Source organism: Martinezella rhizogenes, assembly GCF_000799715.1.
Classification (GTDB): domain Bacteria; phylum Pseudomonadota; class Alphaproteobacteria; order Rhizobiales; family Rhizobiaceae; genus Rhizobium; species Rhizobium rhizogenes_C.
The window spans coordinates 1-113,996 of record NZ_JUHG01000001.1; the positions used below are offsets into that span (position 1 = coordinate 1).

Genomic DNA, 113,996 nt, shown 5'->3' on the forward strand with positions numbered 1-113,996 from the left:
CTGGTCGATCCCGCTTGCCGTCATGCTGTCGGTGCCGATCGGCATCTTCGGCGCGCTGCTTGCCGCCACCATCTTCGGCCAGTCGAACGACGTCTATTTCAAGGTCGGCCTGCTGACGACCATAGGACTAGCGGCCAAGAACGCCATCCTGATCGTCGAGTTCGCCATCGAGCAGCAGAACAGCGGCAAGAGCCTGATCGACGCGACACTGGAGGCATCCCGCCAGCGTCTGCGGCCGATCCTGATGACCTCGCTTGCCTTCATCCTCGGCGTCATGCCGCTGGCGATCGCCAATGGCGCGGGCTCGGGCAGCCAGAACTCGATCGGCATCGGCGTCATGGGCGGCATGATCTCGGCGACCGTCCTCGGCGTCTTCTTCATCCCGCTGCTCTTCGTCTCCGTAAGGCGCGTCTTCAAGGGCAAGGCGCTGGCGACGGCGGACGCGAAACTCGATCCGGAAAGCTGAGGGCGACCTCGGCTTTTCGCCTCTTTCAGTCATCATTTTCACAGAAAAGGGATTTCATGTCAGTCCTTCATTCGACGCAGCATGCGCGCCCAGTGCGCCGGACATCGAAGTTTATTCCATTGGCAGTGGTACTCTGCTGCACGACGATCCTCACGAGCTGCGTTGTCGGACCGGATTATGAAAAGCCGAATGTCGCCTTGCCAAGCCATTGGAGCGGGCAGGCATCGCCGAAGAATGCGTCCTCGACCAATCTCACGGAATGGTGGAAGCAGTTTCGTGATCCGACCTTGAACGCGTTGATCGAAGAGGCCGTTCAGACGAACCTCGATGTTGCGACGGCCAAGGCGAAGATACGGGAGGCGCGGGCGACCTATCGCGAGCAGAAGGGCACGCTTCTCCCGACCGTCGAAGGCACTGCCTCTGCGACGCGTAATCGGGTTGCTGCTTCCGATGGCGCTGCTGCCAGCGTTTACAATGAATTCCAGCCGGGATTTGATGCGAGTTGGGAACTCGACCTGTTCGGCGGCAACAAGCGCTCCGCGGAAGCCGCGCGCTATGGCGTCGATGCCGCCGAGGAGGATCTGCGCGACACGCTGGTCACGCTGGTGGGCGACGTCACCACCTATTACGTGCAGGCACGCGAATATCAGGCGCTGCGGGATCTGGCCAAGAGGACGGCGGTGTCTCAACGAAAGACGGCGGCTCTGACCCAGGAGGAATTCGCGGCTGGAACGGTGACCGGCGTCGACGCGGCCAATGCCAATGGCGAGGCGAGCAGCACGGAAGCCGACATCCCGACCTATCAAATATCCTATGCGCAGTCGGTTCATAAGCTCGCGGTGCTGCTTGGAAAACCGCCGGCGGCACTGGACGAGTGCTTGAAGGCGACGGCTCCGATTCCGCAACCTCCTCTCAAGGTTGCCACGGGCATTCCCGCCAACATACTGACATCGCGGCCAGACGTTCGGCTCGCCGAGCGCCAGCTTGCGCAATACACCGCGAAAATCGGCGTGGCCGAGGCAAACCGCTACCCGTCGATCTCTCTCACCGGCAGCATAACGTCGTCGGCAACCGATATCGCCGATCTCGGCCGCAAATCGAGCATCGGCTGGGCCTTCGGGCCGACGCTGACCGTGCCGATCTTTCAGGGCGGCCAGCTGAAGGCCTCGGTCGATGTCGCCAAAGCCGAGCGTGATCAATATTACATCGCCTACCAGGCGGCTGTTCTGACCGCCATGCAGGATGTCGAGAATGCCATCGTCTCGCTGACACAGGAGAAGATCAAGAACGCCAAACTCGCTTCTTCGGCCTCCTCCTATCGCACGGCCGCGGACCTTTCGCGCCAGCTGAACAAGGCCGGCGCCACGGATTTCCTCAATGTTCTGGATGCCGAACGTTCGCTTTACAGCGCGGAAAGCTCTCTTATCCAGAGCAAGGCGGCGATCGCAACGGACTACATTTCCCTCCACAAGGCTCTTGGCGGCGGATGGAATGGCGAGATCGACAGTTCGAAACCCGCCGTGGTTGACACCGGCAGCCCAATCCGGGTTCGGTCATCCTCCTAGAATGCCTTGTCATCTGGATTTCGTGTCATCGCTGACTGTGCGATGAAATCGACCAGGGTTCTGATGTTGTGGGACGGGCTGCTGCTGGCCGGCCATAGAAGGCGCAGTACGCCCGCTTCCCTGACGCAATCTTGCAACAGTGGCACCAGCCGGCCGTTTGCGATTTGGGTGGAGACTGACATTGATGGAACGCAGGCGATGCCGACGCCTTGCTCCGCCAATTCTATCCTGGCCTCGACCGTATTGACGACCGCCGTCACCGGGAGATCGAGTTCCATATCTGCGCCATTCTCGGCAAGAGGCCATGTGTCGATCCTGCCGGTTTCCGGATGCCGGCGGTGCAGGCAGAGGTGTTGCAGCAGATCCTCGGGGCGCTGCGGAATGCCGTGCGCCGCGAGATAGGCGGGGGAAGCCACGATCGTATGCCGAAAGCGCCCGACCGTGCGGCTCATCAGCCGGGAATCGCGCACCTCTCCAGTGCGGATCACGAGGTCGTAGCCTTCATCGATGACATCGACCAATCGGTCGGTCAGGTCGAGTTCCAGCCGCGCCTGCGGATAGATCTGCATGAAGCGGGCAAAGGCCGGCATGAATGTCACTGCCCATGTTGGCAGGCTGACACGCATCGTGCCACGCACGACCATCCGGGCCTGCTGCATCTCCTGGGTGGCAAGCTCCATTTCCGCAAGGATGCGGTGGCATCGCTCAAGGAAGATCGATCCTTCCGGCGTCAGGCTGACGCTATGGGTGCTTCGGTGAAAGAGGCGCACACCAAGACGTTCTTCAAGCCGGGCGATGGATTTGCCGATAGCCGAGGCGGAAAGACCGAGCTGCCGGCCGGTTTCCACGAAGCTGCGCGTTTCGGCCACCCGAACGAATACCTTCAGTCCACTGAAATTTTCCATGGCTCAGAACTCCGTTGCGGACAGAATAGTCCGCACGGACCGGAAAGCCAACGCCTTTCGCTGATACGCACAAAGGCGATAATCGCTTTATGATTCAATTTATTATCCAGAGATTCTTGAGTATGCGTCAAGAGATATCACGCCGTTTTCGTCCGCTCCTTAAGCGGTGGAGCTTGCGTCATGCATAGGGCGAGCGGGTGGAATATCGCATTGGCGCTGGTCGCCGGCGCCGTGCTGGCCGTCATGATCGACTGGAATAGTTTGCTTGCGCGCCATAGCTCGCCGCTTTTCGCTTCGTGGACCGCGCATGGCATTGGTGTCCTGGCAAGCCTTGCTCTTGTGACGCTTCTGCCTGTTCGAACGGCCGCTGCACAGGCGCCACTGGAGGGCCGATGGCCGCTCTGGTCATATCTTGGCGGTATTCCGGGCGCCTTCACCGTGTTGCTGGCCGCTGTCACGGTCAACAGCGTCCTCGGGCTTGCGGGAACGCTGGCGCTCATGCTGATCGGTCAGATGGTGTTTGGCATCGCGGCGGATACCTTCGGGATACTGGGACTGCGGCGCACCTTGCCGGACCGCCGCGACATATGCGCTATCGTACTGGTGCTGTGCGGAAGCATCGTCATCATTCTGGCGCGGAGCTGAGCGATGCTTTTATTTGTCTCGCTTGCCCTGCTCAACGGCGTTCTTATCGGCACGAGCCGCGCGATCAACGGACACCTCGGCAAGAAGGTCGGGCCGCTCAGGACATCGCTTTGGAACCATGCCGTCGGTTTCATTTTCCTCTCGCTGCTGATCGGCCTGTTCTACAGGAGCGATCTTGCCGTGGGGACGGGCGTGCCGGCGAATGCTTGGCTCGGAGGCGTGTTGGGCGTTATCTTCGTCGCGTTGAACAGCCATATCATTCCGAGGCTGGGCGCGAGCAAGACCACCAGCCTTGTGGTGGCCGCGCAGATGCTGGCAAGCGTTGCCATCGACAGTTTCGGCAAGCCGGTTTCCAGTGCGACGGTCGTTATCCTGGCAGGTGCCGCCTTGATCATTATCGGGGTTTGGTTGTCCGCATCTTCCGCGAAGAAGAATGCGTGGCGCGAACCGGCGCAAGATGCTGTGCCGGATCATGAGGACACTCGTCGCGTTGTTCCGTGATAGCTGAACCGATCCGCGGGAATGTTCTGGGGCTGCTCGCGTTTCCGTTTGAAATCTATGGCGCGCTGCCTGATGCGACATTGTGATCGCTGCTCGGTTGACGTTACTGTGTGTTGCACAGTGAGCCTATTTCCCGAGGACAGTCCATGAGTTCCAGCCCGAACCCGATGCCGACCGAAGCGGGCATTTTGCAATTCATGGAGATTTGCGATTCCTTCTATCCGCCGGATGCGGTAACGGCCTCCATTGAGCAGCAGCGAGAGTGGTATGATGCGCTGTGTCGCCAATTCGACCGCCCGCTGCCCGATGGCATGCGCGCGGAGGATGAATTACTGATGGGCAGGATCCCGGTCCGGCGCTATCGGCCGGGGACGGTGCGAACCTCGACATGCCTGCTCTATCTTCACGGCGGTGGCTTCGTGGTCGGTTCGCTCGAGAGCCATAACGCCATCTGCGCCGAGATCGCCGACGATGCCGGTGCCGAACTGATATCCGTTGATTATCGTCTGGCACCGGAACATCGCTGGCCGGCGCAGACGGATGATTGTTTCGCTGTCCTCAAGCACCTGATCGCCGAGGGAAAGACCGTCGTGCTGATCGGCGACAGCGCCGGCGGCAATCTGGTGGCGGGGCTGGCGGTTCGGGCAAAGGGTGAAGGGCTTTCCGGCATTACCGGGCAAGTCCTGATCTATCCGGCGCTTGGCGGTGATCTCGTCTCTGGCTCGTATGTGGAGATGGCCAACGCGCCGGGACTGACGACAGCGGATGTCAACTATTATCGCGAGGTGTTGCAGGCACCGGCTGGCGACCCTGTCGCGGGGGCTCTTGCCCAATCCTCTTTCGCCGGCCTGCCGCCGACATTCATCACCGTCGCCTATTTTGACCCGCTGCGTGACGACGGCCGTAACTACGCGGCAAAGCTGGCGCAGGCAGGCGTCGAAGTCTGGTTTCGCGAAGAGCCGCAGATGGTGCATGCCTGGCTGCGCGCGCGCCATATGAGCGACGGCGCGCGCACTGGCTTTCGCGCCATATGCGACGCCGTCAGCCGGTTTGCCGGATCGAACTGATCACATCAGATCGCGTGGAATACGCTTTTCCTCGAAGACCTTCTTGAACACTTGCGTCTCGCCTTCGAAAGCGATGACGGAGGCGCTGATGACCCAATCTGTCGCTGTGCAGGAGATCGTCGACGTCGATAGCGTGCGGACGAACCATCCCGGCCGCTGCATGTCGCATGTCCAGGTCGAGGTGCCGCTCATCGACAGCGGATCATTTGGCGTGATGGACCAGACTTCGTCGCGCAACTGGCGCGTGGAAAGACCGGTGCCCGGATGTTCGAAAAGACCGGTATCCTCGCGGATTTCATAATGGGTCTTGTTAGCGGCGAGATCGCGCAGGACCTGGCGCTTGGTCAATCCCGGCGCGTGTTCGACGTATTTCGGCAACGGGTCGGGATTATCGGGCTGCTTGATATCGATGACCTCATGCGCGCCAAGCTTCGGCAGAGCGAGACCTAGCGAGGCGATGTCGATGGTCAGGCCCGGATCTTCCGGCGACGGCAGGACCATCGGCCAGTAAGCCGTCGACAGCGACAGGCGGATGCGATGCCCCTTACGGAAACGATAGCCGCAGGCATCCAGCGTCAGCGTCACCGTCGTGCGCTCGCCCTTTTGCAGAGGCGTCGGTTCAGCATTGCCGTCGCGATGGGCAAGATTGAGCACGCCGAAGGAGACGCGCGTCGCCATACCGTCCGGATGCACGTCGACGAGCCGGGCGCAAAGATTAGCGATCTCGGCATCGCAGCGCAGTGAGAGCGTGATGACCGGACGTCCGAGATAGTCATGGTCGACGTTCAGCGGCGCGGTCTGGAAGGTCAGCGAGCCAGCATCGTCACCTCGCTGATCGAGCGCCATTTCGGCGTCCGGCTTCAGCGTGAACCATTCGCCCGAGGCCGTGCCGGTATCGAGCGGCGAACGCAGGTAGACTGGGTGTTCCGGTGCATGCGGGATCGGCATGCCCTCCATCAGCGTGCCGAACTGCTCGACATAGAAGCATTGCATCTCCGGCTCTTGCCATTCGCGCTTGGCGATCCAGAAACCCGGATCGAAATCGCGGCGCGGTGCCGGCTTGATGGCGTCGAGAATATAGGCGCGCACCGGTGGGCTGCTTTCCGCGCCGTTCTGTTCGCCGCGCAGCCAGCGGTTCCACCAGGCGATCGCCTCGCCGTGGAAATCGGTGCGCGGCTTCGGCCAGGCAAAATGCGGATACTTGTGCACCCACGGACCGATCAGCGCCTTCGCCGTGTCGCCGAGGCCTTCGACCGCCTTCAGCGGCGTGTTGCGATAGCCGTCCGCCCAGCCGGCGATGACGAGGGCAGGCACATCGAATTCGGCGAAACTCTCGCAGATCGAGCCATGCCGCCAGTAGTCGTCACGGCGCTGGTGCTGAAGCCATTCCTCCATGAAGAAAGGCTCGTTTTCCAGGCGCTCCAGCCACATCTCCCGCCAGCGGTCGCCGACGATCTCTGGGTCGGGCGAGCGGGATTGATAGGCGAGCATGGTCGCGGCCCAGGAGAGCTGCGCCGAGAGATGGCAGCCGTCTTTGTAGTGGATGTCGTCATTGTAGCGATCGACCGTGGAGGCGATCGATATTACGGCTTTAAGTGCCGGCGGCTTCAGGGCCGCGACTTGCAGGCAGTTAAAACCACCCCAGGAAATACCCATCATGCCGACCGAACCGTTCGACCATGGCTGTGCCGCGATCCAGGCAATCAGCTCGCAGGCGTTGGCAAGCTCAAGCTCGGTATATTCGCCATCGATGACACCGTCAGATTCACCGGAGCCACGAATATCGACTCTGACGCCGGCGATCCCGGCAGCTGCGAACACCGGATAGGTCGATTCATCGCGAGGGCTTGTCCCGTCACGCTTGCGGTAAGGCAGGAACTCGAACACGGCGGGAACCGGATCGCTGTCCACATTGTCAGGCATCCAGATGCGCGCTGCCAGCCGTGTGCCGTCTTTGAGGGTGATCCAGTGATTTTCGATGGTGGTAAAGCTGCGGTCGGCCATGATCATATATCCCGAAGACGTTTAAGCATCAAACCATACACGGCTGCCAATGTAGCCGTTGGACATATCATTGCCGATGTCGTCGACATATCCCTTCAGCCTCTTCGTGGCTGCCATGATGTAATCGTTGAAGACAGGCAGGATCAGGCCACCGTCATCCCGCACCATCAGAGCCAGTTGGCGATAAAGCGCTTTGCGTTTTGCCTCGTCGAGTTCTGACCTTGCCTGCAGCACCATCTTGTCAAAGTCGGGGCGCTTGAAGCGCGTGTCGTTCCACTCGGCGGTCGATAGATAGGAGGTGGAATAGCGCGAATCCTGTGTCGGACGGCCACCCCAGAAAGAGGCGCAGAAAGGCTGCTTGTTCCAGACGTTGGTCCAGTAGCCGTCTTCCGGTTCGCGCTTGACGTCAAGTGTGATGCCGGCCTTGCGCGCACTCTCCTGGAACAGGATCGCCGCATCCACGGCGCCCGGAAAGGCTGCATCGGATGTGAGCAACTGAACTGGGCGATCATGACCCGATTTCTTGAAGTGGAAGGCAGCCTTGTCCGGGTCATACGGGCGCTGCTCGATATCGGTCGGCGCGAGGGCGTAGTTGGAATTGACCGGATAGTCGTTGCCGATCGTTCCATAGCCACCCAGCACCTTGTCGAGAATCGACTGCCGGTCGATGGCATATTTCAGCGCAAGCCGAAGATCGCCGTTGTCGAAAGGCGCCGTGTCGCAATGCATCAGAAAGCTGTAGAAACCCTTGCCGGCATTCCGGACGATATCGACATTCGGTGCTCGCTTCAGCATCGGGACCGTCTTCGGATCGACATTGTTGACGAAATGAACCTGACCGGAGGCAAGGGCGGCAATGCGGGCGGTGTTGTCGTTGATGACAAGTATTTCCACGCTGCCGACAAAGCCGCGGTCGGAGCGCCAATCCTCTGGATTCTTCTCAAAGGTGGCGCGAACGCCGGGTTCAAAGCTTTTCAAAATGTAAGGACCTGTGCCGACAGCGGCCGCTGGCTTGTCAACGCCACCCTTCGGCTGGATGATCAGGTGGTAGTCGGTCAGAAGGAGCGGCAGGTCCGCATTGCCCTCCGAGAGCGTCAGGACAAGATCGCCCGCCTTTTCCTCAATGCCGGTGATCGAGGCCATCAGCCCGAGAGCGCCTGACTGCGAATTTTTGTCCGCATGCCGCTTCAGAGTCGCGACGATGTCGGCGACGGTCATCTTGCTGCCGTCGTGAAACTGCACGTCGTTTCGGATCTTGAAAGTCCAGACGGATGCGTCCGCTGATGGCGTCCAGGAAGACGCCAATGACGGCAAGGGCGCGCCGGTCTTAGGATCGGGCTCGATAAGCGTATCGCCCCAGAGCCGGCCAATGACGAACAATACGGATGCGCTGTAAGTCGCTGGATCGAGCGCGTCGCTGGTGGCGCCCCCCTTGAGGCCGAGCTTAAGATGACCGCCACGTTTCGTTTCCTGAGCGCGCGCGTCACGCGGCATCAAGAGGCCCGAGGTGAAGCTCGGCAAAGCACCGAGGGCGACGGCGCCGCCGAGAAAGCGGCGGCGGCCGATTTTCAGATCCGAAAATTGATCCTTTTGATGCGTCATTGCTGTTCCCTTTTTCAATTTTGTGAAAGAGAACGTAAAGGTCGGCCTAGCTCAAGCAATTTCGCGACTTGACGCATTTTTAAGCGAGTTTACGCTGAGACGGTCAAGACGGAGCTACCCTATGTCTCACCTAGTCGAAAACCTGAAGATTGCATGTGCCACGCAGCGTTCCATTTCGCATGTATGCCGTGCAATTGATATTAATCGGCAGCAGTTCAATCGATACATCAACGGCGAAACGAGGCCGTCTGCGCATAACATGGCTCGTATTGCCGCCCATTTTGATCTCGATGCAGCGGATTTTCTTCTCGCCCCCAAGCTTTTTCGCGTCCGGCTTCGCGGCCCGTCCGCCGGGCTCAATGAAGGTTCCGAGCTTTTCAAGGCGTTTCCCGGAAATCTTCATGCCTTGAGACGCCATATTGGCTATTTCCAGACCTATCATCGCTCACCATCTTGGCCAGGGATGGTCGTATGTTCGTGCAGTCGCCTTACTGAGCAGGGTGGGTTGGTGCGCGTCAAGTCAATGGAGCGGCTTCGGGATCCTGGAAACGGCATCCAACAGTTTTCAAAATATGTGGGTTTGGCGGCGTTTTACAGGAACCGAATCTTCATTACGGAGCGTGTTATCGGTCCGAATTCCATGTTGTCGCAGACGATTCTCCTGCCATTCGATGAGTACCAGCGCGTCTATCTACGCGGAACAACAATGGGAATTTCCTGGCGAAGGGAAAACCTCCCCTATGCTTCGCGGATGATCTGGCGACATGTCGGTGTCGAGCCGGACCTGCGTGAACTTCTTGCCCGCTGTGGGCCTCTGCCGCTGTCGTCGCGCCAACTGCCGCCGACGGTGCGCTCGTTTCTCGCCGATCCGTCTGCGGAAGTATATGCGATGCCGGCAGAGTATTGATGGCACCGATGATCGAAACGAGGCTCTCGATCCGGACTAGTGTTTGGTCTCCGAATGAAATGATGCGAGCCGATTTAAAAGCTTGACGGGTCCTTTATCCAGGCGTCGCAGATTGCCTGATAGGGCGTTTGCCATAGAATGCCCTAGAGATGAAAACGGATGTAGATTCCAGCCAGCATACCCACCTTGACGATCTGTTTCGCCAAGACGCGAAGATCAATTTGGACAGCGACGCAGCCGTTTCCGATGCTGTTTCAACTTTCTATAGCAGTCTTCAAGGCTCTCCGGTCGATTGCGATCCAAAGTCTATATGGGGGTACCTTCTTGTTCATGCGGACTGGGTGGACGTTTCCGGCAATCACCAAAGTATGATTGTTGGGCGCAATGCCAGCACGCCAGCTCGCGAACTCAGCGAACGCCTTGTGCGCTGAGTCTTCTATTGGCATGAAAGCGAGCAAATACTGAGCCACTGGGGCTTGAGATGCCGAGTCATCAATTTCCGGCGCTTTCCATCTTCCGCGTCGTCAGCACCTTTTCCAGCCAGCCGATCTCCATTTCCGGCACCGACTTCAAGAGCAGATCCGTGTAGTCATCGAAAGGCGGCGACAGCACCTTGGATTTCGGCCCGAAGCGCACGAGCTTGCCGCGATGCATGACCGCGACGCTATCGGCGATGGCGCGCACGATGGCGATATCGTGGGTGATGAAGATGTAAGAGAGGTGGGCTTCCGCCTGCAATCTCAGAAGCAGATTGAGGATGCCTTCGGCGACGAGTGGATCGAGCGCCGAGGTGGGTTCGTCGCAGAGGATGAGCTCGGGCTTGGCCGCAAGGGCTCGGGCAATCGCGACGCGCTGTTTCTGGCCGCCGGAAAGTTCGGCCGGATAGCGGTCGATGAAGCCCTTGCTCATCTCGATCTGCTCCAGCAATTCCTTCACCCGTGCCGTCTTCGCCGCACCGCGCAGGCCATAATAGAAGGTGAGGGGGCGGCCGATGATATCGCGCACGGTCTGGCGCGGGTTCATGGCGGTGTCGGCCATCTGGTAGATCAGCTGGATACGCCGCAACTCGTCGCGCGAGCGGTTCTTCAGGATCGGTGTCAGCGGCTTGCCATCGAAGGAAATCCCGCCATCGCTGGGCGGCAGCAGCCCGGTGATGACGCGGGCAAGCGTCGACTTGCCGGAGCCGGATTCGCCGACGATCGCCAGCGTCTGGCCTTTCGGCACATGAAGAGAAACGTCGTGCAACACCTTGAAGCCATTCGAGTATTGGGCACTGACATTTTCGACCTTCAGAAGCGTGTCGGATTGATCTTTCGCCTCTTCCCGTGCCGTCTGGCGAACATTGACGAGGGCGCGGGTATAGTCTTCCCGTGGCGCCTCGATGATCTGCTGCACGGCGCCGTACTCGACCGTCTTGCCATAGCGCAACACCATGATGTCGTCGGAGATCTGCGCGACAACGGCAAGGTCGTGGGTAATGTAGAGCGCCGCCGTATGGGTTTCCTCGATGGCATGCTTGATCGCCGCCAGCACATCGATCTGGGTCGTCACGTCGAGCGCTGTCGTCGGTTCGTCGAAGACGATCAGCTCGGGGTTGGAGCAAAGCGCCATCGCCGTCATGGCGCGCTGAAGCTGGCCGCCGGAGACCTGATGCGGAAAACGGTCGCCGAAGGTCTCCGGATTGGGCAGGCCGAGGACCTGGAAGAGGTAGAGTGCCCGTTTCTTCGCCTCGTCCTTCGTCATCAGCCCGTGCTTGACGGAGGCTTCGATCACCTGTTCGCCGAGCTTGTGGGCGGGGTTGAACGCGGCCGCAGCCGATTGCGCGACGTAGCAGACGCGGGCGCCACGGATCTTGCGGATGCCTGACTTCCCCAAGGGGAGAATATCGACGCCGTCGAGCAGCACTTGGCCGCCGGTAATTTCTGCCCCACCGCGGCCATAGGCCAGCGCTGAGAGTCCGATGGTCGATTTGCCGGCGCCGGATTCGCCGATCAGGCCGAGCACCTTGCCCTTTTGCAGGTCGAAGGAGACGCCATCGACGATGGTAACGCGTTTGGGCGGCTCGCCGGGCGGATAGCTGGTCGCTTCAATCTTGAGATCGCGAACGGAAAGTAGCTCAGGCATCGCCACGTCCTCCCTTGAGGCTGGAGGTGCGCTTCAAGAGCCAGTCGACCACCAGATTGACACAGACTGCCAGCGCCGCGATCGCGGAGCCCGGCACGAGAGCGGCGGAGATGCCGAAGATGATGCCGTCCTTGTTGTCCTTGACCATGCCGCCCCAATCGGCTGACGGCGGCTGGATGCCGAGCCCGAGGAAGGACAGCGTCGACAGGAACAGGATCGAGAAGGCAAAGCGCAGGCCGAATTCCGCCAGCAAGGGTGAGAGCGTATTCGGCAGGATCTCGCGGAAGATGATCCAGATCTTGCCTTCGCCGCGCAGCTTGGCGGCCTCGACGAATTCCATCACTGCGACATCAAGCGCCACGGCACGACCGAGGCGATAGACGCGGGTGGAATCGAGGATCGCCATGACGAGGATGAGCACGATCAGGTTCTGTGGCAAGACCGCCAGTACCACGAGCGCGAAGATCAGCGTCGGTATCGACATCATCAGGTCGTTGAAGCGGGAGAAGATCGTGTCGATCCATCCACGCGAGACGGCGGCGGTAAAGCTGAGGATGATGCCGAGCGAGAACGAGATGATCGTTGCGGCGAGCGCCACGAACAATGTGGTGCGGGCGCCATAGATCAGCCGCGAGAGGATATCGCGGCCGAGATTGTCGAGGCCGAAGAAATACTGCGCGTCGGCCACCTGCCAGACATTGCCGACAACTTCTGTCTCGCCATAGGGCGCGATCCAGGGGGCGAAGATTGCACAGATGAAGGCGAGCAGAATGCCTGCCATTCCGACCCAGGCGGTGATGGGGATGTCTCTCAATCTCATCGTGGATGCCTCAGGCGTGGGTTGGCGACGATCGCCAGGATATCTGCGATCATATTGAGCAGGATGTAGACGGCGGCGAAGATCAACCCGCAGGCCTGAACGACCGGCATGTCGCGGACGGTGACCGCATCGACCATGTACTGGCCCATGCCGGGATAGACGAAGACGACTTCGACCACGACGACGCCGACGACGAGATAGGCAAGGTTCAGTGCCACAACGTTGATGATCGGCGCCAGCGCATTGGGTGCCGCATGTTTGACGATGGCGCGATAGGCACTAAGGCCCTTCAGTTCCGCCGTTTCCATATAGGCCGACGACATCACCGAGAGGATCGCGGCCCGCGTCATACGCATCATATGAGCAAGGACGACGAGCACCAAAGTCGCCGTCGGCAGGGCGATGGCCTTCAGCCGATCGAGGAAGTCCATGCCGTCATAGACGGTCGCGGGGAAGGTCGCGATCCCGAATTTCACGCCGAAAAACAGGATGAGCAGATAGCCGATAAAAAACTCAGGCAACGAGATCGCCGCCAGCGAGATCACGTTGATGATCTTGTCGGGCAAGCGGTTGCGGAAATGCACGGCGAGCATGCCAAGTCCGACGGCGAGCGGCACGGAAATCAGCGCTGCGAAGGCGGCAAGAAAGAGCGAATTGCCGAGACGCTTGCCGATCTGCTCGCTGACGGAGTTCTTGCTGGCCCAGGAGGTACCAAAATCGCCATGAACGGCGTTGCCGAGCCATTCCACATAGCGTGTCGTGATCGGCCGGTTGAGACCGAGATCGGCACGGATGTTGGCAACGGCCTGTGGCGTCGCCGATTGGCCGAGATAAGTGGTCGCGAAGTCGCCCGGCAAAGCTTCAAGGCCGCCGAAGATCAGGATCGATACGGCGAAAAGCAGGACGAGGCTGAGCACGCAGCGCTCGACAATGAGGGACAACAGCGGAAACCGCTGTTTGAACCTCAATCCAGGCAGCACTGTGCTGGGTGGTGTGTTGGACATGGCTGATGCCTCGCGCTGAAACGTCAGGAGGATCGCGGAGGGGTTCCGCGATCCCGGTTCCGTTAGAGATGAGGGCGTTTCCGCCCGGCTTCGGGCATCAGGCGTCCAGCCAGACGCGGGTCGCGACGTAGCCGTTCGACATGTCGTTGCCGATATCGTGAACGTAGCCCTTCACCTGCTTGGTGGAGGCGTTCACGAAGTCGTTGAACATCGGCAGGATAACGCCGCCTTCGTCACGGACCATCATCGCCATGGAGCGATACATCTCCTTGCGCTTGGTCTCGTCGAGTTCCGAGCGGGCCTCAAGCAGAAGCTTGTCGAAGTCCGGACGCAGGAAGCGCGTGTCGTTCCAGTCGGCCTTAGAGAGATAGGCGGTGGAATACATCTGGTCCTGTGTCGGGCGGCCACCCCAGTAGGACGTGGAGAACGGCTGGACGTTCCAGACGTTGGTCCAGTAGCCATCGCCCGGCTCGCGCTTGACCTCGATATTGATCCCAGCCTTCTTGCAGCTTTCCTGATAGAGGACGGCAGCGTCGACGGCGCCCGGGAAGGCGACTTCCGAGGTGCGCAGCAGGACGGAGCCGCTGTGGCCGGACTTCTTGTAATGGAAGGAAGCCTTGTCGGGATCGTAGGCGCGCTGCTCGATGCCTTCTGGGAACAGGGCATAGGTGCTGTTGATCGGGAAGTCGTTGCCGACCTTGCCGTAGCCGCCGAGGATCTTCTTGACCATGGTCTCGCGGTCCATGGCGTATTTCAGCGCCAGGCGAAGGTCATTATTGTCGAACGGTGCCGTGTTGCAATGCATGATGAACACGTAATGGCCACGGCCCGCGGTCGCCAGGATCTCGACATTCGGCGCGCGCTTCAACAGGTCGACCGTCTTCGGGTCGACGCGGTTGATGTAATGCACCTGACCCGACGACAGCGCTGCGATACGCGCGGTCGCGTCGTTCATGCCGATGATCTCGATCGAGTCGACATAACCGCGATCCTTGCGCCAGTCGTCCTTGTTCTTCTCCAGCGTGGCGCGCACGCCGGCCTCGAAAGTGAGGAGCTTGTAGGGACCGGTGCCGATCGAGGCAAAGGGATCGTCGTTGCCGCCGTTGGGCTGGATAACCAGATGGTAATCGGTCAGAAGCAACGGCATGTCGGCGTTGCCTTCGGTCAGCGTCAGGACGAGGTTGTCGCCATCGGCCTTGATCTCCTTGATCGACTTCATGACGCCGAGGGCGCCCGATTCCGATTTGCTGTCGGTATGGCGCTTCAGGGTGGCGACGACGTCGTCGATCGTCAGGTCCTTGCCGTTGTGGAACTTCACGCCCTTGCGGATCTTGAAGGTCCAGGTGACGGCATCCTTCGACGGCTCCCAGGATTCGGCAAGCGACGGCACGGCGGCGCCGGTGAGCGGGTCGGATTCGACCAGCATATCGCCCCAGCAACGGCCGATACAGAACATGAACTGCGAGAGGAATTTCGCCGGGTCCTTGCTGTCGGTGGCGGCACCGCCTTCAAGGCCAAGTTTCAGATGGCCGCCGTGCTTCGGCTCGGCTGCCATTGCACTTTCGGTAAAGAGCGCGTCGGCAAGTGCCAATGTCATGCCGGCGGCCATGGCGCGTCCCATGAATTCGCGACGGCTGAGCCCACCCGAGGTCATGCGGCTTGCGAGATGTTTCGTGTAATCGTTCATTCCCCAGTTCCTTCTTTTTGATGCGTTGATAAAATTCTCGGGCTGGGCTTCGAGAAGCGGTTTCCTCTTCCGCCTGAAGCTTGGTTGCCCGCGATCATGCAGGAAAATCACACGGTTGCTACCGTTTTCTCATTTCCCTTTCCAGATAGGGGCTCGCTTCTCCGCGAAAGCCCTTGCTCCTTCCAACTGGTCCTCGCTCGAATAAAGGGCATCGACGGTCGCAAACTGCCTTTTTGTGATTTTATTCATGGCAGTCTGGAACGTCGTTCCCTCAGCTTCGCGAACGATTTCCTTGATGGCGGCGTAAACAAGTGGCGGGCCGCTTTCCAAAAGGCGGGCAAGTTCCCACGCCCGATCCACCAGCTTGTCCGCAGCGACAATCTCATTGACGAAGCCCCAGCGATGCGCCTCAGCGACATCAAGCCAGCGGCCGGTCAGGAGCATGTCCATCGCGATGTGGTAAGGGATTCGCTTCGGCAATTTGATCGACGCGGCATCCGCGACCGTTCCCGAGCGGATTTCGGGAAGCGCGAACGTCGCATGTTCGACGGCAACGATCAGGTCGCAGGAAAGGGCGATCTCCAGCCCGCCGCCGCAACAGATGCCGTTGACGGCGCAGATCACCGGTTTGTTGAGATCGCGAAGTTCCTGCAGGCCACCGAAACCGCCGACGCCGTAATCGCCGTCGACCGCATCGCCTGCGGCGGCCGCCTTCAAATCCCAGCCGGCGGAAAAGAATTTTTCGCCCGCACCGGAGATGATCGCCACGCGCAGCTCGGGGTCGTCACGGAAATCGCGGAAAATCTGGCCCATCTCACGGCTGGTCGCAAGGTCGATGGCGTTCGCCTTCGGCCGGTCGATAATGACCTCCAGGATACCGTTGTCGCGTCGAACGCGAATGGGGCTGTGCAACTTACGCTACCTCCTTCGCCGGATGAGGGCGTCTGCGGCAACGACGCCACGATTGTCCGGCAAAACCATCAATGGATTAATGTCTAGTTCTTCAAGCCGCGCGGCGTGTTTTACGACATATTCTGCCGTTGATACGACGGCATCGACAACTAAATCGAGGTTGCCTTTCGCGCCGCCGCGATACCCTTCGACCAGTTTTTTGACTTTCAGCCGCGAAATGGCGGCGAGAACGTCCGTTCTCGTCACTGGAAGAGCCAAAATGACGGAATCTTCAAGCAATTCAACTAGGATTCCGCCCGCACCGACCGTCAACGCCAGTCCGAGGGCGGGGTCACGCACGGCCCCGACGATCAGCTCGACGACCGGACGCTCGATCATCCGCTCGACTAGGTAACCGGAGGCGACATGCGCCATTCCTTGAGCCGCGCTTCGTACGGCCTCCATATCCTTAAGGTTGAGCATGACGGCGCCGGCCTCGGACTTGTGTTCGACGCTCAGAGCCTTCAGAGCGACGGGAAAGCCGAGGCGTTCTGCCTGCTCGGCAGCCTCGCCCGGACTGGCTGCCGTCGCGCCGGTGGGAACGGTAAGACCAAAGGCGGATAACTCCGCCTTGGCTGCCGCCTCGCTCAAGGTTTCGATCTCGCCTCCGACCAAGGCAACGTCGAGCAGCGGCAGCGGCGGTTGAGCGCACCAGGCCGCCCCGATCTGGCTTGCAATTTCGGCCGCAGCAATGGTTTCGCTGATACCGCAAAGGGGTACAATACCGTCTTCGATCAGCTGCAAGGCGATAGCTTCCGGCATGTTTTCCGGCAGCGTCGCCAGGATTCCAGCGCGTGCGCCGGTCCGTTTCGCGGCCGCGGAGATGGCGGCAACCGTCGTCATCCAGTCCGCTCCGTCGCAACGGTCGTCCCGCGGGAAATCGAGGACGATCAGATTGAGCGCGTAATCGCCTTCGAACATGGCGGTGAAGGCCTCCGTCATAAGGGCAAAGTCGCCCCAGACGAAGGTGTGGTAGTCGAGAGGATTGGAGAGAGTGACCATCTCGCCGAGGCTGCGCCGCAGGGCAGGTAGTTGCTCCGGCTTCAGGGCGCGAAAGTCCACGGCCCGATCGGTCGCGGCATCAGCCATCAGCGAGGCCTCGCCGCCGGAGCAGCTCATCGAGGAGATCGCATTGCTTGTCAGTGGGCCGGCAACATGCAGAAGCTTTAGCGTTTCGATCAGTTCCGGCAGCGTGGCGACCCGGCCGATGCCGAGACGGGCGAGAACCGCATCGGCGACGGCGTCACTGCCGGCAAGCGAGGCCGTATGCGAGACGGCGGCGCGCTGTGCCTGTTCGGACTTGCCGACTTTCAGCGCGACAACGGGCTTGCGCAGTTCGCGGGCACGCATGGCAAGTTTTTGCAGCGCCTGAACGTTGCCGAAGCCTTCGATATGCAAACCAATCGCCGTGACGCGGGGATCCTCAAGGACGGCGAGAGCCAAATCCGATAGTCCGATCTGCGCCTGGTTGCCTGCCGTCATCAGGTAGCTGATGGGCAGGCCGCGCTTCTGCATGCTGAGATTGATGGCGATATTGGAGGATTGGGTGAGAATGGCGACGCCGCGCTCGACGCGCACCATTCCATGCTGGTCGGGCCAGAGCAGGGCGCCGTCCAGCCCGTTGATCACGCCATAACAGTTCGGCCCGACGATCGGCATGTCCCCGGCGGCCTCGACCAATGCCTCCTGTAGCGTGATACCATCAGCCAGTTCGGCAACTGCTTCGCTGAAGCCCGAGGCATAGCAGACGGCGCCACCGGCGCCTCTGGCTGACAGCGCGCGGACGATATCGACGGTCAGCATCCGGTTGACGCCGACGAAGGAGGCGTCCGGTGCTGCGGGCAACTCCTCCACCGATCGATAGCAGCGGCGACCAAGAACACTTTCCAGCGTCGGGTGTACCGGCCAGATGTCGCCGGAAAATCCCATCCGGTCGCATTGTTCGATGACCCGGCGCGCCTCGCGACCGCCGAAGACGGCGATTGTTTGCGGTCTGATCAGGCGGTCGAGCGAGCGTTGGGTCATCCGGTCAGGCTCCGAATGGCCGCAAGAGATCGCGGCTGATGATATGCCGCTGGATTTCCGATGTCCCGTCCCAGATGCGCTCGACACGCGCATCGCGCCAAAAGCGGGCCAGCGGCAGGTCGTCCATCAGCCCCATGCCGCCGAAGATCTGGATTGCTTCGTCTGTGACTCGAGCAAGCATTTCCGAGGCATAGAGCTTGGCCGAGGCGACTTCGCGATTGGCGGAATGCCCCGCGTCGAGCCGCCAGGCGGCGGACAGCGTCAAAAGATCGGCGGCGTCGATCTCGGTGATCATGTCGGCAAGCTTGAACGACACGCCCTGATTGGCGCCGATCGGCCGGCCGAACTGCTTGCGTTCCGCCGCATAGGGCAGGGCCATGTCGAAGACACGGCGAGCCCGTCCGACGCAGGTGGCCGCCACCGTCAGGCGCGTTCCATACAGCCATTCATTGGCGATATCGAAGCCGCGATGCACTTCGCCAAGCATCTGGGATTTGGGAAGACGGCAATCCGTGAAATTCAGGCTGGAGTTGTGATAGCCGCGATGGGATAGCGATTCATAGCCTTTGAGGATCTCAAAGCCCGGTGTGCCGCGATCGATCAGAAAGGCCGTGATCTTCTTCTTGATGCCCTTCGGCGTCTCTTCTTCGCCGGTGGCGGCAAAGACGATGACGAAATCGGCGACATCTGCATGGGAGATGAAATGCTTGGTGCCGTTGAGGATAAAGTCGCTGCCGTCCTGTCTTGCAGCGCATTTCATGCCGCGCATGTCCGAGCCGGCATCGGGTTCGGTAATGGCGAGAGCATCGACCTTCTCGCCACGCACGGCTGGCAGCAGATATCGCTCGCGCTGCTCGCCTTCACAGGCCATCAGAATGCCGGAAGGACGCCCGAAAAAGACGGTCAGCGCCATCGAGCCACGGCCGAGCTCGCGCTCGACGAGGGTAAAGGTGGTGTGGTCGAGCCCTGCGCCGCCGACCTCTTCGGGAAAGTTGCAGGCATAGAAGCCGAGATCGATGCATTTGCGCCGGATCTCCTCGGCGAGCTCCGGCGGCACGATGCCGGTGCGATCAACCTCGTTCTCATGCGGATAAATTTCCGTCTCGACGAAGCCCCGGACTGTCTTGACGATCATTTCCTGTTCTTCGTTGAGCCCGAAATTCATTTTCGCTTCCTCCTAGCGTTTTTGTCCGACATGGCGCCCGATGCCGTCCGGCAGGGGCAGCTTCGTATGTGCCTGGGCGATCTGTTTTATTTTGCCCAGCACCTCCTCCGGTGCGGGAGCGGCTTTACCTGCCTTGGCGTCGACATGCAGCAGCATATGTTCGGCTGTGGCAATGACATCACCGGTTACCGTGTCGTGGATCGTGTGGAACAGATGCAGCCGCTTCTCATCGGCGGACAGGAGCTGGCAGGTCGAATGGATTGCCTGGCCGAGCTTGGCTTCGCCGATGTGGCGGATATGGGTTTCGACCGTGTAGTAGCTGTGGCCGCGCTCAACATAGTCAAAGCCGACGCCGATCAGGCGCAGCAGCGCATCGGAAGTATCGCCGAACACCTGTAGATAGCGATGTTCGGTCATGTGGCCGTTATAGTCGACCCAGGCGGGGCTCACCTTGGTTTCGATAAGACGCAGCGGTCCTGCCAGGTCGTGAAGTTTTCTTTCGCTGCCGCCGGCTGCCCAGAGACTTTGCTCGAAATCCTTGAGCAGCTTGCCGGCGCCCCAGCCCTTGCCGCCATGACTGCCCTTCAATGTCTGGAGGATGCCGACGAGATTTTCGTCGCGGATTCGTTCCAGTTCGCGCATCGACAATCCGGCGGCCTGCTCGTCCGACTGCTGGCCGATCTTTTCGACCAGCGCATCGTCGAGATCGACGACATCCATCAGCTTGGTCCAGTTCCATTGCAGCGCCGGGCCGAATTGAGCCAGGAAGTGCCGCATGCCAGCTTCGCCACCGGCGATGCGGTAGGTCTGGAACAAGCCCATCTGCGCCCAGCGCAGGCCGAAGGAGTAGCGGATGACATCATCCAGCGTTTCGACGGTGCAGATATCATCCTTGATCAGCCAGAGCGCCTCGCGCCACAGGGCTTCCAGCAGGCGATCGCCGACGAAAGCTTCGATCTCCTTGGCGATATGGACGCCCTTCATGCCGATCGGCGGCAGCCGGTCCATAGCCGCCTTGATCGTTTCCTTCGACGTCTTCTCGCCGCCGACGATTTCGACCAGCGGCAGCAGGTAGACCGGATTATAGGGATGGGCGACGAAGAGACGTTCGGGGTGCCGCATGTCGCGCTGGAGATCAGTCGGCAAGAGGCCGGAGGTCGAGGAGCCGATCAGCGCGTCGGGCCTTGCCGCCGCATCGATCTGCGTCAGCACCTTGCGCTTGAGATCGAGCCGCTCGGGAACGCTCTCCTGAATCCAGTCCGCGCCGGCGACCGCTTCTTCCAGCGTCTCGCGGAAGGTGAGCTTGCCGCGCGCGGGAAGCGGCGCGCCGGTCAGCATCGCATAGGCCCTTTCGGCGTTCGCCAGGACTTCGCCGACGATGCGGGTTGCTTCCGGATGCGGGTCGAAGACATCGACATCGATGCCTGCCAGCAGAAAACGGGCGATCCATCCGCCGCCGATGACGCCGCCGCCAATGCAGGCTGCCTTGTTGATCTTGGTCATTTCGGCCTCAGCGCTTCGTCAGTTTCAGTTTCTTGCGAACGTCTTCAGGGCCGATAATGCGCGCGCCCATGCCTTCGATGACCTGCACTGCCTTTTCGACGAGCTGGGCATTGATCGCGAGCAGGCCCTTGCCGGCGTAGAGATTGTCTTCAAGGCCGACGCGGACGTTGCCGCCGGCAAGGACGGCCGCGGCCGGATAGGCCATGGCGTTGCGACCGATGGAAAAGGCCGAGAAGGTCCAGCTCGATGGAACGTTATTGACCATCGCCATAAAGGTGTTGAGGTCATCGGGTGCCCCCCAGGGGATGCCCATGCAGAGCTGGATGAGGACCGGGTCCTCAATAAGACCCTCCTCGGCAAGCTGTTTGGCAAACCAGAGATGACCGGTATCGAAGGCTTCGATCTCGGGGCGAACGCCGAGATCGGTCATCTTCTTCGTCATGGCCCGCAGCATCGACGGCGTATTGGTCATGACATAGTCGCCGAGGCTGAAGTTCATCGTGCCGCAATCGAGTGTGCAGATTTCCGGCAGGCATTCGGCAACGTGGCTGACGCGCTCCGTGGCGCCGGCCATGTCGGTACCTCTGACGTTCAGGGGCAAGGGGTTTTCGACATCCCCGAAGATCAGATCGCCGCCCATGCCGGCGGTCAGGTTGAGCACGACATCGACATCGGCGGAACGGATGCGGTCGGTCACTTCCCTGTAGAGATCGTTGCGGCGGCTGGCCGCACCCGTTTCGGGATCGCGGACATGGCAGTGAACAACTGCCGCACCGGCCTTTGCGGCATCGATCGCGGATTCGGCTATCTGCTTGGGAGTGATCGGGACATGGCTGGATTTCGAAACGGTGTCGCCGGAACCGGTGACGGCGCAGGTGATGAAGACATCGCGGTTCATTGCAAGAGGCATTTTGTTCTCCCTCGTATTGAGGACATTACGCGGCAAGCGATGGCTTCATGCTTTGCATTTCCAGAAACTAACGATACATTATCGGAAATACGAGAAATCCCCATGCTCACGCCATCCGATACGCCGCTCGACATCGACCTGCTGGTGCTTCCCGAAACAAACTTGATCCTGATCGCGTCAGTGATCGAACCTCTGCGCGGTGCCAACCGCATTTCCGGCAGCGAGCTCTATCGCTGGCGGCTGTTTACGTTGGACGGTTCGCCGGTCGAGACGACCAGTCTGATTCCGGTTCCGGCCTCCGGCAACTTCCGCCCGTCAAACGACACGGCGCCGCTCTTCGTGCTCGCAAGCTACAATTGGCGGCGCAGTGCCACGTCGGCGCTGAAGATGCAATTGTCGCAGACGGCGCGCCACCGTTCGATGATCGCCGGCATCGAATCAGGAAGTTGGCTGCTGGCCGAGGCGAGCCTTCTCGACAATGTGTCGGCGGCTGTTCATTGGGAGGATTCGGAGGATTTCGCGCTGGCCTATCCGCAGGTGCTTGCCGTCAAGGACCGTTTCGTCATCGACGGCAAGCGCATCACCACGGCCGGCTCGATGCCGACGATCGACCTGATGCTGGAAATCATCCGGCGGCGGCAGGGCTATTCGCTGGCGCTCGAAGTCAGCCGGCTTTTCATCTACGAGCCGGCGACCGTCTATGGCGCCATGGAGCTGTCGCCGTCGACAGCCGGCTTGCGTCTGCGCGATCCGCGCGTTGCCCAGGCCGTGCGGCTGATGGAGGAGCATATCGAGCAGCCGCTGGTCCTGACACGCCTGGCGCGGCGCATCGGGGTCAGCGCCCGCCATCTCCAGGCGCTGTTTCAGGATGATTTCGGCGCTCCGCCGCATGTGCATTATCTGGCGCTTCGGCTCAATGCGGCACGGCGCAAGGTGATCGAGACCAAGGCATCGTTTGCGGAGATTGCCGCGGCGACCGGTTTCAATTCAGCCTCGGCCTTTTCCCGCAGCTATCGTGCCAGTTTTTCGGAAAGTCCGTCGGGCACGCGTCAGCGCTTGCGCGGGCGCTCTACGGCTGCAGCAGCGCCGACATAGGCTGAAAGGCTTCGCGCACCATCTCCGCCAGCTCCCGGATCGCCTCGCTGGAATGATAGGGGTTACGGCGAAGCACGACGCGGGAGGAATCGACCGGTGGAAATCCATCGTCGCTCGTCAGTTCCCGGCAACCATGCGGAATGTTGCTTCGCGAGAGCGTCGTGACGGCAAGCCCGGCGGATACGGCATTTTTCAGGCCGGAACTGGTATCGGCGACGAAGGCAATGCGATAGCGCCGGCCCTGCTGCTCCAGGGAGCGCAAGGCAAAGTCACGGCACCATGTCGAGTCGCGATAGATCGCGATGGGCAGCGGCACCGCTTCATGCAAGCGGTGCACCAACGAGGTCACCCAGACTGTCGGGTCGATGCAGAGCACCTCGCCGGTGGTCTGATCGCTCCAGTCGAAGACGACGGCGAGATCGAGTTCGTCTTTCTCGAGGGCGGCGAGATTGTGCGCGGTATAGTCGCAGGAAACGGTGACTTCGACGGCGGGGTGCCGAATAGCGAAGGCGGCAAGCGCCGCCGGCAGGATGGTCTGGCTGTATTCCTCCGGAATGCCGATCCGGACAGGCCCGTCCAGCGGCTTGGTGCGGATAGTGGCTGCCGCCTCGGTTAGCAGGTCGATCACGCGTTGCGCATAGGGAAGCAATTGATTACCTGCCCGGGTCAGGATGACCCCGCGCGCGCTTCTGTCGAACAACGCTTCGCCGATGGTTTCCTCGAGGCGCTTGATCTGGGCGCTGACGGCCGATTGCGTGCGGCCGATGCGCTGGGCGGCAGCGGAAAAATTCGATGTCTCGGTGATAACGAGAAAGGTCCGGAGCAGATCGCTTTCGATGGGTTCGCGCATGGCGGCTCACAAATTTTTCTGATGGCTACTATCTCTACTATTCGTTTGTCTGATGTCAAATATCGGCGCAGACAGATGACATTCAACCCGATGCTTCATTCGTTGAGTCCTGTTAGATGACCATTCAGAATCCTGCTCGAACCTTCTCCTCAAATGAGTATGAGAAGGGTATTATTCTTGTGGCCGTGGCAACGCTTGCGTGGAGTTGCAGCGGCATCTATGCGCGTCTTCTGACGACGGACTTGTGGACGGCAATCGCCTGGCGGTCGCTGTTTGGCGGCATGTTCCTCTTGATCCCAAGCTTCTTTCTCGAGGGCGGGTTTTCACGGCGCCAGTGGAGTTCGATTTTTCATCCCGCCGGATTGGCGATGATTGCCTGCCAGACCATCAGTCAGGCCTGCTTTATCGGTGCGCTCTACATGACCACGGTCGCAAACGTGACCATGATCTATGCAACGGCGCCGTTCATCGCCGCCTTTCTCAGCTGGACGATACTGAAGGAGCGGGTGGCGAAGCGGACGTTGATTGCCGGCGGCGTTTGCCTCGTCGGGGTGGCGGTTATCGTCGCTTCCTCGATTGGGGGCGGTACCGGCGTCGGCGATCTCCTTGCACTCGGCATGACGGTCACCTTCGCTCTTATCATCGTCATCCCGCGCATCGACCGCAGCGTGCCGATCCTGCCGTCAAGCGTCGTCAGCGGGTTCCTGACATTCGTGCTCTTCCTGCCCTTCGCCTCGACAGCCTCGCTCGACACCTATAATTGGCTGCTGTTGGCGGCATTTGGAGCGACGAATTTCGCACTCGCCTTTGTCCTTTTCCTTTTCGGTTCGAGGCGAATGCCTGCGGCCGATGCGGCCCTCATCAGCTCGATGGAGATCGTGCTCACCCCGTTCTGGGTCTGGCTCTTCTTTTCCGAGAAGCCGCCGGTGGCCACTTTTGTGGGCGGTGTGATCATCCTTGCGACGATCGTGTGGCATACCGCTGTCGATCTCAGACATGGCCGCCGCGTCCGGGCGCAGGTCTAGAAGGTCGTAACCGTCGGTTTCTGCTCCCGAGACGATGACAGGCTTTTGCTTCAAGTCACAGTCGATCGCGGGGCCGCCACCGAGGCGCGCTGGATCAGGCTGGTCTTGACGATCGTGCGTTCGACCGGCGTCTCCCCGCCGTTCAGCCGCGAAATGAGCCTTTCGGCTGCCTTCTTCCCCATTTCATAGACAGGCTGATCGACGACGGTGATCGGTGGAGCGGTGACCGTCGTCCAGTCCGCATCTAGGAAGGAAATCATCGATATATCCCTGGGGATGGAAAGGTTCAGGGACTGTAGAGAACGGAACACCCTGAGCCCGACGAGGCTATCGGACGCCAGCAGAGCCGTCGGCGGACTTTCTTCCGCCAGCAAGCGCTTCACGACGGCATCCGTCCGCTGCTGATCCGTGGCGCCGAGCCGGACGTAGTGCTCTGGGTCCTTCAATCCGGCGTCAATCTGCGCGCTCAAGAAGCCTTCCACGCGCTCGCGCACGGCGGAGTTGGATATCTGCCGGCTGTCCGTGAACGGATCGGCACCGGTGTCCATGGCGGATATATAGGCGATGCGGCGATGTCCTGCCTCAAGCAAATGTCGCGTTGCGTTCATGGCGGCGTCGCGGTCGTCGCCGGTCACCGAGTCGACCCCAAGCTCCGGAATGCTTCTGTCGAACAGGACGAGCGGAACGCCGACGCGGCGAATATCTTTCAGATGCTCCATCCGGTCGCATCGCGCCGGCGTAACGATCAGGCCATCAACGCGCTTGCCGATAAGCAGGTCGACCGCCGATTTCTCGGCGTCGAGCTCTTCGCCTGAATTGGCGATGATGACGTTGAAGCCTGCCACGCGGGCAGCATCGCTGATGCCCCGGACGGCAAGGCTGAAAAAGGCGTTTTCGATATCGCCGACGATGACGCCGATGATGCCGGATTTCCCCGTCGTCATGCTGCGGGCAAGCTCATTCGGTCTGTATTCAAGCTCTGTGGCCGCAGCCATGACCTGAGCACGGATCTTGTCGCTGACCACGCCGTAGCCGCCGAGAACACGGGCCGCCGTGGCTTTCGAAACCTTGGCCGCTTTTGCGACGTCGGCGACGGTGATGGAGCGTTTGGATGGGCTGGGGTTTTCCATGCGACGACGGTTACAAGAGTTGTTGACGGAAGGTCAATCTCAAGTTAACAAATAACCATTGAGACCGGTCTCTTTGTAGATGATACCGGTCTCTTGTGCAAATCTTTCCTTCGGCGATATCAGATGAAGGAAGGATGATCACGCATAAAAATGCCAATAAGAGCACCTTCAGAGCGGAGAATGAACATGAGCAAATCTGGCATATTCGCAGCAGCCATCGCTCCCTTGCGAGCTGGCGTCCTGGCCTATCTTCTTGCAGTCGGTATCGGGTCCGCATCCGCGGCCGACAATCCCTACAATCTCATCGACCCGCAGACCATCAGCGTCGGGACAATGGGCGATGCGAAGCCCTACACGTTCGCCACGGCCGACGGCCAGTTCACCGGCTTCGACATTGAATTGTTCCTGAATGTCGTATCGCGCATGGGCTTTGCGAAGGACAAGGTGACCTTCACCGGTCAGGAGTTCTCGGCCCTGATGCCGTCCGTCGCCAATGAGCGCTTCGACGTGGCGGTCGCCGCGATCGGAACCACCGAGGCGCGCAAGAAGACGGTCGATTTCTCCGATGGTTATATCGCCGGATATCTCTCCGTTTTGACGCCGGAACCCGGCATCAAGGATGCCGATACGCTTAAGGGCAAGCGTCTCGGTGTGGTGCAGGGCACCTTGCAGGAAATCTACGCCACCAAAAACTTCGTTGGGGCGGATCTCGTAAAGTTCCCCGACAACAACTCGGCGGTGGCCGCACTCAACAACGGCACGGTCGACGCTCATTTCCTCGATTACGAAGCAGCCAAACAATATGGCGAGCGCTATCCGGCGCTGAAGATCGCCGTGAACATCCCGTCCTTCGATGCGCCCGCGGGCTTCGTGATCAAAAAGGGAAATGATGCCTTCCGCACTGCGTTGAACACCGCGCTTCACGCCGCTATGCAGGATGGCACCTGGAAGACGCTTTATGAAAAGTGGTTTCCGGGTTCGCCGATGCCAGACCAATATCTACCCAAGAAGTAACGCTTCGAGCCGCCCGCGCTTGCCGGGCGGCTCCTTCATGGCATTGCTGATGTGCGGCCAAGCAGCCGCGTCGGCATGTCCCGCAAGAATTCATGGGGAATGGAATGGATTGGCTTGAAAATCTCCGCCGCAGCTTCCTGGATTGGGATGCCATGGCGGAAGTGCTGCCGAGCATGATCACTGTCGGCCTGAAGAATACGTTGATCCTGGCTGCTGCCTCGACGGTGCTCGGCGTCATCATCGGAATGATCCTGGCCGTGATGGGCATCTCGCAGTCACGCTGGCTGCGCCTGCCGGCGCGGATTTACACCGATATCTTTCGAGGTCTGCCGGCGATCGTGACGATCCTGATCATCGGCCAGGGTTTTGCCCGCGTCGGGCGCGAACTGTTCGGCCCCTCACCGTTTCCACTCGGTATCATCGCGCTCAGTCTGATTGCCGGCGCCTATATCGGCGAGATCTTCCGTTCCGGCATCCAAAGCGTCGAGCGCGGCCAGATGGAGGCCTGCCGTGCGCTTAGCATGAGTTATGGGCAGGGGATGCGATTGATTGTTATCCCGCAAGGCGTGCGGCGCGTCCTGCCGGCGCTCGTCAATCAGTTCATCGGCAACGTCAAGGATTCGAGCCTCGTCTATTTCCTAGGGTTGCTTGCCTCGGAGCGTGAGATTTTCCGCGTCGGGCAGGATCAGGCCGTGGTGACGGGAAACCTGTCGCCCTTGCTGCTTGCTGGCGTGTTTTATCTCGTCATCACCGTGCCGCTCACCCATTTCGTCAACTATATCGACACGAGACTGCGGCTTGGAAAACAAGGGCGTGGCGCGGGGGCTGCAAGCGGTCTTGTCGAGGTGGGTGAATTGCAGGCTGCTTCCAATACCACCATTGGCAGTGAACCACGTTTCAAGGCAGGCGCGCTCAAGGTCCACGATCTCAGCATGGCCTATGGTGATCTCGATGTGCTGAAGGGTGTCGATCTCGATATCGCTCCGGGGACGGTGACTTGCATCATCGGCCCGTCCGGTTCCGGCAAGTCCACGCTTCTGCGGTGCCTGAACCGTTTGGTCGAACCAAAGCGCGGCGACATCCTGCTTGATGGCGAAAGCATTCTGGTGATGAAGCCGGAAAGCCTGCGCCGTCGTGTCGGTATGGTATTCCAGCACTTCAACCTCTTTCCCGATCACACAGCGCTCGAAAACGTCATGCTGTCGCTGACGAAGATCAAGAAGATACCCCGAGCCGAAGCGCGTAGGATTGCCGAAGCACGCCTCACCGAGGTCGGTCTTGCCGAACGCAAGGATCATCGGCCGGCTGGCCTGTCGGGTGGGCAACAGCAACGTGTTGCGATCGCCCGCGCGCTGGCGATGGATCCCGAGGTCATCCTGTTCGACGAGGTGACGAGCGCGCTCGATCCCGAACTGGTCAAGGGTGTTCTCGACCTGATGGCGAACCTTGGACGGCAGGGCATGACGATGGCCGTCGTGACCCACGAAATGGGATTTGCCCGCAGGGTTGCCGATCAGGTCGTATTCATGGATGAAGGCCGCATCATCGAAGCGGGTTCGCCGCAGCAAATTTTCGACAGTCCGCAAAGCGAGCGGCTGAAGCGCTTCCTGGCCGAGGTTCTCTGATGCCTGTCGCCACGGTATAGGCCATGGATTTCTCACTACCAAACAACGTCAATAGATAAGGTTATCCAACATGCATGCTTCCACTCAGCCTTCGAAGGTCATCGTCGTTGGCGGCGGGATTTTCGGGGTCTCGACAGCGCTTCATCTGGCGCGGCTCGGTGTTCGCACCATCATCATCAATGATGGCCCGCTGGCGAACGGCGCCTCCGGCCGTTCGCTCGCCTGGCTCAATTCGGCGCGAAAGCGCTCAAACGCCTATCATAGGCTGCGCATGGCCGGCATCGACCGTTACCGGACGCTCGCCGCCAAATATCCGGAAGCACAGTGGCTTCGTTTCGATGGCGGGTTGACCTGGGATGCGGATGGCGGCGGCAATGAGATTGCCGAGGTCTTCGAATATGAGCGCAACCTCGGTTACCACACTCTACTGCTCACCCCCTCGAAGATTGCCGAGACGACGCCGGGCGTCGATGCCAGCACAGTGACGCCGCAGGGCGCCAAGTTCAATCCGGGCGAGGGCTGGGTTGATCTGCCGTCGCTGATCGGTGTTCTTGCCAAGGAGTTCAAGGCGCTAGGCGGCGAGATCGTCACCGACGCCGGACGTGCGACCGTCAATGTCGAAGGCGGGCGGGCTCGCGGCGTGACGACATCGAACGGTGTCCGCTGGGACGCCGACGCCGTTTTGCTTGCGGCCGGTGGTGCCGTTCCCGCGATCGTCGCCGAGGCTGGTCAGCATATTGCCGACGGAACGCCGATTGCGCTTCTCGTCAGAACGAAACCGATCAGGCATCCGCTGAAAGCAGTCCTGAACACGCCGCGCGTTGCCGTTCGGCCGACGCCGGACGGTGGTTTTGCACTCGATTCCGCCTGGTCGGAGGAGGAAGTGGGCGTGAATGCAGACGGAAGCTACGAGATCAAGCCCTCGACGCTCGATGGCCTTCTTCGAGAGGCGTCGAAGGTGCTCGAGGGCAATCCGGCGCTCGAACTGGCGGATTATGGTGTCGGCCCGAAACCCATTCCGGGTGATGGCGACCCGGTGTTTGGAGAGCTACAGACTATCCCCGGCTACTTCGTCGCCTTTAGCCACAGCGGCGCCACGCTCGGCCTGATTGCCGGCGAATTGCTCGCCGATGAGATCGCCACCGGAAAACGTCATCCACTGCTGGCCAATTTCCGGCCGGAGCGTTTTTCCAAATAGTTCGCGTGAGGCGGTCTGGCCCCGCTGTTTCGGCGGGGGCTTTGCTCAGTGGATCGAGCCGAGCAGCACGGGGCTCGAGGCGAGGTTGTCGACCAGGACCGTCATGGCGTAGCAGGCGACAAGCAATTGCGCCGAAAAGGTCAGCACCGGCCTCCAGTCCTTGGCGGCCGGAGCCCGCTTGTAGGACAAGGTCGAGCTGCTCCTGGTTTCAAGCGGGATGTTCTCGAAGGTCTTTGCTCCGAACACCAGCAAGCAGAGAATGTTGAAAATGATGAATTGGCGCGCGCCCGCGCCGATGATGCAAAACATTCCGTTGCAGCCAAAACAGCCGGCCCAAAGATAGAGGCGTCCCTGCTTGCCGAGGTAGCGCCTGACACCCGTCAGCCCATTCAGCAATTGGTCCGGATCGCTCGATCCTGCATTGCGGGTTTGTTTCACATTTGGTCTCCTTGCCCGAATCTGGGGCAGATACAAGGAAACCAGTTTTCGCCTGTCACATGTGTTGCATTGTATTGCGGCGTATTTTTTTAGTTTGCTGCGGATAGACCGCTGCGGCGTCGCGCTTGCCGATAATCAAATGATCCAAGTGCATCCGGAGCCCTCGCTGTATGGGCGATCCCGTCGCAACAAAATGTAACAAGACATAACATTGCATTACATCGGAATTGCTATGATAGGGCCGTATTCGAATATGAGGTCGTAGATGCTAGCTGATTCCCTTTCATCCGATCGCCCGACGGACGTGCTGATTTGTCTCGACAATCCACAGGCCGCCACGAGCATCGGGTCGGTCCTGTCGGCACGCGGCCTCTCGGTCGCAGCAATCTCGATGTCGGGAATGCAGAGCGAGTTCGAGCCGAACGGTTACCGGGTGGTGATAACGCATACGGCGATGATCGGCCAGGTGCGGAACCGATTGAAACTGCCGATCGTCAATGTCGAGGCCTTCATCTTCGAGCGTCTGGACGGTTCTGATGCCGGCTCGCCAAAGCGGTTTGATGGCGCCGCCTTCGTGAAGCGCGTTCTGTCGGTCATGAGCGACGCCGAAAAACGCGCGCCACGCTAATGCGCACCGGACGCGACCATGTGGAAGCATCCGAAGGCATTTCCGGTCAAACCCTGGCGGAACTGAGAAACGCCTTGGTCTGGTTTCTGGAAGTCTCTGTCGCCGTAGTTTTCGGCCTGTCGGGCCTTTTGAAGATATCGAAACCGATCGAATATCTCGACAGTCTGGGCATGGATTCCGTGATGGCTCTTCCCGAATGGGCCGTTCGTACCGTAGGCACCGTCGAATTGCTGTCGGCAAGCGCCTTGTTGGTGCCGGCCATGCTTGGCGTGCTCGTCAGCCTCGCACCTCTCGCCATCACCGCACTTCTGGCCGCGCAGGCGTTTGCCATCATCCTTGAGCTTTCGCTCGCCCAGGGCGATTTCGCGCTGACCATGAACATCGTCTTGCTTGGCTGTCTTGCGGTGGTTGCCTGGCATCGCCTCCAAGCCGTTCGGTAACGGCTTGGGCTTTCACAGGCGCTGCTGGGTGGCCTTGTCGAAGAAGTGGACATTCGGCGATTTGAAGGAAAGCTGTACCTTCTGGTTCGGAGCCAGCTCCGCGCGCTCCCGCATGACCCATGTCAGCTCCTTGCCTTCCACCTCCAGCGCCACATGGGTCTCGGAGCCTGTGGGCTCAATGACGGTGACGGTTGCCGGCACGCCGCCGTCGGCCGCAAAGGAAATGTCTTCGGGACGAATGCCGATGAGGATGTCCTTGTTCTCTGCCTGGGCAGGAGCGTCGAGGAGTTCGACCGGCGTGCCGCTTGGCAACAACAGGGTCGGCTTCGGGCCGCCGGTGAGCCTGCCTTCGAGGAAATTCATCGCGGGGGATCCGAGGAAGCCAGCGACGAAGACATTTCTCGGTCGGTCGTAAAGTTCGAGCGGCGTTCCGATCTGCTCGACCTTGCCGCCCTGCAACACCACGATCTTGTCGGCCATCGTCATTGCCTCGATCTGGTCGTGGGTGACATAGACGATGGTGGTTTTCAGCCGCTGATGCAGCGCCTTGATCTCGGCCCGCATCTTGACGCGCAATTTTGCATCGAGATTGGACAGTGGTTCGTCGAAGAGGAAGACCTTGGGATCGCGCACGATGGCGCGTCCCATGGCGACACGCTGGCGCTGGCCGCCGGAAAGCTGGGCGGGCTTGCGGCCGAGCAAAGGCTGAAGCCCGAGGATCTGCGCGGCCTCACCAACCTTCCGCTCGATCTCGGGACGCTTCGCGCCGGCGAGTTCGAGCGCGAAGCCCATATTCTGGGCGACGGTCATCTGCGGATAAAGCGCATAGTTCTGGAAGACCATCGCGATGTCGCGATCCTTCGGTTGCAGGTTGTTGACAACCCGCCCGCCGATCGAGATTTCGCCGCCGGTGATTTCCTCCAGCCCCGCGATCATCCGCAGAAGCGTCGACTTGCCACAGCCCGATGGCCCGACGAGAATGACGAATTCGCCGTCCGATATGTCGACATCGACGCCGTGGATGATATCCACCGCTCCGTAGGACTTCTTGACGTTCTTGATGGTCAGTCCGGACATGAAATTCCTCCCTGTGAGGCCCGATCAGTTCTTTTTGCGGATGCGAAGGGCTTGGTATGGCTTGCCCGGCAGTTCGACGCCAAAGGCGGCGTCCGGCTTGCCGCCGCGTACGATCGCGCCGTGCCGCGTGGGATGCGGGATCGGAGCGTCCACCTTCCTTGCGGGGGTAACGGTCATCTCCCAGGTGTCGATGATGTCGACGTCGTAATCCGTGCCGTCCTTGGGCAGCCCTGTCGACCAGATGACGGGCTGATGTTCGCCGAGATAGATGTAGCTGACATCGCCATCCCGAGCCCCCGAGACGCGCGTCCAGGGCCACTCGCCGTTCGCCCCAAGCGGCTCGAGCCCACCGACGGCATCCAGTTCCAGCAAGTCACGCAAAAAGCCGATACGCTTCCATGCCTCGCCGCGCAGTTCCCCACCCTTTGCCCACCAGATGAGATCCTGCGGATGCGAGTAGGTTTCGCCGTGGCCGGCATAGCCGCCGCGCATCATCGTCAGCCAGAAGCGATGAACCAGCTCCTGCGCCGTCAGATTGCCCCAGGACTGGATGATGTCGCCTTCATATTCCGGTTCGTCGTTGACGACAGGCTTGCCATAGGCGTCGCGCCACTCCTGGGTCCGCTTGACGTCCCAGTTCTGGATGCAGGTATGGGTGACCCAGGGCTTGCGATGATCGAAGTTCATCGTCTGCTCGCCATTGTGGATCGATTTCAGATGGCCGTAGGGATCGTTCTCCTCAAGGATATGGAAATAGCGGTCCCATTGCGCCATCGGCTTGGTGTCGAGGAGGAAGTCATATTCGTTGGCGAGCGCCCACCAGACGTTCCGGTAGGCGGCAAGCCGAGCCGCGAGATATTCGACATAGCGGAAGTCCTGCTCGGCGGACATGTCGGCATAGCCCCAGCGGTCATAGGGATGGAACATGATGATATCGGCTTCGATGCCGAGCGCGCAAAGGGCCGCAACCTGCTTTTCGAAATGCCGGAAAAGGACGGGGTTTGGACGGTCGAAGTCCTCCTTGCCGTCGGCACCCTTCTCGAAACAGGGATAAAGCGGCTCGTTGACGTTGTAGGGGTAGTCCTTTGGAAACAACCCCATACGGATCTTGTTGAAACGTGCATTCTTCAGCGTTTCGAGTGTCTGCTCCTGCATTTCCAGCGGCTGATGCGTCCAGGCATAGCAAGTCGTCCCGAAGGAGAGGAATGGCTTGCCGTCGGCATGGGCGAAATGAAACTTGTTGCGCACGCGCACCGGCCCGTGATTGCCCTCGGACGGTTTGGTGGCGGTCAATGAGCCGATCTTGCCGTCGAGTTCCACGGTTTTCGAACGCGTCCTGAAGGACCATTCGCCTTCATTGTCGGGCATGAAGCGGACGCGATAGACGCCGTCGCCATCATAAAAGCCAGGCACGCGGACCTCGCGGCTATTTTGGCTGAAAACGGCATCGAATGCCACGTCGAGATAGGGATTGCCGCCCGAAGGGCCGTTGAAGGCCGCCTCGAAGACGCCCCATTTTTCGACGGTTGCACTGGACATGATGTTCTCCTCGAAAGACTTTGGAAGTAGGGGCTCAGCCCTTGACGGCGCCGGAGGTGAGGCCGGAGACGAAATATCGCTGGAAGATGAGGTAGACGAGCGTTGCCGGCAGCACGGTCATGACGATCGCGGCGTTGAGCTGTCCGTAATCGTTGGAAAATTGCCCCTGGAAGGACATCAACCCGAGCGGCAGCGTCCACATATGCTGGTCCTGAAGCAACACGAGCGCCATGGCGAATTCGTTCCAGGTGGAGACGAAATCCAGGATCAGCAGCGCGGCGAGCACCGGCAGGCAGACTGGCAGGAAGATCCGGCGGAAGATAGTGAAGTGGCTTGCACCATCGATCAGGGCGGCTTCGGAGAGTTCCTTCGGAATGCCCTTGAAGAAGCCGTGCAGGATGAAGACCTGATAGGGCACGCCGAAAGCGATATAGGGCAGGATGACGCCGGGATAGGTATCGATCAGCCCTAGCGAATTGACGAGTGTGAACAACGGCGCCAGCATGACCTGAAAGGGGATCATCGTGCCGAACACGACGAGAAGCAGCAATGCCTTGCCGGTCTTCAACGGTATCTTGGCGAGCGCATAGGCCGCCATCGCCGAAAGCGCCAGCCCCAGCGGAACCTTGATGACGGTGATGATGGCGCTGTTGAAGAATGCGTTGGCGAAATTTCCGCGGTTCCAGGCGTTGCTGTAATTCTCAAGGGCCAGATGGACAGGCGGCATGAAGGCGCCGGTGCTGGTAACATCGGCCTTCGTCTTCAGCGACGTGAAGACGATGAACACGAAGGGCGCGACCCAGATCAGCGCGACGACGATGAGTGCGATCCAGAGCCCGATCAGGATCGGATCTCGCCTTGGTTTTCCGATGGCGGTCGTATCGAAGGCAACGGTCATGGTTTCGGCTGACGGCGCTGTCATTGCTCGGCCTCCTCATGCTTTTGCGTCCATCGCAGGTAGGGGACGACAATGGCGATGGTGATCAACAGCAGGACGACCGAGATTGCAGCGCCGCGGCCGAAGTCGAAGATCTGCATCGCCTGGGTGAAGGCCCAAAGCGCCAGCATCTGCGTGGATTGCGCTGGTCCGCCGCCGGTGAGGCCATAGACGATGTCGAAGGCCTTGAGCGACGAAATGATCGACAGCACGAGTACGATCGTGATGGTCGTGCGAAGGGCAGGGAAGGTGACGTGCTTGAAGACGGCCCAGCGTCCAGCACCGTCGATCCGGGCGGCTTCGACCAGTGACTGCGAAACATTCTGCAGCCCGGCGAGAAAGAGGACCATGGAAAAGCCGACCGACTGCCAGAGATAGGCGACGAAGACGGAATAGAGTGCGATGTTTCGGTCACCGAGCCAGTCCTTGATCCAGGTCTGGAGGCCCATGGATGTCAGTATCTCGCTGAAGAGACCGAAGAATGGATCGTACATCCATTTCCACATCGTCGCGACGGCGATCGGCGCGATGATGACCGGAAGGTAGAATATGGCGCGGAACGTGTTGCGGCCGAAGAGCTTCTGATTGAGGCTCAATGCCAGGAGAAGCCCCACCATTGGCGGGAACACCAGGCACATGACGGTCCAGATGACCGTATTCTTAAAGGCGACCCAGAAGACCGGATCGCGCGTGAAGATGTATTGATAGTTCGCAAGGCCGACGAAGGGGCGCTGAGGATCGAGCCCGTTCCACTTCTGGAAGCTCAATATCGCGACATTGACCATCGGGTACAGAGCGAAGATCGCGTAGATCGCTATCGCCGGGGCGAGCAACAGGAATGCCTGCGCGCGGGGATCATGTGTTCGGTTTCGCAATGACATTCTCATCTGCTCCGGGCGGCAGGCGGCTGGCGCGTGGACGTTCGGGTCGAGCAACGACCGGCCCCGGCGGACAATCGGGACCGGTCAGCGTCCTGGGAGGGCCTAGGTCCGGCCTGCGATGAAGGTCTGCAACTGCTTGGCGGCATCCGCCGGTTCGATGTTCCCGGACGCAACGTCATTGATCACGCGGAAATATTCGGTCGTCACGTCAAGCGGAAACGCCTGGTCGCCGTTCATGTAGACCTTGCCGTAGGTCTTGAAGATATCCAGCCATTTGGCTTCAAGCGGCTTCTGATCGGTGTATTGGACATTCTTGTTGACCGAGATCGAGCTGATCTGCCCGATCAGATCCTGCTGGACCTTGGTCGACAGGAAGTAATCCAGAAATTTCGCGGCAAGATCAGGATCTTTGCTCTTTGTGCTCACGTAGTTGTATTCGGCAAAGCCGTAGAGGCGGTTCGTGTTCGTCGGGAACGGGAAAATCCCGTAATCGTCGAGGTTTGCACCGCTGCCGCTCAACTGGCCGACAAGCCAATCCCCTTCCAGCATCATCGCCGCGCGCCCTGCGACGAACAGACTGTAGGACTGCTGATTGCTGATGCCCATAAAGGGCTGAAGCGTATAGTCCTTCGTCCACTTGGCGAACTCGGTGAAGGCGTCCGTCGCGCAGGGCTCTTTCGTCCAGTCAAGCTTCATCGCCATCAGCGCGTCGTGCTTGTCGGCACCGCACTTGGTCTCGAGGATGACGTCCATCAGCCGCATGACGTGCCAATTGACGGAACCGCCGAAGGTGAAGGCCGGAATTCCGGCAGTCTTCAGCTTCTCGGCATCCGCAAGGAAATCCTCGTAGGTTTTCGGCTCCTCGGTGATGCCAGCCTGCTGGAACAGCTTCTTGTTGTAGTAGACTGCTTCACCCTTGAAGGTGAAGGGGACGCCATGCTTGCCGCCTGGATAAAGGTCGGCGAAGGCCGCCGCCGAGGGGAGCAACTCATCGCTCCATTTGTACTGCGTATAATACTTGTCCAGCGGCAGTGACAGGCCGGCTTTGACATATTCGCCGCCGAGACCAAGCCCGGCCCAGCTGAAATAGATATCGGGACCCTTGCTGGAACCCGCGGCCACGCGAAGAGCGGTCTTGTGTTCATCAACGCCACGCTGGACAATCTCGATATGCGTTCCGGGATTGGCGGCTTCGAAATCCGTCGCCACCTTCTTCAGCGCGGTATTGGCGCCCCCATTATCGAAATTGAGTGTCCACAGCGTCAGGTCCTGCGCTTTGGCGCCGGTCGCCGCCAGGGCCGCCGCGGCAATTGCGACTACGCCAAAACCTCTCGCATATTTGGAATTGATAAGCATTTTTCCGTCCTCCTCTGAAGAATGCTGAGGGCGGTTTTGGCAAATCACCAGATACATGTCAACTGGTATGATGAGCTCATCATCATTAAGGCGAGAAGAAAGCGTGGAAGCACGCGACGACGACGGTTGCCGAGGCGGCACCAGGATCGATATGGCCCAGAGCCCGCTCGCCAAGCCTGGAGGAGCGCCCTTTCGTGGCTATCATATTCTTCGTTGCTTCCATACCGGCTTGCGCCGCGACCAGCGCTGCGGAAAGGCATTCTTCGAGCGGCAGTCCCTGTTTCCGCGCGGCCTGGCAGGCGGTGGCCGCCGGTGCCCAGGCGTCGACCATGGTCTTCTCCCCGACCTCGGCCTTGCCGCGATCCTGGATCCCCTTGGCAATTGCCGCGAACGCAGCGACGATGTCGTCGGCGGTGAGTGACGGCTTGCCCTTGACCGCCGCGCCCGCGCGCATCAGGCCGGTTGCGTAAAGTGGGCCTGAGGAGGCGCCGACCGCATTCAGGAAAGCCTTGGCTGCCGTGTTGAAGACGAGGGTGGGGTCCGTCGTTGCCGGATTCAGTTCGGCCGTCGCCTTCGCAGCCGCGGAAAAGCCAAGTTCCATGGCGATCCCGTGATCGGCATCGCCGATCACGCCGTCAAGCTCGCAAAGCCGGTCCCTTTCGCGCGTCATTGCCTCCGCGATAAGGGCGATGAGAGATGTCAGATTGTCGGCCGTGATCGTCGTCATCAGAGCGCCTCTCCGGACCGGAACATTGCGCAATCGCAAGGGTGATCGATCAGTCGCTGCAATTCGTCATCCAGATGCATCAGGGTGATCGAGGCGCCGGCCATTTCCAGTGACGTGCAATAGTTCCCAACCAGTGACAGATGGATTTCCACGCCCAGTGCATCGAGCGTCATCTTGACCTTGCGCATGATGATGTAGAGTTCCATCAGCGGCGTCGATCCAAGCGAATTGATCAGCACGGCAACGCGGTCGCCCCGCTTGGGGTTCATCTCGCCGAGTATCCTGTCGAGCAATTCCGTGGTTACCTGATCGGCGGGTTTCAGCGGGCCACGGGCAACGCCGGGCTCGCCGTGAATGCCCATGCCGATCTCCATCTCGTCGTCGCCAAGCTGGAAGTTCGGCTTCAGCGTTTGCGGCAGGGAGCAGGGTGCAAGCGCGACACCCATTGTATAGGTCCGGTCATTCGCCCATTGCGCGACCCGCTCCACCTCGTCCAGGCTGTACATCAGATCGCAGGCAGCACCGGCGGCCTTGAAGACAAAGACATTGCCGGCGACGCCGCGCCGGCGGTCCCGTTGGTCGATGGGGGCGGAGGCGACGTCATCGGTCGTCAACACGGTACGGACCTCGATGTCATCCATGGTGAGCATCTCGGCCGCCATGTCGAAATTCATGACATCGCCGGCATAATTGCCATAGGCGAACAGGACGCCGGCACCATTGTTGACTGCCTTGGCGCACTCGATAATTGGATCCGGCGGCGGCGAGGCAAAGACATTTCCGACCGCGGCCGCATCCGCGAGCCCCTTGCCGACGAAACCCAGGAAGCTCGGCTCGTGGCCGGAACCGCCGCCGATGACGAGGCCGACCTTGCCCGCGCGCGGGCCATGCTTTGCCACGATTGACCGTGGCGATCCTTCAATGGCGCGAAGGTGGTTGGGATGGGCCGCCAGCACGCCGGCCAGCATTTCGTCCACGGCCGCCGCGCCGTCATTGATAAGCTTCTTCGTCTTCACGCCAGTCCTCCCGATCATTGCGATTCTGAAGACTAAGATGCGCGTCTCGCGGGCTAGGTCAATCCGCCAAAGCGATAGAACTGATGGCATAGGGTCCGAGAGTGAGGACGTCGCCCGGAAGCTGAATAGCCAGGCGCAAGCCACCGAGTTCGACTTGCTTCGGCATGGGCGTAACATTCACCAGCAGCAATTGCGATGCCTCATGCGCTGGCGCGGCGATGAAAGCGAGGACAGCCGCCGGATCGGATGAGACGCATTCCTGCCATGGACTACCGGCGAGGCGAGCCAGCAGGGCAACCGTGTTGAAGATCGGGCGTCTGCCGCCGGCTGGAGACGGTTCATCTTTGCCGGCGATCACGCCGAATGACCCCGTCAGTGCTGAAAGCGTCAAGCATTCCAAGCCGGCGTCAAGCACCTTGGCCGCATAGCCGAGCGCGAAAGCTTCGGCGAAACGGCCATTGTGTCGGGGATCCGTGTTTGCCATCGCAATACGGCGCCCGTCGGGATTGTCCATGGTCCGGCTGCCATAGGGGTTCTGGCGCATGGGAATGGTGGAAGGTCCGATGCGGTAAGGCTTGTCGCCATAGATGGCGCGCACCGAGCGTGTGATGAATGGCAAGGCCTCCAGCGTCTGCATGATGCTCAGATCGTCGGCGGCATGCACGATCGGGTTCGTGCAGTGGGAAATGAAGTCGAGCTGTTCGGGTGGAACACGCTTACGGTTGAGTTCGGTGAAATAGCTGAGCATGCCGCCGCCGAGCCGAACGCCCGGAAAGGCAGCGTGGGCCGCTGCATAAACCTCCTCAAGCGGCGGGCATTCAGGCCATTGGCTGCCGGGAGGTGTCGATTGCCTGTCCACGGAAGGGGAAATGACAATCGCGTCCGGCCAGAACCCGGCCACCTGCATCCAGATCGCGCATTCCATCGCTTCCGCGAGCGGCGATCGCTTGCAGGGCAGGGCTATTTCCAGGGTCGAAGTGCCGGCATTGAGCTGGGCAATGGCGTTGAATGCCCTGAACGCATCGGCGCCATGACCGGCATTCGGATCGAAATGAAACAGCAGTTCCTGTGGCCCGGTCTCCGCCAGGACATCGCGGGCCTCAAGCGTCGCTTGGGCCTCCTCGGGCGTGATCACGAGGCCGATCGCCGGCATTGTCCCGCTCTTCGTCCCCTCCGAGATCGTGACGGCTTGGCTGTTCGGCGAGATCGATGCGGGAGCGTTCAGTGTCTCTCGTTTGTCCTCGATGTCGAGAACGACGCGTTGCCGGACGGATTTTCCGGCCGGTATTTGATAGGGCCAGGGCAAAGCGAGAGGGCGGACATAGGTCTTGTAGGAGGCATCCGACCAGTTGCGCTGATCCTCCATCTCGAAGGTATCGCCTTCCATCCGGCATTCCGCCGTGACCTGCGGCATGACGCTGTGGGTGATCGCGCGCATATCCTTGAAGGGCTGCCATGGCTCGATGAGATCGGGGAATTGGGTATCGTCGCGATGGCCGTCGACATGCTCCACCGAGACCGGTGTGCCGGCCACACCAACGATCGGATGCAGGATGCAGAAGCCGCAGCGATTGGTTTCGAAGCCCGTTTTGGATACTGCTTCTGCGTCGAAGATCACGGCGCCTCCGGCTTCAGCGGAGATCTGCACGCGGATTTCAAGCGTTGTATCGTCGGGGCCGGTGCAATGCGCGATGTAGCCTACGGAAAAGGCTTCATTGCCCTGATTGATCTTCAGGTTTGATATTCTGGGAGCATAGGTGCCCCAATCGCGGTCGCGCACCAGATAGGATACGGCGCGCAGCACTTCGGTTCCATCATAGGTGATCGTGCGGAGATTGCCGTCCTTGAAGTCGACGGCGAGCCGACCAGCAGTCAGTCGCACCGGCGGGACTTCGGCCTCGCTCGTGCCATAAAGCTGAAAAGCGTCGACCTCGGCCGTCATCGCAGCATCGCTCCGATGTCGACTGTCCTCCCATTGGCTGCACTCTCATAAGCTGCTTCGACAAGGGCGAAGGTCTTCAGATTATCCGCGCCGGAGGTCGAGGTTTCGCTGCCTGATGAGAGACGGTCCGTCCAGTGTTGCTGGATCGCCAGCACGCTTTCCTGGATGTTGTGCCAGGGGCGGGAGGCCCAGGAGAGCAACTGCGGCGAGGCATCGGAGATGGTCGTGCCGTTCGGGCCGGTCACCTCCAGACGATAGCCTTGCGAGAGCCGGATCGTTCCTTGGGTGCCGTCGATCTCGATCAGCGTTTCGGGAAAGGGTTCCGTGCCGAGCTTGGTCGCATAGCTGACGTCGACGATCGATGTCGCGCCGTTCTCGTGGTCGAGCAGGATGGTCGCGACATCCTCGCCCTTGATCTTCGGATTGACCCGTTTGGTGCGCGCGCTGAGTGTCGCGACGTCGCCAAGAATGAAGCGGGCGATATCTAGCGTGTGGATGCCGAGATCCTCGATGATGAAGCGCTCGCCTTCCGCAAGATAAGGCTGGCCGGAAAAGACATCGAAACCGGAGCGAAACGAGAAGCGGCCCCAGAAGGGCTCGCCGATGGCCCCAGATTGCAGCACGCTCTTCACCGCCTGTATCGGCGTCTGCCAGCGGAAATTCTCATGCACCATCAGGGGGATGCCGGCGTTTTCGCAAGTGCGGACCATCGCCTTGGCATCGCTCAAGGATTTTGCAAACGGCTTCTGGCAGATGGCCGGGGCTTTGTGGGCCGCTGCCATGTCCACCAGTGCACGGTGGCTTTGAACCGTTGTGGCAATATCGACGAAATCGAAGCCGCCATCGGCGAAAAGAGCAGCCGCATCGCTGTAACGGCGCTCAATGCCGAACTGATCGCCGACGATTTTCAGCCGCTCCGGATCGCGATCGCAGATCGCGACGATATCCGCGCCCTCGACGTCTTTCCACGCATGCATCTGATTGACCGCGAAGAAGCCGCAGCCGATGAGCGCACCCTTGAATTCCGTCATGTTCAGCCTGCCTTTGCCATTTGCATGAGCGTCACGCGCTGTTGCAGGCGGCGCTGCGCCTGGTCGACGACCACGGCGATGATGATGACGAGCCCCTTGATGACCATCTGCCAGAAGGACGAGACGCCCATCATCACCAGCCCGTCGGACAGGATGCCGATGACGAAGGCGCCGATGATCGTACCACCGATCGTTCCGCGTCCACCCGACATCGAGGTGCCGCCGAGGACGGCCGCCGCGATGGCGTTGAGCTCGAAGCTCTCGCCGGTCGCTGGGTGCGCAGCCATCAGTTCCGACGAAATGATGATGCCGACGATGGCCGCGCACAGCCCTGAGAACATATAGACGAAGATCTTCACAACATCGACGCGGATGCCCGACATGCGTGCAGCGCGCTCATTGCCGCCGACGGCGAAGATGTGGCGGCCGATCGGCGTCGAGCGGGAGACATAGGCGGCGATCAGCGCCAGAAAGATGAGGATCCAGATGGAGACGGGCAGGCCGAGCAACCTGCCAGCGCCGAAGACGTCGAAGCCGGTCGTGTCGAATTCCGGCCTGCCGACCAGGTTCGGAAAGGTCTGTCCGTCCGAGGACAGCAGCGCCAGACCTCGGGCGACGTAGAGCGTCCCAAGTGTCGCGATAAAGGGCGCAACGTTGAGCTTGGTGATGAGCAGCCCGTTGATGAGCCCGATCAACAGCCCGACGGCGAGTGTGATCAGGATGATCTCGTATATGTTGAAGTAGACGGTGTACCCGATCGGCAATGCAACGCCGTTGAGGATGAGGGCGCCCGCCACCATGCCACACAGGCCGACGATCGAGCCGACCGAAAGGTCGATGCCGCCAGTGATGATGACGAAGGTCATGCCCATCGCCAGGAAGGCGTTGAGCGCCACATGCTTCGACATCAGGATCATGTTGGCGGTCGATGTGAAGTTCGGCGCGAAGATGGCGAAGAAGATGATGACGGCAAAGAGCGCGATGAAGGTTCTGAGCTTCATCAACGTCAGCAGCGCAGAGCCGTTCGACCGCTTGGCCGCAAAAGAAGTAGAGGTATCTGCCGTCATGACGCGAGTTCCCTTGTATGTCCGTGTCCCTTGGCCGAAGCGGCGATGATGGCTTCTTCCGTGGCGTCGCTCCTGTCGAAGACGGCGACCAGCTTGCCGTTGCTCAAGACGGCGATGCGGTCGGAAAGCGCCATGACTTCTTCAAGGTCCGATGTCGAAAACAGGATTGCCAGGCCCTTGCCGGCGAGCCTGCGCATGGTGCGGAAGACATCGGCCTTGGCACCGACGTCGATGCCCCGGCTCGGCTCGTCCATCAGAAGAACCTTGGGGTCGGTCATCAGCGCCTTGCCGATGACGACCTTCTGCTGGTTGCCGCCGGACATCGATGTCACCTCGAAATCCGGATTGGGGGCCTTGATCGACAGGTCGCGGATCATGTCGTGCGTGGCCTGCTTTTCGGCGCCGGCGTCGATATGAAAGAAGCGGGCGAAGCGCCCGAGGCTTGCGAGCGTCAGGTTGCTGGCGATGGAGAGTACCTGCACCAGCCCCTCGCGCTGCCGGTCCTCCGGTATCAACGCCAGGCCACGCCGGATCCGGCGGGTGGTATCGCGTTCGCGAACCTCGACGCCGTCGATGAAGATCTTGCCCGTCGAGTGCATGTGCCGGCCCATCACGCATTCGAAGAACTCGCTGCGGCCCGCACCCATCAGACCGTAAATGCCGAGGATCTCGCCGGCGCGAACCGAGAGCGAGACATGGTCAACGGCAAGGCCGCCGGTCGAGCGCGGCAGGCTGATCTCTTCGGCGCGGAAGGCTTCCTTGCCGATCGTATGGCTCTCGCCCTTGGCAAAGTCCTTGGCATCCGATCCGATCATCGACCGGACGATCCATTTCGTGTCTATATCGCGAACCATCGCCTGGCCGGTGATCTGCCCATCGCGAAGGACAGTGATGTAATCGCCGATCCGCATCAGCTCTTCCAGCCGATGCGAGATATAGACGATGGCGACGCCCTGCGCCTTCAGCTCGGCGATCACCTTGAAGAGAATGTCAACTTCCGCCGCAGACAGCGCCGATGTCGGCTCATCCATGATCAGGATGCGGGCGTTGAGCGAGATGGCCTTGGCGATTTCGACAAGCTGCTGTTGCCCGATCGGCAGATCCTCGATCATGGTCTCGGCGTTGATGCCTGCGTCCAGTCTCTTGAGGAATTCATTGGCCTTGACGATCTGCGCCTTGTGGTCGATGCCGAAGATGCCGCGCGTAATCTCGCGCGTCGCAAAAATGTTTTCGGCCACCGACATGTTGGCGAAGAGATTGAGCTCCTGGAAAATCATGCCGATGCCGCAAGCCTGTGCGTCGGCCGGGCTATCAAAATGAACGGCTTCGCCTTCGAGGACGATGCGGCCGAGGGTGGGCCGTTCGACGCCGGCGATGATCTTCATCAGCGTCGACTTGCCGGCACCGTTTTCACCGACGAGCACGTTGACCGCGCCGCGCCGCAGTTCGAGATTGGCGCGCTTGACCGCGACAATGCCGGAATAGACCTTCGATACGTCTTCGAGGCGAAGGATGATGTCGTCCTCTATCGTGTCGCCCATGCTCATTGCCCCAACGCCAGTGCAGAGGGGGTGATCAGCGGCAATTGGCCGGATGCGGGCAGCGGATATGCGCCGGTCACCGTGACCGTCTTGCCCACAAGGCCATCGCGTGGCAGAGCCGCGAGGAAGGATGTGTTTGCCTTCTCGTTAAACGCCTTGCCGAACTGTGCCCATTCGATCTGGTTTCGGAATTCATTGAAGTCGAGGAAACCCAGCGCGTCGCGCAGCGCCGTGCCGCGAATTGCCGGGCCTATCTGCACCTTCGCGTCGGCCTTGCCGTCGCCGTCCACATCGACGTCGAGGGTCCCAGCGCGCGAAGTCGTATCCGCGGCGACGGTCTTGCCGCTGAGTTTGACTGCATAGGTCCAGGGCGACGAATTCTGTTTGCGCGGATTTCCATATTTTGCGCCAGCCTCATCCGGGTTGGATGCGACTGCCTGCAACACCGTCTTGAAGTCGCCCGCGCGCTTTTCAAGGTCGGGAAGCACTTGCGACTGCCAGATCGCATCGACCTTGGTCGCGGGATCGAAAGCGGTCTTTGCCGCCTCCGCCGCTTTTTCCTCTGGCGTCGGTGTTTTAATGATCTTGCAGCCAGGCAGCGCTGCGACCAGCATGACGGCCACGACCGCGCCTCTGATCCTCAACATGCAATGCACCTCTATCTCACAGGAAACATATCCGGAGAGCGTGGGTTTTCCACGCTCTCCTTGGTGCTCGGTCCGCCGTTACTTCTTCAGTGCGAAGGTCTCAAGCTTGTCGGCATTATCCGCATTGATGAGGACGCAATCCATTAATTGCTTCTCGTCCTTCGGCACCGTCTTGTTCTTGATGTAGGCGTCGGCCTGTTCGACCGCGATCTGGGCCTGGGCATAGGCCGGCTGCATCACAGTCGCCTTGATGCCGCCCGCCTTGATCGAGTCGCGGACGTCGTTGGAGCCGTCGAAGCCGACGACGATCACGTCCTTGCGGCCGGCTGCCTGAAGGGCGGCGATTGCGCCCATCGCCATGGTGTCGTTGCCCGAGATCACGCCCTTGATGTCGGGGTTTGCCTGCAGGATGGTTTCCATCTTGGCGTAGGCTTCAGTCTGGCTCCAGTTCGCCGACTGTTTGGCGACCAGCTTCAGGTCCGGATAGTCGTCGATGACGTCGTGATAGCCCTGCGAACGGATGCCGGCATTGGTGTCGGCTTCGCGGCCCACGAGCTCGGCATAATTGCCCTTCTCGCCCATCAGCTTGACGAATTCCTGCGCGCCGAGCTGAGCGCCCTGGTAGTTGTTGGAAACGATCTGCGCGACGGCGATGCCGGTGACATTGATTTCGCGGTCGATCAGGAAGGAGGGGATGCCGGCATCCTTGGCCTTCTTGATGGCGGCAACCGTCGCATCGGCGCCGGCATTGTCGAGAATGATGGCTTTGGCGCCACGGCCGATCGCCGTGTCGATGACCTCGGACTGCTTGTTGGCGTCATCGTCATGCGACATGACGAGCGTTTCGTAGCCCAGCTCCTTCGCCTTGGCTTCGGCGCCGACGGCTTCGGCCTTGAAGAAGGGGTTGTCATGGGCTGGCGTAATGATGGCAATCAGGTCCGCCGAGAAGGCAGGCATTGCCGTTCCCAATGCCAGAACGCCGGCAAAGGCGGCAAGAGTCAATTTACGTGTTAGTTTCATGGTTTCCTCCCAGTTATGAAGCAGGCCCTGTTCCCAGCAGGGCAGAAAAGGGAGGGCGAGCCCTCCCAGGATCTCCTCAGGTAATGCGCTGGATGCTGTCTGCGATCTCTTGCGGTTCGAAGACCTTTTTCCAATCGTCACGCATCAGCGCCGGAATGCCGAATTCGATGGCCTTGTTGCAGGCGTCCGAAAACACACCGTCGACTTCCTTGAAGATGACGGCGCCGAGAACGTTCATGTGGCCCAGCAGGAAGTCGCGGGCGGCTTCTTCCGGAACGCCGCGCGCAACGCATTCGTCCATGGCCTGGCGCATCACCACCAGCAGCGAGGCGCAAACGGTTTCCGACAGGCCCGGCTCGAGCATCGCCATCTGTTCGACGGTGACCCGGTGCGACCGCATGACGGGCGCCCAGATGACCTTGGCGATCTCCTCGCCAAGCGCATAGGCGCTTTCCGGTCCCTGCATCAGGGCCGAAACGATATGCTGCTTGGCGAACAGGCCACCGAAGTGATCCTTCTTCGCCTGCATGTCAGTTTCGTCATTGAAAATAGGCGGATGGCAGGGATGGGTCACAAAATAGGTGAGGTCGTCGCGCTTCGGGAGATGACCCGCGAAGGGGGCTGCCGCATCGAGCGCCACGACCATCGTTCCCGGCTTCAATTTGTCGACGATTCCAGCGGCAACCTTGCCGATGGCGGTATCCGGAACCGCAAGAATAACGACGTCTGCGCCGTTGAGTGCCTCATCCACCGGCACGCAGGACAGATCGAGATCGTTCTTCAATCGCGCCTTGCCGGCATCACTGACCTCGACATGACGGACGTCGAAGCGCGAATCTTTCAGGTTCTTGGCGAGCCGATATCCCATTTTTCCGCCGGCGCCGAAAAGAGCAATTACAGTCATGTTTTCTACCTCGTCCATTTTGAAATCGTGGTATCGCAAGTGGTATGATGAGTCAATGATCATTCCATCAATCAAGCGGCGACTTGAGCGTCTCGCTACGCTTTTCTTCCGTCGCGAATTTGAGAGAAATAAGCATCGGTACCGACTTGCCCGCCCTTCAGCGCGATCTGCAGCCCGTTGGTTGGCGCATAGCCGCCATGGGCAAGGCAAAGTGGCGATCCCGGCGTTTGGGGCAGGGGCAGCAGCGTTGTCAGTGCCTCGACGCGCAGCTCCTTCAGAGCATGGCTCGACGTGTCGCCGCCGGCGATGACCGCGCGAGGGAGCCTCTCTTCCTCGACGATGCGGCGCAGAATGATGCCGAGAGCCTGTCCGAGCCGATGCCGGGCGCCGGGAACGCGGTCGATATCGCCTCCACGATCGGCCGAGGGACCGAGCGCCGTATGCAGGATGACGCTGCGGCCCGCCTTCAAGCTGGCGATGCCGGTGTTAATCGCATCTTCAATCGCGCGATCGGCGCTTTCACCGACCAGTGCGAGGGGATCGACATCGACGCCGTCGAAGTTGTCGGCCATAGCGCGTCGTATCTGTCGTTCGGTCGTCGGGGAAACGCTACCGGACACCACCGCGAGGCGTCCAACCTTTCCCGGCAAGGCAAAATCCGGTCGTTCGCCGATCAGACCTTTGTCGCGCCATGCATTGAGTAGCGCATATTCCACGCCGGAGGAGCCGGCGACGAAGAAGCCGTTGTCAGCCTTCAGACGCCAAAGCTGCTTTCCCGCAGCGGCCTGCGTTTCTTGACTATCGACATCCATGAACAGAATGCCGGAAGCCTTGGCGGCGCATGCGTCAAGCTGCTGGTCGGCATCATCAGCCGATAGAGACACCAGATCGGCGAGGCTAACGGGCAGGGATGTCTGTTTGCCGAGGTGTAGCGCCAGATCGGCTTCATCCATCGGCGTGACCGGATGGCGGCTCATCACCGGATGGCGGTCGATGCGGAAGACCTGGCCCTGATAGGCCGCAAAAAGGTGGCCGAAGGCGGTGTAACGCTTGAGCTGCGGCGCGCCCACCACCACCGGCACGAAGGGCTGCTCAAACAGCTCCTTGCCGATCTCGATTGCCTTGCCGATATTGCCGATCCGCGGGCTGGAATCGAAGGTGGAGCAAACCTTGTAATGACAGATCGCCGCCCCAAGGTCCTTCAGCCATTCGAATGTTGGGGTGAGATGCCGCTGCATCCATTCCGGGGTTTCGCTGCGGCTTGTGCCCGCGATGCCGATCGCCCGGCATTCCTTGAAGCGATCCAACATCTCTGTGCTGGGAATGCCCAGGAAGAGCACAGTCGGAACGCCGTTCGATGCCAGGGCTTCCATCACGTCGGTGGAGCCGGTGAAATCATCGCCGTAATAGCTGAGAAGAAGATCGTCCATAGTCCCTATGCACCCTTGCCGTCACTGAACTTTGCAATTGATGCGGCGAGCTCCGGGTGGTCCTTGGCATAGTCTTCGAGCGGGATATCGGCGACGGCCGCCTCCCAGGCCTGCTGGACCGCGCGCACACCGGCCGCCGGTCCGGACGGATGGCTGACTATGCCGCCGCCGCAGAGATAGAGCAGATCCGTGGTCCGTCCGGTTCGCTGATAGGTTTCCGGTGCCTGACCACCCCACTGGCCGGAACCGGCGACGGGAAGGGGACAATCGGATGGATCGAACAGCGGTGTGCTGACGGCCTTGAAGGACTCGACGAAACTTTCGTCCGGTTCCCAATATTTGACGCGGATGCCGTTGATCTGGAACTGATCGACGCCGAGCAGCCGCCAGAATTGCTGATAGACCTTAAAATCCATACCGGCGCCCGGATGGCGCGTCAGCACGTCCCAGCCGTTGCGATGGGCATGCAGCACCAGGCCCGAGCGCTTGCGAAGGAAGCTCATGCCGCCGAAGCCGATGGAATTGATGTTGACGACGGCGCAATTGCCGCCGGCCTTCAGCACGAGATCATGGTTGCGCATCATCTCATCGGGATCGGCATGCGAAATGCCGAAGGCATACATCACCTTCTTGCCGGTCTTTTGCTCGTGATCAAGGATCAGCGGCATGATTGCCTCGACACGCTCCTTGAGGGGCGAGTAGGCGGGACTCATGAGCTTTTCGTCGTCCTTGATGAAATCGACGCCGGAGCTGATGAGTTCGCCGACCAGTTCGGCTGTCTCGATAGGACGAAGGCCGAGCGCTGGCTTGACGATCGTGCCGATGATCGGGCGTCCCTCGACCCCGGTCAGGCGCTTGCTGCCGGCAACACCGAATTGCGGGCCGGGATGAGCACTGCCAAAAGCCTCCGGCAGCTTCATGTCGGCGATGCGGATGCCCGTCATGCCCTTGATCGAAAAGACGCCACCGATCGCGATTGTCATCAGAGCCGAGAGGTCGGTACCGATTGCATCGAGCGGAAAGGCGATATCGACATCGGCGCGGCGAAGCGGGCCATGAGCCTCGGCGACCTCAGGCCAGGTCGGTCGGTCGGCATCCTCAAGCTGGCGGATGCTCAGGACCCTGGCCGCCACCCGCGACTTCAACTCTTCCGTCTCGCCGGGAACCGGCACGAACGTGCCCGTCGACTGGTCGCTGGCGATCTTGTCGGCCATCGCCTCGATGCTGCCGGGCGTTTCGATGCGATAGGTGATGGTTATGCTCATGAAGTGCCGGCTGCTCCTCTCGCCAACGATTTTGTCGTGGCGTCAACTTGTGATGTGGTATAATGAGTATTCCAACTTGTGCAACGATTTTTTTGTTCAGGAGCGGTTAGCCGTTCTGAACGGGCTTTCTTGACGCTATCTGACATTGCATAAGAGAGGAAAGCCTTGAGCCAGCGAGATGTCATGAGCCAACCAATCGAACAGATCGTCCGTCGAAAGCTGTCTGACGAAGTATTCGACCGGCTAGAGCGGTTGATTACTTCGGGAGAACTCAAACCGGGCGATGAAATGCCATCGGAGCGCGTGCTCATGGAGCGCTTCGGCGTCGGACGCCCGGCGATCCGCGAGGCGATGCAGTCCCTCGCCAATATGGGTTTGGTGAACATCTCTCATGGTGAACGGGCGAAGGTCCTTCAGCTCACCGCGAAATCGATTTTCCAACAGGTGGATCTGACCGCGAAGATCATGCTGTCCCAATCTTCGGACTCTCTCGAGCATCTGAAGAGCGCGCGTATATTCTTCGAACGCGGCATGGCGCGCGAGGCTGCTCAGCGCGCGACTGAAAAAGACATCACGGATCTCAAGGATATCATCGAACGCCAGCGCCAGTCCCTGGGACATGCCGAAGAGTTTATTTCGGCTGACATGCAGTTTCACACGCGGATCGCGCAGATTTCCGGAAACCCGATCTTTGCTGCCGTCAGCGAGGCGATGCTCGCCTGGCTCAAGACCTATCATACCGAGATGCTCATCTGGACGGGCAAGGAGAAATTCACGCTCGTCGAGCACGAGGAGATATTGGAGCAGCTTTCCGCTCAAAATGCCGACGGCGCCGAAGCGGCGGTGATGAAGCACCTGGAGAGGTCGCGGGCACTTTACAGCAAATAACGAGTGCTTCTTCCTTTCGCGCTGCGCCCTTGTCCGACGCTCGTTTTTCAGCGCCGGTTCATTTTCATATCATACCTCGTGAGTCCGGCTGCCCAGACATCGGAGAAAGAGGCGTGTGATGGTTAGATTCATTCATCGGAACATGGCGCTCGTCGTGGCGCCGATCATGACGGCAATTGCCATCGTGTCGTACAATGTGCTGAGCCTTTTGATGAGGCATCACCACACAGCAAAGCATGACATCGACCACGTTGTCGGCGCACTCTTTGTCTTTGGCGCCTTCTACGCCGTGATTCGTTACATGCAGGCTTTGCCTGACGAAGACGAATAGAATTCAAAAGATCACCGGAGCGGGGCCTCATCACAATCGGCTGAAGCTGTTGCCCGATCTTCGGCTTCCATTCCAGCATGAGGTTGGGGCAGATATGCCATGGATGCAGCCCCAGTGATTATCAACGGTGCTGACTTGCAGCATGGACTGTCGCACCGTTCAGCCCGCGCGGCCTGAACGAAGAATCGAGGATGTTGATACGTGGCTGATGTTTGTACGCAAGGTGTGGATACGGGTTTTGTTGCCCTGGGCTATGCCAAGATCGCGCTGCTTGGCGTTGTGCAGGGTCTGACCGAGCTGCTGCCGGTTTCCTCAACCGCCCATATGCGGCTTGTCCCGGCCCTGCTCGGTTGGCAGGACCCTGGCTCGGCATTCTCGGCGGCGATGCAGCTGGCGGCGCTTGCCGCGATCATCTCCTATTTCTGGAGCGACGTTCGCTACGTCACCTTTGGATCGGTCGACGCGATCCGGCAGAGGGATTGGCGTTCGCCCGCGATACGGCTTGCTATTGCCATTATCATCGCGACGATCCCGATCGGTATCGCCGGCTTGCTGCTGTCGTCGTCCCTGAACGCTTGCGGCACCTCGCTTCGCAGCCTCTGGGTTATCGGCATCGCCTGCCTCGTCATGGGCCTTCTCTTGGCGGCAGCGGAACTTTACAGCCGGCACAGAAAAGATATGGAGCAAATGACCCTCCTCGATGCGCTGTTTGTCGGCGTCACCCAGGTCGGAGCCCTCATCCCCGGCGTATCGCGGTCGGGCTCGACGCTGACCGGAGCGCTGTTCCTTGGCCTGAAGCGCGACGAGGCCGCCCGGTTCTCCTTTCTCCTTGGACTGCCGGCAATCGCCTTGGCCGGTCTGAAAGAACTGCTGACACTGTATAAGGCGCATATTCCGATGGAGGCATGGTCGGTGCTGATCGTCGGGCTGATCGTCGGCTGCATCTCTTCCTTCGTGGCGATCTGGGGACTGATGCGCTTCCTGGAGCGGTTCTCCACCTGGCCCTTCGTGATCTATCGCGTCGTGCTGGGCTTAGTCATTCTCTTTGGCGTGGTTGCCTTGGGTTGGAGCTAGGCGGTCTTTTTTGCGCTGTTCGATCTATCCATCACCTGCTATGTGCCCGCACAGACGAGACATAGCGACGGGACCAGGACGATGGAAGTAAGAGACAGCAACGGAACATTACTCGTGGACGGCGACAATGTGACCCTGATCAAGGATCTGAAGGTCAAGGGGACGTCCGTGACCTTGAAGCGCGGGACGCTGATCAAGGGCATTCGGCTGACCGGCAACGAGGATGAGATTGAATGCCGGGCTGAAAAGATCAAGGACCTGGTTCTCAGGACCGAGTTTCTGAAGAAGGCCTGATGTGGCGTCATTGCCGTTTTCATAGAAACGGCAATGACTTGCAGATGACGCTATCCGAAGACCAACCCGCCATCCACGATAAGGTTCTGGCCGGTGACTGCCCGTGCCCAAGGGCTTGCGAAGAAGAGCACGGCATCCGCGGCCTCTTCTGGCGTCGTCACGCGGCGGAGCGGCGTATTTGCGGCAATAAGATCGAATACGGCTTCCGGCGTGGCGCTGCTGGCATCGGTGGTGCGAAGCAGGCCGCCTGATACCATGTTGACCGTGATGCCCTGCGGCCCAAGTTCGGCGGCGGCCGTTCGTGTCAGCGAGAGCAGGGCGGCCTTGGCGGCTGTGTAATCATGATAGGGAACGACCGGGTTCTGGAAGAGGTTCGTGCCGATGGTGACGATCCGCCCGAAGCCAGCTTTTGCCATCGAGGGCCGTGCCGCCTGGATGAGATTGAGCGCGCCTTGCAGGGCTGTGTCTAGCTTGGCGCTCATTGCCTTCCAGCTCAATTCGTCGAGCTTCGAACGGGCATCGCCGTTGAAGCTGAAATCGGCCAGTGCATTGTGCGCGATCGTCGTCGGTGCGCCGAAATGCGCAGTGACGTCCTCAATAAGCCTTTTCGTTTCGTCCAGACTGCGGACATCCGCCTGGAACGCTTGGGCATGGTCGCCGATCCGGCTGGCAAGCGCCTCGGCGGATTCGCGGCTGGCGCGATAATTGATGGCGACCTTTGCACCTTCGCGGGCAAAGGCAGCCGCGATCGCCGCGCCGAAGCCACGGCCGGCGCCGGAGACAATGACGATTTGCTGGTTAAGAGGCAGACTCATTTCGACTGTCCTTCTGTGGCTGGCCATAGTTCATGAAAGTGCTGAATCGGCCCATGACCACTGCCGACCGAGAGCGTCCCGGCCGCGGCAACCGCGCCGGCGAGGTAATGCTTGGCGATGGCGACGGCTTCTGTCAGCGTCGCGCCCTTGGCGATCTCCGCGGCCAGGGCGCTGGACAAGGTGCAGCCGGTTCCATGTGTATTCTTGGTCGGAACGCGGCTGGCTTCGAACCATGTCAGGCCCTCCGGACTTGCCAGCACATCCGGGCTTTCGTCGCCGTCGAGATGCCCGCCCTTGATCAGAACGGCGAGCGGCCCGAGTTTCGCCAGCGCCTGTGCCTGCCGCGCCATTGTCTCTCGGTTGTCGGCGACAGGTTCGTGCAGCAGGGCCGCCGCCTCCGGCAAGTTGGGCGTCAGCAGTGTCGCGAGCGGAAGAAGCCGCTGGGTCAGGACATCAACAGCGTCGGCGGCGAGCAGCGCCGCACCGCCCTTGGCGATCATCACCGGATCGAGAATGATCGGAACGTCTCGATGCGGGGCGAGCGCGTCGGCGACGGCTTCCGCGATGGCAGCGTTGGCGATCATGCCGATCTTGACAGCATCAACGCGAACATCGGCGAAGATCGCCTCGATCTGATCGGCGACGAATTGCGGCGGTACGGGATGGACGCCGGAAACACCTTGCGTATTCTGGGCCGTCAACGCGGTCAGCACCGCCATCCCATAGACACCTCGCGCCGAAAATGCCTTCAGGTCGGCCTGGATACCGGCGCCGCCGGAGGGGTCGGAACCGGCGATAGAGAGTACGCTGCGGATCATTGGCGTGCCTCCCTGATAGCTCTCGCGATTTCGGCGGCTGCGGCCTGCGGGTCCTGTGTGCCGCAAATGGCGGAAACAACGGCGATGCCGTCAGCACCTGCCAAGAGGGCGTCAGCCGCATGCACGGCCTTCAAGCCGCCAATCGCAACGGACGGAACGGGGCAGAGTTCGATCATGCGCGCGAGGCCAGCAAAGCCGATCGGTTGCTTGTGGTCAGGCTTTGTCGGCGTCGCGAAGACCGGCCCGATCCCGGCGTAGTCAACGAGGGCGGGGTCAATGGCGGCAGCAAGTGCCTCGGTTTCCACCGAGAGGCCGAGGATCATTTCCGGGCCGATCAGGCGGCGGGCGGTGCGGGCGTCCATATCATCCTGGCCAATATGCAAGCCGTCGGCTGCGATCGCGATTGCCGCCTCGACATTGTCATTGACGATAAGGCGCGCGCTCGTGCCCGCCAGCGCCTGCTTCAGCGCGAGGCCGGTTTCGATCATGCTTGCGGTCGAAGCGTGCTTGTCGCGCAGTTGCACGACGGTTGCGCCGCCGGCGACTGCGGCGCGGGCGGTTTCCACCATGCCGATACCGGCGCAGAGCACCGGATCGAGGACGAGGTAAAGGGAGAGATCGAAGTGCTTCATAGCGAGATGCCCCTTGCTTCGTTGTCGATCGCTTTCTCATCGAGCGCGGCCAGCGCATCGAGAAAGCGCCATGAAAACGAACCGGGTCCGTCAGCGTCGCGGCCCGCGCGTTCGCCCGCCACGGCGAAGACGGCCAGCGCCGCGACCGCGGCATCAAGCGGCTGATCCGGTCTTGTCGCCGCGAAGGCGCCAATGAGGCACGTCAGCGCGCAGCCGAGTGCGGTCACTTGCGGCATGAGCGGGGAACCGCCCTCTATTCGGCTGGCCTTGTTTCCGTCGGTAACGAAATCCGTGACACCGGTGACCGCAACAACCGAGCGATGTTTTTGGGCGAGCAGACCGGCTGCTTCCTCTGCCAGTTCGACGGGATCACGGCTGTCGACGCCCTGGCCTCGGCTGGTGCCGCCGGCAAGTGCTATGATTTCCGAGGCATTGCCGCGGATGATCGTCGGCCGCAGTTCCAGCAACTGAGCGACCGCCCTGCGCCTGAAGGAGGTGGCATAGTGCGCCACGGGGTCGAGAACCCAGGGCTTGCCGGCCTTATTTGCCGCCTGGGCGGCAGATGCCATGCCGGCCAGCCAGCCGCCGGAGAGCGTGCCGATATTGATCGTCAACGCGCCGGAGATCGCGGCAAACTCGCCGGCCTCTTCCTCGGCATGCACCATCGCGGGAGAAGCGCCGGCGGCGAGCATCACGTTGGCGGCGATGTTCATCGCGACGAAGTTGGTGATGCATTGCACCAGCGGAGGATTTGCCCGCATGGCTGTCAACAGGCTGCCTGGAGTGGTGTGGTTTTGCATGTCGCGCCTTTCAGGTGGGGCGAGACGCAAAGGGGACGCGACGCAACATGCCGGGACCCCGAGCGACTCCCTCCGCCAGCATGATCTGGTTCAGGTTCGAAGGGTGCTTCTCAGCCCGTCATCGACGGACGCCCCTGTCTCTCAATCGATATCTTTTTCGCAGAGAAAGACTGATCTGTCACCAGCAAATCGCAGATCGGCCCACGGTCGAGGGGAGGCCGAACGGACCGACTGTCCCTCATATGCCCCGCAACCCATGCGCCGTTTGCATGGGTGCACTGAAGTCTTGTCTATACAATCAACGAGGGTTTCGCACTATATCACTCTCATCGAAGCGGATGGAGCGCCAAGCACGGCAGCTCAGCTTCGAATACCCTAGGAAAGGGGATCATCATGAACGTAGCACGCTCTTTTAATAACTGGCTCAAGTATCGTCAGACGGTCGCCGAACTGGGCCGTATGTCCACGCGCGAACTGCATGACCTCGGTATCGGCCGCAGCGAAATCCGCAACGTCGCCCGTGCGGCCGTTGTTCGCTAACAGCGCAAACCGCTGATCTACAGTCAAAATTCTGCCAGCGCCTGCTTCTTCCCGAGCGGGCGCTTTTATTTTGCCCGCTCAGCGGGCAGAGCTCGGCCTTCTCGGGTAAAGGGCTTGCTCGCCAATAGCCTCCCGCTTTTCGCATAACGCATAGCTGCCCTGCAAATAAATGCCTATGAAGTAAGCAGATCTAGTGTATAGTCATATTTATCGAAGTGATGCACCTCCTCCCGCAGAGCTTCGATGATGCGGGCGCCCTTATCCTCCTCCCAAGGTCGCCTGCGGGAACGGCAGCACTCCTCCTCCCAGCTGCTGTTCGGTTCTTTTCGAAAAGCCTGCCGCACCTCCTCCCGCGGCAGGCTTTTTCGTTTTGGGTCGAGCCGAACTCCCCTCGACTGCCTAGTCTGAAGGCCAGTCAGATCGTGACGCGCAAATCCTGACATCAATATGATCCTACCCTCTCGCAAAATTTGATCACGCCCCCTATGTGCGGAATAGAGAACGCGCTAGATCGGTCGGTACGTCGCAATTGTATCCGCCGAAAATCAGGAGTTTGAGCATGACCGATTCTGCCGAATACACGCCGCCGAAGATCTGGGTCTGGAACAAGGCGAACGGAGGCCAGTTTGCCAATATCAACCGTCCGATCGCCGGGCCGACGCACGAGAAGGAATTGCCGGTCGGCCGCCACCCCCTGCAGCTCTATTCGCTGGGAACGCCGAACGGGGTGAAGGTCACGATCTTGCTCGAGGAGTTGCTGGCTCTCGGCCACAGCGGCGCCGAGTATGATGCCTGGCTGATCAAGATCGGCGACGGCGACCAGTTCGGAAGCGGTTTCGTCGACGTCAATCCTAACTCCAAGATTCCGGCGCTGCTGGATCGTAGCGGCCCGACCCCGATCCGGGTCTTCGAATCCGGTTCAATCCTGACCTATCTCGCCGAAAAATTCGGGGCGTTCCTGCCGACCGAACAGCCGGCGCGCGCCGAATGCCTGTCCTGGCTGTTCTGGCAGATGGGAAGTGCTCCTTATCTCGGCGGCGGCTTTGGCCACTTCTATGCCTATGCGCCAACGAAGATCGAATATGCGATCGACCGCTTCGCCATGGAAGTGAAGCGCGAGCTCGACGTTCTCGACCGCCGTCTCGCCGAAAGCGAATATCTGGGTGGAAAGGACTATACGATCGCCGATATCGCCGTCTGGCCCTGGTATGGCGGCCTGGTGAAGGGCTGGCAGTATGGCGCCGCCGAGTTCCTTCAGGTGCAGGATTACAAAAATGTCCAGCGTTGGGCGGAAACGATCTTTGCACGGCCGGCCGTGAAGCGCGGTCGCAAGGTCAATCGCCTGTCTGGCGATCCCGCCGACCAATTGCATGAGCGCCACGACGCCAGCGATTTCGACACCAAGACCCAGGACAAGCTTACGGCCGCTGGCTAAGCAACCTACTCATTCGTGCTAGAGCCCGTCGCCATCATGGCGGCGGGCTTTTCGTATCCGCCGAGGCCTATCCGATCGGCACGTCAGCCTCGCTCCATCTTGTTTGGCCTAATGTCTCATGGACATTGATGCGCTCATCCGACGTGCGTCGACGAAAGACCGCAAGGGGAATGCCGCGCATGCAAAAGAGTTTTGACGATCGCGTCTCCGGCCCCGCCTTGAGCAGCCAGTTAGACAATGATCGTGATGCGCTTCTCGCTTGCCTGGTTTCCGGCGGAGACGAAAGGCTGGATTGTGAACCTGTCACTGGCCTCAACATGTATGGCCACGGCCCATCGCCACGGCCGCTGGACCTGGCCTTCGGTTCTTCGACAGCATCGACCATTTCCGCGCCTGCCTTTACGGCAGTCGGCGCCTATCATGCGGCGCTTCTCCGGGAGATGGAGGCGCATGCCGCCGCAGACATCTATGCGCGGGAGATTGCGAGAGTCCGGAGGGAACTGCTGCGCCTGCTTGGTCTGGACGACGGCTTGGGGCTTTCTAGCGCGGATGCCGTCATGGCCACGTCCGGCACCGATCTTCATCTTTTCGTCGCCGCGCTGCTGGCGCGAGAGAACGAACGAACCTTGATGACCATAACGCTGATGGGCAACGAGACCGGCAGCGGGGTCATGGCCGCCGCCGCCGGCCGGCACTTTATGAGCCGCGTCGGCAATAATTGCCCGGTTGCCAAGGGTGAGGAGCTCAGCCCCGGACAGGCCACACGCAACACCACCGTCGCGGTGCGTAACGCCGATGGCACCTTGCGCCGCGACGACGAGGTCGAAAGTGAGTTGAGGGGCCTGATCGAACTTGCCCGCGCCGCTGGTCTCAGATGCCTTCTGGTCGTGACGGATGTCTCCAAGACCAGTCTGCTGGCGCCGGGTCTGGATACGGTGTTCCGCCTGAAAGCGCGTTTCGGCGCCATGCTCGACATCATGATCGATGCCTGCCAGTTCCGCGTCTCCGCCACCACGATCCGCGCCTATCTCGCCCATGACTTCCTTGTGGCGCTGACGGGATCGAAGTTCCTGGCCGGGCCGGTCTTCAGCGGCGCTCTGTTGTGCCCGCCACGATGGTCGGCTCGCCTGAAACAGCGGCCCTTGCCGGCGGCGCTTGCCGATTATTGCGCGCAAGCGGATTGGCCAGAGGGCTGGGTGGCCAGGGACGGATTGCCGCATCGTGCCAATTTTGGCCTGCTGCTGCGATGGAAGGCTGCGTTGTTCGAACTGGAGCGTTTTCTCAGGGTGCCCGAGGAAAAGGTGGCGGCTGTCCTGTCCGCCTTTGCCGAGGCGGTGCAGGCTCGGTTGGAGCAGGACAGTGCCTTTGAACAGCTCGATACGCGAGCCATGGATCGAAATCGTTTGGGGGATCGGCCGCGCGGATCGCGTTGGGACGAAATCCCGTCGATTTTTTCATTCTACCTCAGCAATCCCTATCGCGGCGGCATCCTGCCGGCGACGGTGACCGCCGCGGTCTATCAGGATCTGGCGGTCGAACAGAGCGACCTTGCGCCGGTGCGCCTTGGCCAGCCTGTGCGCTGCGCCGATTTCGGCGATATGCCGGCAAGCGCCTTGAGAATTTGCCTGAGCGCGCCATTGATCGTGCGCGCTTGCGAGAGCGCGCAAGCGCTGGAGAGCCTGATTGATCAGGCCATGGCGGTGCTGGACCGGACGGCCTTCGTGGCGGCGCAATTGGCACCGCGGACGGATGCAATCCGCGCGTCGAGCGCCTAAGCGGCGGCCCTATGCTCGTCTCTCGCCGTCGTCCAGACCTCGCGTGCCGCATCGACGTTTATCGCCGCGATGGCTATGCCGACGATAAGGTCCGGCCAGGCGGAATGCCAAAGGAACGCCGTCACGAGGCCAGCCGCGATGATGGCGATATTGGCGAGCGCATCGTTGCGGGCGGAGAGAAAGGCGGCGCGGGTCAGGCTGCCACTGTGCTCACGGAAGCGAACCAGCATCATGGCGCAGGAGAGATTGACGACGAGCGCTCCGAGGCCAGTCAAAGATAATGCCAGCGGTTCCGGAGCAACCGGATCCATGAATTTATGCCAGGCGGTCCAGATGGTCGCCAGTCCGGGAATAAGCAGGATTGCGGCAAGCGCCATGCCGATGCGGGCGCGATTGCGAACACTCCAGCCGAGCGCCATCAGGATCAGAAGACTGACCGAGGCGTCTTCCAGGAAATCGACGCTGTCGGCAAAGAGCGCTACAGAACCTATGGATAGTGCTACCGCAAACTCGACGCCGAAATAGCCGAGATTCAGCAGCGCAACACGTTTGACCGTGTTGCGGAGAGCAATGTCAGTCATATTTCCTCCAGTCTCCTCACCGCCAGGCGATCAAAAGCTGCCGAGCGTCCCTTACGCTTATTAGCCGTCAGATATCCGGTTGAACAGATGGGTACATCAAAGATAATCGCTGGCTATCTTTCCGCCTTGCCTAGTCCTCACTGTCAAAGCCGGTAAATTCGCTCCTGACGATGCCGTGGCGCTGAAGCTTGTCGTAGAAGGTCTTGCGCGGGATGCCGAGGGCTTCGATCGTCCGGCGGACATCGCCGCCGTTTTGAGCAAGGGTTTCGCGGATGAGATCGGCCTCGTAGCGTTCGACGCGGATGGGCAGGGGCAGCACTGTATCGACGGCTGGGGCTTCGCCCGGCTTTGAACCTGCCGCTGATTCCAGACCAAGGACGAAGCGTTCCGCGAAGTGCGAAAGCTCGCGAACATTGCCCGGCCAGTCATGGTGGTGCAAATGACGGCGAACGGCGGTGGAGATGGCGGGCACATCGCGCTTGAAACGGCTGGCGGCGCGCTCGGCGAAGTAGCCGAAAAGCAACGGGATGTCGTCACGCCGGTCGCGCAGCGGCGGGATGGAGATTGTAACGACGTTGAGGCGGTAATAAAGGTCCTCGCGAAAGTCGCCGCGCTGGCGCGGATCGCTAAGATCGATCTTGGCGGCGGCGACGACGCGAAGATCGACAGGGCGCACCTCGTTGGTCCCGAGCGGCGTGACTTCCCGCATCTCCAGCACGCGCAGCAACTGCACCTGTATGGCCGGCGGCATGCTTTCGATTTCGTCGAGAAACAACGTGCCGGCGCTTGCATGTTCGATGCGGCCGATGCGCTTCTTCTGCGCGCCCGTGAAGGCGCCGGGCTCGTGGCCAAAAAGCTCGCTTTCGATGACGGTCTCCGGCAGGGCGCCGCAATTGAGCGCGACGAAATTGCCCTTCGCCCGCCGGCTCCAGCGATGCAGCAGGCTCGCGACCACTTCCTTGCCGCTGCCGGTCTCGCCGGTGACCAGCACATCGACGTCGGTATCGGCGATCTGCCGTAGGGTGTGGCGCAGCCGCTCCATCGCGGATGTCTGGCCGATCAGCGGCAAATCGCCCTGCGCCTGTTCGGCGGCAATGCGCAGCGCGCGGTTTTCCAGGACGAGCCGGCGCTTTTCCGCCGCGCGCCGCACGCTTTGCACCAGCCGGTCGGTGGCGAAGGGTTTGGCGATAAAATCATAGGCGCCGTCCTGGATCGCCTTGACGGCCATCGGAATATCGCCATGGCCGGTAACCAGGATGACCGGCAGGTCCGCGTCCCGCGCCTTGATGTGATCGAAGAGCTGCTGCCCATCCATTTGTGGCATGCGGATGTCGGAAACGACGACGCCGGGAAAGTCGGCTTCCAATGCTCCGAGCGCGTCCGGTGCCGCCGAAAAGGCGGAGACGGAAAAGCCGGCAAGCTCAAGCGTCTGCTTCGTCGCTTTCAACAAATCCTTGTCATCGTCGATGAGGAAGACCGGGGACGCGTCGTTCATGAAATCGCCTTGCGCAGATGGATGATGAAACGGGTGCCGCTCCCACCGCTTTCAACCTCGATGCGGCCGCCATAATCGGCGACAATATCCTTAGAGATGACGAGACCAAGGCCGAGGCCCTGTTCCTTCGAGGTGTTGAACGGCGTGAACAGTGAATCAAGGATCGCCGATGGAATGCCGGGGCCGTTGTCGGAGACGGTGACCTCGACGCCCTCGGCTGTTTCCCGCGCAGTGACCTCGACCCTGGGCCGGTCGCGACCCTCCAATGCTTCGAGAGCATTCTGGAAGAGATTGATCAGCACCTGTTCGAGCCGGATGCGCGTGCCGACGACCGTGAGCCCAGCTGGCGGAAGATCGATCGCCAAGGCATCGAGCCGGCCGGCGAAACGGCTTCTGAGCAGGATCACGGCGCCCTCGATGACGCTCCTGAGCTCCACAGGTTTTGGCGCGCTCCGCCCCTTGCGGGCAAAGGCTTTCAGCTCTTCGGTGATCGTGCCGATCCGCTCGGTCAGGGCGGCGATGGAGGTCAGATTTTCCTTTACCGGCGCGATCTGCTTTCGATCCAGAAAGATATGGGCGTTGTCCGCATAGGCGCGGATGGTGGCGACCGGCTGGTTGATTTCGTGAGCGACGCCGGCGGCGACCTGGCCGAGAATGGCCAGACGGTTGGCCTGCACAAGCTCCTGCTGCACGATCTGCAGCTTCGCTTCCGTCGTGCGGTGATCGGAAATTTCCGCCTCCAGCCGGTCGCGGGCTTGGCTCAGATCTTCGGTGCGCTCCAGAACACGCCGTTCCAGCTCCTCGCGTGCCACTCGGCCGACAGCGATCTGCATTGCCGAGACATGGCGGCGCCTTAGCAGGAAGGCGGCGATTGCCAGGATCGGCACCAGCACGGTCAGGGCCAGGAAGCGTGTCTCGCGGACGGCGGAAGCAATCGCCTGATCCGTCGGGATGAGATAATCCAGCCGCCAGGGTGTCGATGGAACCGGTATTGTCAGCCGCAGATATTCCGCTGCACTGCTGCCCGGCAAGACCGCGCGGACGATCGACACCTCCGGGCCAATAGGTTCCGGGCGCGCGATCGGCAAGGGTGCCAGAGGCGCGCCGCCAAATTGCAGGCTCTTACGAATGGCGGCGAGACTGTCGGGTGCCAGTGGCGACGTCGTCATGAATCGCCACGAAGGAATACTGGTGATCAGCACGACGCCGTGTTCGTCGGTGACATAGGCCGGGCGGCCGGCTTCACGCCAATCCGTTTCGAGTTGGTCGAATTCCATCTTGACGACCACGACACCCAGGGCAGAATCGGCAGCGCCGACGCGACGGGAAATATAAAGGCCGGGGCGATTGCTGACCGTGCCGAGCGCGAAATGTTCGGCCGTTCCCGTCTCCATCGCCCGGCGGAAGTAATCGCGGAAGGAATAGTCGTTACCGACGAAGCTCAGCGGTTCACGCCAATTGCTCGATGCAATCGCTATACCGTCCTTGCCGGTAACATAGAGCACCGCGGCGCTGGTGCCGGACACCAGCGTTTCCAGCTTGCGGTCAAGCGTGGTGACGGCATCGTCCCGGCCGGTCGCGAGCGCGTCGCGCACCTGCTGATCTTCGGCCAGGAGAAGCGGCAGGGCGCGGGGGCGCTCAAGGACAGCCCGCAACAGCGCGACCTTGAGATTGGCATCGGTGTGTCCCTGAACCTGCAAAGCTTCGATTGCGGTCATCCGGCCATAGAAGCTTGCGCCGTAGAGAGCGGCGGCGATGATGGCCGCGCAGAAAGCCACAAAGACGAACCAGACACGCCGGGAACGCCGGCCCAGTTGCTCTGGGGTTGTAAATCGTTCCGTGGTCGGCCGCTGCAGCATCCGCACATTGTGCATGATTTCGCGCGCGCTGCAATTCATCTTGTGCGGATTTTCGCACATGCTTGCTGACTTGGTTGGGATTGCCCAGGAAAAGCCATTTTTAAATCAAGACGTTGCCTCGTTCCATGCGATCTGGCACGCACGTTGCAAAGGGTGATCAAACAGTCGGAGGCTGTTGAGGTTTAGTCTTGCCCGGAGGGCCGAGGGATCGGTTGGGCACAACGGAGGACATCATGATTGCTCCCATCGCAGCCGACGCCGGAACGCGCGGCAAACTCCCCTTCTACCGGCACCTCTATGTGCAGGTTCTCACTGCCATCGCCGCCGGCATCCTGCTCGGCCACTACTATCCTCAGCTCGGCACGTCGCTGCAGCCGCTCGGTGATGCCTTCATCAAGCTGGTGCGCATGGTCATTGCGCCGGTCATCTTCCTGACGGTGACGACCGGTATCGCCGGCATGTCGGACCTGAAGAAGTTCGGTCGCGTCGTCGGCAAGGCGTTCATCTACTTCCTGACCTTCTCGACGCTGGCGCTGATCGTCGGTCTTATCGTCTCGAATGTCGTGCAGCCGGGCGCCGGCATGCATATCAATCCGGCAACGCTGGACACGAAGGCGGTCAGCAACTACGCCGCGCAGGCCCATGACGCCTCCGTCGTCGGCTTCCTGATGAACATCATTCCTGACACTATCGTCGGCGCCTTCGCCAAGGGCGATATTCTCCAGGTGTTGTTCTTCTCGGTCGTTTTCGGCATCGCGCTCGGCGCGGTTGGTGATCGCGGCCGCCCGGTGGTCGACTTCCTGCAGGCACTGACCACGCCGATCTTCCGCATGGTCTCGATCCTGATGAAGTTCGCACCGATCGGCGCCTTCGGCGCCATGGCCTTCACCATCGGCAAGTACGGTATTGGCACGATCGCCAACCTGGCTTTCCTGATCGGTACCTTCTATGCCACGTCGCTGTTCTTTGTTCTGGTCGTGCTCGGCGCCGTCGCCCGCTATAACGGCTTCTCGATCCTGGCGCTGATCCGCTACATCAAGGAAGAGCTGCTGCTGGTCCTCGGCACCTCGTCTTCGGAGGCCGCATTGCCTGGCCTGATGAACAAGATGGAACGTGCCGGCTGCAAGCGCTCCGTCGTCGGTCTCGTCATTCCGACGGGCTATTCCTTCAACCTCGACGGCACCAACATCTACATGACCCTGGCGGCGCTCTTCATCGCCCAGGCGACCGATACGTCGCTGTCCCTAGGCGACCAGATCCTGTTGCTGCTGGTGGCGATGCTGAGCTCGAAAGGTGCCGCGGGCATCACCGGCGCCGGCTTCATCACGCTGGCCGCCACGCTCGCCGTCGTGCCTTCGGTTCCGATCGCCGGCATGGCGCTGATCCTCGGCATCGACCGTTTCATGTCGGAATGCCGCGCGCTCACCAACTTCGTCGGGAACGCTGTCGCGACGATCGTTGTTGCGCGCTGGGAGAACGAACTCGACCAGACGAAATTCGCCGCCGCCATGGCCGGGAAACTGACCGGGGAAGTCGAGGCGCCCTCGCTGCAGGCTGCTGAGTAACAATATTATCGGCAATTTGAAGAAACACGAAACGGCCTCCCACTGATGGGAGGCCGTTTCAGTTTTGGCATTCTCCATCATCCGCCCATCGGGAAAGATGGACGAGTATAAACTGTGAATGCAAATATCCGCGACACATCCGGAACCGATCGTCGCTTCGTCTGTTGTGGTAGCAGGCCCTCGGGCGAGGGTGCTGCGATCAGCGGGAAAACGGGCGCCGCCCGATGCTGATCCTGTCAACGATTAGGACACGGCGTCCGCTGATGGAGGAACCAATGAAAGTCCGTGACGCCATGACGCACGATGTGCGCATCACCAACCTCGACGAGACAATCCTGAGCGCCGCGCAGACGATGGCGGATCTTGATGCCGGCATTCTGCCTGTCGCCGATCATGACCGCCTTGTCGGTATGATCACCGATCGCGATATCGCTATCCGTGGCATTGCCATGGGCATGGGTCCGGATGCGAAGGTCCGCGATGTGATGACATCAGACGTCAAATATTGCTTCGATGATCAGGAGATCGACGACGTCTGCCGTAACGTGGGTGATATCCAGGTGCGCCGTCTGCCGGTGCTGGATCACGACAAGCGGCTGGTTGGTATCCTCTCGCTCGGCGATATAGCCGTGGCCCATAAAAACGGGTTCGCCGCGGAGGCGCTGAGCGGCATTTCGCGCCGTGGCGGGGAACATAGCCAGACGGCGTGAACGTCGTTATGCGATGAATAGGCAGATCGCCGGGCGGGGCTCATGCAGTCCGGCGATGAAGAAAATTGTATGCCTGTTCCCAACGCCGCACCCGTCCAATTTGCACGCGTGCAATTGCCGCATGAAACCGCTCAGTCATCAACAGTCTGCGTCATGAAACTGTCATGACAGCGGCTCAGAGCATGATGCTGACAAAAGCAGATTTGAGTGGAATCGCGTGCGGAGCAGGAGAGCGGCGTGTCGCAGAAAGTCTTTGTGAGCGCGCGAGAAGCAGCGGACCATATAGGGATCCCCCGTCCCGTCGTTTCTCGCCCAATCACGCCGGATGCAGGCGAGGCTTTCGATCGGCAGACAAAGTCATCAAGTCGCTCGCAAGGCTTTCTTGCCGAGCTTGCCTCTCATGCGGATGCGCTGTTTCATGGTCCGATCTACGAGCAATATGCTGCGGTCTGTTATCGGAAGCATCCGGAGTTAGATGTGCCCGAAGTGCTTGTCGTCACCAGCCGCGAGAGCGGGCGCTGGATCGTGCCGAAAGGCTGGCCGATAAAAGGCAAGAAGCCGCATGAAGTTGCCGCCATCGAAGCTTTCGAGGAAGCCGGCGTGCGCGGCAAGATCAAGAAGAAGAGGTTCGGCTACTTCACCTATCTGAAGCAGCTTCCCGACGACAGCCGCGTTCCCTGCATCGTGCAGCTACACCTGCTCGAGGTCGAAAAGACGTTTGAGAATTTTCCGGAGCGGGGCCAGCGCCTCAGCGAATGGGTTTCCTTCACCGAGGCGGCCAGCCGTGTGCGCGAACCGGAACTCAAGAGCTTGCTACTGACAGCCGACCGAAAGATGCGGCGGCCGAAGGCGAAAGAGAAGAAGTAGATCCGTCAGCCGGCCTGCGCTCGACCGCTCATTGCCAGTCTGAGCGGGATGCGCGTCGCGGCCACTGCCGGCAATGCACCGCCGATGGCGCCGATGATCAGGGACAGCCAGACCGCCTTCATCACCAGCGGAAGGGACAGCACCAGCTGAAATCCAATCCGCGTGCGGTCAGGGCTTACGGTCGACGCCGTCCAGCCATTGAGGACGAGATAGGAAAAGCCGACGCCAGCCAGGCAGCCGAGGCAGGTCAAGGCCATCGCCTCAATCCATGTCGCGGCAAAGGCCGCGCGCCGGCTGAAGCCGATGGCGCGGACAGTGGCGATCTCCGTACTGCGATCCGACACGGAGCTGAACATGGTCGTCATCGCGCCGACCACGGCGCCGGCAGCCATGGTGATCGTCAGTGGCCAGCCGAGCAGAAGGATCAACTTGGACGTCCGTTCGGCAAGTCCCGCGAAATAATCCTGCTCCGACCGTAGCGTCAGCCCGATCTGCGGCGTAGCGGTCGCTATGGATCGCAGCGTTGACAGTGCCTCCGGTGTAGTGAGCTTGATCCTGACGCTCTGAACCAGATTGGGCCGGTTGAACAGCGTCCGCACCACGCCGATATCCGCCAGCATTTCAGATTCGAAGACGGAGCCGCCGGCATCGAAGATACCGACAACGGTCCATTTCGATGTGCCGAAGGTGAGCTGCGCGCCGATCTCCAGCCCCTCGTAATCAAGGCTCAGCCGCCGACCGACGACAATCTCGCCGGCGCCGGGATTGAACATCCGGCCGCGAACGATGCTGACGTTGGGACGCACGCTCAGACCGAACGGTCCAATGCCGCGCAGCGACAATGTTGAAAGCAATCCGCCGGCCGTCTCCGGCACCTCCACGGGTACGACCATTTCCGGCGACATAATGGAAGCGCCGGTAGCATCGACAGCGATGCCGGTGGAGCCATCGAGATAATGAAGCTGGGAAGGTTCTATCCGGCTGCCGAGTTCCGTCGCTGCTCCCTTGCCAAGGGCAATGGCGATGTCCTTGGAACCAGCTTGCAGCAGCGATGTCTGGAAGCCGTTGGACATCGCCAGAAAACCGAGCAGAACCGTGACGACCATCGCCACGGAAAACACCAGCGACAGGGAAATCCATATCCGCCGGCGGAGCGATTTCAGATTGGACAAAGTGAGGGCCAGGGATTGGCGGAAGATCGTGCTCATGGTCTCATCTTTCTTTCAAAGCCGCGTTTGGCGGCACCCGCATGGCGTTGAAGGCTGGCGCGACGCCTGTCGCCAGCGCCAGCAGGGCGGCGAGGGCGATCGCCTCGACAATGATCGGGGGCGTGAGCGTCAGGTCCGGCACGATGGTGCGCAGCGGCTCTCGCAGAAACAGGATGGCTGCAAAGGCAAGGCCGAGAGCAAGGCTGAGTCCCACGGCAAACAGAGTGAAGGTTTCAGCGAGTACATTGCCGAGAATGAAGAGCCTGGAGAAGCCGAGGACCTTCAGCACGCCGATTTCCTTCGTCCGTTCGCGGATGGCGAAGAACATGGTGTTGGCGACGATCATCAGGATGGTCACGAAGGCGACGCCAACCACCAGCCCCACGATGGTTGCGACATCGGCGAATTGCGCGATGAAGGCCTTCATGAATTCGGCCTCCGTGCGCGTCCGGGTCTCGTAGGCGGAATTGGCAAATAGGGTGTCGACGGACTTGATGACCTCATCAGTGCAAACGCCCTTTTTTGGCAGGATGCGGAAGCCGGTCACGGTGTCGCGGTCCATGGCGCGCTCTGCGTTGATGTAGTCGTACCGCGCCATCACGAAATGCGTATCGGCGGATTGCTTGCCGTCCAATATGCCGACGATGGTGAATTCGAAGTCGGAGCTGCCATCGGTCTTGACGAAACTCGACGTGTTCAGCGTAATCGTCTGCCCGAGCGTCCAGCCTTCCTGGGAAGCGATGCTGCGGCCCACAATGGCACCGTTGCGGACCTCTCCGAAACGGGCAATGGCGTCCGTGGGAATATCGTATTCATCACCGAGGAAGGCAGCGAAGCTACGCGGTTCCACTGCCGTCAGGCCCAGGAAATTCGTCGGCGTCCGGTAGGTCGCGCGGCTGCGCGCCATGTAGGTCGCCTCAGCGATATCGGGTAGCGTCCGGATCTTGCCGTAGTAGCTGATCGGTAACGGTAGGGCATCGCCGACCTTGTTAGTGACGATCAGCCGTTCCGAATCCACCGCGCCGCCGAGAAAGCCGTGTTCGAAGCTTGTCAGGACGAGATAGATGAAGAAGGCGAGGGCGATGCTTGTGATCAACAGGAGGCTGCGCGTCGGTTTGCGCGCCATGGTGCGGCGAAGGAGAGTGAAGCGGTTCATGGTGCTCACGCGGCCTCCCGTTCGACGAACTGGCCCTTGTCCAGGCGCAGCACGCGCTTGGCGGAGCGTGCTGCCATGTCGTCGTGGGTGACCATGACGATGGTCTTGCCGAGCTCCGCGTTGAGGATGCGCAGCATGGTGAGCACCTCTTCGGCGGAAGAGCGATCGAGATCGCCGGTCGGCTCATCGCAGAGCAACAGTTTCGGATCGCTTGCGAGTGCCCGGGCGATCCCGACTCGTTGTTGCTGGCCGCCCGAAAGCTCCGAGGGCAAATGCTTGCGTCGGTCGGTAAGGCCGACAAGCGACAGGATCGTCTCGACGCGCTCTCGACGCTGGCGTGCGGTCAGGCTGGTCAGCAGCAGAGGAAGCTCGATATTCTGCGCCGCCGTCAGCATTGGCATCAGATTGTAGAACTGAAACACGAAGCCGACATTGACGCCGCGCCATTTTGTCAGCGCGCTTTCGCTCATCCGGCTGATGCGCGCATGTCCGAAATTGATGTCGCCGCCATCGGGACGATCAATGCCGCCGATGAGGTTCAGAAGCGTCGATTTTCCGGAGCCGGACGGGCCGACGATCGCGACGAAATCGCCAGCGCCGATGGTCATGGTCAGATCCGAAAAGATCGTCACGGCGTTCTTGCCGATCCGGTAGTCCTTGCGCACATTGTCGATCACAATCCCATCGTCTGGCGCGGATGTGCTGTTGTCCATCTCAAAGTCCTCCTTCATTTGCGGTTGCCTGTAGTTCTGGAGCGTCCAGAGTGACCTTCGCCGCCATGTTCGGCAGCACGCGCGCGGGCGGCGTCAGGAATTCCAGCCGGGCGGTCACCGTGCCCTTCTGCATTGAGGCTGCCGGCACGATCGTCCGCACACGCATCCTGAATTTTCGGTCGGGAAAGGCGTCGAGAACGGCGACCGCCGTCTGGCCGGGCTCGATCCGCGCGGCATTGGACTGTGCGATATCGACATCGATCGTCAGGGAGTTCGGGTCGAGAAGGATGGCGATCCCGTCTCGTGGCCCGCCGCCATCCGTGCCGGAGGCAACCATATCGCCGAGGCCGACGAGCCGGGTGACGATCACACCGTCGAACGGAGCGACAATCCGGTGGAGCGCGAGATTTCTTTCCTGTTTCTCCACCTGTAGCCCGGCGGTCTCGGCCGCCTGCCGTGCAACATCGAGATCGCTGGTCAACTGCACGACGGAGAGGCTGTCGTCATCAAGGCTGCTCACCGCCTTAGCACCGCGCTCGACAAGCAATTTGGTGCGCTCCAGGGTCTTGCGAGCCTGCGCTAGCGAAACCTCGACCCGGCGTGCCGCAGCGGCTGCGCCTGCGGCCTGGGATCTGGCGATCCTGAGTTCGATCTCGTCCGTTGTCGTATCCAGCTGTGCGATAACTTGCCCGGCGGCGAAATGGTCGCCGACATCCAGCGGCAGAGCGACCACCTTGCCGCCAATCTCCGGCCGCAGGGTGATCATCTTCTCGGCCACGACATAGCCAGAGCCGATCACGGTCTGAGGCGGCGGTGTCTGCGGCAATCGGACGGGGAGCTTGTCTTGCGCTATAGCGTCAGTTTCGCTTGTCGGCCGGGAAATGGCTGCCGTTGTCGTATGCCTCCAGAGGTTCTCGGCAAGGGGAAGCGATATGTAAGCCGCTGTCGCGAGTGCTGCGACCAAACCGATCAGAGCCACCCCACGCATTGGGAATTGGCGGTTCGCGGCTGTATCGGTGAGTGGGGTGCCGTCGCGCTCGATCGACAGCGACCGAAGCCGGTTCGCGATATTCGCTTCTGCATTCATGAGGGGTCTCCAGACGTTGACGGCGTGATTTTCCGCCGCCGGAACGTCTGACGCGACCTTGATCGTGATTTAGGACGTCGCAGAACGCGATCTAGATCGCCGGATGCCGCGAGTCAGGCCATAGTGGCGACAATTATGGTTGCCCCGGGGAAAGGGTCTCATGCTATTCGTGCCGTTGCCGTTCGTCGTTGCTCTCCTGCTGCTTCTGCTATTTCTAGCGGTGGTTCGGCGGGATGATGAGCTTGCCGCGAACCGGCCATTTCTTCTCCTGCTGCTGCTCTGTGCCGTGCAATCGGTCCTGGTCGGGCTGCGTCTGGGTTATGGCGTGCAGTGGATTGGCTATCTGGCGCTGGTGATCCCAACGGTCATGCCGCCGCTGGTCTATGCTGGCGTGCGCAGACTGGGCGTGGACAGTCGGAGGCGCTGGCCCGCCCTCCTGGGCTTCTATAGCTTTCCGCCCGTTGTCATCGCCGTGTTGGCCATTATCCGGCCCGAGGCCATCGACATCGCGATGATCCTCATTCAAATCGCCTATGCCTTGGCCTTGCTCTGGCTTGTTCGCCCTGGTCCCGATGCACTGGGTCTGGCGTCATTCGAGGCGGCGCGACCGGCTCATCGAGCGCTTGTCTTCGCCGCCGGCGCGCTGTGTTTCTCGGCCTTGATCGACGCGCTGGTGCTGTTTGATTTCGGCTGGACCCATGGTGCGCATGTTGGCCTGATCGTCAGCATCGCCAATGTCGTCGGCCTGCTTGTCCTCGGCACTGCGGCAGCTTCGGCCAGCCGGAATTCCACCGACGCCGAAATGTCGGACATCCCACCTGTGCTTGACGCGGCCGAAGACAAGGATACCGTCGCCCGCATCCACGAGCTGATGCGGGAGAAGAAACTCTATCGCGACGCCAATCTCAATCTCGAGCGGCTGGCCCGCAAAGCGGGGATACCGTCGCGCCGTATCTCGGGAGCGATCAACCGGGCCACGGCCAAGAACGTCTCTCAATATGTCAACGATTACCGGATTGCCGAAGCCTGCCGACTACTGGCCGAAACGGATCAATCGGTGACCGAGATCATGCTTGAGGCTGGTTTCCAGACCAAATCGAATTTCAATCGCGAGTTTCGCAGGGTCACCGATATGACACCTGTCGCCTGGCGTGAGAAGTGCGCTTATTCCGCGACGGCCTAACGGCGGATCTACTGTCTCGCCCTGTATCCAAGGCTGCGGCTGATATCGCCGGCCGCTTTGCGCAGCATCGATAGAAGCGCCTCGCGCCGCTCGATGTAGCGGCTGGTCAGCGTGCCCAGATTGAGGGCGGCAACGACATTGCCGGTGGCGTCGAAAATCGGCGTGGCAATGCCGGTTGAACCTGTGACGAATTCCTGGTCGTTGACCGCGTATCCATTCCGCCGCACTTTGACGAGGATATCCCGGATCTCCTCCACATCGGTGATCGTATAGGGCGTGTAGGACAGGAACTGCACGCGGGAGAGATAATCTTCCAACGTCTGCTGCGGCGCGTGGGCGAGAAGAACACGGCCCATGGCCGTGCAATAGGCGACGATGGCGGCATCCAAATTCACGTCATAGCGTATGGGCTGGCGGCTCACGCTTTTTGCCAGCCGGCGGATGTCGCAATGGGCGTTCATGGCGCTGAGCAGCACGGTCTCGCCGGATTCGTCGCGCAAGCGCTCCATGAACGGCATCGCCTTGACCACCAGCGGCTCTTCATGGCGCCGGAAAGGGAAGCCGTGCCGGCCCGCCTCGACCAGCATGTAGCGCCCGGAGGAATCCTGCACGAGATGGCCGCGCGCGGCGAGCGTCTGGAGCAATCCATGCGCGCTGCTTTTTGGCAGGGCCAGGTCGCGGACGATCTGCGACAGCGCAACGGCTTCCCGCCGTCCCGCCATATATTCAAGAATGTCGAGGACACGTCCGGCGCTCTTCACTTCCGAGTTCATATATGTGAACGACCTTCCCGTTGTTGGTCTGGCGATCGGCCTGTAACAGTTGTGCCGAGAAAAGCGACAACCGGCAAGGCGGGTGCGGTGATGAGCGAGACGAAAAAGCAAGCAGAGGTCAGTGAACCCTGGCTCTGGCCGGACGAAGTCTGGCGGAGCCGCGTCGACAAGGTGCGCGCCGGGCGGTCGTTGCGGCCGGCCAAATGGAAGAATGGCGCCCGCATGGCGGTGGCCTTGTCCTTTGACGCCGACCACGAGACGTTCGAATTGCGCAATGGAGGCATTTCGATCGGCCGGATGAGCCAGGGGCAGTATGGCCCTCGTTCAGGCATGCCGCGCATTCTCAAGCTACTGGAGAAATACGCCGTTCCGGCCTCGGTCTTCATGCCGGCGGTGTCGGCGATGATCAATGCTGATGAAGCGCGCGCCGTCGTGGCCTCGGGCCATGAGCTCGGCATGCATAGCTGGATACACGAATTCAATTCGCGCCTGGACGAAGTGACGGAACGCGATCTTGCGCTGCGCGCCGCCGATGTGCTGGAGCGTATTTCCGGTGTTCGACCGGTCGGAATGCGCACGGCTTCCTGGGACTTCAGTCCATATACGCTGAAGATCGCCCGCGAGATGAAGCTACTTTACGATTCGTCGCTGATGGCGGATGACGAGCCCTATGAGCTGCTCGAAGACGGCGAGCCGACGGGCATCGTCGAAATCCCGGTAGAGTGGATCCGCGACGACGCTCCCTATGTGGCGATGGACCGCATGACCGGCGCGCGACCCTATGGCGGCCCGTCGATGGTTCTCGATATTTTCCAGCGCGAGCTGGAGGTGGCCTATGAGGAGGGCGGGCTATTCCAGCTTACGCTTCATCCGCATCACATCGGTCATCGCTCGCGTATCTTCATTCTGGAAGAGATCATTCGCCAGGCGCAGGCCAAAGGGGACGTATGGTTTGCCACCCATGCGGAGCTTGCCGCCTATTGCGCTTCGGAAGCCGGGCTGAAGACATTGCACCAATAAAAGATTGGCGCCCGGCGGGGCGTGACGACGTTTTTGAATTTCAAAGGGGGTAGTAGATTATGCATTTCAAGTTCTTATCCGCAGTGGCTCTTGCCGTAAGCCTTCTGGCAACGGCCGCCTATGCGCAATCGGCGAAGGATATGCTGACGATCGACCTGCCGAATGATGCGGCCACGCTCGATCCGCATCTTCAATGGGACACGGACAGCTACAGCGTCTATCGCAATATCTTCGACAATCTCATCACCCGCGATACAGCGGGCGCGATCGTGCCGCAGATCGCGACGTCCTGGAAATATCTCGACGACAAGACCCTCGAATTCCAGATCCGCGACGATGTGACCTTTCAGGATGGCAGCAAGCTGACGGCCGAGGATGTTGCCTATAGCGTCAACCGCATCATCGATCCGGCTCTGAAGAGCCCGCAATTGTCGCAGTTCAACCAGATCATCAAGGCCGAGGCGACCAGCCCAACTATGGTGAAGATGACGACGAAGTCGCCCTATCCGGCGCTGATTGCCCAGCTCGTCAAACTGTCGATCGTGCCGAAGGCCTATGTCGAGAAGGTAGGAGCTCAGGAGTTCAATCTGAAGCCGATGGGCAGCGGTCCTTACAGGCTGGTGCAGTGGCAGAAGGGCGTGCAGACCGAGCTTCAGGCGAACGATCGCTACTGGCGTGCAAAGCCGCCCTTCGAACATGTGGTCTTCCGCGCCGTGCCCGACGTCTCCACCCGCATCGCTGATCTCAAGACCGGCAAGGCCGATCTCGTTCGCGATCTTCCATCCGATCAGGCGATCGCGCTGAAGAGCAGCGAGGAGGCGCAGGTGTTGTCGGTTCCGACCGAGCGCGTCGGCTACATCTACATCAACGCCCAGGCTGGTGCGACGCAGGATGTCCGCGTGCGTCAGGCGATTGCCTACGCCATCGACCGCCAGACCCTGATCGATGCTCTGCTGCAGGGCTTCGGTTCCCCGGTCAACGTCGTCGGCGCCAAACCGATCTTCGGTTACACCGAGAGGGTGGAAGGCTACCCCTTCGATCCGGATAAGGCGCGCGCCTTGGTCGAGGAAGCGGGTGCCGAAGGAGCGAAGATCGAGTTTCTGACCTCGCCCTCCTATGATCGATCGATGGTGGAAGCCATCCAGCAGATGCTGAACGATGTAGGACTCGATACGACGATCACCTCGCTCGATCAGGCGACATTCTTGAAGCGTCGCCAAGGGGATGCCAAGGATGCTGGCAGCGTGGCTTTCGGCCGCTGGTCCTGCGCCTGCCAGGATGCGGATGGCATCATTTTCCCGCTGTTTCGCACCGGCAGCAGTTGGGCGAAATATAGCAATCCAGAGTTCGACGCTCTCGTCGACGATGCCAGGTCGACGCTCGACAGTGACAGGCGGCTGGAGGACTATCGGAAGGCCTATGAGATCCTGAAGCAGGACGTGCCCGGCATCGGGCTTTATCAGGGCGATGCCGTCTACGGCGCCAGCAAGAATCTGAAGTGGCAGCCGAGCCCTAACGAGGCGATGTTCGTCATGGATATGAACTGGCAGCAATAAGCCGGCAGATTGTGGATTTGGTCGGTGACTGGGGCCTGCCTTTCTGTATCAATAGGCTAGACGTGTCCGGCGATTCTGATCCGCCGGACACCATGTCCTCCCGCCTTTGACCTTTCGTTCGGATGGCTTTCATGACCCTTGCAATTTCCCCCGATGATATCGACCATGCAGCGCTGCTTTCTGAATTGCAGCGCTGGGTGGAGATCGAAACCCACACGCCGGATGCCGATGCCGTGAACCGGCTGGCCGATCGCGTCGAGGCGATTGCCAAGCAAGCCGGTCTCGTGACCGAGCGGACGCCCGGAACGATGGGCTTTGGCGATATTCTGGCGGTGCGTTCTCCGCGCCCCGCCGGCAGCAACCAGAAGAGCACGCTCATCCTGGCCCATCTGGACACTGTTCACGCGGCCGGCACGATCAAGAACCAGCTGCCCTGGCGGCAGGAGGGTGATCGTCTCTACGGGCCTGGTATCTACGATATGAAGTCCGGCGCCCTGATGGCGCTGGAGGCGATGAAGCTCGCGGTCCGCCATGGCTCCGGCCCGAAACTTCCCGTCGATCTGTTGTTTATGCCGGATGAAGAAGTCGGCAGCCTCAGTTCACGCGCACTCATCGAGGCCTATAGCCGTAGTGCGGGCTATGCCCTTGTGGTCGAGCCTGCCCGTGACGGGGGCAAGATCGTCGTCGCGCGCAAGGGTGTGGCCATGTACGATATCATCGTCCGTGGTCGCGCCTCTCACGCCGGCACCCGGCCGCAGGATGGCCGCAGCGCCGTCCGCGCTGCCGCACGGCTGGTGCTGGAACTCGAGGCCCTTAATGACACGGCGCGTGGCGTCACGGTGACTGTCGGCACCATCCACGGCGGCACCGGGCGCAATACCGTTCCGGCGGAATGCCAGATGCAGGTCGACGTGCGTGTGCCTGATGAGGGGACGGCTACGGAAATCCTCGGCAGGATCGAGGCCCTGAAGCCGGTCGATCCGGATATCACGCTCGAAATCAGCGGTGGTCTCAACAGGCCGCCATTCCCGCAATCCGAAGGCGGCAAGCGGCTTTTCGACCATACTGCAGGGATTGCCGCCGAACTTGGAATCAAGCTCGAAGGTGTCAGCACCGGCGGCGGTTCGGACGGTAATTTCACCGCGGCTCTCGGCGTCGCCACGCTGGACGGGCTAGGTGCTGATGGAGCCGGCGCGCATACGTTTGACGAGTATATCTTCGTCAGCAGCATCGCGCCGAGGACAGCATTGCTTGCCAATCTCATGCTGACGCTCGACGGCAAAGAATGATGCCTGGCGGCGGGTGAGGCTTGCATTGACGGTGACTTAGGTCGTGAACCTGTGCGCGGCACCTTCGACCGGATTGGCCCAGACCATGGAGCCCGGCGCGAACGGTGTCTCGCCTTCCGCGCGTACGACCATCTCCCCCATATCGGTGATATCGAGATGGATGATCGCTTCGGCGCCGAGGCGTTCGACATGGCGGACCTTGCCCTGCCACCGGCCATCGGTTTCCGACAATTTGATATGCTCGGGCCGGATCCCGTAAGTCTGGCATCCGAAACGTTCGGCGATCTCGCCGCTGTAGAGGTTCATTCTGGGGCTGCCGATGAAGCCGGCGACGAACGGGGTGGCCGGGTGGCGATAGAGCTCCATCGGACTGCCGACCTGTTCGATCGCGCCGCCCTTCAAGACGACAATCTTGTCGGCCATGGTCATGGCTTCGACCTGATCATGGGTGACGTAGATCATCGTCGTCTTCAGGCGGGCATGAAGTTCCGATATCTCCAGCCGCATCTGGGCTCTGAGCGATGCATCGAGATTGGAGAGCGGTTCATCGAACAGGAAGACCTTGAGGTCGCGCACGATGGCGCGGCCGATGGCGACGCGCTGCCGCTGGCCGCCGGAGAGCTGCTTCGGCTTGCGATCTAGCAATTGAGAGAGCTGGAGCGTGTCGGCGGCCGCGCGCACCTTAGCCTCGATCTCCGCTTTCGGGCGGCGGGCGAGCGATAGCCCGAAGCCGATATTCTCCGCGACGGTCATATGTGGATAGAGTGCGTAGCTCTGGAACACCATGGCGATGCCACGTTCGAAAGGTTCGGCATGGGTGACATCCTTGCCGCCGATGGTAAGCGTGCCCGAGGTCGATTCCTCCAGCCCGGCGATGATGCGCAGCAAGGTCGACTTACCGCAGCCGGATGGTCCAACGAAGACGACGAATTCACCGGAGCGCACCTCGAGATCGATCCCCTTGATGACTTCGAGCGCACCAAAACTCTTGCGGACCTGTTTCAGAGTGAGTTCAGCCATTCTGCTAACCTTTCACGGCGCCGGCCGTCATGCCCGCCACGATCTGCTTGTTGAAGAAGATGAAGACGGTCAGGGGAGGGATCGTGACCAGAAGGATGTTCATGAAGAGCAGGTTGTACTGGCTCGTATACATGCTCTGGAAATTATAGAGCGTGAGCTGCACGGTGACGTTCTCCTTGCCCGGCAAGTAATAGAGCGGGTTGGTGAAGTCGTTGAAGATCGCGATCGACTGCACGACGATGTTGGTGACCGTCACCGGCTTCAGGAGCGGCAGGATGACCCGAAAGAAGATCTGCCATGGCTTGGCGCCGTCGATCCGCGCGGCTTCATCTAGATCGCGGGGGATTGTCGCAATGAACGACCTGAAAAGAAGGGTCGAGAAGGAGAGGTTGTAGGCAACCTGAATGAGGATCATTCCGCTGATGGTCTTGAACAGGCCAAGCTCCTGCAGCAGCCCGATGGTCGGCACCACTGCGGGCGGCATCATCAAACCCATGAACAGAGCGACAGAAGCAACTGTATTCCAATGGGTTTTTCGCCGCTGCATCACGTAGCCAACCATCGCCGACAGCAGGATCAGGATCGTCACGGAGACGACGGTGATCAGCGTCGAATTGAAATAGGCGAGAAGGAGCTGATAATCACGCGCCTTGAACACCGCGACCAGATTGTCCCAGAGCAGCCAATGTTCCGGCAGACCGAAACTCAGCCGGGAAGCCTCGGATTTCGATTTTGCCGCTTGCAGCAGGACGAAGACGAAGGGCAGCACGAAGATCACCATGGCGACAGCCAACGAAAGCAGCCCGACGATGTAAGGCCGTATCTTTCTCATTCTTCGACCTCGCGCCGGTTGAACCATAGGGTGAGGGGCAGGATGATGACGGCAATCAGCGCAAACAGGATGACGTTGCCGGCGGTCGACAGGCCGTAGAAACCGGCTTGGTATTGCTTGTAGATGACCGAGGCGATGACGTCGGACGAAAAGCCGGGGCCGCCGCGGGTCATCGACCATATGAGGTCAAAGGATCTGAGGCCGCCGATCAGGGACAGAGTGACGACCGTGACCGTGGCCGGGCGCACCAGCGGCAGTGTGATGCGCCGAAATTGCTGGAACCGCGTGGCCCCGTCGATACGGGCCGCCTCGTAGTAGTCGGGACTGATCGCGGCGAGACCGGCGATGAAGATCAGGGTCGCCAGACCCACGCCCTTCCACAGGTCGACGAGCGCCACGGAAAAGAGAGCCAGCGCCGGATTGGTGAGCCATCCGGGTCCGGGGATGCCAAGCGTTTCAAGCGCGACATTTATGATGCCCCTGGTGGGATGCATCATCACCGTGAAGGTAATGCCGATGCCGATGGTCGAGACCAGAACGGGGAAGAAGACCAGCGTGCGCAGAAAACCGCGCGCGAAGATATTGCCTGTCAGCAGCACGGCCAGCAGAAGGCCGCAGACGGTTTTCAGCCCCGATGTCGTCACGGCATAGAGCAGCGTGTTCACGAGCCCCTGGACGAGGAACGGCTCGGAAAAGAACTGCCGGAAGTTCTCCAGGCCAATGAATTCCGCCGTTACGAGATCCCAGCGCGTCAGGCTGAACCACAGGGACGAGACCGTGGGGGCCAGAAACAGCACGCCATAGATGATGGCGGCCGGGATGAAGAACCACAGCGGGTAGGGCGATTTGTGCGAGCGCGGGCGTGTCTCAGTCATGGCTCCCTCTTCGATCGGGTGGAACCCCGCCAGCGAAGGGCGAGGTCGATTGTCCCGAAAGACGCGCTACCAGTTGGGAATGCCGAGCTGCTTTGCCTGCTTGCGCACATCGTCGTCATAGAGCGCGGCGGCGTCGGCCGGCTGACGGATGCCGGAGCCGACTTCGACGGTAATCTGCTCCAGCGACGGCCCCTTGATTGGTGAGGAGAACTCCAATGCCGGCGTCGTCATGCCTTTCGTTTCGAAATAGGGAAGCATGTCCCTGACCGAAGGCGGCACGTCGGCGGGCAGGGGGCAACCATCGATGAGAGAAGGCCCCTGAACGGTGTTGGTGGCCATCATGATCTTGCAGCCCTCGACGCTTCCGACGAAGTCCGCGAATTTCTTGGCCTCGTCGATATGCTTGCTGCCGGTGGGAATATAGAGCGCCGCCGGCATCCAGATCGTCAGGCCATTCTTTGACGGATCGTCTCCCGGCTGGGCAAAAAAGCCGACGTCATCGAGATTGTCGGAATAATCCTGCTTGAGGGCGCCGATCGCGAAGGTCAGCATCGGATAATGCGCGGCTTCGCCTGTCGCCACCATCCGGAGCCCATCATCGTAGCTGGCGGCGCCGAAATCGTCATTCATCAGACCGGCGTCGTGGATTTCCTTCAGGTGCTCGAAACCTTTCATTGCTGCGGGTGTCGTGGCGTATTTGATCTTGTTGTTCGTGTAGTCCTCCGCGAAATTCGGTACAGCGGCGTTGAGGCTGTAATAGTCCGCCAGAACGAAGAGTTGCGAGGTCCAGGTATCGCGATAGGTCTGCGCGACAGCCACCTTACCGGCCGCCTTCACCTTGGCGTTGTTGGCCATGAACTCGGCCCAGGTTTTGGGAACGGATAGGCCGAGTTCCTGATAGATCTTCCTGTTATAGAAGATACCGCCGCCCTGGGCTGTGCCGAAAGGAACGCCATAGACCTTGCCGTCGGCACGCACGACCGCCTTGAAGCTCTCATTCACGTTCGCTTGCGACGGCAGGCTGCTCAGATCGACCAATGTCTGCGCGGGCTTGATGGCCTGCATCAGCGAGCCGGAATTGTAGAGGAATACATCGGACATCTCGCCCGTTGCAAGGCGCGTCTTGATGATGTTATCTCCCTCGCCGCCGCCCGGCCGCTGTTCGATGTCGATCGAGACGTCGGGGGCCTTCTTCTCATAGGCCGTCACCAGCGCGTCGGCGGCCGCGACCGTGTCGGGGCTGTTGTCGATCAGAAATGAGAGTTTAGTTTCCGCCTGCGACGGGCCGGCCGCGATCAATGCGGCAAGCGCCGACGCGGTCGCAAAAATGACTCCAATACGCTTTGTCATGACGCTCCTCCTCCGAACGAATAGACATTGAACGATTATGCAATTTCACCGCGTGGGAAGCGTGAAGACGATCTCATGCGTTCCCGGATCGACAGTCGTCTCCCCAACGACTGGCTTTCCATCGACCGACGGGTTCTGGTGTCGACGCCCCGGTCGGAACCGTCCGACGCACCCTTTCGGCAATGTCAGCCGATAGGTCACCTTGTCGCCGCTCAGCTCCCACGCGGCTTCGATGCGACCCTGAGGCACGTCATGATGGGCGGTAACGGGCGAGAGCGACGGGATAGGCGCCGGATCGATGATGACTTCGGCAAACCCCGGTGCGCGTGGGCTCGGCGAAATGCCGGCGACGCTTTCGAACAGCCATTGGCAGACGGCGCCATAGGCATAGTGATTGTAGCTGTTCATGTCCGGGTCGTAGATGGTGCCGTCGGGCGCCAGCGCGTCCCAGCGCTCCCAGATCGTCGTTGCGCCCTGCGCGACCTGATAGAGCCAGCCGGGGACCTCCTGTTGAAGGAAGACCTTCTCGGCGAGATCATCCAGGCCGAGCTTCGTCAGGGCCGGCAGCAGGGCGGGCGTGCCGATGAAGCCAGTTCCGATCTTGTAATCGGCGTCGATGACCACCTGCCGGAAATGCCGCTTGGCTGCATCCTGGTGCTCGGCGGGGATCAGATCGTAGAGAAATGCCAGCGCATAGGACGTCTGGTCGTTATGCGCGAGACGTCCGGATGGAGTGATGAATTCGTGCGCGAAGGCTTCCCTGATCTTTTTGGCGCGCGTCTTCATGCGCTCCTCGAGCCCGTGATCGCCAACGACGGCTGCGATCTTCGCCAGAAGGTCGCTCGAAATGAAGTGGTAAAGTGTTGCCGCGCAATCGTCACCGATGGTCGGGCGGGGCTTGCGATTGTCGCCGATCGGTTGCAGCCAGTCGCCGAAGGTAAAGCCGCGGTCGCCCCAGTGGGACGGTGGTCTCACGATTGGGCCGTCCGAGATCGACCAGACGAAATCGACCCAGCGCACCATGGCATCCAGGCACTCCGAGAGAATCTCGCGGTCGGCATAATGAGTGTAGAGCACCCAGGGGATGACGACGATCGCATCGCCCCAGCCGGTCGAGCCGGCAAAGCCCGGAAAGTGCTCCGGATGCAGGCGCGTCGGATCCGGCGAAAAATGAGAAACCGCTCCATCCGGGCGTTGATCGGCCATGACATCGCGCAGATATTTTCTGAGGAAGGACTGGCTGTCCGTCAGCCAGCATGCCGTTGCGGCAAATACCTGGGCGTCGCCGGTCCAGCCGAGGCGCTCGTCGCGCTGCGGGCAATCGGTCGGCACCTCGATGAAGTTGGCGCGTTGCGACCAGATGGTGTTCTGGACAAGCCGGTTGACGAGCGCATTGCCCGAGGCGAAGCCGCCGGCAAGGATGGGGACCGAGGAGATCGGAACCGAGGAGATCGCGACGATTTCCGCGTCGCCCTTGATCGCTACCCGGGCATAGCGAAAGCCCTGGAAGGTGAAATGCGGCGCGTAGGTTTCATCGCCGCCGCCGCGCAGCGTGTAGATCGTGTGCGCCGGGGCGGTTCGGTAATTGCGGTTGTCGAAATAGCGGTCAGGCCCCAGAACCTCGGAATGCTCGACTTGCACCTCCGCGCCGGCCGTGCCGCGAACCGTGTATCGCACGTAGCCGCCGACATTCTGGCCAAAGTCATGGATCGTCCGGCCCTCTGCATCGCTCCAGCTTTCGATCGGAGCGATCGGCTGCAACTCTTTCACCGGCGCGGTTTCATGGGCGACCAGCAGCGTCTTGTCGAAGGACAGCTTCTCCGTCGCGTGGGTCTCGGAAAGCGCTTCCTCACGAGCATCGTAGATCTCGCCAAAATAGATGCCGGATTGTTGGATCGGCAGCAGACCGCTTCGCCAGCTCGTGTCCGTGGAAAGAACGACGCCGGCCGGACCGATCAGGTCCACGATCGCCGCCGTCCTGTCGCCCCAGCAATTGGGTACGGCCTTCCACATCAGCGGCGAGCGATACCATCCGTCGGCAAGCCAGATCTCGATGCGGTTCTCGCCGGATTTCAGGAGGTTAGACACGTCGTAGCGCTGATAGGCAATGCGATCGTCATAATTGGTCCAGCCCGGCGTCAGTAGGTCGTCGCCGACGCGCTTGCCATTGATGAAGCAGCGATAAAGGCCGAGCGCCGAGACGAAAAGCTCGATCGGTCCGAACGGTCCGTCGAGATTGAAGGTCTTGGCGATGAAGCTTGCAGCCGTACCCTGACCTTGGTCCGACAGCGGCGCGATCATCTCGCCCGCCCAGTTGCGCGAAACCCTGCTGCCTCGAATGGCGGATGGCTGAAAGTTCATCAAATCCTCCCATTTGTGTAGAACGTTCTCCGTATAACGTTCTACATTTTTTGCCGATGTGCAATAGAAAATTTCCAACCGTTCTGTCATGGTGAGGAACACGCGCGTCGTGCGACTCGCGGCTTCAGTCTGGGAATTTGATGTCAGTCGATAGTAGAAAACCGCCGGAACGGGCCGATCGGGTGACGATCCGAACGGTCGCGGCACATGCGGGCGTGTCGGTCGCCGCCGTCTCCAAGGTGATGCGCAATGCCTATGGCGTCAGCGACAATCTTCGCGCCAGGGTAACCGTGTCGATCGAGGAATTGGGGTATCGTCCATCACGGGCGGCGCGAGGGTTGCGCGGACGAACCTTCACGATTGGGCTGCTCCTCGTCGATATCCGCAACCCGTTTCTTCCGGAGGTCATCGCTGGCGTCAATGCCGTCCTGGCGCCTTCGCACTATCAGGCCATGATCGGCGTCGGCGAAGCCCGGATGCAGCTGGAGACGTCGCTGATCGAATCGATGATCGACTACAAGATGGACGGCCTTATCCTCGTCGCGCCCCGCTTGCCGTCCGAGATCATTGCGAAATTTGCCGCGCAGATTCCAATCGTCACCGTCGGCTATCATGATCCGACGGCGGATGGTTTCGATACGATCAACGCCGACGATCAGCGGGGGGCGGAGATTGCCGTCGAATCGCTTCTGGAATGCGGCTATCGCGACATCGAGATGATAAGCCAGCTGGCACGCGAGGGTCATAAGGTTTCCGTCGTCCGACAGCGTGAAATAGGCTACCGGCGCGCCATGCAGCGTGCCGGCTTCGGCTCCTCGGCGCCGATCACCAATATTCCAATCGAATCCCCCAGGCGCGAGGAGACCATCCGCAAGTTCCTGGCACGCAGTGACAGGCCACGCGCCATTTTCTGCTGGAGCGATATCGATGCCATCGTGGTGATAAGCATGGCGGTGGAAATGGGCGTGCGCGTGCCGGAGGATCTGGCGGTCGTGGGCTACGACAATTCATCCATCGCCGCACTCGGCCTCGTCAATCTCGCCAGCATTGACCAATCCGGCCGGGAGCTTGGCCAGACAGCCACCCGGACACTCTTGTCGCGTATTGAAGGTCGCCACGAGGCGATGCACATCCTGCAGACGCCGTCGCTGGTGACCAGGCGAAGCCTGATGGGATGAGGTCGCGGGTGTCCCCGATCCCAGGATCATGGTGCGTAGCGGCTGACCTCGATCCCGGAGCCGACTGGCAGCAGTACGCTCGTGATTCCGGCCTTGGCGCGGATGGCCCGGCCATAGGCCTGCACATCCTCGTTTCCGGGGCGGATCATGTTATCGGCGATGATGATCGCGCCCGGATTGAGCTTGGGGTAGAAGGCCTCCAGGCAGGGCACGTAGAGATCCTTCCAGAGATCAACCAGTACGAAATCGACGCCGACCGCCAGTTCGGAGATCATCTCCACGGCATCACCGACCTTGAAGTCGATATGGTTGGCAAGTCCGGCCTTCGTCGCCTTGTCGTGGGCATAGCCGGACTTGTAATCATGCAATTCCATCGTGATCAGTCGTCCGCCGGTTGCGCGAGCGGCTTCCGCCAACCAGATGCCGGAATAGCCGAAGGAGGTGCCGAGTTCGAGGATGTTCGGCGCCTTCAGGCTCTTGGCGATGATGTTGAGCAGGCGGCCGGTTTCCGGTCCGACGGCGCGCATCCGGCGATCCTGGCCGCCGTCGCGGCCGCCCGGTGGCATGTCGCGCGGCTTGCTCTGCTCTTCCCGGATCAGCTCGTGATATTCATCGAGCACCGCCAGTATTTTGTCGTCCATATCCAATCCTCCATCCAGCCGCAGCCTGCAGCGCGCACGATAGGAGCGAATTCTGTGGTCGTCGAGGCTACCTGGCAGCCGGTTCGGTTCGCGTCACTCTAACGTGATCGATCAAATCGCTCCGTCGACGATCACCATGGGGCTGCCGCGGGAACATGTCTCGACGCGGGCATCGATCTTGTAGATATCGCGCAGCATTCCGGTGGTGATGACCTCAGGTGTCGCACCGCTGGCTGCCATTTTGCCCTGCGCGATCACGATGGTGTTTTCGCAGTAGCGGAGCGCATGGTTGAGATCGTGGAGCGCGATCAGGACGATCATGCCGTCCCGCTTGGCGAGATCGGTAATGAAGCCCAGGACTTCGATTTGCCGGTGAAGGTCGAGCGCCGAGGTCGGTTCGTCCATCAACAGGATTTCCGGCCGGCGAATGAGCGCCTGTGCGAGCGAGACGAGCTGGCGCTGCCCGCCGGAAAGCTCGCCGAGGCCACGAAAGGCCAGGTCTTCGATGTGCAATGCCTTCAGGATGGCATCGATCTCCGCAAGCTCGTCGTCGGCGACCCGCCAGCCGCTGCCTTGCTTTGCCGAAAGCAGGACCGATTCGTAGACGGTCAGGACGGCATTGGCGCCGGTGTCCTGCGGCATGTAGCAGATCGAGCGCGAACCCCGTGCCGCACCGGACAGCTCAACCAGTCCCGGCCCCTTGATCAGGCCGGCGATGCGCTTGAACAGCGTCGACTTGCCGGCAGCGTTCGGGCCAATGATCGCAGTGACGCTGCCGCCCTTGAGGTCGCTCAAGGTCACATCGGAAAGTACTTTCGCCTTCCCGTAGGAGGCTCCGAGGTTATCGAGTGCCAAGGCTACCATGAGCGCCTCCTGCTGCCGAAGATCAGGATGAAGAAGAAGGGAACACCGACCAGCGCGGTGATCACTCCGATGGGCAGGATCGCGCCGGGGATGATGATCTTGCTAAGGACCGAGGTTGCCGACAGCAGAAGGGCGCCGCAGACGATCGAAGCTGGCAGGAAGAAGCGCTGATCCTCGCCGACGATCATGCGGGCCATGTGCGGGCCGACGAGGCCGACGAAGCCGATCGTGCCGACGAAGGATACGGGGATTGCAGCGAGCAGGCTGACGAGCATCATCGTCCTCAGGCGCAGCGCGCGTACATTGACACCCATGCTCGCGGCCTTGTCTTCGCCGAGGCGAAGCGCTGTCAGCGCCCATGCGTCCCGCATGAACAGTGGCACGATGACGACTAGCATGCCGGCGATGATGGCTACCTTGGGCCAGGTCGCCTTGGTGAAGCTTCCCATCGTCCAGAAGACGATTGCCGAAAGCGCTTGCTCCGAGGCCAGATATTCGAGCAGCGACAGAGCTGCATTGAAGGTGAACACCAGGGCGATGCCAAGCAGGACGATCGTCTCGACGCTCACTCCGCGCATGGTCGAGGCGAAGTGGATGAACATTGCGGCCGCCATCGCCATGATGAAGGCGTTGATCGGCACCATATAAGCAACCGCTCCGGGATAGAGCGCGACGCCGCCGACAAGGGCGAGGGCTGCGCCGAAGCTTGCCGCCGCCGAAATGCCGAGCGTGAACGGGCTTGCCAGAGGATTGGCGAGGATCGTCTGCATCTCGGCGCCGGCGACTGATAGCGACGCGCCGACGACGACCGCCATCAGCGCAATCGGCATGCGGATATCCCAAATGACGACACGCAATTGAATGGCGGCGCTGGCAGGATCGAAGATCGCGGATAGAACCTGCCGCAGGGTATAATTTGCCGGCCCAAGCGCCATGTCGAGGGCGATGCTCATACAGAGGGCGAGGCCGAGGAGCGCCAGGATGACGAGGCGGCGGAAGACGCGGGAGCGATATTGCTCGCCTCCGGTCACGATTGCTTGAAACGTCCCAACGGACATGACGGCTTGTCCTTCGGCAAAATACGAGAAGCCGGCTCCCGGCCGAGATCGACCAAATTACCGGCACCAGGCACGAGCGATCGCTCGACGAAAACTGAGACCGTCTATGCTTTTATGAGTAAAGCAGTCAAGTTCATTCTGGCGATGATCGAGTGTGCGATCAGAAATCGGCAACCTTGCCCCAGACCGAGCCGTTCAGTCGGTCCGGATAGTAGGGTTTCGGATCGACGATCGGCTCTGCGCCCGTGACAAGGTCGGCGATAAGATGACCAGCTCCAGGGCCGATCCCGAATCCGTGGCCACTGAAGCCTGCCGCCAGAATCAGCCCGGGCAGGCTCGGCACTTCGCCGATCGCCGGAACGCCGTCGGGTGTGCTGTCGATATAGCCGGCCCAGGTGGCCGTGACTGGCGTTTGGGCAAGCGCCGGGAGCAGAGCTCGCGCCCGCTCCAGGGTCGCTTCGATCTGTTGGCGATCCGGACGGGGATCAAGAATGCGGTTGCGCTCCATCGGCGTCGGCCGATCGAGCCGCCAGCGTGACAGGCTCTCATGGCCGCCCCTCATGCCTTCAAACCCACCGGGCGCGAGGCTACGGCGACGCTTGATGAACATTGGCACGAAATGGCGCGCGAAACGGAGCTGCTGCAAGGTCGGATCGACGCGGGCGCGACCGCTGATGGCAAGCGTATAGCCGCCGTCCCTCCTGCGCGTGGCGGAGACTGCGGCGGTATGCAGCGCTGCCGGCAAGCCTTTGGCACCGGGGCCGACCGAGAGGATCGAGGAGCGGATCGCGGCTTGTGGGAAGCGGATGCCGAGTTGCCGGCAAAAGGACGACGCCCAGGCGCCGCCGGCCATCACAACGGTTCGGGTGCGGATCGTGCCGGCTTCGGTAATGACCCCACTGACACAGCCGCCTTCGACCTCCAGGCCGCGGGCGGCACACATCTGATGGACACTGCCGCCGAGCGCCATGATGGCGCGGGCCACCACGGGGGCTGCGCGTGATGGATCGGCGGTACCGTCCGTTGGCGAGAAGACCCCGCCTCTCCATCGCTGACCGGTCGCCACTCCGAATTCGCTTGCCTTTTTGCCATCGAGCATATGGGTGGTGACGCCGACGCCTCTGGCAAAATCGCCCCAGCGTGCCCAGCCGGCAAGTTCCGCGTCGTCATTGCTCAGATAGAGCAGGCCGCAGCGGCGAAAGCCGGTATCCTCGCCGCTGTCCTTGCCGAAATCCTCCCAAAGGGCCAGGCTCTTGGTGGAGATCGGCAGCTCTCTGGCGTCCCTGTTCTGCTGTCGGCACCATCCCCAGTTCCGGCTGGATTGTTCGGCACCGATCCGGCCCTTTTCGATAAGGGCGACTTTCAGGCCGCGCCGTGCCAGATAATAGGCCGCAAAGACGCCGACGATACCACCGCCGATCACGACCGCATCCGCCTCCTCGGGCAGAACAGGTGTGGTTTCGATGTGCAGAAGGGGGGCGGGCATGGCTTTCTCCGGGTTTCAGGCCAGCATTCTAGCCGAGCTTTCGCCACGCAAATGCTGCAGATCGCCACCAGACAGCATTTCCTTTGGTCGCATGTATCGCTCACGAATACTTGTGCTAAGATATGGATATTGCGTAATTATATCGAGATAATTGAATTCGATTCCGCTTGCTAAGCCGGGCGTTCCGCATAAAATGCCAAAGATTATTTCGCAGGCGGCGTGCCGCTACAGGCAAACTGGAGTGCGCCGATGAAGCTCGATCGGATCGACATCAAGATTCTCTATGAATTGCAGAAGAACGGCCGCATCACCAATGTCGAGTTGGCCGAACTCGTCAATCTCTCGCCCAGCCCCTGTCTGATGCGGGTGAAGAAGCTGCAGTCGGAAGGCTATATCGCCGGCTATTCGGCCCAGATCAACATCGCCAAGCTCGGGCAGACGCTCACCGTCTTCACCGAAGTCACGCTCAAGAACCATCGTCAGATCGATTTCGCGCGGTTTCTCGCGGCGGTCGAAAAGGTGGATTCGGTCGTGGAATGTCATCTCGTTTCGGGCGGCTACGACTATCTGGTGAAGTTCGTCACCGCCGGCATTGCCGAGTACCAGACGACGATGGAACGGCTGATCGATATGGAGATCGGCATCGACAAATATTTCAGCTTCGTCGTGCTGAAATCGCCAATCGTCAAGGCGCATATGCCACTGACCAGCCTGTTCCCGGTCTGAGGTTTTTCCTTACTACGATATGCGAAACGCCCGTCAGCGTTTCGCGAAAGCCCGCATCAGCTCGGGATCCTGTTCCAGGCCGTCCAGCCAGCCTGTGTCGAGCTTCGGCACGGAGGAGAAGAGCAGCTTGGAATAGGGATGCTTGGCCCCGCCGGCGAGATCGGCGGATGCGAGTTGTTCGATCTTCTCTCCGCCATACATGACGATGATCTCGTCGCAGATCGCCTGCACGGTCGACAGATCATGACTGATGAAAACGTAGGAGAGGCTGAGCTCTCGCTGTAGTTCCTTGAGAAGATCGATGATGGCGGCGGCAACGACCGTGTCGAGGGCCGAGGTGATTTCGTCGCACAGAATGAGCTTCGGCTCGGCCGCAAGCGCGCGGGCAAGGTTGATGCGCTGCTTCTGACCGCCGGACAGTTCCGGAGGGCGGCGGTGCTTGGTGGCTCTTGGCAGATGAACCATGTCGAGGAGCTGGTCGATCCGCGCCTCGCGCTGCTTGCCGCCGAGATTGCGATAGAAGGAGAGGGGCCGTCCGAGAATCTCGCCGATGGACTTGGCCGGGTTGAGGGCCGTATCGGCGAATTGGAAGACGATCTGCAGCTTGCGCAGCTCTTCGCGCTGGCGCTGGCGGGCATCGGCGGCAAGCTGCTTGCCGTCAAAGATGATATCGCCGGAAACTGGCGGCAAGATCCCAGCAATGGCGCGGGCGAGCGTCGATTTTCCGCAGCCGGACTCGCCGATAACGCCGAGATTGCGGCCCGCTTCGAGCCTGAGGCTCACCGATTTGAGGGCCGTTGCCAGAGGCAGGCCATCCGGCTGGATCTGCCCATAGCCCGCCACGATGTTAGTAACCTCGAGGAGGGCTGGGGTCTTATGGGACCCGGTCGGTGCGGGGGAGGCGTAGAGCTTGGGTTCGAAAGCGCCGAGCAACTGGCGCGTATAGGGATGGGAGGGGGCCGTAAGGATCTGTTCGGTTTTGCCGATCTCCTGGATCTCTCCGCCCTTCAGGACGACAATACGGTCGGCCACCTGGGCTACGACCGCGAGGTCGTGCGACACGTAGACGCCAGCAATGCCGCCCTTTTTCATCACCGATTTGAAGGCCCGGAGAACCTCGATCTGCGTCGTCACGTCGAGCGCGGTCGTCGGCTCGTCGAAGATCACCAGCTTCGGATCGCCGATCAGTGCCATCGCAGCCGAAAGGCGCTGTAGCTGACCGCCGGACACCTGGTGCGGGTAGCGCGAACCGATCGTCTCCGGATTCGGCAGGCTCAGCGCCTTGAAGAGCTCGACGGCACGCACTTTTGCCTCTTCTGCGGGCATGAGATCATGAATGCGGGTGATTTCGATCACCTGCTCCATGATGGTTTGTGCCGGGTTGAAGGCGGCCGCTGCACTTTGCGGGATATAGGCGACTTCGGTGCCGCGAATGCGAGCTCTCGCCTTTTCCGGCAGGCTTGCCATGTCCTTGCCGGCAATCAGGACCTCGCCACCACTGATCCGGCATCCCGGCCGCGCGTGACCCATCAGGGTGAGCGCGATTGTCGTCTTGCCCGAACCGCTTTCGCCGATCAGGGCGACGATCTCGCCGTCTTCGATATCGAAGCTGACGCCACGGATGATCTCGACCACGCGGCCGGAATCGGTTTTGGCCTCGACCTTCAGGTCGCGAATTTCGACGAGCTTGGCCATCAATTGCTCCGGTCTCGGATTTTCTGGGGCAGGTTGTCGATCAGCAGGTTGACGCTGATCGTCAGGCTGGCGATCGCGATGCTCGGGAAGATCACCGCCGGCGCGCCGAAGGGCAGGCCGCCGATGTTTTCACGCACCAGCGCGCCCCAGTCCGCGTTCGGCGGCTGGACGCCGAGGCCGAGGAAGGAGAGGCCCGACAGGAGCAGCACGATGAAAACGAAGCGCAAGCCGAGGTCGGCCATGACAGGCCCGAGGATATTGGGCAGGATTTCGGAGCGGATGAGGTAAAGCGCGCCTTCGCCACGAGCGCGGGCGACTGTGATGAAATCCATGGTGTTGATGTTGACCGCGAGCGCCCGCGAGAAGCGGTAAGCCCCCGGCGTGTAGATGACGGCGAGCGTCATGATCAGCACCGGGATCGAGGATCCGACACCGGCCACGACCACGAGGCCGAACAGCTTGCTCGGGATGGAGTTCAGCGCATCGAGAAAGCGGCTGAGCACGCTGTCGAACCAGCCGCCGGTCACCGCCGCGATCATGCCGAGCGCGACGCCGGTGAAACAGGAGATACAGACGGCCGCAAGCGAGATGCCGACGGTATAGCGCGCGCCCATCAGGATGCGGGAGAAAATGTCCCGGCCGAGATAGTCGGTGCCCAGCCAGAACTTCGTCGAGATCGGCCCGAAATAGTCGAAGTCGACGATATCGCCGATCGGATAGGGGATCAGCAGCGGCGCGAAGATGGCGATAAGCGCCCAGGCGAGAATGACGCCAAGGCCGATCATGCCGATGACATTAAAGCGGAAGCCGAGCTTGCGGGGAGTGAACGCGGTAAGGGCCATGGTCAGCGCAGCCTCGGATTGGACATGATGGCGATAATGTCGGCGATGGTGATCAGGAGCAGATAGACCAGACAGAAAATCATCGCGCAGGTCTGGATCAGCGGCAGGTCGCGGGTGGCGACGGCGTCCACCATCAGCTTGGCGATGCCTGGATAGTTGAAGATGGTTTCGACGATGATCACGCCGCCAAGCAGGTAGGAGAGCGAAAGCGCCACCGCGTTGACGATCGGCCCGAGCGCGTTCGGAAGCGCATGCTTCAGCACCATGCGTCGTCGCGAGGCGCCTTTGAGCAAGGCCATTTCCACGTAGGGCGTGTTCAGCGTCTCGATAACGGCCGCGCGGGTCATGCGGATCATCTGTGCGGAGATGACGAAGCTCAACGTTATGACCGGCATCGCGAAGACGCGCAGCATCTGTGAGAAGGAGTGGATCTCGTTGGCGAAGGCAAGTGCCGGCAGCCATTTCAGGTAGACGGCGAAAATCAGCACGGCTGAGGTCGCGACCATGAATTCGGGCACGGAGATGACGCCGATCGAGATCACCGTGACGATGCGATCAAAGAGCGAGCCGCGCAGCATGGCCGCGGTAATGCCGAGCGTGAGCGCGATCGGCACGGAAAACAACGCGGTGGCGGCTGCAAGCTTCAGCGAGTTTCCGAGCCGGGAGCCGATTAGGTTCGCGATCGGCATGTTGTTGGCGTAGGAAGTGCCGAGATCACCGGTGGCAAGGCCGGCGAGCCAGCGCACGAAACGCAGGATTGCCGGATCGTTGAGATGCATCGCGGCGCGCAGGCCCGCGACCGCCTCGGGCGTTGCGGCTTGGCCCAGCAAGATCTGGGCGACGTCGCCCGGCAGCATTTCGGTCGCGGCAAACACCGTGAAGGACACGATGAGCAGCGTGATCAAGGCCACGATCACACGGCCGAGCACGAGAGAAAGAACGTGGCGGTTCATATCAGATCCCCATCGTGAGAACGGATGTGCCGAGCATACGGCAATGTACCCGACAAGTGGCGTCGAGACACCACTGGTCGGGCACGAAGGTAGGGATCAAGCGTCAAGCCAGACATATTCCGCGAAGGCATAGCCCATCATGCCGCCGAGCGGGCTTGGTTCCAGCCCGTGCAGCTTCGAGGAGATCGCGTCGACGTTGGAAATATAGGCCGGGATGGCGGTGCCTGCATCTTCGGCGATCATTACCTGCATGTCGCCGTAGATCGCCTTGCGCTTGGCCTGGTCGAGAGAGCCGCGCGCTTCCAGCATCATGCTGTCGAACTTCCCGGACTTGAACTGGCTTTCGTTCCAGGGAGCGTCGGAAGAATAGAGCAGCGAGAAGAGAATGTCCGGCGTCGGACGCGGGTTGATATTGCCGAAATGCATCGGCGCTTTCAGCCAGTAGTTCGACCAGTAGCCGTCGGACGGCACGCGCTGGACATCGAACTTCATGCCGATTTCCGCGCCGGCCTGCTGGAGCACCATTGCCATGTCGATGGACGAGGTGGCGGCGTCGGAGGCAACGACCGGAACGGACTGGCCGAACAGACCCGACTTCTGGAGATGGAACTTGGCCTTGTCCGGATCGTAGGCCTTCGGCTTCAGATCGGCATTGTGATAGATGTTGGACGGCGGCACCGGCTGGTCGTTGCCGATTTCGGCAAGGCCGCGCAATGCCGACTTCTGGATGATCTCGCGGTTCAGCAGGTACTTGACGCCGGTCACGAAGTCCTTGGTATTGCCGGGGCTCATGTCCAGACGCATGTTGAGGTCGGTGTAGTTGCCGGAGGTGGTCTTCGACAGTGCCACGCGCGGCTGGCCGTCCAGAAGGCGCATGGAGCGCGGGTTGATGGAGGCCGCGAGCTGGATGTCGCCGGACAGCAGCGCGTTGACGCGCGCCGAATCGTCCGAAATCGCGAAGAACTCGAAGGAGTCGAGGTGCGGACCACCCTGCTTCCAGTAGTTCTTGTTCTTGGTGGCGACGGAACGAACGCCCGGTTCGAAGACTTCGCAGACGAAGGCACCCGTGCCATTGGCCTTGCTGAAATCGGTCGTACCGTCGGCAAGGATCATGAAATGATGCATGGCCAGGATCGTCGGCAAATCGGCATTCGGATTGGCAAGGGTGATCTCGACGGTCAGCGGATCGACGGCCTTGATACCTGTCATCTGCTTGGCGATTGCATTGACCTTCGAGCCGACAGCCGGGTCGAGATGGCGGTTCAAGGAATAGACGACGTCGGCCGAGGAAAGGCTCTTGCCGTTATGGAAGGTCACGCCCTTGCGCAGTTTGACGGTCCAGACCTTGGCATCGGCGCTTTCGATACTTTCGGCGAGTTCCATCTGCGTGACGCCGGCCTTGTCGAGGAAGGAGAGGCGATTGTAGAAGGCGCAGCAGCGGACATAGTCCGTCGACAGCGACGCCTTGGCCGGATCGAGCGTGTCGGCGGTCGACGACGACCAGCCGGCCGCTTTCAGCGCGCCGCCGGAGACCGGGGTCGCTGCGAAGGCTGCGGAAGCGCGACCGAAGATCGCGCCGCCTGCAACGGCCGCAACACCGCCGGCGAGCAGCATCTGCAAAAGATCGCGGCGGGTGGCGCCACGGCGAATGGCATTTTCGACCATGGCATCGTCTGCGCTGGTCCAGTTCGTGATCTTGTCGTTCATTGCGTTCCCCTTGTTGTTAAGGTCGATTTGACGTCCCGTCTTTTCCTGCGGGATCAATACTTGGATGTCGTTCAGGCGGCCTTGATTGCCTCCACCGTGTCGGCGAGCCCTGCCATGGAGGTGAAATGGTAGTCGGGCTTGGTGAACTCCTTGGGCTCGATCGTGCCGCCATAGCCGTTCTGGGCGTGGCGGCGCTGGATCCAGCAATTGGTCAAGCCGAGCTGCCGCGAAATGCCGATATCGTGATACTGGCTCTGTGCGACATGCAGGATGTCGTCCTTCGAAGCGCCTTCCTTGCCGACAGAGGCGAAGACCTGCTCGAAGAAGGCTGGATCGGGCTTTTCCGTGCCGGTATCGTCGGCGGTGAATGCGGCATAAAACGGGTTGCCGAGTTCCCGGGAGAAATGCTCGAACGCCCAGCGGCGGGCATTGGTCATGGCGATCAGCTTGTAGCGCTTGGACAGGCGCTTGAGGGCTTCGGCGCTATCGGGAAAGCCCTTCCAGTCTCTGCAGGAATCGCGCAAGCGTTCGCCATATATCTGCTCTGCCGGCAGACCGAGCTTCGGGGCGATGGCGAGATAGACGCGAACCAAATCGTCGGGAAATAATCCGGCGTCGCCGGAATAGCGTTCAGCGCGATAAAGCGCGAGCGCTTCTTCGCCGTCCACGGAAACACTTGTTTCCTTGGCGATTGCGGCGAGACAATCCTTGATGCCGCCTTCGAAATCGATCAGGGTTCCGACGACGTCGAAGGTGAAATATTTAAAATCCGCTAAGCTCTTTACCAAGTGTCTGTCCTCGATGGAATGCGACCAATTCCGGTCGCCTCGGCTGAATGCAGAAGAAAATGCTGTTCCCATACTGCCGAGGATTTTCTTGTATCTCCCGAAAATCCCGGTTTTTCGGGCTTTGGGTACCTTCAGCCATTTCAGTTTCGCAGTTAAGGCTCGCCGGATTCTCTGAATGGAAGAGCCGTGGCGGCACAAAATTGCGAATATGGCCGCAAAGCGGTATTTCGCTCATCCCGTCCAACGGCCGATGTGAAGCACGCCGGCCGATGAGGAAATGTCCCACGTGCGTTCAGACGAGCGCCGCGCGAACATCCGGGTCTTCCAGCGTCTGGTCGAGCGTCTTGGCGGTGCGTTCGACGATCGCGTCGATTTCCGCATCGGTGCAGCAAAGCGGCGGCGCATAGCCGAGAACGCCGTTGCCAAAGGCGCGGATGACGAGCCCATTGTTCCAGGCACGATCGAAGATCCGTCGGGACGGGTCGGCAGCAGCCGGCAGCGGCGTCTTGCGCTCCTTGTCGACCACCAGTTCGATCGCGGCAAGCATGCCGCGCCCGCGCACGTCGCCGACCAGCGGATGCGAAGAGAGCGATTGAAGACCGGCCATCAGCCGCGCACCCGCCTTGACGCCGTTTTCCAACAGGCCGTTCTCATAAAGGCGCAGCACCTCGAGGCCGACCGCGGCGCTGACGGGATGGGCGGAATAGGTATAGCCGTGGCCGATCGCGGCCGCGCCGGCGCCATCGGCAATCGTCTGGTAGACCTTTTCCGACAGGAAAACGGCACCCATCGGCACATAGCCGGAGGTCAGGCCCTTGGCGGTCGTCATCAGGTCGGGGACGATGCCTTCGTCCGAACAGGCAAACAGCGGACCGGTGCGACCAAAGCCGGTGATGACCTCGTCGGCAACGAACAGAATATCGAGTTCGGTACAGACGTCGCGCATCGCCTTCATCCAGCCGGACGGCGGAACCAGCACGCCGCCCGAGCCCTGGATCGGCTCGACATAGAAAGCGGCCACGCGCTCGGCACCGATCTCCTCGACCTTGGCGCGCAGCGCCTTGACCGAAGCGGCGATGATCGCCTGCGGATCGGTGCCGACGGGGTTGCGATAGGCGTAATGTGTCGGAATCTTGTGCTGCCAGTCGAGCGGCATGCCGAAGCCGGCATGGAAGACCGGAAGCGCCGTCAGGCCCGCGCCGACGGTGGATGAGCCGTGATAGCCCTGCTCCAGCGAGATGAACTGGTCCTTCGCCGGCGTGCCCAGTGAATGATAGTAGTAGCGGATGAAGCGAACCGTGCTGTCAACGGCGTCGGAACCGCCAAGCGTAAAGTAGACATGGTTGAGATCGCCGGGCGTCCGCTCGGCGAGTTCGGCCGCAAGCCGGATGGCCGGTTCGGAACCAAGGCTGAAATAGCCGGTGGCATAGGGTAGTTCGCGCATCTGGCGGGCAGCGGCCTCGACAATGCTTTCATGGCCGTACCCCGCATTGACGCACCAGAGGCCGGCAAAGCCGTCAAGCATCTGGTGGCCAGAGGCATCGGTGACGGTTGCGCCTTTGGCGGATTTCAGCACGCGGACGCCGGCCTGCTCATGGCCGCGATAGGAGGCGACTGGGTGAATGAGGTGGGCACGATCGAGTTCGACGAGGGAATTGCTCAGCATAATGTCTCTCTTCAGCCTAAAGCCTGGCTGGCCAGGGCAAATGTGTGAACGCTGGGAACGGGTGAGGAAGCGGACGAAGGCGTACGTCGCATGGAGATGCCGCCGCCGACATGGACAAGACCATGCTCGAGAAGGAAGGAGGCAAGGCCGGTTTCAGCGCCGGTGTCGACGCGCATGAAGACCCCGGGCCGGGCCGCAAACAGGAAAGCGAGCAAATCCTTCGCCGCGCCGGTCGTTTCCGCGATTACCGGTCCGCAGAGTTCGCCGCGTCCAAAGTGGCGCCAAGCGCCATAACCATGAATGACGCCGGCCTCACGCAAGACCGCGACCCGGCCCGACCGGAACAGGCTCTGGATGAGCTTGCTGCGATCCGCGGGATAGGCGATACGGTCAAGGGCTACGATCTCATCGAGATCGGCCTTTGTCGCCCATTCAACCGTCTCAGGCGCTGTGCAAACGCCAAGCGTTCCCTGATGCTGGACGATCGTGCCAGTCTTCCGGAAGCCGAGACTCTCGTAAAGCGGCAGGCCATCGGCGGTCGCTACCAGCCGGCACTCCCGTTCGCCGACGATATCGAGAGCCGCCTGCATGATGCGCCGGCCAATGCCGCGTCCGCGTATCGATTCATCGACGATCACCATATTGATGGTCGCGATCTCCGCGCCATAGGGGGTGACGAAGATCGTCCCAACGACTTTTTCGTTCTCGACGGCCACGAGGCCGTTGCTGAGCTCCAGCAGCATCTGCCACTCTTCCAGCCGATGTGGCCAGCCCGCCTGACGTGACAGCGCCAGTGCCGATTGAAGGTGAGATTGGTCGAGGGGGCGAAGGTCGATCGCGGTTGCCTGCACAGGCTGTGTCTCCCATCCGTTGCTTTTCTTTTTGATAGACCCGCAACGGAAGAAGATCGTCCCGACGAAAGCATTGCGGCAATATCTTCCACCGTTCGCCGGCACGCCCGCCGCATCTTATGCCGGCCCATCTGAGGCGATGGGTGCTTTGAGCCCCTTTTTGCCCGGTTATCGGCAACACTGAAGAGGCAAGTGCGCAACTCTCTGCCAAAGCGGCGCAAGGATACAAAACTTTCTGCTTCCCGACGACGCAAATGCGGTGAACCGATGGAGAAAGGCTGCCTATGATGTCTTCATATCATCAAGCGCCTGCGCGGCACCCTGCAAGGATCCAAGACATGACGACGTTTCGGCCGAAATACATCACCTTCGATTGCTATGGCACCTTGACGAATTTCCAGATGGCCGAGGCTGCCCAGAAGATCTATGGCGAACAGCTTGATCAACCGCGCATGGCACAGTTCATCAAGAATTTCGCCGCCTACCGGCTGGACGAGATTCTCGGAGACTGGAAACCCTACAATGAAGTGATCCATAACTCCGTAGAGCGCACCTGCCGCAAGAACGGTGTGACCTTCCGCGACGAGGATGCCCGCTCGATCTATGACACCGTGCCGAGCTGGGGTCCGCATGCGGATGTTCCGGCTGGACTTGCCAAGGTGGCCAAGGAAATCCCGCTGGTGATCCTGTCCAATGCCATGAACGAGCAGATCATGCACAATGTCGAAAAGCTCGGCGCGCCGTTCCACGCCGTTTTCACCGCGCAGCAGGCCAACGCCTACAAGCCGCGCTTCCAGGCGTTCGAATATATGTTCGACATGCTCGGCTGCAACCCGGAAGACGTGCTGCATTGCTCATCGTCCTTCCGTTACGACCTGATGTCGGCCCATGATCTCGGCATCAAGCACAAGGTCTGGGTCAATCGAGGTCACGAGCCCGCCAACCCCTACTATGAATATACCGAGATCAAGGATATTTCCGGCCTGCCCGGCGTTGTCGGGCTCTGACGGGAGGCGGCCATGCAATTCAAGTCCTACTGGCACGACACCGCCCCGCGCTTTGAAAAGCAGAGCGCAGCACCACTCGAAGGTCACTACGACGTCGCGGTGATCGGCGGCGGCTTTACCGGGTTGGGCGCGGCACTAGAGCTCGCCACGGCCGGCGCCAAGGTGGTCGTGCTGGAGGCAGGCACGGTCGGCTCCGGCGCGTCCGGCCGCAATGGCGGCCATCTCAACAACGGCCTCGCTCACAGCTTCGTCTCCGCCAAGGCCGAACTCGGGGTCGAGCGGGCAAAGGCGCTTTATCGCGCCTTCGACGATGCCGTCGATACGGTCGAACGGATCGTTACTGAGGAGGCGATCGATTGCAATTTCCGGCGCGCCGGAAAGCTGAAGCTCGCGTCCAAGCCGGCGCATTTCGAGGGGATCGCCAGGAATTTCGAGGCGGTCAATCGCGAGATCGATCCGGACACCGCGCTGTTGACGGCTGACGATCTCAAAAGGGAAGTCGGATCTACCGCGTTTCATGGCGCGATGCTCTCCAAGAAGAGCGCCATGATGCATATGGGCCGCTATGCGGTCGGCCTTGCGGAGGCTGCGGTTCGTCATGGAGCCACGATCTTCGAGAACGCCGCTGTCACCGACAGGAAAGTGAATGGCGGCCGGCATGAATTGACGACCCCGCGCGGCAAGCTTTCGGCCGACAACGTCTTCCTGGCGACAGGCGCCTATACGCCCAGCATTTTCAGCTATTTCCGCCGGCGTATTATCTCCGTCGGCAGCTTCATCATCGCCACGCGGCCGCTGACCGAGACCGAGGTCGCCGCGACCATGCCCGGCAATCGCACCTGCGTCACCTCGCTCAATATCGGCAATTATTTCCGGCTTGCGCCGGACAATCGCCTCATATTCGGCGGCCGGGCACGCTTTTCCGCGACGTCGGATCAGCGTTCCGACGGCAAGAGCGGCGAAATCCTGCGCGCCGGCCTTGCCGAGATCTTTCCGCATCTGGCCAAGGTCGAGATCGACTATTGCTGGGGCGGTCTGGTCGACATGACCAAGGACCGTTTCCCGCGTGCCGGCTATGTCGATGGGCTGTGGTACGCGATGGGCTATTCCGGCCATGGCGCGCAGATGGCCACCCATATGGGCATGATGATCGCCGATGCCATCCTGGGCAAGACGGATCGCAATCCGCTCAAGGATCTCGCCTGGCCAGCCGTGCCGGGGCATTTCGGCAAGCCCTGGTTCCTGCCGCTGGTCGGCGCCTACTACAAGACGCTCGACCGCTTTCAATAGTCGGAGATTTCAAGAATCATGCCTTTTAAGGGATGCGGGCAATGACCTTGATCTCGAAGTCGAAGCCAGCAAGCCAGTTCACGCCGATCGCGGTCCAGTTCGGATAGGGTGGCTCGCTGAAAATCGTCTGCTTGACGGCCATGATTGTCGGAAACTGGTTTTCGGGATCGGTATGGAACGTCGTTACGTCGACGATATCATCGAGCGTGCAGCCAGCGGCATCCAGCGTTGCCTTGAGGTTTTCGAAGGCCAACTGGACCTGGCGTTCGAAGTCGGGTTCGGGTGTTCCATCGGAACGGCTGCCGACTTGCCCCGACACGAACAGAAGGTCTCCGGACCGAATGGCAGCGGAATAGCCGTGCTCTTCATAAAGGGCATGCCGGTTGGCAGGGAAGATTGCTTCACGTTTGGTCATTCCTGATCTTTCTTCATCGACGTTGATGGCCGACAGATAAGCGCAGCACGAACTGTGAGCTTCACAGGCCGTCGCATCATCTGATATACGGTACGTATGTGAAATAGCCATATACGGCCCGTATGTCAAATTGATATACGCAGTGTATATGAAATTGAGGGTGAGATGGCGAAGCGACGTGTCGATACGATGGAGGAGAACCGTGCCAAGCTGATTGCGGCCGCGCGAAAGGCCTTTGCCGAAAAAGGATACTCGGCTGCCTCGATGGATGAGCTGACCGCCGAAGTCGGCCTGACGCGGGGCGCGCTCTACCATAATTTCGGTGACAAGCGCGGGCTTTTGGCGGCGGTTGTCGATCAGATCGACTCGGAAATGGCGTCACGCGCCCAAGAGATCGGCGTTCTCGCGGGTGATGATTGGAAGGGGCTGCTTGCCGAAGGCGCGGCCTATATCGAGATGGCGCTTGTTCCGGAGGTGCAACGCATCGTTTTGCTCGACGGACCTGCGGTGTTGGGTGATCCGTCAAAATGGCCCAGTCAAAGCAGCTGTCTTCAGGCAACCAAGCGGACAGTGGAGCGCCTTATCGCCCAGGAGATCCTCAAGCCGGTCGACGCGGAGGCCGCCGCCCGGCTTCTCAGCGGCGTGGCGCTCAATGCCGCTCTCTGGGTCGCTGCCAGCGACGATCCGCAGCATGTTCTGCCTAGGGCTGTCGAGACCTTCCAAGCCTTGGCTTCGGGCCTTCTTATGAAGGCATGAATTCGTGACGGCAAGGAAGCCGCCACGGTGCCCGTTCTGCAAGTTAGTTAGGGCGCGGCTTTCGCCGGCACCCTTCTTTGCTCATATGTCAGGCAAGCCCGCCGATGTGGAAGGTCTTGATTTCGAGATATTCGTCGATGCCGAGTTGTGAGCCTTCTCGTCCAAGCCCGGATTGCTTGACGCCGCCGAACGGGGCGACCTCGGTCGAAATGGCGCCTGTGTTCAGTCCAACCATGCCGAATTCCAGTGCTTCGCCGACCGCCCAGGAGCGCTTGAGGCTTTCGGTATAGAAATAGGCGGCCAGTCCGAATGGCGTGCCGTTGGCAATGGCGATCGCCTCGTCGTCGGTCTTGAAGCGAAAGAGTGGTGCGACGGGGCCGAACGTCTCTTCGCTGGCGAGCAGCATGTCCGTGGTCGCACCCGAGAGCACGACCGGGGCGGCATATTGGCGGCCTTCCGGCAGGTTTGAAGCCTTGGCAATGATCTTTGCGCCCTTTTCGACGGCATCGCTGACATGGCGCTCGATCTTGTCGATGGCGGCCGCGTTGATCATCGGGCCGATATCGACGCCGGCCTGGGTACCCGGGCCGACCTTCATGGCGGAGACGCGGGCGGAAAGTTTTTCGGCAAAGGCGTCATAGACCTTGTCCTGCACCAGGATGCGGTTGGAGCAGACGCAGGTCTGACCACCATTGCGGAATTTGGAGGCGATGGCGCCTTCGACGGCTAGATCGAGATCCGCATCATCGAAAACGATAAATGGCGCGTTGCCGCCGAGCTCTAGGCTGAGCCGCTTGATGTTGTCGGCAGCGCCGCGCATCAGGAGCGCGCCGACGCGGGTCGAGCCGGTGAAGGAGATCTTGCGCACCACCTCATTGTGCATCAGCTCATTGCCGATTTCGGTCGGCATGCCGGTGACGATGTTGATGACGCCGGCGGGGATGCCGGCGCGTTCGGCGAGAACGCCAAGCGCCAGCGCCGAATAGGGCGTGAAGTCGGAGGGCTTGATGACGACGGTGCAGCCGGCTGCAAGCGCCGGCGCCACCTTGCGGGTGATCATCGCATTCGGGAAATTCCAGGGCGTGATGATGCCGCAGACGCCGACCGGCTGCTTGAGGACGACGATGCGGCGGTCGCGGGTCGGCGAGGGGATGGTCGTGCCGTTGATGCGGCGAGCTTCCTCGGCAAACCATTTGACGAAGGAGGCGCCGTAGCGGATTTCGCCACATGCCTCTGCAAGCGGTTTGCCCTGTTCGGTCGTCAGGATCAGGCCGAGATCGTCGCAATTCTCGATCATCAGATCGTACCAGGCTTCGAGCAGCAGAGCGCGCTCGGCATGGGTCTTCTCGCGCCAGGCCGGGAAGGCGGCGTTGGCGGCGTCGATGGCGGCACGGGTTTCAGCTCCGTCCATATCGGGAACGGTGCCCATCACGGCCTGCGTCGCCGGGTCGATGACGTCGACGGTCTTGCCGGAGGCGGCATCGCGCCAAGTTCCACCGATCAGGCCCTGCTGGCGAAACAGGCTCTTGTCCTTGAGGTCCATTATTGTCGCTTCCTTGTCGTTCAGGCGAGTGTGTTCAGCACAGCATAGGTGATTGCGTCGGTCTTGTCCTTGCCGGGAACCGTACCGACACCGGCCTCGGTCGCGGCGGAGATGGCATGCATGATCGCGGCCGCGGCTGCCTTTTCGCCGAGATGATCGAGCATCATGGCGGCCGACCAGATCGCGGCGATCGGATTGGCGATGCCGAGATGGGCGATATCGGGGGCGGAGCCGTGTACCGGCTCGAACATCGACGGTGCGCTGCGGTCGGGGTTGAGATTGGCGGAGGCGGCAAAGCCGAGGCCGCCCTGGATGGCGGCACCAAGGTCGGTCAGGATATCGCCGAACAGATTGGAGGCGACGATGACGTCAAGGCTTTCCGGCGCCATCACCATGCGTGCCGCCATGGCATCGATGTGATAGTTCGTGACGCTGACATCGGGATATTCGGCGGCCAGCCGCGCGGTCATCTCGTCCCAGAAGACCATGGAATATTTCTGCGCATTCGACTTGGTGACGGAGGCAAGCTTACCGCGCCGCACGCGGGCCTGTTCGAAGCCGAAGCGCAGGATGCGCTCGACGCCGGCTCTGGTGAAGATCGAGGTTTCGACGGCGACCTCGTTTGCTGTGCCCTGATGCACGCGCCCGCCAGCGCCGGAATATTCGCCCTCGGTGTTCTCGCGAATGCAGACGATGTCGAAGTCGCGAGCCTTCAGCGGTCCCTCGACTCCCGGCAGCAGCCGATGCGGCCGGATATTGGCATATTGTTCGAAGGCCTTGCGGATCGGCAGCAGCAGGCCGTGAAGCGAAACGGAATCGGGAACTTCTGCCGGCCAGCCGACCGCGCCGAGCAGGATGGCGTCGAAACCGCGCAGTGTCGCAATGCCGTCCGCCGGCATCATCGCGCCCGTTTCCTTGTAGTAGGCGCAGGACCAGGGGAAACTGGTCGGCTGAAGCCCGAAGCCCGCCTTGGCTGCGACTTTCTCCAGCACCTGCCATGCGGCGGCGATAACGTCCTTGCCGATGCCGTCGCCGGGGATAAGAGCGATTTTATAGGTCTTCATGTCAGGTCCTCAAATGTTGATCAGCACGGACTTGCTGCGGCGATTGGCGAGATAGGCGTCGCGGCCGAGGTCCTTGCCGATGCCGGAGCTCTTGTAGCCGCCGGTCGGCAGAATATGGTCGCGCGAGCGCCCGTAGCGGTTGACCCATATGGTCCCCGCCTGGAGCTGGCGCGTGACGCGAACGGCGCGAGAAAGATCGCGCGTGAACAGCCCCGCTGCAAGCCCATAAGTCGGATGATCGGCAAGCAATAGCGCTTCCTCCTCCGTCTCGAAGGTCTGTAGCGTCAGCACCGGCCCGAAAATCTCCTCGGTGACGGCGGGCGATGCCTGATCTACACCGGCAAGCAACGTTGGAGCATAGAAATAACCCGGCCGGTCGAGCCGCGAGCCGCCGGTCAGGCATTCTGCACCGGCATCGATTGCCGCTTGCACAAGGCTGTCGATGCGCCCGATCTGGCGCTCCGAGATGATCGGCGAATATTGGCTGTTCTCGTCCCAGGTCGGGCCGGGCTTGATATTGCGCATATATGTCAGGATAGCTTTCGCCAAAGGTTCGGCGATCGAGCGCTCGGCGATCAGCCGCGAACCCGCGACGCAGGCCTGCCCGGCATTGGAGAGAATGTTGCGGGCAATCGCCTCGGCGGCCAGATCGAGGTCGGCGTCGGCAAAGACGACCTGCGGGCTCTTGCCGCCCAGTTCCAGCGTCATCGGCTTTACGCCGGTGCGGGCAATATTCTCCATGATCGCCGAACCGGCTCCGGTGGAGCCGGTGAAGCTGATCTTGCCGATACCGGGGTGGCCGGTGATGGCAGCACCCGTGGTCGGACCGTCGCCAAGGACGATATTGATCAGGCCGGCCGGAATCCCGGCACGCACCGACAGCTCCGCCATATAGAGGGTCGAAAACGGCGTCATCTCGGAGGGTTTGAGCACGATGGCATTGCCGGCCGCGAGCGCGGGGCCGATCTTCCAGCCGGCCATGGAAATCGGGAAGTTCCAGGGCGTAATTGCGCCGACGACGCCATAGGGTTCGGTCATGATCATGCCGAGGCTGTTGCCATCGGTCGGCACGAGGTCGCTGCCTTCCTTGTCGGCGAATTCGGCGAAGAAGCGGATCTGCTCGGCGGTGATCGCGACGTCGCCGGCAACTAGGTGCCCGATGGGGCGGGTCGAAGATACGGCTTCCAGGCGCGCCAGGTTCACGGCTTCCTCTTCCATGAGGTCGGCCCACCGCACCAGGGCCTTCGTCCGTTCGCGCGGCCGAAGGGTCGCCCAGCCACTCGTCTTCAGCGCCTTGTTCGCGGCTTCGACGGCCTGATCGACGACATCCCTCCCGGCGATCGGGCAATCCGCAAAGGCAGCACCATCCGAAGGGCGGCGCATGGCCATTTCGCCGCTTGCGGCCACATAGCGGCCGTCGATGAAATGTCCGCTTGGAAGTTCGAGCGAATCTGGGTCGAAACTGAGGGTCATGGCTGTTCCTTGCCGCCGGGTCGCCCAAGCCTATCGTTTATGCTCTGGCAGTTTCAATCGAGTGCTCTCGCTGTTGCGACGGAATATCCCGTTTGCCGCCACCGTTTCAGTGCAAGATTCGGCGCGTCAGAGAACGGCGCGCAGCGTGACGAGGAAGGGCTGCACAAACCGCGAGGCGGGCCGGGCGTCGTTGGTCGCCGCCACCATCTGCATGGCAAGCCTAGGTTCGAAGGGGCGAGCGACCAGCCCCTCGAAGCCGTGCCACGCCACCAGCCCGTCGACCAGGGCAATGCCGAGGCCCTCGCGCACCAAAGGCACCGCGCCAACGGAGGAAGCGATCTGGATGGCAACGTTGCGATGTCGGCCGCAGCTCGCAAAGGCGTCGTCCATCGCCGCGCCGATGTCCGCATGCGAGCCGTAGGAGATCAGCGGCAAACCCTCTAGATCGGCAGGACCAACACTCGCCTTCGATGCCAGCGGATCATCGGCCCGCATCACGGCGACGATCGGGATATCGCCGAGGATTTCGCTTCGAACGGTCGGGGCTTCGATCACCGACAGGGTGACGGCGAGGTCGATGTCACCGAGAAGCAGTGCTTCGGCGATCTCGCGTTTCGGCAGGGCATGGAGATGAACCTTCACCTCCGGGTGTTTGTCGCGAAACCGCAAGAGCGCCTTCGGCAGTACCGAGTAGGTAACTGCTAGGCTGATCCCGAGCCGCAGCAGGCCAATCTTCCGGGCGCCGATGTCCCTGGCTAGTGACTTCAGGGCTTCGATTTCGCGAAACACCCTGTCGGCATCGGCAAACAGCAGATTTGCCTCCATGGTCGGCACCAGCCGCCCGGCGATGCGGTCGAATAGCGTATAGCCGAGCTGGTCTTCCAGATGATGCAGGAACTTGCTGGCCGCCGGCTGCGAGATCCCAAGCGAATTCGCTGCCGCCGTCAGCGTGCCGTCGCGCATGATCGCCCGGAAGATTTCTAGCTGGCGTGGGTTCATCGATCTGCCTTCAGGTTATGGATGTCATAACCAATCGTTGCAAACTGTCAAACGCCGTAGCGTTCTCGCATGTCGGCGAAGATGGCGCGCATCTCTTCGCCGATCCCGTCATCCGATTCCCGTTGGTGGGACGCGACAGCATCGAAGATCCTGTGCTTCAGGAAAAAGCGCCAACCGACGGGGATTCCAGCGAGAAACGCTGTTAGCAAGGTGTAGCGTTCCTCCGTCCAGACCGCTTCGAAGACGATCCGCTCGGCAGAATAGGTGACGGGGTCGGCTCTGGATGGTCGGCGCGCCCGCAGCACTGCCGTCGCCTCGCGATCGACCTCACCATTCGACAACACCACGCCATAGTCGCGACGCGCGCTTTCAAGCGAGACGGCGCCGCGACGCACGTCCTGGGCGACGCTTTCGACCGGCCGCTGGAATGGGTCGCCATAGCCGCCGGCCCCTGGGCCGACGACGCGGATCACGTCTCCCGGATTGCAATGCACGATGTCCGTATTGCCGAGTGAAATCTCGTCGTCCTTACCGGGGTTGCAGAGAAAGCGCGAAACCATGCCGGCATGGCCGCCATCGAGACCCCAGGAACCCATGATGGAACGATTGCGGTTGCGCGCCGTCACGACGGTTTCCGGCGCCGAGACCTGAAACTCCATCACCGCCGACAGGCCGCCGCGATAGCGGCCGGGTGCGCCGGTGTCGGTTTCCAGCCCGTAGCGCAGAAAGCGGATCGGCACCTCCGCTTCACTGATTTCGATCGGGGTGTTGCGCAGGAAGCCGGTGGCGCCGCCGGCGCCGTCACTTCCGTCGCTGAGCGGGGCTCCTCCGCCACCGCCGCCGACCGGGCCGATCGAGGCCATGACCGGCCGGCCGTTTCTGGCACTGGTCTTGATGTTCATGATGGCATTGCCGCCGGGGGATGCGGCCGGCATCAGCTCGGGAAGAGCCCTGGCGAAGGCGCCGACCGTGACGATCTGGGTCATGGCGCAGGTGAGGGAACGCATGCCGACGGCGGCGGGACGCTGGCAGTTGACGATACTGCCCTCTGGGAGCACCGCCCGCGCTGGCCGAAGCGTTCCGGCGTTGAGCAGGAGGGAGTTATCGAGCGTGTACAAGACATAGGTGAGGCCGACCATCACCAGTGGATGACGCTCGCGGCCGCCGGTGGGCATGTTGAGCGACGACCCCAGTTGCGGATCGCTGCCGGTATAGTCGAGTTCGATCTCGTCATCGCGGATGCGCAGCGTCAGGGCCACCCGGCAGGGTTTGCCGCCGACCGAATCCTCGTCGGCGTAATCCGCGAAGAAATAGTCTCCATCGGGCACGCGCCGGAGAATGGCGCGCGTCTGCTCCTCGGCATAGTCGAGGATCTGGCCGACCCCGTCGATGAAATCCTCAAGGCCGAAGCGTGAGATGATTTCCTTTAGCTTGCGCTCGCCGATATTGACGGCGGCGATCTGGGCGTGGAGGTCGCCGATATTCTGGTCCGGCAGACGAACATTGGCGCGGATGGTGCGCAGCACGAAATCGTTCAGCGCGCCGTTCTCGACGAGCTTGACCGGCGGAATGCGCAAGCCTTCCTGCTCGATTTCGGTGAGCGAGCGCGACAGCGAGGCGGGGACGGCGCCGCCGACATCGGTGTTGTGGATATGGCCGACGACGAAGCAGGCGATCTCGCCGCCACGAAACGCCGGCTTCCAAATGTGGATATCGGGCGAATGGGTCGCGACGAAGCCGTTATAGGGATCATTGGTGATGTAGATATCACCCTCGGCATAATCATCGAACATGGCAAGGAGCGGGCTGTAATCAATGCCGCTATACCAGGGTGCTCCGAACTGGCGCGGACTTGCAAAGGCAAGCCCCTCGCGCGTCACCACCTGACAGGAAAAATCCTCGGTTTCCTTGACGAAAGCGGAATGCGCGGTACGCATCAGCGTGAACGCCATGGCGTCGGCGGCTGCCGCGCAGAAGTTGGCGAGCACCTTCAGATTTCTGCGATCGATCGCCATGTCAGGCCTCCACGCGGGTAATGACGAGATTGCCGAAGCTGTCGACATCGACGATGAAATCCGGCGGAACTACCGTCGTGGTATCGTCCTGGGCGATAATTACCGGCCCGGCCAGGCGATGACCCGCGCCAAGATCGCTGCGATGGTAGACGGCGGTCGTCGTCGGTCGGCCATCGAACCAGGCTTCGACCGAAAAACGCGGCCGGGCCGGTTGCAGGGCAGGGCTGAGTTGGGTCAGCAACGGTTTCGGCGTCGCGCCCGATATGGTCAGGCGAAGGTTGACCATCTGCACTGGCGCCGCCGATGCCGCATGGCCGAAAAGCCGTTCATGCTCCGCATGGAAGGCATTCGCGATGGCATCGGTATCGACCTCTTCGAGCCAATTGCCCTCCAGTGCGACTTCGATCTCGTAGGACTGGCCCTGATAGCGCATGTCGGCGAACACCCGGACGAGTGCCGGGCCGGAGAAGCCCTGCTTTTGCCGCAGCCAGTGCTCGGCTTCGGCTTTCAGTTCGCGATAGGGCGCAGCGACGCTTGCCATTGCCTCCGGTGTGACGTCGCAATAGACCGTGCGGATGAAGTCGTTCTTCAGGTCGGCGATCAGGCCGCCGAGCGCCGATACGACGCCGGGCGTCGGCGGAACCACCACGCCCTTCATGTCGAGTTCACGCGCCAGGAAGCAGGCGAGCATGGCGCCGGCACCGCCGAAGGCGAAAAGGTGGAATTCGCGCGGGTCTATCCCGAAGCGGGAAATCAAGCCGCTGACCTCGGCATACATGCCCGAGATGGAGATATCGATGATATCGCCCGCCGTCGCTTCGATCGTGCCGCCGAGCGTTGTCGCAAGCGGAGCGATCGCCGCGCGGGCGGCGGCGACATCGACCTGGACTGCCCCATAGCCGAGCGGCATGTGGCCGAGCAGGTTGCAGGCAGCCACTGCATCGGTGACCGTCGGCCTGGCGCCACCGCGCCCATAGCACGCGGGTCCCGGCGTCGAGCCGGCGCTGTAAGGTCCAACCTGGAGCATGCCCAAGGCATCCGCCCAGGCGATCGAGCCACCGCCCTGTCCAACCGAACTTACCGAGACCGAGGGAATGTGGATCTGGAAATCTCCGATCAGCTCGCCGACGCCATATTGCGGCAGGCCGTCGACGATGACGGCGACATCGGCGCTGGTGCCGCCAATGTCGAGGCTGAGGATGCGGTCGAAGCCACTTGCCTTGGCGAGGTACCCCGCGCCGATCACCCCGGATGCCGTTCCGGAGAGGATCATCTGCACGCAATCGTTCCGCGCCTGGTCGATGCCCATCACGCCGCCATTGCTCTTGGTGATCAGGAGCGGGCAGGCAAGCCCCTCCTGTCGCAGAACGCTTTCGAAACGGTTGAGATAACGGGAAACGCGCGGCTGCACATAGCCGCTGATCACCGCCGTGATGGTGCGCTCATATTCGCGTATGATCGGCCAGGTTTGCGCGGAGGAGAAGACCGGCAAGTCCGGAGCGAACCTTTCGATCATCGCCTTGACGGCAAGTTCGTTCGCAGGGTTACGATAGGCATTGAGGAAGGCGATGACGATGCCCTTACAGCCGGCAGCTTCAGCCGCACGTACGATCCTCTCGATGTCGTCTTTCTGGGGCGCGGTGACGATATCACCGGTCGCGATGGTTCGTTCGTCGATACCGAACACGCGGTCACGCGCAATCAACGGCTCGGGCCGCACCGAATAGAGATTGTGGATCTGCGGGATCTTCAGGCGTGCGATCTGCAGCACGTCCTCGAAATTGCGCGTGGTGAATAGCGCGAGGTCGTGGCCGTTGCGCTGGATGACCGTGTTGACGCCGACGGTCGTCCCATGGGTGAAATAGCTGACCTTGGCGGGGTCGAGGCCGTCGCGGGTCTTGAGCGTCGAAAGACCCGCGGTGATCTCCGCTCCCGGCTCGTCCGGACGGGAGAAGACCTTGAGCGTGGTGATACGCCCGTCGGCCTCGTCGAACACCGCAAAATCGGTGAAGGAGCCGCCGACGTCGACCCCGATGCGATAGCTCATGTGCTGCTTCCTTGTGCTGTCGCTACCCAGGATGGCGCAAGAGAGCCGTGACCGCCAAGAACAAAAGGCATGGAACCCATAACTCTTGGTTATGGAGTTTAATCGCTTTTCCGGATGCTCATATAATATTCTGGATGCGGAACCGGCTCGAAGCCGGCTTTTGCATAGACCGCATGAGCGTCGCGTGTCGCCAGCATCCAGGAGCTCACGGTTTTCAGCTCTGGATGGGTGCGGATCGCCTGCGCGAGAAAGGTCGCGAGCCCTTGGCCGCGGTGTTCCGGCAAGGTGAAGACATCGCGCAGATAGGCGAAGACGGCGAGGTCGGTGACAACGCGGGCGAAGGTGGCAAGCTCGCCATTCGGCGCGTAGATCGCGACCGGCAGGGAGCCGGCGAGCGCCCGTTCGAAAAGGGCGCGCTCGAGGCCGCGCGCCCAGTAGGATTCTTCCGCAAGATAGTGATGGATTCGATCGACATCGAGCCGAGCACGATCCGTGCTGAGCGTGTAGCCGTTATGTTCGGCCTCAAAGACCGGTAGGTCCGCAAGGCTCGTCATCAGGTCACCGTCAGATAGATTTTGCGGACGGTTTCTATCGTCCGCCAGACGCCCTTGAAACCTGGCTTCATGACAAAGCTGTCGCCGGCGCGATAGGTAACCGGCGTGCCGCCTTCCTCGGTCAATTCGATGACGCCTTGAAGGATATGGCAGAACTCAAAAGTTTCGCCCTTGATCGAGCGGGTTTCGCCCGGTGTTGCTTCCCAGACACCCGTATTGATCATCCCGTCGCGGGTGTTGTCCTGCGCCCAGGTCTTGAAGGAGGGATCTCCCGAGATCAGCCGTTCCGGCATGGCCTTGGATTGTTTCGGCTCGAATGACGGCGTGGGGTCGATGGTTTTCAGCAGGGACATGGGATTCCTTTCGCGATGATGTTCAGTAGCCGCGGCTGCGGTCGACAAGACCGATCGGGTCAAGTCCGGCCTCGTGACGGCGAATATTGGCGATGACGGTGTTTGCGGCCGTTTCCGGCTGGGTGGCGCTGGCGACGTGCGGCGTCAGGATGATCCTGGGATGGCGCCAGAGCGGGTGTTCGGCCGGTAGTGGCTCCGGATCGGTGACGTCGAGAACCGCACCACTGAGGTGGCCATTGTCGAGCGCATCGATGAGCGCTGTCGCGTCGAGCTGCTGACCGCGACCGGCATGCACGAGGCCGGCGCCTTGCGGCAGGGCCTTGAAGAGATCGGCGTTCAGTATGCCGCGCGTTTCCGGCGTCAGCGGCAAGAGGCAGACGAGAATATCGACCTCCGCCAGGAACTCCGGCAATTGGTCCGTGCCGTGATAGCAGGCGACGCCTTCAACGGCACGCGGCGAGCGGCTCCATCCGCGAAGCGGGAAGCCGAATGGGCGCAGGCGCTCGAGGACGGCAAGGCCGAGATTGCCGAGGCCGAGCACACCGATACACCGGTCGGGTGCCTGGCGGACCGGCCGGGAGGCCCAATTTTCCGACCTCTGCTGCTCAAGATAGCCCGGCAGGTCACGATGCAGCGCAAGGACGCCGAGCGTCACATATTCCTGCATCATCCGGACGATGCCATCCTCGACCATGCGAACGAGTTTCACCTTCTCAGGCAACGTTGCAAGCGGAAACTGGTCGACGCCGGCGCCGATCGAGAACAGGATTTCCAGATTTTGATAGCGGTCGAGATCGGCCGGCGCCGTCCAGGTGATCAGATATTTGACCGTTTCCGGATCGACGTTGGCCGCATCGGAGATGAAGGGGAGGGAGGGCAGTTCGCGCGCAAAGGCGGCGGCGAAGATCTTCGCCCGTTCCGCATCGGAATTGAATAGAAAAGCCATGGGTTCTCTCGCGCTTGCTTTGCGTATGTTGCCGGGTTTGCAACGGCAGGATACGCCGAAGTGGGGCCGGTCGACCGCATGTCGATCCGATTTTCTCTATTCAGACGGTGCTGGCCACTCGAGCCGTCATCACAGCATTCCAGGCTTTCCGAGGTCGGTACCGTCGATCATGCGTTCATAGCGGAATGGGGCGGGATTGACCGAGGGCTTGTCGCCGCGAATGAGATCGGCGGCAAGCACGCCGGCTCCAGGGCCGATCCCGAAACCGTGGCCGCTATAACCCGCCGAAACGAACAGGCCGGGCTGCGACGCAATAGCGGAAATCACCGGTATGGCATCCGGGGTGGAATCCACGATGCCGCCCCAGCTTTGCGCCGGGCGGATGCCGGCAAGGGCCGGATAGGTCGATACCAGCCGGTCGATGCCGCGCTTGACGAGATGAGCGTCCGGCTGCGGATCGAGCGTGCGGATGCGTTCGAAGGGCGAGACACCATCCGCCTTCCAGCGAATGATTGCTTCCGGCCCCTCGAGGAATTGACGGCTGAGGGCAAAGGTCAGGCCCTTTCGCCTTATCTGAAATGTGCGCCAGAATTCGCGGGCCTGCAGCAGGCCGTAGGGCGTAATCTGCAACTGGCCGAGACCGCTCAGGCCGACGGTATAGCCGCCATCGAGCCGGCGGCGCATGGTTACCTCCTCCATCGCAATGCCACCTTCCGTCACGGCGGCCGCGGCGGTGGTGTAGAACGAGGTGGATTTGACGCTTGCCTGCAGGAAGCGAATGCCGTGATGCCTAAGGAACATGCCGCTCCAGGCGCCGCCGGCAACGAGGACGGCGGCGGCGCGGATACTGCCCTTTTCCGTAACGATACCGCTGACGCGTCCGGCTTCCGTTTCCAACTCGCGGGCCGCGCAATTCTGGAGGATGACGACACCGAGCCGCTGGGCGCCGCGCGCCAGGGCCGGTACGGCAAGCTCGGGTTCTGCTCGCCCGTCGGTCGGGGAATAGACGCCACCGTTCCAGCGACGGCTGTTGCCGGGAAGCATCGCGGCGCATTCGTTCCCCGTCAGCATTCGCGTGTCGACACCGTAGCTTCTGGCGATGACACCCCATCGTTCCCAGGTGTCGATGCTGGCTTTCTGCGTAGACGCATAGATGAGACCGGTGCGACGAAAGCCGGTTTCCTCGCCGAGTTCCGAATTGAGGTTTTCCCATCGGCGCAGGGCAAGCTGCGCGAGCGGTAGTTCCCGCGGATCGCGGTTCTGCTGGCGGCACCAGCCCCAGTTGCGGCTCGATTGTTCACCGGCAATCACGCCCTTTTCGATAAGGACGACGGACGTGCCGCGCCTGGCGAGTTCGTAAGCCGCCGCAACGCCGGCCATGCCGCCGCCGAGCACGATGACATCGGCCGATTTCGGAAGGTCCTGGTTACTGGTGACGCGGCCGACGGGAGGAGACATCGATGGATCTCTGAAACAAGTGGAGGAAGCAGTATCTCTGGAGCGAGAGACTTTCTCAAGAATAAGGCAGAGCCTGTCGTCTGCCTGCCGAAAGCTCGACGGCTTTGGTGGATTCTTCCAAATTTACCGGGATATCAAGCGTATTCTGTTGCGCGAGCGCCGTTACAACCGAAGCGAGGGCATCGTCGCCCGCGGAATTTCAAGAGTCTATTCATCCAATCGCCCGGCGTGCGTGCGGGGCTCATCGAGGAACGCGTTTGCCAGGAGGGGAGGCAGTCATGGCAAGATCGAGGTCGATCCAACTGGATTCCTTCGAACTGACCATCGGTGAGATCAATGACGCCGATCTCGATGCCCTGCATGCGCTGTCCCTGTCGGTCGGCTGGCCGCATCGCGCCGAGGATTGGCAGATCGTTCGCGATATGGGGCGGGGCATCGTGGCGCATGATGCCATTGGTCGCGTCCTGGGCTCGGCCATGTGGTTCGATTTCGCGCCCGACTTCGCGACCTTCGGCATGGTGATCACCTCTCCGAGATTACAGGCGCTCGGAACCGGCCGCTGGATGATGGAGCATGTCATCGCGCGGACCGGTTCGCGGGCGCTCGGCCTCAGCGCGACCCGTTCCGCCAAACGGCTCTATGACTCGCTTGGCTTCCAAACCGAGAGGATTGTCTATCAATGCAACGGCGAGGCGGTCTCTCCGCCCGTGGCGCCGTTACCGCCGGGCACGTTATTGCGATCGGTCGATGAAACTGATCTCGCGGAGATCGCGGCTTTGGATCTGGCGGCCTATGGGGCGGATCGCACGCCCATTCTCGCGCGCCTTCTCAGCGTCTCGAAGGGTGTGGCACTCGTCCGGAGTGGCCGAATAATTGCTTTTTCGTTGTGCCGTCGCTTTGGGCGCGGTCATGTGATCGGCCCGGTGGTGGCGTCAAGCGACGAAGAGGCAATCGCCGTGACGCGTCCGCATATCGCGGATCATGCCGGCAGTTTCCTGCGGATTGACACCCGCCAGCAGAGCGGCACCTTCCCACGTTTCATCAT

General features: G+C 61.0%; 104 protein-coding genes and 1 riboswitch (1 of these 105 running past the window's edge). Of the genes, 34 read left to right on the top strand and 70 right to left on the bottom strand.

All coding sequences use genetic code 11. The features are described 5' to 3' along the window. Together EX00_RS00005 and EX00_RS00010 are read left to right on the top strand one after the other, a co-directional pair. Positions 1–466, top strand: a 466-nt coding sequence (locus EX00_RS00005) for an efflux RND transporter permease subunit (protein ID WP_047452887.1), incomplete at its 5' end; no start/stop codon positions are given. A 56-nt stretch (positions 467–522) separates the two neighbouring features. Continuing rightward, positions 523–2,031, top strand: coding sequence for an efflux transporter outer membrane subunit (locus tag EX00_RS00010; RefSeq protein WP_047452889.1), 1,509 nt, complete (start codon positions 523–525; stop codon positions 2,029–2,031). Here the strand turns inward: EX00_RS00010 and EX00_RS00015 are convergent. After that, complete coding sequence (locus EX00_RS00015; protein WP_047452891.1) at positions 2,028–2,936, bottom strand: LysR family transcriptional regulator; 909 nt, start codon at positions 2,934–2,936, stop codon at positions 2,028–2,030. The genes EX00_RS00010 and EX00_RS00015 overlap by 4 nt on opposite strands. 180 nt (positions 2,937–3,116) lie before the next feature. Here EX00_RS00015 and EX00_RS00020 point away from each other — a divergent pair, with 180 nt between their 5' ends. The 3 genes from EX00_RS00020 to EX00_RS00030 all read left to right on the top strand — a co-directional run bounded on the left by EX00_RS00020 (position 3,117) and on the right by EX00_RS00030 (position 5,149). Continuing rightward, positions 3,117–3,581, top strand: a complete 465-nt coding sequence (locus EX00_RS00020; protein WP_047452893.1) for a DMT family transporter — start codon at positions 3,117–3,119, stop codon at positions 3,579–3,581. Between the two features lie 3 nt (positions 3,582–3,584). Continuing rightward, positions 3,585–4,082, top strand: a complete 498-nt coding sequence (locus EX00_RS00025) for a DMT family transporter (RefSeq protein WP_047452895.1) — start codon at positions 3,585–3,587, stop codon at positions 4,080–4,082. A gap of 146 nt (positions 4,083–4,228) precedes the next feature. Then, entirely contained in the window at positions 4,229–5,149 is a 921-nt protein-coding gene (locus EX00_RS00030) for an alpha/beta hydrolase (RefSeq protein WP_047452897.1), read from the top strand. Here the strand turns inward: EX00_RS00030 and EX00_RS00035 are convergent, their stop codons facing one another. Both EX00_RS00035 and EX00_RS00040 read right to left on the bottom strand, forming a co-directional pair. Further along, the gene (locus tag EX00_RS00035) at positions 5,150–7,153 is read right to left on the bottom strand and encodes a CocE/NonD family hydrolase (protein ID WP_047453294.1); all 2,004 of its coding nucleotides are present in this window, start codon (positions 7,151–7,153) and stop codon (positions 5,150–5,152) included. A 21-nt stretch (positions 7,154–7,174) separates the two neighbouring features. After that, positions 7,175–8,755: an ABC transporter substrate-binding protein gene (locus tag EX00_RS00040; RefSeq protein WP_047452899.1), complete on the bottom strand. Its 1,581-nt coding sequence runs from the start codon at positions 8,753–8,755 to the stop codon at positions 7,175–7,177. A gap of 121 nt (positions 8,756–8,876) precedes the next feature. Between EX00_RS00040 and EX00_RS00045 the strand changes: the two genes are divergently transcribed. Both EX00_RS00045 and EX00_RS31655 read left to right on the top strand, forming a co-directional pair. After that, positions 8,877–9,662: a helix-turn-helix domain-containing protein gene (locus EX00_RS00045; protein WP_047452901.1), complete on the top strand. Its 786-nt coding sequence runs from the start codon at positions 8,877–8,879 to the stop codon at positions 9,660–9,662. A 149-nt stretch (positions 9,663–9,811) separates the two neighbouring features. Beyond that, a complete protein-coding gene (locus EX00_RS31655) occupies positions 9,812–10,093 on the top strand; it encodes a hypothetical protein (RefSeq protein WP_080761172.1) in 282 nt (93 codons plus the stop codon). Between the two features lie 61 nt (positions 10,094–10,154). Here EX00_RS31655 and EX00_RS00055 read toward each other — a convergent pair whose 3' ends face one another. The 9 genes from EX00_RS00055 to bcoG form a co-directional block, all read right to left on the bottom strand. Next, positions 10,155–11,786: an ABC transporter ATP-binding protein gene (locus EX00_RS00055; RefSeq protein WP_047452905.1), complete on the bottom strand. Its 1,632-nt coding sequence runs from the start codon at positions 11,784–11,786 to the stop codon at positions 10,155–10,157. After that, positions 11,779–12,606, bottom strand: coding sequence for an ABC transporter permease (locus EX00_RS00060; RefSeq protein WP_047452906.1), 828 nt, complete (start codon positions 12,604–12,606; stop codon positions 11,779–11,781). The genes EX00_RS00055 and EX00_RS00060 overlap by 8 nt, the downstream gene beginning before the upstream one ends. Next, the gene (locus tag EX00_RS00065) at positions 12,603–13,610 is read right to left on the bottom strand and encodes an ABC transporter permease (RefSeq protein ID WP_047452908.1); all 1,008 of its coding nucleotides are present in this window, start codon (positions 13,608–13,610) and stop codon (positions 12,603–12,605) included. Before EX00_RS00065 ends, EX00_RS00060 begins: the two co-directional genes overlap by 4 nt. Positions 13,611–13,707: 97 nt before the next feature. Continuing rightward, complete coding sequence (locus EX00_RS00070) at positions 13,708–15,297, bottom strand: ABC transporter substrate-binding protein (protein ID WP_047452910.1); 1,590 nt, start codon at positions 15,295–15,297, stop codon at positions 13,708–13,710. 129 nt (positions 15,298–15,426) lie between these two features. Beyond that, positions 15,427–16,209 carry a carnitinyl-CoA dehydratase gene (locus EX00_RS00075; protein ID WP_047452911.1) on the bottom strand — a complete coding sequence of 261 codons (783 nt, stop codon included), beginning with the start codon at positions 16,207–16,209 and terminating at the stop codon, positions 15,427–15,429. Between the two features lie 6 nt (positions 16,210–16,215). Next, complete coding sequence (locus EX00_RS00080) at positions 16,216–18,273, bottom strand: acetate--CoA ligase family protein (protein WP_047452914.1); 2,058 nt, start codon at positions 18,271–18,273, stop codon at positions 16,216–16,218. 4 nt (positions 18,274–18,277) lie between these two features. Next, complete coding sequence (locus tag EX00_RS00085) at positions 18,278–19,438, bottom strand: acyl-CoA dehydrogenase family protein (protein WP_047452916.1); 1,161 nt, start codon at positions 19,436–19,438, stop codon at positions 18,278–18,280. A gap of 12 nt (positions 19,439–19,450) precedes the next feature. Beyond that, positions 19,451–20,941: a carnitine 3-dehydrogenase gene (locus EX00_RS00090; protein WP_047452918.1), complete on the bottom strand. Its 1,491-nt coding sequence runs from the start codon at positions 20,939–20,941 to the stop codon at positions 19,451–19,453. A gap of 7 nt (positions 20,942–20,948) precedes the next feature. Beyond that, positions 20,949–21,851 (bottom strand): 3-dehydrocarnitine:acetyl-CoA trimethylamine transferase BcoG, encoded by a 903-nt coding sequence (bcoG, locus tag EX00_RS00095; protein ID WP_047452923.1) that lies wholly within the window; start codon positions 21,849–21,851, stop codon positions 20,949–20,951. 102 nt (positions 21,852–21,953) lie between these two features. Between bcoG and EX00_RS00100 the strand changes: the two genes are divergently transcribed. Continuing rightward, entirely contained in the window at positions 21,954–22,946 is a 993-nt protein-coding gene (locus EX00_RS00100; protein ID WP_047452925.1) for a GlxA family transcriptional regulator, read from the top strand. On the opposite strand, the gene EX00_RS00105 is transcribed toward EX00_RS00100, so the two are convergent. Continuing rightward, positions 22,921–23,796 carry a LysR substrate-binding domain-containing protein gene (locus EX00_RS00105; RefSeq protein ID WP_047452927.1) on the bottom strand — a complete coding sequence of 292 codons (876 nt, stop codon included), beginning with the start codon at positions 23,794–23,796 and terminating at the stop codon, positions 22,921–22,923. The genes EX00_RS00100 and EX00_RS00105 overlap by 26 nt on opposite strands. Positions 23,797–23,912: 116 nt before the next feature. On the opposite strand from EX00_RS00105, the gene EX00_RS00110 reads away from it, so the two are divergent. After that, entirely contained in the window at positions 23,913–24,821 is a 909-nt protein-coding gene (locus EX00_RS00110) for a DMT family transporter (RefSeq protein WP_047452929.1), read from the top strand. Between the two features lie 50 nt (positions 24,822–24,871). Here the strand turns inward: EX00_RS00110 and EX00_RS00115 are convergent, their stop codons facing one another. Then, positions 24,872–25,951 carry a LacI family DNA-binding transcriptional regulator gene (locus tag EX00_RS00115; RefSeq protein ID WP_047452931.1) on the bottom strand — a complete coding sequence of 360 codons (1,080 nt, stop codon included), beginning with the start codon at positions 25,949–25,951 and terminating at the stop codon, positions 24,872–24,874. A 186-nt stretch (positions 25,952–26,137) separates the two neighbouring features. Here EX00_RS00115 and EX00_RS00120 point away from each other — a divergent pair, with 186 nt between their 5' ends. The 3 genes from EX00_RS00120 (at position 26,138) to EX00_RS00130 (ending at position 29,788) form a co-directional block, all read left to right on the top strand. After that, positions 26,138–26,965 (top strand): ABC transporter substrate-binding protein, encoded by an 828-nt coding sequence (locus EX00_RS00120; protein ID WP_404943999.1) that lies wholly within the window; start codon positions 26,138–26,140, stop codon positions 26,963–26,965. A gap of 104 nt (positions 26,966–27,069) precedes the next feature. After that, on the top strand, positions 27,070–28,590 hold the full coding sequence (locus EX00_RS32190) for an amino acid ABC transporter permease/ATP-binding protein (protein WP_047452934.1): 1,521 nt from the start codon (positions 27,070–27,072) through the stop codon (positions 28,588–28,590). A gap of 70 nt (positions 28,591–28,660) precedes the next feature. Next, positions 28,661–29,788: an NAD(P)/FAD-dependent oxidoreductase gene (locus tag EX00_RS00130; RefSeq protein WP_047452936.1), complete on the top strand. Its 1,128-nt coding sequence runs from the start codon at positions 28,661–28,663 to the stop codon at positions 29,786–29,788. Positions 29,789–29,833: 45 nt separating this feature from the next. Here EX00_RS00130 and EX00_RS00135 read toward each other — a convergent pair whose 3' ends face one another. After that, positions 29,834–30,226 (bottom strand): hypothetical protein, encoded by a 393-nt coding sequence (locus EX00_RS00135; protein ID WP_047452937.1) that lies wholly within the window; start codon positions 30,224–30,226, stop codon positions 29,834–29,836. A gap of 265 nt (positions 30,227–30,491) precedes the next feature. Here EX00_RS00135 and EX00_RS00140 point away from each other — a divergent pair, with 265 nt between their 5' ends. Both EX00_RS00140 and EX00_RS00145 read left to right on the top strand, forming a co-directional pair. After that, positions 30,492–30,854 (top strand): hypothetical protein, encoded by a 363-nt coding sequence (locus EX00_RS00140; protein WP_047452938.1) that lies wholly within the window; start codon positions 30,492–30,494, stop codon positions 30,852–30,854. 20 nt (positions 30,855–30,874) lie between these two features. Further along, positions 30,875–31,294, top strand: a complete 420-nt coding sequence (locus EX00_RS00145; RefSeq protein ID WP_234708939.1) for a DoxX family protein — start codon at positions 30,875–30,877, stop codon at positions 31,292–31,294. 12 nt (positions 31,295–31,306) lie between these two features. Here the strand turns inward: EX00_RS00145 and EX00_RS00150 are convergent, their stop codons facing one another. From EX00_RS00150 to oiaX, 16 genes are all read right to left on the bottom strand, one after another. Then, on the bottom strand, positions 31,307–32,371 hold the full coding sequence (locus tag EX00_RS00150; RefSeq protein ID WP_047452941.1) for an ABC transporter ATP-binding protein: 1,065 nt from the start codon (positions 32,369–32,371) through the stop codon (positions 31,307–31,309). A gap of 24 nt (positions 32,372–32,395) precedes the next feature. After that, positions 32,396–33,910: a DUF5060 domain-containing protein gene (locus EX00_RS00155; RefSeq protein WP_047452943.1), complete on the bottom strand. Its 1,515-nt coding sequence runs from the start codon at positions 33,908–33,910 to the stop codon at positions 32,396–32,398. A gap of 34 nt (positions 33,911–33,944) precedes the next feature. Further along, entirely contained in the window at positions 33,945–34,808 is an 864-nt protein-coding gene (locus tag EX00_RS00160; protein WP_202903674.1) for a carbohydrate ABC transporter permease, read from the bottom strand. 20 nt (positions 34,809–34,828) lie between these two features. Further along, positions 34,829–35,728: a carbohydrate ABC transporter permease gene (locus tag EX00_RS00165; RefSeq protein ID WP_047452950.1), complete on the bottom strand. Its 900-nt coding sequence runs from the start codon at positions 35,726–35,728 to the stop codon at positions 34,829–34,831. Positions 35,729–35,830: 102 nt separating this feature from the next. Next, positions 35,831–37,084 carry an ABC transporter substrate-binding protein gene (locus tag EX00_RS00170; RefSeq protein WP_047452952.1) on the bottom strand — a complete coding sequence of 418 codons (1,254 nt, stop codon included), beginning with the start codon at positions 37,082–37,084 and terminating at the stop codon, positions 35,831–35,833. A gap of 85 nt (positions 37,085–37,169) precedes the next feature. Further along, positions 37,170–37,811, bottom strand: a complete 642-nt coding sequence (gene dhaL / locus EX00_RS00175; RefSeq protein ID WP_047452954.1) for a dihydroxyacetone kinase subunit DhaL — start codon at positions 37,809–37,811, stop codon at positions 37,170–37,172. After that, complete coding sequence (locus EX00_RS00180; RefSeq protein WP_047452956.1) at positions 37,811–38,827, bottom strand: dihydroxyacetone kinase subunit DhaK; 1,017 nt, start codon at positions 38,825–38,827, stop codon at positions 37,811–37,813. Before EX00_RS00180 ends, dhaL begins: the two co-directional genes overlap by 1 nt. Positions 38,828–38,885: 58 nt before the next feature. Next, a complete protein-coding gene (gene apnL / locus EX00_RS00185) occupies positions 38,886–40,769 on the bottom strand; it encodes a D-apionate lactonase (protein WP_047452957.1) in 1,884 nt (627 codons plus the stop codon). Next, positions 40,766–41,800 (bottom strand): Gfo/Idh/MocA family protein, encoded by a 1,035-nt coding sequence (locus EX00_RS00190; protein WP_047452959.1) that lies wholly within the window; start codon positions 41,798–41,800, stop codon positions 40,766–40,768. Before EX00_RS00190 ends, apnL begins: the two co-directional genes overlap by 4 nt. 2 nt (positions 41,801–41,802) lie before the next feature. Beyond that, entirely contained in the window at positions 41,803–42,867 is a 1,065-nt protein-coding gene (locus EX00_RS00195; RefSeq protein ID WP_007697701.1) for an ABC transporter permease, read from the bottom strand. Continuing rightward, positions 42,864–44,414 (bottom strand): sugar ABC transporter ATP-binding protein, encoded by a 1,551-nt coding sequence (locus tag EX00_RS00200; protein WP_047452963.1) that lies wholly within the window; start codon positions 44,412–44,414, stop codon positions 42,864–42,866. Before EX00_RS00200 ends, EX00_RS00195 begins: the two co-directional genes overlap by 4 nt. After that, complete coding sequence (locus EX00_RS00205; protein WP_047452965.1) at positions 44,411–45,055, bottom strand: DUF2291 family protein; 645 nt, start codon at positions 45,053–45,055, stop codon at positions 44,411–44,413. The genes EX00_RS00200 and EX00_RS00205 overlap by 4 nt, the downstream gene beginning before the upstream one ends. A 78-nt stretch (positions 45,056–45,133) precedes the next feature. Further along, the gene (locus EX00_RS00210) at positions 45,134–46,075 is read right to left on the bottom strand and encodes a D-ribose ABC transporter substrate-binding protein (protein ID WP_047452968.1); all 942 of its coding nucleotides are present in this window, start codon (positions 46,073–46,075) and stop codon (positions 45,134–45,136) included. A 76-nt stretch (positions 46,076–46,151) separates the two neighbouring features. Then, on the bottom strand, positions 46,152–46,979 hold the full coding sequence (locus tag EX00_RS00215) for a phosphogluconate dehydrogenase C-terminal domain-containing protein (RefSeq protein WP_047453296.1): 828 nt from the start codon (positions 46,977–46,979) through the stop codon (positions 46,152–46,154). Positions 46,980–47,074: 95 nt separating this feature from the next. Then, complete coding sequence (locus tag EX00_RS00220) at positions 47,075–48,409, bottom strand: four-carbon acid sugar kinase family protein (protein WP_047452971.1); 1,335 nt, start codon at positions 48,407–48,409, stop codon at positions 47,075–47,077. 5 nt (positions 48,410–48,414) lie between these two features. After that, positions 48,415–49,674, bottom strand: a complete 1,260-nt coding sequence (gene oiaX, locus EX00_RS00225; protein ID WP_047452972.1) for a 3-oxo-isoapionate-4-phosphate decarboxylase OiaX — start codon at positions 49,672–49,674, stop codon at positions 48,415–48,417. A gap of 183 nt (positions 49,675–49,857) precedes the next feature. Here oiaX and EX00_RS00230 point away from each other — a divergent pair, with 183 nt between their 5' ends. From EX00_RS00230 to EX00_RS00245, 4 genes are all read left to right on the top strand, one after another. Next, positions 49,858–50,562: a transcriptional regulator NanR gene (locus EX00_RS00230; RefSeq protein ID WP_047452974.1), complete on the top strand. Its 705-nt coding sequence runs from the start codon at positions 49,858–49,860 to the stop codon at positions 50,560–50,562. A 118-nt stretch (positions 50,563–50,680) separates the two neighbouring features. Then, the gene (locus EX00_RS00235) at positions 50,681–50,893 is read left to right on the top strand and encodes a hypothetical protein (protein WP_047452975.1); all 213 of its coding nucleotides are present in this window, start codon (positions 50,681–50,683) and stop codon (positions 50,891–50,893) included. Positions 50,894–51,094: 201 nt separating this feature from the next. Further along, entirely contained in the window at positions 51,095–51,967 is an 873-nt protein-coding gene (locus EX00_RS00240; RefSeq protein ID WP_047452977.1) for an undecaprenyl-diphosphate phosphatase, read from the top strand. An 81-nt stretch (positions 51,968–52,048) separates the two neighbouring features. Beyond that, the gene (locus tag EX00_RS00245) at positions 52,049–52,261 is read left to right on the top strand and encodes an alkylphosphonate utilization protein (protein ID WP_047452979.1); all 213 of its coding nucleotides are present in this window, start codon (positions 52,049–52,051) and stop codon (positions 52,259–52,261) included. Positions 52,262–52,311: 50 nt separating this feature from the next. On the opposite strand, the gene EX00_RS00250 is transcribed toward EX00_RS00245, so the two are convergent. From EX00_RS00250 to thiM, 4 genes are read right to left on the bottom strand one after another with little or no spacing between them, the layout of a single operon-like run. After that, positions 52,312–53,076 (bottom strand): 3-oxoacyl-ACP reductase, encoded by a 765-nt coding sequence (locus EX00_RS00250; RefSeq protein ID WP_047452981.1) that lies wholly within the window; start codon positions 53,074–53,076, stop codon positions 52,312–52,314. Further along, complete coding sequence (gene thiD / locus EX00_RS00255) at positions 53,073–53,894, bottom strand: bifunctional hydroxymethylpyrimidine kinase/phosphomethylpyrimidine kinase (RefSeq protein WP_047452982.1); 822 nt, start codon at positions 53,892–53,894, stop codon at positions 53,073–53,075. Before thiD ends, EX00_RS00250 begins: the two co-directional genes overlap by 4 nt. After that, entirely contained in the window at positions 53,891–54,526 is a 636-nt protein-coding gene (thiE, locus tag EX00_RS00260) for a thiamine phosphate synthase (RefSeq protein WP_047452984.1), read from the bottom strand. The genes thiD and thiE overlap by 4 nt, the downstream gene beginning before the upstream one ends. Further along, a complete protein-coding gene (gene thiM / locus EX00_RS00265) occupies positions 54,523–55,326 on the bottom strand; it encodes a hydroxyethylthiazole kinase (protein ID WP_047452985.1) in 804 nt (267 codons plus the stop codon). Before thiM ends, thiE begins: the two co-directional genes overlap by 4 nt. Before the next feature lie 50 nt (positions 55,327–55,376). Next, positions 55,377–55,472: riboswitch (TPP riboswitch) on the bottom strand. A gap of 247 nt (positions 55,473–55,719) precedes the next feature. Here thiM and EX00_RS30870 point away from each other — a divergent pair. From EX00_RS30870 to EX00_RS00280, 3 genes are all read left to right on the top strand, one after another. Continuing rightward, the gene (locus EX00_RS30870; RefSeq protein ID WP_007697761.1) at positions 55,720–55,866 is read left to right on the top strand and encodes a DUF1127 domain-containing protein; all 147 of its coding nucleotides are present in this window, start codon (positions 55,720–55,722) and stop codon (positions 55,864–55,866) included. 559 nt (positions 55,867–56,425) lie between these two features. Further along, on the top strand, positions 56,426–57,301 hold the full coding sequence (gene yghU / locus EX00_RS00275; protein ID WP_047452990.1) for a glutathione-dependent disulfide-bond oxidoreductase: 876 nt from the start codon (positions 56,426–56,428) through the stop codon (positions 57,299–57,301). 179 nt (positions 57,302–57,480) lie between these two features. Continuing rightward, positions 57,481–59,076: a hypothetical protein gene (locus EX00_RS00280; RefSeq protein WP_047453298.1), complete on the top strand. Its 1,596-nt coding sequence runs from the start codon at positions 57,481–57,483 to the stop codon at positions 59,074–59,076. On the opposite strand, the gene EX00_RS00285 is transcribed toward EX00_RS00280, so the two are convergent. The 3 genes from EX00_RS00285 to EX00_RS00295 all read right to left on the bottom strand — a co-directional run bounded on the left by EX00_RS00285 (position 59,073) and on the right by EX00_RS00295 (position 63,026). Next, positions 59,073–59,657: a cation efflux transmembrane domain-containing protein gene (locus EX00_RS00285; RefSeq protein ID WP_047452991.1), complete on the bottom strand. Its 585-nt coding sequence runs from the start codon at positions 59,655–59,657 to the stop codon at positions 59,073–59,075. The two genes, EX00_RS00280 and EX00_RS00285, sit on opposite strands and share 4 nt — an antisense overlap. A 130-nt stretch (positions 59,658–59,787) precedes the next feature. Next, positions 59,788–61,152 (bottom strand): sigma-54-dependent transcriptional regulator, encoded by a 1,365-nt coding sequence (locus EX00_RS00290; protein ID WP_047452996.1) that lies wholly within the window; start codon positions 61,150–61,152, stop codon positions 59,788–59,790. Further along, positions 61,149–63,026 carry a sensor histidine kinase gene (locus tag EX00_RS00295; protein ID WP_047453300.1) on the bottom strand — a complete coding sequence of 626 codons (1,878 nt, stop codon included), beginning with the start codon at positions 63,024–63,026 and terminating at the stop codon, positions 61,149–61,151. Before EX00_RS00295 ends, EX00_RS00290 begins: the two co-directional genes overlap by 4 nt. A 218-nt stretch (positions 63,027–63,244) precedes the next feature. Between EX00_RS00295 and EX00_RS00300 the strand changes: the two genes are divergently transcribed. The 3 genes from EX00_RS00300 (at position 63,245) to EX00_RS00310 (ending at position 66,153) form a co-directional block, all read left to right on the top strand. Then, entirely contained in the window at positions 63,245–64,576 is a 1,332-nt protein-coding gene (locus EX00_RS00300) for a dicarboxylate/amino acid:cation symporter (RefSeq protein WP_047452998.1), read from the top strand. Positions 64,577–64,851: 275 nt separating this feature from the next. Beyond that, a complete protein-coding gene (locus EX00_RS00305) occupies positions 64,852–65,286 on the top strand; it encodes a CBS domain-containing protein (RefSeq protein WP_047453000.1) in 435 nt (144 codons plus the stop codon). Between the two features lie 237 nt (positions 65,287–65,523). Beyond that, positions 65,524–66,153 (top strand): NUDIX hydrolase, encoded by a 630-nt coding sequence (locus tag EX00_RS00310; RefSeq protein ID WP_404944000.1) that lies wholly within the window; start codon positions 65,524–65,526, stop codon positions 66,151–66,153. 5 nt (positions 66,154–66,158) lie between these two features. Here EX00_RS00310 and EX00_RS00315 read toward each other — a convergent pair whose 3' ends face one another. From EX00_RS00315 to EX00_RS00330, 4 genes are read right to left on the bottom strand one after another with little or no spacing between them, the layout of a single operon-like run. Beyond that, positions 66,159–67,361: an ABC transporter permease gene (locus EX00_RS00315; RefSeq protein WP_047453001.1), complete on the bottom strand. Its 1,203-nt coding sequence runs from the start codon at positions 67,359–67,361 to the stop codon at positions 66,159–66,161. Positions 67,362–67,365: 4 nt separating this feature from the next. Then, positions 67,366–68,517: an ABC transporter permease gene (locus EX00_RS00320; protein WP_047453304.1), complete on the bottom strand. Its 1,152-nt coding sequence runs from the start codon at positions 68,515–68,517 to the stop codon at positions 67,366–67,368. Positions 68,518–68,522: 5 nt separating this feature from the next. Continuing rightward, positions 68,523–69,230, bottom strand: coding sequence for an ABC transporter ATP-binding protein (locus EX00_RS00325; protein ID WP_047453002.1), 708 nt, complete (start codon positions 69,228–69,230; stop codon positions 68,523–68,525). Position 69,231: 1 nt separating this feature from the next. Then, positions 69,232–70,317, bottom strand: a complete 1,086-nt coding sequence (locus EX00_RS00330) for an efflux RND transporter periplasmic adaptor subunit (protein ID WP_047453004.1) — start codon at positions 70,315–70,317, stop codon at positions 69,232–69,234. A 160-nt stretch (positions 70,318–70,477) separates the two neighbouring features. On the opposite strand from EX00_RS00330, the gene EX00_RS00335 reads away from it, so the two are divergent. Further along, positions 70,478–71,500 (top strand): helix-turn-helix domain-containing protein, encoded by a 1,023-nt coding sequence (locus tag EX00_RS00335; protein WP_052210606.1) that lies wholly within the window; start codon positions 70,478–70,480, stop codon positions 71,498–71,500. Between the two features lie 8 nt (positions 71,501–71,508). Here EX00_RS00335 and EX00_RS00340 read toward each other — a convergent pair whose 3' ends face one another. Next, entirely contained in the window at positions 71,509–72,273 is a 765-nt protein-coding gene (locus tag EX00_RS00340; RefSeq protein WP_047453007.1) for an IclR family transcriptional regulator, read from the bottom strand. 90 nt (positions 72,274–72,363) lie between these two features. On the opposite strand from EX00_RS00340, the gene EX00_RS00345 reads away from it, so the two are divergent. From EX00_RS00345 to EX00_RS00355, 3 genes are all read left to right on the top strand, one after another. Continuing rightward, a complete protein-coding gene (locus EX00_RS00345; protein ID WP_047453008.1) occupies positions 72,364–73,293 on the top strand; it encodes a polysaccharide deacetylase family protein in 930 nt (309 codons plus the stop codon). 59 nt (positions 73,294–73,352) lie between these two features. Next, entirely contained in the window at positions 73,353–74,849 is a 1,497-nt protein-coding gene (locus tag EX00_RS00350; protein ID WP_047453010.1) for an ABC transporter substrate-binding protein, read from the top strand. A 131-nt stretch (positions 74,850–74,980) separates the two neighbouring features. After that, on the top strand, positions 74,981–76,138 hold the full coding sequence (locus EX00_RS00355; protein WP_047453306.1) for a M20 family metallopeptidase: 1,158 nt from the start codon (positions 74,981–74,983) through the stop codon (positions 76,136–76,138). 36 nt (positions 76,139–76,174) lie between these two features. Here the strand turns inward: EX00_RS00355 and EX00_RS00360 are convergent, their stop codons facing one another. The 5 genes from EX00_RS00360 to EX00_RS00380 form a co-directional block, all read right to left on the bottom strand. Continuing rightward, positions 76,175–77,158, bottom strand: a complete 984-nt coding sequence (locus EX00_RS00360) for an ABC transporter ATP-binding protein (RefSeq protein WP_047453012.1) — start codon at positions 77,156–77,158, stop codon at positions 76,175–76,177. A gap of 4 nt (positions 77,159–77,162) precedes the next feature. Beyond that, entirely contained in the window at positions 77,163–77,990 is an 828-nt protein-coding gene (locus EX00_RS00365; RefSeq protein ID WP_047453013.1) for a carbohydrate ABC transporter permease, read from the bottom strand. Next, on the bottom strand, positions 77,987–78,865 hold the full coding sequence (locus tag EX00_RS00370; protein ID WP_047453014.1) for a carbohydrate ABC transporter permease: 879 nt from the start codon (positions 78,863–78,865) through the stop codon (positions 77,987–77,989). The genes EX00_RS00365 and EX00_RS00370 overlap by 4 nt, the downstream gene beginning before the upstream one ends. Before the next feature lie 66 nt (positions 78,866–78,931). Next, positions 78,932–80,215: an ABC transporter substrate-binding protein gene (locus EX00_RS00375; protein ID WP_047453015.1), complete on the bottom strand. Its 1,284-nt coding sequence runs from the start codon at positions 80,213–80,215 to the stop codon at positions 78,932–78,934. 45 nt (positions 80,216–80,260) lie between these two features. Then, positions 80,261–82,576, bottom strand: coding sequence for an alpha-L-rhamnosidase (locus tag EX00_RS00380; protein WP_047453017.1), 2,316 nt, complete (start codon positions 82,574–82,576; stop codon positions 80,261–80,263). Between the two features lie 140 nt (positions 82,577–82,716). Here EX00_RS00380 and EX00_RS00385 point away from each other — a divergent pair, with 140 nt between their 5' ends. Then, positions 82,717–83,754 (top strand): LacI family DNA-binding transcriptional regulator, encoded by a 1,038-nt coding sequence (locus EX00_RS00385; protein ID WP_047453019.1) that lies wholly within the window; start codon positions 82,717–82,719, stop codon positions 83,752–83,754. 26 nt (positions 83,755–83,780) lie between these two features. Here EX00_RS00385 and EX00_RS00390 read toward each other — a convergent pair whose 3' ends face one another. The 4 genes from EX00_RS00390 to EX00_RS00405 all read right to left on the bottom strand — a co-directional run bounded on the left by EX00_RS00390 (position 83,781) and on the right by EX00_RS00405 (position 87,803). Then, complete coding sequence (locus EX00_RS00390; RefSeq protein WP_047453022.1) at positions 83,781–84,395, bottom strand: O-methyltransferase; 615 nt, start codon at positions 84,393–84,395, stop codon at positions 83,781–83,783. Positions 84,396–84,506: 111 nt separating this feature from the next. Next, on the bottom strand, positions 84,507–85,259 hold the full coding sequence (locus EX00_RS00395) for an ABC transporter ATP-binding protein (RefSeq protein WP_047453024.1): 753 nt from the start codon (positions 85,257–85,259) through the stop codon (positions 84,507–84,509). After that, positions 85,253–86,317, bottom strand: a complete 1,065-nt coding sequence (locus EX00_RS00400; protein WP_047453026.1) for a FecCD family ABC transporter permease — start codon at positions 86,315–86,317, stop codon at positions 85,253–85,255. The genes EX00_RS00395 and EX00_RS00400 overlap by 7 nt, the downstream gene beginning before the upstream one ends. Positions 86,318–86,477: 160 nt before the next feature. Continuing rightward, complete coding sequence (locus EX00_RS00405; protein WP_047453028.1) at positions 86,478–87,803, bottom strand: NAD(P)/FAD-dependent oxidoreductase; 1,326 nt, start codon at positions 87,801–87,803, stop codon at positions 86,478–86,480. Between the two features lie 249 nt (positions 87,804–88,052). Here EX00_RS00405 and EX00_RS00410 point away from each other — a divergent pair, with 249 nt between their 5' ends. Then, on the top strand, positions 88,053–88,529 hold the full coding sequence (locus EX00_RS00410; protein WP_007697831.1) for an Lrp/AsnC family transcriptional regulator: 477 nt from the start codon (positions 88,053–88,055) through the stop codon (positions 88,527–88,529). A gap of 33 nt (positions 88,530–88,562) precedes the next feature. On the opposite strand, the gene EX00_RS00415 is transcribed toward EX00_RS00410, so the two are convergent. The 7 genes from EX00_RS00415 to EX00_RS00445 all read right to left on the bottom strand — a co-directional run bounded on the left by EX00_RS00415 (position 88,563) and on the right by EX00_RS00445 (position 97,031). Further along, positions 88,563–90,224, bottom strand: a complete 1,662-nt coding sequence (locus EX00_RS00415; protein ID WP_047453030.1) for an ABC transporter ATP-binding protein — start codon at positions 90,222–90,224, stop codon at positions 88,563–88,565. Further along, complete coding sequence (locus EX00_RS00420; RefSeq protein ID WP_047453031.1) at positions 90,224–91,066, bottom strand: ABC transporter permease; 843 nt, start codon at positions 91,064–91,066, stop codon at positions 90,224–90,226. The genes EX00_RS00415 and EX00_RS00420 overlap by 1 nt, the downstream gene beginning before the upstream one ends. Positions 91,067–91,068: 2 nt before the next feature. Next, entirely contained in the window at positions 91,069–92,019 is a 951-nt protein-coding gene (locus EX00_RS00425; RefSeq protein WP_047453032.1) for an ABC transporter permease, read from the bottom strand. A gap of 96 nt (positions 92,020–92,115) precedes the next feature. Beyond that, positions 92,116–93,726, bottom strand: a complete 1,611-nt coding sequence (locus EX00_RS00430; protein ID WP_047453033.1) for an ABC transporter substrate-binding protein — start codon at positions 93,724–93,726, stop codon at positions 92,116–92,118. A gap of 71 nt (positions 93,727–93,797) precedes the next feature. Next, a complete protein-coding gene (locus tag EX00_RS00435) occupies positions 93,798–94,514 on the bottom strand; it encodes an HAD-IA family hydrolase (protein ID WP_047453035.1) in 717 nt (238 codons plus the stop codon). A 292-nt stretch (positions 94,515–94,806) separates the two neighbouring features. Beyond that, positions 94,807–96,180, bottom strand: coding sequence for an aspartate aminotransferase family protein (locus tag EX00_RS00440; RefSeq protein ID WP_047453037.1), 1,374 nt, complete (start codon positions 96,178–96,180; stop codon positions 94,807–94,809). Between the two features lie 11 nt (positions 96,181–96,191). Then, on the bottom strand, positions 96,192–97,031 hold the full coding sequence (locus tag EX00_RS00445) for a GNAT family N-acetyltransferase (RefSeq protein WP_047453039.1): 840 nt from the start codon (positions 97,029–97,031) through the stop codon (positions 96,192–96,194). Between the two features lie 338 nt (positions 97,032–97,369). Between EX00_RS00445 and EX00_RS00450 the strand changes: the two genes are divergently transcribed. Further along, positions 97,370–98,038 carry a haloacid dehalogenase type II gene (locus EX00_RS00450; RefSeq protein WP_047453040.1) on the top strand — a complete coding sequence of 223 codons (669 nt, stop codon included), beginning with the start codon at positions 97,370–97,372 and terminating at the stop codon, positions 98,036–98,038. A 12-nt stretch (positions 98,039–98,050) separates the two neighbouring features. Further along, positions 98,051–99,328 (top strand): NAD(P)/FAD-dependent oxidoreductase, encoded by a 1,278-nt coding sequence (locus EX00_RS00455; protein ID WP_047453042.1) that lies wholly within the window; start codon positions 98,051–98,053, stop codon positions 99,326–99,328. 25 nt (positions 99,329–99,353) lie between these two features. Here the strand turns inward: EX00_RS00455 and EX00_RS00460 are convergent, their stop codons facing one another. Continuing rightward, a complete protein-coding gene (locus EX00_RS00460) occupies positions 99,354–99,743 on the bottom strand; it encodes a RidA family protein (RefSeq protein WP_047453044.1) in 390 nt (129 codons plus the stop codon). 165 nt (positions 99,744–99,908) lie between these two features. Here EX00_RS00460 and EX00_RS00465 point away from each other — a divergent pair, with 165 nt between their 5' ends. Beyond that, positions 99,909–100,499, top strand: a complete 591-nt coding sequence (locus EX00_RS00465; protein ID WP_047453046.1) for a TetR/AcrR family transcriptional regulator — start codon at positions 99,909–99,911, stop codon at positions 100,497–100,499. 88 nt (positions 100,500–100,587) lie between these two features. Here the strand turns inward: EX00_RS00465 and EX00_RS00470 are convergent, their stop codons facing one another. The 10 genes from EX00_RS00470 to EX00_RS00515 form a co-directional block, all read right to left on the bottom strand. Continuing rightward, positions 100,588–102,045, bottom strand: a complete 1,458-nt coding sequence (locus tag EX00_RS00470) for an NAD-dependent succinate-semialdehyde dehydrogenase (protein ID WP_309546356.1) — start codon at positions 102,043–102,045, stop codon at positions 100,588–100,590. Between the two features lie 17 nt (positions 102,046–102,062). Next, on the bottom strand, positions 102,063–103,106 hold the full coding sequence (locus EX00_RS00475; protein ID WP_047453050.1) for a tartrate dehydrogenase: 1,044 nt from the start codon (positions 103,104–103,106) through the stop codon (positions 102,063–102,065). A 9-nt stretch (positions 103,107–103,115) separates the two neighbouring features. Beyond that, positions 103,116–104,579 carry an aldehyde dehydrogenase family protein gene (locus tag EX00_RS00480; protein ID WP_047453052.1) on the bottom strand — a complete coding sequence of 488 codons (1,464 nt, stop codon included), beginning with the start codon at positions 104,577–104,579 and terminating at the stop codon, positions 103,116–103,118. A 126-nt stretch (positions 104,580–104,705) separates the two neighbouring features. Continuing rightward, the gene (locus EX00_RS00485) at positions 104,706–105,578 is read right to left on the bottom strand and encodes a LysR family transcriptional regulator (RefSeq protein ID WP_047453054.1); all 873 of its coding nucleotides are present in this window, start codon (positions 105,576–105,578) and stop codon (positions 104,706–104,708) included. 47 nt (positions 105,579–105,625) lie between these two features. Next, positions 105,626–107,593, bottom strand: coding sequence for a hydantoinase B/oxoprolinase family protein (locus EX00_RS00490; RefSeq protein WP_047453056.1), 1,968 nt, complete (start codon positions 107,591–107,593; stop codon positions 105,626–105,628). A 1-nt stretch (position 107,594) separates the two neighbouring features. Beyond that, positions 107,595–109,640: a hydantoinase/oxoprolinase family protein gene (locus tag EX00_RS00495; protein ID WP_047453057.1), complete on the bottom strand. Its 2,046-nt coding sequence runs from the start codon at positions 109,638–109,640 to the stop codon at positions 107,595–107,597. A 98-nt stretch (positions 109,641–109,738) separates the two neighbouring features. Beyond that, a complete protein-coding gene (locus EX00_RS00500; RefSeq protein WP_047453060.1) occupies positions 109,739–110,194 on the bottom strand; it encodes a GNAT family N-acetyltransferase in 456 nt (151 codons plus the stop codon). Beyond that, positions 110,194–110,547, bottom strand: a complete 354-nt coding sequence (locus tag EX00_RS00505) for a cupin domain-containing protein (protein WP_047453062.1) — start codon at positions 110,545–110,547, stop codon at positions 110,194–110,196. The genes EX00_RS00500 and EX00_RS00505 overlap by 1 nt, the downstream gene beginning before the upstream one ends. A 22-nt stretch (positions 110,548–110,569) precedes the next feature. Continuing rightward, on the bottom strand, positions 110,570–111,493 hold the full coding sequence (locus tag EX00_RS00510) for a 2-hydroxyacid dehydrogenase (protein ID WP_047453064.1): 924 nt from the start codon (positions 111,491–111,493) through the stop codon (positions 110,570–110,572). 129 nt (positions 111,494–111,622) lie between these two features. After that, a complete protein-coding gene (locus EX00_RS00515) occupies positions 111,623–112,951 on the bottom strand; it encodes an NAD(P)/FAD-dependent oxidoreductase (RefSeq protein WP_047453065.1) in 1,329 nt (442 codons plus the stop codon). A 278-nt stretch (positions 112,952–113,229) separates the two neighbouring features. Here EX00_RS00515 and EX00_RS00520 point away from each other — a divergent pair, with 278 nt between their 5' ends. Continuing rightward, a protein-coding gene (locus EX00_RS00520; RefSeq protein WP_047453067.1) for a GNAT family N-acetyltransferase crosses the window boundary here: on the top strand, positions 113,230–113,996 show its 5' portion. It continues 133 nt past the right edge of the window; the window shows 767 of its 900 coding nt (coding positions 1–767); it begins with the start codon at positions 113,230–113,232; the stop codon falls past the right edge of the window.

What these genes read in the sequence shown, in the direction of transcription:
- EX00_RS00010 (WP_047452889.1), top strand. Translation starts at nt 523, where the DNA reads ATGTCAGTCCTTCATTCGACGCAGCATGCGCGCCCAGTGCGCCGGACA.
- EX00_RS00015 (WP_047452891.1), bottom strand. Translation starts at nt 2,936, where the DNA reads ATGGAAAATTTCAGTGGACTGAAGGTATTCGTTCGGGTGGCCGAAACG.
- EX00_RS00020 (WP_047452893.1), top strand. Translation starts at nt 3,117, where the DNA reads ATGCATAGGGCGAGCGGGTGGAATATCGCATTGGCGCTGGTCGCCGGC.
- EX00_RS00025 (WP_047452895.1), top strand. Translation starts at nt 3,585, where the DNA reads ATGCTTTTATTTGTCTCGCTTGCCCTGCTCAACGGCGTTCTTATCGGC.
- EX00_RS00030 (WP_047452897.1), top strand. Translation starts at nt 4,229, where the DNA reads ATGAGTTCCAGCCCGAACCCGATGCCGACCGAAGCGGGCATTTTGCAA.
- EX00_RS00035 (WP_047453294.1), bottom strand. Translation starts at nt 7,153, where the DNA reads ATGGCCGACCGCAGCTTTACCACCATCGAAAATCACTGGATCACCCTC.
- EX00_RS00040 (WP_047452899.1), bottom strand. Translation starts at nt 8,755, where the DNA reads ATGACGCATCAAAAGGATCAATTTTCGGATCTGAAAATCGGCCGCCGC.
- EX00_RS00045 (WP_047452901.1), top strand. Translation starts at nt 8,877, where the DNA reads ATGTCTCACCTAGTCGAAAACCTGAAGATTGCATGTGCCACGCAGCGT.
- EX00_RS31655 (WP_080761172.1), top strand. Translation starts at nt 9,812, where the DNA reads ATGAAAACGGATGTAGATTCCAGCCAGCATACCCACCTTGACGATCTG.
- EX00_RS00055 (WP_047452905.1), bottom strand. Translation starts at nt 11,786, where the DNA reads ATGCCTGAGCTACTTTCCGTTCGCGATCTCAAGATTGAAGCGACCAGC.
- EX00_RS00060 (WP_047452906.1), bottom strand. Translation starts at nt 12,606, where the DNA reads ATGAGATTGAGAGACATCCCCATCACCGCCTGGGTCGGAATGGCAGGC.
- EX00_RS00065 (WP_047452908.1), bottom strand. Translation starts at nt 13,610, where the DNA reads ATGTCCAACACACCACCCAGCACAGTGCTGCCTGGATTGAGGTTCAAA.
- EX00_RS00070 (WP_047452910.1), bottom strand. Translation starts at nt 15,297, where the DNA reads ATGAACGATTACACGAAACATCTCGCAAGCCGCATGACCTCGGGTGGG.
- EX00_RS00080 (WP_047452914.1), bottom strand. Translation starts at nt 18,273, where the DNA reads ATGACCCAACGCTCGCTCGACCGCCTGATCAGACCGCAAACAATCGCC.
- EX00_RS00085 (WP_047452916.1), bottom strand. Translation starts at nt 19,438, where the DNA reads ATGAATTTCGGGCTCAACGAAGAACAGGAAATGATCGTCAAGACAGTC.
- EX00_RS00090 (WP_047452918.1), bottom strand. Translation starts at nt 20,941, where the DNA reads ATGACCAAGATCAACAAGGCAGCCTGCATTGGCGGCGGCGTCATCGGC.
- bcoG (WP_047452923.1), bottom strand. Translation starts at nt 21,851, where the DNA reads ATGCCTCTTGCAATGAACCGCGATGTCTTCATCACCTGCGCCGTCACC.
- EX00_RS00100 (WP_047452925.1), top strand. Translation starts at nt 21,954, where the DNA reads ATGCTCACGCCATCCGATACGCCGCTCGACATCGACCTGCTGGTGCTT.
- EX00_RS00105 (WP_047452927.1), bottom strand. Translation starts at nt 23,796, where the DNA reads ATGCGCGAACCCATCGAAAGCGATCTGCTCCGGACCTTTCTCGTTATC.
- EX00_RS00110 (WP_047452929.1), top strand. Translation starts at nt 23,913, where the DNA reads ATGACCATTCAGAATCCTGCTCGAACCTTCTCCTCAAATGAGTATGAG.
- EX00_RS00115 (WP_047452931.1), bottom strand. Translation starts at nt 25,951, where the DNA reads ATGGAAAACCCCAGCCCATCCAAACGCTCCATCACCGTCGCCGACGTC.
- EX00_RS00120 (WP_404943999.1), top strand. Translation starts at nt 26,138, where the DNA reads ATGAGCAAATCTGGCATATTCGCAGCAGCCATCGCTCCCTTGCGAGCT.
- EX00_RS32190 (WP_047452934.1), top strand. Translation starts at nt 27,070, where the DNA reads ATGGATTGGCTTGAAAATCTCCGCCGCAGCTTCCTGGATTGGGATGCC.
- EX00_RS00130 (WP_047452936.1), top strand. Translation starts at nt 28,661, where the DNA reads ATGCATGCTTCCACTCAGCCTTCGAAGGTCATCGTCGTTGGCGGCGGG.
- EX00_RS00140 (WP_047452938.1), top strand. Translation starts at nt 30,492, where the DNA reads ATGCTAGCTGATTCCCTTTCATCCGATCGCCCGACGGACGTGCTGATT.
- EX00_RS00150 (WP_047452941.1), bottom strand. Translation starts at nt 32,371, where the DNA reads ATGTCCGGACTGACCATCAAGAACGTCAAGAAGTCCTACGGAGCGGTG.
- EX00_RS00155 (WP_047452943.1), bottom strand. Translation starts at nt 33,910, where the DNA reads ATGTCCAGTGCAACCGTCGAAAAATGGGGCGTCTTCGAGGCGGCCTTC.
- EX00_RS00160 (WP_202903674.1), bottom strand. Translation starts at nt 34,808, where the DNA reads ATGACCGTTGCCTTCGATACGACCGCCATCGGAAAACCAAGGCGAGAT.
- EX00_RS00165 (WP_047452950.1), bottom strand. Translation starts at nt 35,728, where the DNA reads ATGTCATTGCGAAACCGAACACATGATCCCCGCGCGCAGGCATTCCTG.
- EX00_RS00170 (WP_047452952.1), bottom strand. Translation starts at nt 37,084, where the DNA reads ATGCTTATCAATTCCAAATATGCGAGAGGTTTTGGCGTAGTCGCAATT.
- dhaL (WP_047452954.1), bottom strand. Translation starts at nt 37,811, where the DNA reads ATGACGACGATCACGGCCGACAATCTGACATCTCTCATCGCCCTTATC.
- apnL (WP_047452957.1), bottom strand. Translation starts at nt 40,769, where the DNA reads ATGACGGCCGAGGTCGACGCTTTTCAGCTTTATGGCACGAGCGAGGCC.
- EX00_RS00190 (WP_047452959.1), bottom strand. Translation starts at nt 41,800, where the DNA reads ATGACGGAATTCAAGGGTGCGCTCATCGGCTGCGGCTTCTTCGCGGTC.
- EX00_RS00195 (WP_007697701.1), bottom strand. Translation starts at nt 42,867, where the DNA reads ATGACGGCAGATACCTCTACTTCTTTTGCGGCCAAGCGGTCGAACGGC.
- EX00_RS00200 (WP_047452963.1), bottom strand. Translation starts at nt 44,414, where the DNA reads ATGAGCATGGGCGACACGATAGAGGACGACATCATCCTTCGCCTCGAA.
- EX00_RS00205 (WP_047452965.1), bottom strand. Translation starts at nt 45,055, where the DNA reads ATGTTGAGGATCAGAGGCGCGGTCGTGGCCGTCATGCTGGTCGCAGCG.
- EX00_RS00210 (WP_047452968.1), bottom strand. Translation starts at nt 46,075, where the DNA reads ATGAAACTAACACGTAAATTGACTCTTGCCGCCTTTGCCGGCGTTCTG.
- EX00_RS00215 (WP_047453296.1), bottom strand. Translation starts at nt 46,979, where the DNA reads ATGACTGTAATTGCTCTTTTCGGCGCCGGCGGAAAAATGGGATATCGG.
- EX00_RS00220 (WP_047452971.1), bottom strand. Translation starts at nt 48,409, where the DNA reads ATGGACGATCTTCTTCTCAGCTATTACGGCGATGATTTCACCGGCTCC.
- oiaX (WP_047452972.1), bottom strand. Translation starts at nt 49,674, where the DNA reads ATGAGCATAACCATCACCTATCGCATCGAAACGCCCGGCAGCATCGAG.
- EX00_RS00230 (WP_047452974.1), top strand. Translation starts at nt 49,858, where the DNA reads ATGAGCCAACCAATCGAACAGATCGTCCGTCGAAAGCTGTCTGACGAA.
- EX00_RS00235 (WP_047452975.1), top strand. Translation starts at nt 50,681, where the DNA reads ATGGTTAGATTCATTCATCGGAACATGGCGCTCGTCGTGGCGCCGATC.
- EX00_RS00245 (WP_047452979.1), top strand. Translation starts at nt 52,049, where the DNA reads ATGGAAGTAAGAGACAGCAACGGAACATTACTCGTGGACGGCGACAAT.
- EX00_RS00250 (WP_047452981.1), bottom strand. Translation starts at nt 53,076, where the DNA reads ATGAGTCTGCCTCTTAACCAGCAAATCGTCATTGTCTCCGGCGCCGGC.
- thiD (WP_047452982.1), bottom strand. Translation starts at nt 53,894, where the DNA reads ATGATCCGCAGCGTACTCTCTATCGCCGGTTCCGACCCCTCCGGCGGC.
- thiE (WP_047452984.1), bottom strand. Translation starts at nt 54,526, where the DNA reads ATGAAGCACTTCGATCTCTCCCTTTACCTCGTCCTCGATCCGGTGCTC.
- thiM (WP_047452985.1), bottom strand. Translation starts at nt 55,326, where the DNA reads ATGCAAAACCACACCACTCCAGGCAGCCTGTTGACAGCCATGCGGGCA.
- EX00_RS30870 (WP_007697761.1), top strand. Translation starts at nt 55,720, where the DNA reads ATGAACGTAGCACGCTCTTTTAATAACTGGCTCAAGTATCGTCAGACG.
- yghU (WP_047452990.1), top strand. Translation starts at nt 56,426, where the DNA reads ATGACCGATTCTGCCGAATACACGCCGCCGAAGATCTGGGTCTGGAAC.
- EX00_RS00280 (WP_047453298.1), top strand. Translation starts at nt 57,481, where the DNA reads ATGCAAAAGAGTTTTGACGATCGCGTCTCCGGCCCCGCCTTGAGCAGC.
- EX00_RS00285 (WP_047452991.1), bottom strand. Translation starts at nt 59,657, where the DNA reads ATGACTGACATTGCTCTCCGCAACACGGTCAAACGTGTTGCGCTGCTG.
- EX00_RS00290 (WP_047452996.1), bottom strand. Translation starts at nt 61,152, where the DNA reads ATGAACGACGCGTCCCCGGTCTTCCTCATCGACGATGACAAGGATTTG.
- EX00_RS00295 (WP_047453300.1), bottom strand. Translation starts at nt 63,026, where the DNA reads ATGCACAATGTGCGGATGCTGCAGCGGCCGACCACGGAACGATTTACA.
- EX00_RS00300 (WP_047452998.1), top strand. Translation starts at nt 63,245, where the DNA reads ATGATTGCTCCCATCGCAGCCGACGCCGGAACGCGCGGCAAACTCCCC.
- EX00_RS00305 (WP_047453000.1), top strand. Translation starts at nt 64,852, where the DNA reads ATGAAAGTCCGTGACGCCATGACGCACGATGTGCGCATCACCAACCTC.
- EX00_RS00315 (WP_047453001.1), bottom strand. Translation starts at nt 67,361, where the DNA reads ATGAGCACGATCTTCCGCCAATCCCTGGCCCTCACTTTGTCCAATCTG.
- EX00_RS00320 (WP_047453304.1), bottom strand. Translation starts at nt 68,517, where the DNA reads ATGAACCGCTTCACTCTCCTTCGCCGCACCATGGCGCGCAAACCGACG.
- EX00_RS00325 (WP_047453002.1), bottom strand. Translation starts at nt 69,230, where the DNA reads ATGGACAACAGCACATCCGCGCCAGACGATGGGATTGTGATCGACAAT.
- EX00_RS00330 (WP_047453004.1), bottom strand. Translation starts at nt 70,317, where the DNA reads ATGAATGCAGAAGCGAATATCGCGAACCGGCTTCGGTCGCTGTCGATC.
- EX00_RS00335 (WP_052210606.1), top strand. Translation starts at nt 70,478, where the DNA reads ATGCTATTCGTGCCGTTGCCGTTCGTCGTTGCTCTCCTGCTGCTTCTG.
- EX00_RS00340 (WP_047453007.1), bottom strand. Translation starts at nt 72,273, where the DNA reads ATGAACTCGGAAGTGAAGAGCGCCGGACGTGTCCTCGACATTCTTGAA.
- EX00_RS00345 (WP_047453008.1), top strand. Translation starts at nt 72,364, where the DNA reads ATGAGCGAGACGAAAAAGCAAGCAGAGGTCAGTGAACCCTGGCTCTGG.
- EX00_RS00350 (WP_047453010.1), top strand. Translation starts at nt 73,353, where the DNA reads ATGCATTTCAAGTTCTTATCCGCAGTGGCTCTTGCCGTAAGCCTTCTG.
- EX00_RS00355 (WP_047453306.1), top strand. Translation starts at nt 74,981, where the DNA reads ATGACCCTTGCAATTTCCCCCGATGATATCGACCATGCAGCGCTGCTT.
- EX00_RS00360 (WP_047453012.1), bottom strand. Translation starts at nt 77,158, where the DNA reads ATGGCTGAACTCACTCTGAAACAGGTCCGCAAGAGTTTTGGTGCGCTC.
- EX00_RS00365 (WP_047453013.1), bottom strand. Translation starts at nt 77,990, where the DNA reads ATGAGAAAGATACGGCCTTACATCGTCGGGCTGCTTTCGTTGGCTGTC.
- EX00_RS00370 (WP_047453014.1), bottom strand. Translation starts at nt 78,865, where the DNA reads ATGACTGAGACACGCCCGCGCTCGCACAAATCGCCCTACCCGCTGTGG.
- EX00_RS00375 (WP_047453015.1), bottom strand. Translation starts at nt 80,215, where the DNA reads ATGACAAAGCGTATTGGAGTCATTTTTGCGACCGCGTCGGCGCTTGCC.
- EX00_RS00380 (WP_047453017.1), bottom strand. Translation starts at nt 82,576, where the DNA reads ATGAACTTTCAGCCATCCGCCATTCGAGGCAGCAGGGTTTCGCGCAAC.
- EX00_RS00385 (WP_047453019.1), top strand. Translation starts at nt 82,717, where the DNA reads ATGTCAGTCGATAGTAGAAAACCGCCGGAACGGGCCGATCGGGTGACG.
- EX00_RS00390 (WP_047453022.1), bottom strand. Translation starts at nt 84,395, where the DNA reads ATGGACGACAAAATACTGGCGGTGCTCGATGAATATCACGAGCTGATC.
- EX00_RS00395 (WP_047453024.1), bottom strand. Translation starts at nt 85,259, where the DNA reads ATGGTAGCCTTGGCACTCGATAACCTCGGAGCCTCCTACGGGAAGGCG.
- EX00_RS00400 (WP_047453026.1), bottom strand. Translation starts at nt 86,317, where the DNA reads ATGTCCGTTGGGACGTTTCAAGCAATCGTGACCGGAGGCGAGCAATAT.
- EX00_RS00405 (WP_047453028.1), bottom strand. Translation starts at nt 87,803, where the DNA reads ATGCCCGCCCCCCTTCTGCACATCGAAACCACACCTGTTCTGCCCGAG.
- EX00_RS00410 (WP_007697831.1), top strand. Translation starts at nt 88,053, where the DNA reads ATGAAGCTCGATCGGATCGACATCAAGATTCTCTATGAATTGCAGAAG.
- EX00_RS00415 (WP_047453030.1), bottom strand. Translation starts at nt 90,224, where the DNA reads ATGGCCAAGCTCGTCGAAATTCGCGACCTGAAGGTCGAGGCCAAAACC.
- EX00_RS00420 (WP_047453031.1), bottom strand. Translation starts at nt 91,066, where the DNA reads ATGGCCCTTACCGCGTTCACTCCCCGCAAGCTCGGCTTCCGCTTTAAT.
- EX00_RS00425 (WP_047453032.1), bottom strand. Translation starts at nt 92,019, where the DNA reads ATGAACCGCCACGTTCTTTCTCTCGTGCTCGGCCGTGTGATCGTGGCC.
- EX00_RS00430 (WP_047453033.1), bottom strand. Translation starts at nt 93,726, where the DNA reads ATGAACGACAAGATCACGAACTGGACCAGCGCAGACGATGCCATGGTC.
- EX00_RS00440 (WP_047453037.1), bottom strand. Translation starts at nt 96,180, where the DNA reads ATGCTGAGCAATTCCCTCGTCGAACTCGATCGTGCCCACCTCATTCAC.
- EX00_RS00450 (WP_047453040.1), top strand. Translation starts at nt 97,370, where the DNA reads ATGACGACGTTTCGGCCGAAATACATCACCTTCGATTGCTATGGCACC.
- EX00_RS00455 (WP_047453042.1), top strand. Translation starts at nt 98,051, where the DNA reads ATGCAATTCAAGTCCTACTGGCACGACACCGCCCCGCGCTTTGAAAAG.
- EX00_RS00460 (WP_047453044.1), bottom strand. Translation starts at nt 99,743, where the DNA reads ATGACCAAACGTGAAGCAATCTTCCCTGCCAACCGGCATGCCCTTTAT.
- EX00_RS00465 (WP_047453046.1), top strand. Translation starts at nt 99,909, where the DNA reads ATGGCGAAGCGACGTGTCGATACGATGGAGGAGAACCGTGCCAAGCTG.
- EX00_RS00475 (WP_047453050.1), bottom strand. Translation starts at nt 103,106, where the DNA reads ATGAAGACCTATAAAATCGCTCTTATCCCCGGCGACGGCATCGGCAAG.
- EX00_RS00480 (WP_047453052.1), bottom strand. Translation starts at nt 104,579, where the DNA reads ATGACCCTCAGTTTCGACCCAGATTCGCTCGAACTTCCAAGCGGACAT.
- EX00_RS00485 (WP_047453054.1), bottom strand. Translation starts at nt 105,578, where the DNA reads ATGAACCCACGCCAGCTAGAAATCTTCCGGGCGATCATGCGCGACGGC.
- EX00_RS00490 (WP_047453056.1), bottom strand. Translation starts at nt 107,593, where the DNA reads ATGGCGATCGATCGCAGAAATCTGAAGGTGCTCGCCAACTTCTGCGCG.
- EX00_RS00495 (WP_047453057.1), bottom strand. Translation starts at nt 109,640, where the DNA reads ATGAGCTATCGCATCGGGGTCGACGTCGGCGGCTCCTTCACCGATTTT.
- EX00_RS00500 (WP_047453060.1), bottom strand. Translation starts at nt 110,194, where the DNA reads ATGACGAGCCTTGCGGACCTACCGGTCTTTGAGGCCGAACATAACGGC.
- EX00_RS00505 (WP_047453062.1), bottom strand. Translation starts at nt 110,547, where the DNA reads ATGTCCCTGCTGAAAACCATCGACCCCACGCCGTCATTCGAGCCGAAA.
- EX00_RS00510 (WP_047453064.1), bottom strand. Translation starts at nt 111,493, where the DNA reads ATGGCTTTTCTATTCAATTCCGATGCGGAACGGGCGAAGATCTTCGCC.
- EX00_RS00515 (WP_047453065.1), bottom strand. Translation starts at nt 112,951, where the DNA reads ATGTCTCCTCCCGTCGGCCGCGTCACCAGTAACCAGGACCTTCCGAAA.